Source organism: Sphingomonas sp. LaA6.9 (assembly GCF_022601895.1).
GTDB lineage: Bacteria > Pseudomonadota > Alphaproteobacteria > Sphingomonadales > Sphingomonadaceae > Sphingobium_A.
Genome location: NZ_JAKVIO010000012.1, coordinates 1 through 90355, shown reverse-complemented (window position 1 = coordinate 90355; position 90355 = coordinate 1). Strand labels below are relative to the sequence as shown.

89 protein-coding genes, 2 tRNA genes and 4 pseudogenes are annotated in these 90355 nt (G+C 63.4%); 50 read left to right on the top strand and 45 right to left on the bottom strand.

Annotated features, from left to right (window positions below):
- Positions 1-430: 430 nt before the first annotated feature.
- Both MKI88_RS08675 and MKI88_RS08670 read left to right on the top strand, forming a co-directional pair.
- Complete coding sequence (locus MKI88_RS08675; protein ID WP_241630853.1) at positions 431-589, top strand: hypothetical protein; 159 nt, start codon at positions 431-433, stop codon at positions 587-589.
- A gap of 18 nt (positions 590-607) precedes the next feature.
- Complete coding sequence (locus MKI88_RS08670; protein WP_241630851.1) at positions 608-1651, top strand: rod shape-determining protein; 1044 nt, start codon at positions 608-610, stop codon at positions 1649-1651.
- A 152-nt stretch (positions 1652-1803) separates the two neighbouring features.
- Here the strand turns inward: MKI88_RS08670 and MKI88_RS08665 are convergent.
- The 3 genes from MKI88_RS08665 to MKI88_RS08655 all read right to left on the bottom strand — a co-directional run bounded on the left by MKI88_RS08665 (position 1804) and on the right by MKI88_RS08655 (position 3936).
- Positions 1804-1888 (bottom strand) — tRNA-Leu (locus tag MKI88_RS08665).
- A gap of 60 nt (positions 1889-1948) precedes the next feature.
- Positions 1949-2347 carry a DUF805 domain-containing protein gene (locus tag MKI88_RS08660; RefSeq protein ID WP_241630848.1) on the bottom strand — a complete coding sequence of 133 codons (399 nt, stop codon included), beginning with the start codon at positions 2345-2347 and terminating at the stop codon, positions 1949-1951.
- 80 nt (positions 2348-2427) lie between these two features.
- The gene (locus MKI88_RS08655) at positions 2428-3936 is read right to left on the bottom strand and encodes a YifB family Mg chelatase-like AAA ATPase (RefSeq protein WP_241630846.1); all 1509 of its coding nucleotides are present in this window, start codon (positions 3934-3936) and stop codon (positions 2428-2430) included.
- Positions 3937-4057: 121 nt separating this feature from the next.
- On the opposite strand from MKI88_RS08655, the gene MKI88_RS08650 reads away from it, so the two are divergent.
- From MKI88_RS08650 to MKI88_RS08615, 8 genes are all read left to right on the top strand, one after another.
- Positions 4058-4366 carry a hypothetical protein gene (locus tag MKI88_RS08650; RefSeq protein ID WP_241630844.1) on the top strand — a complete coding sequence of 103 codons (309 nt, stop codon included), beginning with the start codon at positions 4058-4060 and terminating at the stop codon, positions 4364-4366.
- A 91-nt stretch (positions 4367-4457) separates the two neighbouring features.
- Entirely contained in the window at positions 4458-4592 is a 135-nt protein-coding gene (gene rpmH, locus MKI88_RS08645; protein ID WP_119763803.1) for a 50S ribosomal protein L34, read from the top strand.
- Entirely contained in the window at positions 4589-4915 is a 327-nt protein-coding gene (gene rnpA, locus MKI88_RS08640; protein ID WP_281063725.1) for a ribonuclease P protein component, read from the top strand. The genes rpmH and rnpA overlap by 4 nt, the downstream gene beginning before the upstream one ends.
- Entirely contained in the window at positions 4915-5127 is a 213-nt protein-coding gene (gene yidD / locus MKI88_RS08635; protein ID WP_241630840.1) for a membrane protein insertion efficiency factor YidD, read from the top strand. The genes rnpA and yidD overlap by 1 nt, the downstream gene beginning before the upstream one ends.
- Before the next feature lie 15 nt (positions 5128-5142).
- On the top strand, positions 5143-6852 hold the full coding sequence (gene yidC, locus MKI88_RS08630) for a membrane protein insertase YidC (RefSeq protein ID WP_241630866.1): 1710 nt from the start codon (positions 5143-5145) through the stop codon (positions 6850-6852).
- On the top strand, positions 6849-7496 hold the full coding sequence (yihA, locus tag MKI88_RS08625; protein WP_241630839.1) for a ribosome biogenesis GTP-binding protein YihA/YsxC: 648 nt from the start codon (positions 6849-6851) through the stop codon (positions 7494-7496). Before yidC ends, yihA begins: the two co-directional genes overlap by 4 nt.
- Positions 7493-8017 carry a DUF4269 domain-containing protein gene (locus MKI88_RS08620; RefSeq protein WP_281063724.1) on the top strand — a complete coding sequence of 175 codons (525 nt, stop codon included), beginning with the start codon at positions 7493-7495 and terminating at the stop codon, positions 8015-8017. Before yihA ends, MKI88_RS08620 begins: the two co-directional genes overlap by 4 nt.
- 48 nt (positions 8018-8065) lie before the next feature.
- Complete coding sequence (locus MKI88_RS08615) at positions 8066-8737, top strand: glutathione S-transferase family protein (RefSeq protein ID WP_241630834.1); 672 nt, start codon at positions 8066-8068, stop codon at positions 8735-8737.
- A gap of 7 nt (positions 8738-8744) precedes the next feature.
- On the opposite strand, the gene MKI88_RS08610 is transcribed toward MKI88_RS08615, so the two are convergent.
- The 3 genes from MKI88_RS08610 to MKI88_RS08600 all read right to left on the bottom strand — a co-directional run bounded on the left by MKI88_RS08610 (position 8745) and on the right by MKI88_RS08600 (position 10649).
- On the bottom strand, positions 8745-9362 hold the full coding sequence (locus tag MKI88_RS08610; protein ID WP_241630833.1) for a DJ-1/PfpI family protein: 618 nt from the start codon (positions 9360-9362) through the stop codon (positions 8745-8747).
- Positions 9363-9408: 46 nt separating this feature from the next.
- Complete coding sequence (locus tag MKI88_RS08605) at positions 9409-10125, bottom strand: response regulator transcription factor (RefSeq protein WP_241630830.1); 717 nt, start codon at positions 10123-10125, stop codon at positions 9409-9411.
- Between the two features lie 74 nt (positions 10126-10199).
- A complete protein-coding gene (locus tag MKI88_RS08600; RefSeq protein ID WP_241630829.1) occupies positions 10200-10649 on the bottom strand; it encodes a cupin domain-containing protein in 450 nt (149 codons plus the stop codon).
- A 121-nt stretch (positions 10650-10770) separates the two neighbouring features.
- Between MKI88_RS08600 and dapE the strand changes: the two genes are divergently transcribed.
- A complete protein-coding gene (dapE, locus tag MKI88_RS08595; RefSeq protein WP_241630827.1) occupies positions 10771-11907 on the top strand; it encodes a succinyl-diaminopimelate desuccinylase in 1137 nt (378 codons plus the stop codon).
- A 125-nt stretch (positions 11908-12032) separates the two neighbouring features.
- Here dapE and MKI88_RS08590 read toward each other — a convergent pair whose 3' ends face one another.
- The 4 genes from MKI88_RS08590 to MKI88_RS08575 form a co-directional block, all read right to left on the bottom strand.
- Positions 12033-13712, bottom strand: a complete 1680-nt coding sequence (locus MKI88_RS08590) for a bifunctional diguanylate cyclase/phosphodiesterase (protein ID WP_241630825.1) — start codon at positions 13710-13712, stop codon at positions 12033-12035.
- A 91-nt stretch (positions 13713-13803) separates the two neighbouring features.
- Complete coding sequence (locus tag MKI88_RS08585) at positions 13804-14361, bottom strand: Smr/MutS family protein (RefSeq protein ID WP_241630823.1); 558 nt, start codon at positions 14359-14361, stop codon at positions 13804-13806.
- The gene (locus tag MKI88_RS08580; RefSeq protein WP_241630820.1) at positions 14336-15568 is read right to left on the bottom strand and encodes a murein transglycosylase A; all 1233 of its coding nucleotides are present in this window, start codon (positions 15566-15568) and stop codon (positions 14336-14338) included. The genes MKI88_RS08585 and MKI88_RS08580 overlap by 26 nt, the downstream gene beginning before the upstream one ends.
- Before the next feature lie 2 nt (positions 15569-15570).
- Complete coding sequence (locus MKI88_RS08575; RefSeq protein WP_241630818.1) at positions 15571-16224, bottom strand: Tim44/TimA family putative adaptor protein; 654 nt, start codon at positions 16222-16224, stop codon at positions 15571-15573.
- Positions 16225-16448: 224 nt separating this feature from the next.
- On the opposite strand from MKI88_RS08575, the gene secB reads away from it, so the two are divergent.
- The 4 genes from secB to MKI88_RS08555 all read left to right on the top strand — a co-directional run bounded on the left by secB (position 16449) and on the right by MKI88_RS08555 (position 20313).
- A complete protein-coding gene (gene secB / locus MKI88_RS08570; protein ID WP_241630863.1) occupies positions 16449-16961 on the top strand; it encodes a protein-export chaperone SecB in 513 nt (170 codons plus the stop codon).
- Between the two features lie 29 nt (positions 16962-16990).
- Positions 16991-18547 (top strand): murein biosynthesis integral membrane protein MurJ, encoded by a 1557-nt coding sequence (murJ, locus tag MKI88_RS08565; protein WP_241630814.1) that lies wholly within the window; start codon positions 16991-16993, stop codon positions 18545-18547.
- Complete coding sequence (gene trpS / locus MKI88_RS08560; protein WP_241630811.1) at positions 18547-19557, top strand: tryptophan--tRNA ligase; 1011 nt, start codon at positions 18547-18549, stop codon at positions 19555-19557. The genes murJ and trpS overlap by 1 nt, the downstream gene beginning before the upstream one ends.
- Positions 19558-19653: 96 nt before the next feature.
- Positions 19654-20313: a DUF4136 domain-containing protein gene (locus MKI88_RS08555; protein ID WP_241630810.1), complete on the top strand. Its 660-nt coding sequence runs from the start codon at positions 19654-19656 to the stop codon at positions 20311-20313.
- A gap of 72 nt (positions 20314-20385) precedes the next feature.
- Here MKI88_RS08555 and dnaA read toward each other — a convergent pair whose 3' ends face one another.
- The 3 genes from dnaA to mutM form a co-directional block, all read right to left on the bottom strand.
- Positions 20386-21780, bottom strand: coding sequence for a chromosomal replication initiator protein DnaA (gene dnaA / locus MKI88_RS08550; protein WP_241630807.1), 1395 nt, complete (start codon positions 21778-21780; stop codon positions 20386-20388).
- Between the two features lie 420 nt (positions 21781-22200).
- Positions 22201-22464 carry a 30S ribosomal protein S20 gene (gene rpsT / locus MKI88_RS08545; RefSeq protein WP_119763793.1) on the bottom strand — a complete coding sequence of 88 codons (264 nt, stop codon included), beginning with the start codon at positions 22462-22464 and terminating at the stop codon, positions 22201-22203.
- Positions 22465-22559: 95 nt separating this feature from the next.
- Complete coding sequence (mutM, locus tag MKI88_RS08540) at positions 22560-23375, bottom strand: bifunctional DNA-formamidopyrimidine glycosylase/DNA-(apurinic or apyrimidinic site) lyase (protein WP_241630805.1); 816 nt, start codon at positions 23373-23375, stop codon at positions 22560-22562.
- Positions 23376-23520: 145 nt separating this feature from the next.
- On the opposite strand from mutM, the gene MKI88_RS08535 reads away from it, so the two are divergent.
- The 7 genes from MKI88_RS08535 to MKI88_RS08505 are packed head-to-tail and all read left to right on the top strand — an operon-like array spanning position 23521 to position 29010.
- Positions 23521-24252: a class I SAM-dependent methyltransferase gene (locus MKI88_RS08535; RefSeq protein ID WP_241630803.1), complete on the top strand. Its 732-nt coding sequence runs from the start codon at positions 23521-23523 to the stop codon at positions 24250-24252.
- On the top strand, positions 24249-25781 hold the full coding sequence (ubiB, locus tag MKI88_RS08530) for a 2-polyprenylphenol 6-hydroxylase (protein ID WP_241630802.1): 1533 nt from the start codon (positions 24249-24251) through the stop codon (positions 25779-25781). Before MKI88_RS08535 ends, ubiB begins: the two co-directional genes overlap by 4 nt.
- Positions 25782-25785: 4 nt before the next feature.
- A complete protein-coding gene (coaBC, locus tag MKI88_RS08525; RefSeq protein WP_241630800.1) occupies positions 25786-27006 on the top strand; it encodes a bifunctional phosphopantothenoylcysteine decarboxylase/phosphopantothenate--cysteine ligase CoaBC in 1221 nt (406 codons plus the stop codon).
- A 23-nt stretch (positions 27007-27029) separates the two neighbouring features.
- Positions 27030-27455, top strand: coding sequence for a DoxX family protein (locus MKI88_RS08520; RefSeq protein ID WP_241630796.1), 426 nt, complete (start codon positions 27030-27032; stop codon positions 27453-27455).
- Positions 27452-27907, top strand: coding sequence for a dUTP diphosphatase (gene dut, locus MKI88_RS08515; protein WP_241630793.1), 456 nt, complete (start codon positions 27452-27454; stop codon positions 27905-27907). Before MKI88_RS08520 ends, dut begins: the two co-directional genes overlap by 4 nt.
- Positions 27908-28660 carry a HesA/MoeB/ThiF family protein gene (locus MKI88_RS08510; RefSeq protein ID WP_241630790.1) on the top strand — a complete coding sequence of 251 codons (753 nt, stop codon included), beginning with the start codon at positions 27908-27910 and terminating at the stop codon, positions 28658-28660.
- A complete protein-coding gene (locus MKI88_RS08505; RefSeq protein WP_407073321.1) occupies positions 28639-29010 on the top strand; it encodes a DsrE family protein in 372 nt (123 codons plus the stop codon). The genes MKI88_RS08510 and MKI88_RS08505 overlap by 22 nt, the downstream gene beginning before the upstream one ends.
- 22 nt (positions 29011-29032) lie before the next feature.
- Here MKI88_RS08505 and topA read toward each other — a convergent pair whose 3' ends face one another.
- The 3 genes from topA to plsY form a co-directional block, all read right to left on the bottom strand.
- On the bottom strand, positions 29033-31597 hold the full coding sequence (topA, locus tag MKI88_RS08500; RefSeq protein WP_241630787.1) for a type I DNA topoisomerase: 2565 nt from the start codon (positions 31595-31597) through the stop codon (positions 29033-29035).
- Positions 31598-31670: 73 nt separating this feature from the next.
- Positions 31671-32783: a DNA-processing protein DprA gene (dprA, locus tag MKI88_RS08495; RefSeq protein WP_241630785.1), complete on the bottom strand. Its 1113-nt coding sequence runs from the start codon at positions 32781-32783 to the stop codon at positions 31671-31673.
- Positions 32776-33390 (bottom strand): glycerol-3-phosphate 1-O-acyltransferase PlsY, encoded by a 615-nt coding sequence (plsY, locus tag MKI88_RS08490; protein ID WP_241630858.1) that lies wholly within the window; start codon positions 33388-33390, stop codon positions 32776-32778. The genes dprA and plsY overlap by 8 nt, the downstream gene beginning before the upstream one ends.
- A gap of 275 nt (positions 33391-33665) precedes the next feature.
- On the opposite strand from plsY, the gene murI reads away from it, so the two are divergent.
- The 4 genes from murI (at position 33666) to MKI88_RS08470 (ending at position 37508) form a co-directional block, all read left to right on the top strand.
- Entirely contained in the window at positions 33666-34463 is a 798-nt protein-coding gene (gene murI, locus MKI88_RS08485; RefSeq protein ID WP_241630783.1) for a glutamate racemase, read from the top strand.
- Positions 34464-34596: 133 nt separating this feature from the next.
- On the top strand, positions 34597-35811 hold the full coding sequence (hemA, locus tag MKI88_RS08480) for a 5-aminolevulinate synthase (protein WP_241630781.1): 1215 nt from the start codon (positions 34597-34599) through the stop codon (positions 35809-35811).
- A 5-nt stretch (positions 35812-35816) separates the two neighbouring features.
- On the top strand, positions 35817-37067 hold the full coding sequence (locus tag MKI88_RS08475; RefSeq protein ID WP_241630779.1) for a YceI family protein: 1251 nt from the start codon (positions 35817-35819) through the stop codon (positions 37065-37067).
- A 51-nt stretch (positions 37068-37118) separates the two neighbouring features.
- Positions 37119-37508 carry an STAS/SEC14 domain-containing protein gene (locus MKI88_RS08470; protein WP_241630777.1) on the top strand — a complete coding sequence of 130 codons (390 nt, stop codon included), beginning with the start codon at positions 37119-37121 and terminating at the stop codon, positions 37506-37508.
- On the opposite strand, the gene MKI88_RS08465 is transcribed toward MKI88_RS08470, so the two are convergent.
- From MKI88_RS08465 to MKI88_RS08445, 5 genes are all read right to left on the bottom strand, one after another.
- Entirely contained in the window at positions 37483-38118 is a 636-nt protein-coding gene (locus MKI88_RS08465) for a class I SAM-dependent methyltransferase (RefSeq protein WP_241630856.1), read from the bottom strand. The genes MKI88_RS08470 and MKI88_RS08465 overlap by 26 nt on opposite strands.
- Before the next feature lie 32 nt (positions 38119-38150).
- Positions 38151-39401: a DUF3419 family protein gene (locus MKI88_RS08460; RefSeq protein WP_241630773.1), complete on the bottom strand. Its 1251-nt coding sequence runs from the start codon at positions 39399-39401 to the stop codon at positions 38151-38153.
- Between the two features lie 603 nt (positions 39402-40004).
- A complete protein-coding gene (locus MKI88_RS08455; protein ID WP_241630770.1) occupies positions 40005-40586 on the bottom strand; it encodes a hypothetical protein in 582 nt (193 codons plus the stop codon).
- A 139-nt stretch (positions 40587-40725) separates the two neighbouring features.
- On the bottom strand, positions 40726-41952 hold the full coding sequence (locus MKI88_RS08450; RefSeq protein ID WP_241630768.1) for an NAD(P)/FAD-dependent oxidoreductase: 1227 nt from the start codon (positions 41950-41952) through the stop codon (positions 40726-40728).
- A 162-nt stretch (positions 41953-42114) separates the two neighbouring features.
- Positions 42115-42579, bottom strand: coding sequence for a hypothetical protein (locus tag MKI88_RS08445; RefSeq protein WP_241630766.1), 465 nt, complete (start codon positions 42577-42579; stop codon positions 42115-42117).
- Between the two features lie 169 nt (positions 42580-42748).
- On the opposite strand from MKI88_RS08445, the gene rpiB reads away from it, so the two are divergent.
- The 4 genes from rpiB (at position 42749) to MKI88_RS08425 (ending at position 46179) form a co-directional block, all read left to right on the top strand.
- Positions 42749-43201 carry a ribose 5-phosphate isomerase B gene (rpiB, locus tag MKI88_RS08440; protein WP_241630763.1) on the top strand — a complete coding sequence of 151 codons (453 nt, stop codon included), beginning with the start codon at positions 42749-42751 and terminating at the stop codon, positions 43199-43201.
- Positions 43198-44511, top strand: coding sequence for a serine hydroxymethyltransferase (gene glyA / locus MKI88_RS08435; RefSeq protein WP_241630762.1), 1314 nt, complete (start codon positions 43198-43200; stop codon positions 44509-44511). Before rpiB ends, glyA begins: the two co-directional genes overlap by 4 nt.
- 3 nt (positions 44512-44514) lie before the next feature.
- Positions 44515-44976, top strand: coding sequence for a transcriptional regulator NrdR (gene nrdR, locus MKI88_RS08430; protein WP_241630760.1), 462 nt, complete (start codon positions 44515-44517; stop codon positions 44974-44976).
- A 93-nt stretch (positions 44977-45069) separates the two neighbouring features.
- The gene (locus MKI88_RS08425; protein ID WP_241630758.1) at positions 45070-46179 is read left to right on the top strand and encodes a TrmH family RNA methyltransferase; all 1110 of its coding nucleotides are present in this window, start codon (positions 45070-45072) and stop codon (positions 46177-46179) included.
- On the opposite strand, the gene MKI88_RS08420 is transcribed toward MKI88_RS08425, so the two are convergent.
- Entirely contained in the window at positions 46170-46475 is a 306-nt protein-coding gene (locus tag MKI88_RS08420) for a chorismate mutase (RefSeq protein ID WP_241630755.1), read from the bottom strand. The two genes, MKI88_RS08425 and MKI88_RS08420, sit on opposite strands and share 10 nt — an antisense overlap.
- A gap of 115 nt (positions 46476-46590) precedes the next feature.
- Between MKI88_RS08420 and MKI88_RS08415 the strand changes: the two genes are divergently transcribed.
- Complete coding sequence (locus MKI88_RS08415) at positions 46591-46818, top strand: hypothetical protein (RefSeq protein WP_241630752.1); 228 nt, start codon at positions 46591-46593, stop codon at positions 46816-46818.
- A gap of 188 nt (positions 46819-47006) precedes the next feature.
- Complete coding sequence (gene rpsD / locus MKI88_RS08410) at positions 47007-47621, top strand: 30S ribosomal protein S4 (RefSeq protein ID WP_119762472.1); 615 nt, start codon at positions 47007-47009, stop codon at positions 47619-47621.
- 61 nt (positions 47622-47682) lie between these two features.
- Here the strand turns inward: rpsD and MKI88_RS08405 are convergent, their stop codons facing one another.
- Positions 47683-49632 carry a S9 family peptidase gene (locus MKI88_RS08405; protein ID WP_241630749.1) on the bottom strand — a complete coding sequence of 650 codons (1950 nt, stop codon included), beginning with the start codon at positions 49630-49632 and terminating at the stop codon, positions 47683-47685.
- 192 nt (positions 49633-49824) lie between these two features.
- The gene (locus MKI88_RS08400; protein ID WP_241630746.1) at positions 49825-51798 is read right to left on the bottom strand and encodes a S9 family peptidase; all 1974 of its coding nucleotides are present in this window, start codon (positions 51796-51798) and stop codon (positions 49825-49827) included.
- A gap of 144 nt (positions 51799-51942) precedes the next feature.
- Between MKI88_RS08400 and MKI88_RS08395 the strand changes: the two genes are divergently transcribed.
- Both MKI88_RS08395 and MKI88_RS08390 read left to right on the top strand, forming a co-directional pair.
- Positions 51943-53586, top strand: a complete 1644-nt coding sequence (locus MKI88_RS08395; RefSeq protein ID WP_241630743.1) for a M28 family metallopeptidase — start codon at positions 51943-51945, stop codon at positions 53584-53586.
- A 195-nt stretch (positions 53587-53781) separates the two neighbouring features.
- Complete coding sequence (locus tag MKI88_RS08390) at positions 53782-54762, top strand: agmatine deiminase family protein (RefSeq protein WP_241630741.1); 981 nt, start codon at positions 53782-53784, stop codon at positions 54760-54762.
- A 59-nt stretch (positions 54763-54821) separates the two neighbouring features.
- Here the strand turns inward: MKI88_RS08390 and katG are convergent, their stop codons facing one another.
- Positions 54822-57023, bottom strand: a complete 2202-nt coding sequence (gene katG / locus MKI88_RS08385; RefSeq protein WP_241630738.1) for a catalase/peroxidase HPI — start codon at positions 57021-57023, stop codon at positions 54822-54824.
- Between the two features lie 167 nt (positions 57024-57190).
- Here katG and MKI88_RS08380 point away from each other — a divergent pair, with 167 nt between their 5' ends.
- The 3 genes from MKI88_RS08380 (at position 57191) to aguB (ending at position 62027) form a co-directional block, all read left to right on the top strand.
- On the top strand, positions 57191-57880 hold the full coding sequence (locus MKI88_RS08380) for a hypothetical protein (protein WP_241630735.1): 690 nt from the start codon (positions 57191-57193) through the stop codon (positions 57878-57880).
- A 169-nt stretch (positions 57881-58049) separates the two neighbouring features.
- A complete protein-coding gene (locus MKI88_RS08375) occupies positions 58050-60872 on the top strand; it encodes a TonB-dependent receptor domain-containing protein (RefSeq protein ID WP_241630733.1) in 2823 nt (940 codons plus the stop codon).
- 306 nt (positions 60873-61178) lie between these two features.
- Positions 61179-62027 carry an N-carbamoylputrescine amidase gene (aguB, locus tag MKI88_RS08370; protein ID WP_241630731.1) on the top strand — a complete coding sequence of 283 codons (849 nt, stop codon included), beginning with the start codon at positions 61179-61181 and terminating at the stop codon, positions 62025-62027.
- Positions 62028-62083: 56 nt separating this feature from the next.
- On the opposite strand, the gene MKI88_RS08365 is transcribed toward aguB, so the two are convergent.
- Positions 62084-62761, bottom strand: coding sequence for a uracil-DNA glycosylase (locus MKI88_RS08365; RefSeq protein ID WP_241630729.1), 678 nt, complete (start codon positions 62759-62761; stop codon positions 62084-62086).
- 23 nt (positions 62762-62784) lie between these two features.
- Between MKI88_RS08365 and folK the strand changes: the two genes are divergently transcribed.
- Both folK and MKI88_RS08355 read left to right on the top strand, forming a co-directional pair.
- Entirely contained in the window at positions 62785-63321 is a 537-nt protein-coding gene (gene folK, locus MKI88_RS08360) for a 2-amino-4-hydroxy-6-hydroxymethyldihydropteridine diphosphokinase (protein WP_241630727.1), read from the top strand.
- Positions 63312-63387: transfer RNA gene (locus MKI88_RS08355), tRNA-Lys, on the top strand. The genes folK and MKI88_RS08355 overlap by 10 nt, the downstream gene beginning before the upstream one ends.
- 686 nt (positions 63388-64073) lie before the next feature.
- Here the strand turns inward: MKI88_RS08355 and MKI88_RS08350 are convergent.
- Positions 64074-64268 (bottom strand): hypothetical protein, encoded by a 195-nt coding sequence (locus tag MKI88_RS08350; protein WP_241630725.1) that lies wholly within the window; start codon positions 64266-64268, stop codon positions 64074-64076.
- Between MKI88_RS08350 and MKI88_RS08345 the strand changes: the two genes are divergently transcribed.
- A complete protein-coding gene (locus tag MKI88_RS08345; protein WP_241630723.1) occupies positions 64258-64500 on the top strand; it encodes a hypothetical protein in 243 nt (80 codons plus the stop codon). The genes MKI88_RS08350 and MKI88_RS08345 overlap by 11 nt on opposite strands.
- A gap of 89 nt (positions 64501-64589) precedes the next feature.
- Here the strand turns inward: MKI88_RS08345 and MKI88_RS08340 are convergent, their stop codons facing one another.
- Genes MKI88_RS08340 through MKI88_RS08330 form a run of 3 tightly spaced genes read right to left on the bottom strand, consistent with a single transcriptional unit; the run spans position 64590 to position 65536 of the window.
- Positions 64590-64940, bottom strand: a complete 351-nt coding sequence (locus tag MKI88_RS08340; protein ID WP_241630721.1) for a hypothetical protein — start codon at positions 64938-64940, stop codon at positions 64590-64592.
- 18 nt (positions 64941-64958) lie between these two features.
- Entirely contained in the window at positions 64959-65270 is a 312-nt protein-coding gene (locus tag MKI88_RS08335; RefSeq protein ID WP_241630719.1) for a hypothetical protein, read from the bottom strand.
- A complete protein-coding gene (locus MKI88_RS08330; protein ID WP_241630717.1) occupies positions 65267-65536 on the bottom strand; it encodes a hypothetical protein in 270 nt (89 codons plus the stop codon). Before MKI88_RS08330 ends, MKI88_RS08335 begins: the two co-directional genes overlap by 4 nt.
- A gap of 167 nt (positions 65537-65703) precedes the next feature.
- Here MKI88_RS08330 and MKI88_RS08325 point away from each other — a divergent pair, with 167 nt between their 5' ends.
- Positions 65704-66363: an SOS response-associated peptidase family protein gene (locus MKI88_RS08325; RefSeq protein WP_241630715.1), complete on the top strand. Its 660-nt coding sequence runs from the start codon at positions 65704-65706 to the stop codon at positions 66361-66363.
- A gap of 48 nt (positions 66364-66411) precedes the next feature.
- Positions 66412-67059 (top strand): SOS response-associated peptidase, encoded by a 648-nt coding sequence (locus MKI88_RS08320; RefSeq protein WP_241630713.1) that lies wholly within the window; start codon positions 66412-66414, stop codon positions 67057-67059.
- A gap of 115 nt (positions 67060-67174) precedes the next feature.
- Here the strand turns inward: MKI88_RS08320 and MKI88_RS08315 are convergent, their stop codons facing one another.
- The 6 genes from MKI88_RS08315 to MKI88_RS08290 all read right to left on the bottom strand — a co-directional run bounded on the left by MKI88_RS08315 (position 67175) and on the right by MKI88_RS08290 (position 74453).
- Complete coding sequence (locus MKI88_RS08315; protein ID WP_241630711.1) at positions 67175-67993, bottom strand: hypothetical protein; 819 nt, start codon at positions 67991-67993, stop codon at positions 67175-67177.
- Between the two features lie 55 nt (positions 67994-68048).
- Entirely contained in the window at positions 68049-68990 is a 942-nt protein-coding gene (locus tag MKI88_RS08310; RefSeq protein WP_241630709.1) for a DUF2515 family protein, read from the bottom strand.
- A gap of 5 nt (positions 68991-68995) precedes the next feature.
- Positions 68996-71818: a hypothetical protein gene (locus tag MKI88_RS08305; protein WP_241630707.1), complete on the bottom strand. Its 2823-nt coding sequence runs from the start codon at positions 71816-71818 to the stop codon at positions 68996-68998.
- Positions 71819-71911: 93 nt separating this feature from the next.
- Positions 71912-73243, bottom strand: coding sequence for a hypothetical protein (locus MKI88_RS08300; RefSeq protein WP_241630705.1), 1332 nt, complete (start codon positions 73241-73243; stop codon positions 71912-71914).
- A 15-nt stretch (positions 73244-73258) separates the two neighbouring features.
- Positions 73259-74092, bottom strand: a complete 834-nt coding sequence (locus MKI88_RS08295; RefSeq protein WP_241630702.1) for a hypothetical protein — start codon at positions 74090-74092, stop codon at positions 73259-73261.
- A gap of 79 nt (positions 74093-74171) precedes the next feature.
- Positions 74172-74453, bottom strand: coding sequence for a hypothetical protein (locus tag MKI88_RS08290; RefSeq protein ID WP_241630701.1), 282 nt, complete (start codon positions 74451-74453; stop codon positions 74172-74174).
- 631 nt (positions 74454-75084) lie between these two features.
- On the opposite strand from MKI88_RS08290, the pseudogene MKI88_RS08285 reads away from it, so the two are divergent.
- The 4 genes and pseudogenes from MKI88_RS08285 to MKI88_RS08270 form a co-directional block, all read left to right on the top strand.
- Positions 75085-75345: pseudogene (locus tag MKI88_RS08285) on the top strand (transposase); the annotation flags it as partial.
- A 96-nt stretch (positions 75346-75441) separates the two neighbouring features.
- Complete coding sequence (locus tag MKI88_RS08280) at positions 75442-75864, top strand: hypothetical protein (RefSeq protein WP_407073320.1); 423 nt, start codon at positions 75442-75444, stop codon at positions 75862-75864.
- Positions 75788-76297 (top strand): ATP-binding protein, encoded by a 510-nt coding sequence (locus tag MKI88_RS08275; protein ID WP_407073322.1) that lies wholly within the window; start codon positions 75788-75790, stop codon positions 76295-76297. The genes MKI88_RS08280 and MKI88_RS08275 overlap by 77 nt, the downstream gene beginning before the upstream one ends.
- A gap of 357 nt (positions 76298-76654) precedes the next feature.
- Entirely contained in the window at positions 76655-77326 is a 672-nt protein-coding gene (locus MKI88_RS08270) for a TetR/AcrR family transcriptional regulator (RefSeq protein ID WP_241630699.1), read from the top strand.
- A 43-nt stretch (positions 77327-77369) separates the two neighbouring features.
- Here MKI88_RS08270 and MKI88_RS08265 read toward each other — a convergent pair whose 3' ends face one another.
- The 5 genes and pseudogenes from MKI88_RS08265 to MKI88_RS08245 form a co-directional block, all read right to left on the bottom strand.
- Positions 77370-77672, bottom strand: a complete 303-nt coding sequence (locus tag MKI88_RS08265) for a hypothetical protein (RefSeq protein ID WP_241630697.1) — start codon at positions 77670-77672, stop codon at positions 77370-77372.
- Positions 77673-77789: 117 nt separating this feature from the next.
- Positions 77790-78092 carry a hypothetical protein gene (locus tag MKI88_RS08260; RefSeq protein ID WP_241630696.1) on the bottom strand — a complete coding sequence of 101 codons (303 nt, stop codon included), beginning with the start codon at positions 78090-78092 and terminating at the stop codon, positions 77790-77792.
- A gap of 30 nt (positions 78093-78122) precedes the next feature.
- Positions 78123-80210, bottom strand: a complete 2088-nt coding sequence (locus tag MKI88_RS08255) for a TonB-dependent receptor (protein WP_241630693.1) — start codon at positions 80208-80210, stop codon at positions 78123-78125.
- 506 nt (positions 80211-80716) lie between these two features.
- On the bottom strand, positions 80717-81247 hold the full coding sequence (locus MKI88_RS21460; protein ID WP_348636248.1) for an AMP-binding enzyme: 531 nt from the start codon (positions 81245-81247) through the stop codon (positions 80717-80719).
- Positions 81233-82222 (bottom strand): annotated as a pseudogene (locus MKI88_RS08245) (AMP-binding protein); the annotation flags it as partial. The pseudogene MKI88_RS08245 and the gene MKI88_RS21460, both read right to left, overlap by 15 nt.
- 300 nt (positions 82223-82522) lie before the next feature.
- On the opposite strand from MKI88_RS08245, the pseudogene MKI88_RS08240 reads away from it, so the two are divergent.
- Positions 82523-82699: pseudogene (locus tag MKI88_RS08240) on the top strand (IS630 family transposase); the annotation flags it as partial.
- Between the two features lie 71 nt (positions 82700-82770).
- Here MKI88_RS08240 and MKI88_RS08235 read toward each other — a convergent pair.
- The 4 genes from MKI88_RS08235 to MKI88_RS08220 all read right to left on the bottom strand — a co-directional run bounded on the left by MKI88_RS08235 (position 82771) and on the right by MKI88_RS08220 (position 87517).
- Positions 82771-83640, bottom strand: coding sequence for a fumarylacetoacetate hydrolase family protein (locus MKI88_RS08235; RefSeq protein ID WP_241630691.1), 870 nt, complete (start codon positions 83638-83640; stop codon positions 82771-82773).
- A 258-nt stretch (positions 83641-83898) separates the two neighbouring features.
- Positions 83899-84807 carry an alpha/beta fold hydrolase gene (locus MKI88_RS08230; RefSeq protein WP_241630690.1) on the bottom strand — a complete coding sequence of 303 codons (909 nt, stop codon included), beginning with the start codon at positions 84805-84807 and terminating at the stop codon, positions 83899-83901.
- 569 nt (positions 84808-85376) lie between these two features.
- Positions 85377-86648 carry an MFS transporter gene (locus MKI88_RS08225; protein ID WP_241630687.1) on the bottom strand — a complete coding sequence of 424 codons (1272 nt, stop codon included), beginning with the start codon at positions 86646-86648 and terminating at the stop codon, positions 85377-85379.
- Positions 86649-86878: 230 nt separating this feature from the next.
- The gene (locus MKI88_RS08220) at positions 86879-87517 is read right to left on the bottom strand and encodes a VOC family protein (protein WP_241630684.1); all 639 of its coding nucleotides are present in this window, start codon (positions 87515-87517) and stop codon (positions 86879-86881) included.
- Between the two features lie 515 nt (positions 87518-88032).
- Between MKI88_RS08220 and MKI88_RS08215 the strand changes: the two genes are divergently transcribed.
- From MKI88_RS08215 to MKI88_RS08205, 3 genes and pseudogenes are all read left to right on the top strand, one after another.
- Positions 88033-88629, top strand: a complete 597-nt coding sequence (locus tag MKI88_RS08215) for a malonic semialdehyde reductase (RefSeq protein WP_241630681.1) — start codon at positions 88033-88035, stop codon at positions 88627-88629.
- Positions 88630-88762: 133 nt separating this feature from the next.
- On the top strand, positions 88763-90016 hold the full coding sequence (locus MKI88_RS08210) for a VOC family protein (RefSeq protein ID WP_241630679.1): 1254 nt from the start codon (positions 88763-88765) through the stop codon (positions 90014-90016).
- Between the two features lie 40 nt (positions 90017-90056).
- Positions 90057-90355: pseudogene (locus MKI88_RS08205) on the top strand (hypothetical protein); the annotation flags it as partial.

Sequence of the window (90355 nt, the reverse complement as noted above, 5' to 3'; positions counted from 1 at the left end):
GGCAGCGTGATCAGCCCGGCCTGGCCGGAGATCGCCGTGACCGTCCCTGCGGACCTACACCATGGCGTGGGACACGATCCGCCCTCCAGTAGCGGGTCTTCGTTCCGCCTCAGGTTCGCGCGAGAGCGACGCAGCCTTCGCCATGCGAACTGGATCGGCGTTGCGAGGCTTTGCCCCGCTATGCCAATTAACTCGATGACGGGACCAACCCGTTTTCCGAAATGGTAAAGTTCCATTGTGTCGCTCCCGGCTCAAGCGGGAGCGCGTGGGTCTCCCAGTCACGGGACGCTTGATAAATTGTCAGGTGATATTCAATCATAGCACATTACTGGCTCACGCTGGCGTCAATTCGCGTACGCCGCGCCATAGAAAGCGTCCGGGGCCGACCGCGTGCGAGCACATCTACGATGGCGACGGCGACACTCACTGGATGATCGGATATCCGCTTGTCACGGAAGCCTTGGTGGAGGAAGCCTTTCTCACCTCCGCCGCGACCAAGGCCAACGCACGGGATCATTTCGGGGCTGAAGCGGGAGAATATGCCACGAAATGCGCCATCGTGAGCATGACGCGGCTGCAGGATGGATGACGAGGTAAGTTCGGAAAGATGTTTTTCAGCCGCTTCTTCAGCTTCCCGTCGCGAGACATGGCGATCGATCTCGGAACGGCAAACACCGTCGTCTACCTGCGCGGCAGCGGCATCGTCCTGAATGAGTCGTCGGTTGTCGCGATCGAGACGATCAACGGCGCGAAGCGAGTGAAGGCGGTCGGGGACGACGCCAAGCTGATGATGGGCAAGACCCCGGATCATATCGAGACGGTCCGCCCGCTGCGCGACGGCGTGATCGCCGACATCGACGTCGCCGAGCAGATGATCAAGCACTTCATTCAGAAGGCGCATGGGGGAGCGAGCCGCCTGCCGCGTTCGCCAGAAATCGTGATCTGCGTGCCCTCCGGCTCGACGTCGGTCGAAAGGCGCGCGATCCGCGATGCCGCGTCGAACGCTGGGGCTTCACGAGTTTTCCTGATTGAGGAACCGATGGCGGCGGCGATCGGCGCCGGCATGCCGGTCACCGAGCCGATCGGTGGAATGATCGTCGATATAGGGGGCGGCACAACGGAGGTCGCGGTGCTATCTCTGCGCGGACTCGCCTACAGCTACTCGGTGCGCGTCGGCGGCGACAAGATGGACGAGGCGATCACCTCCTCCATCCGCCGCAACCACAACCTCTTGATCGGCGAAGCGACCGCCGAGCGGATCAAGCAGGAGATCGGGACCGCCAAGATGCCTGCGGACGGCAAGGGCCTCACTATCCACGTCAAGGGCCGCGATCTCGTCAACGGCGTGCCAAAGGAGATTGCGATCAATCAGGCGCAGATCGCCGAAGCCATTAGCGAGCCGGTCAGCCGGATCGTCGAAACCGTTCGTATCGCGCTCGAAAACACCCAGCCGGAACTCGCCGCCGACATCGTCGACCAAGGCATCGTGCTGACCGGCGGCGGCGCACTTCTGCACGAGTTGGATGCGGTACTGGCCGAAGCGACGGGTTTACCGGTCACGGTCGCGGAGAATCCCTTGATCTGCGTAGCGCTTGGTGCTGGTCGCGCCCTTGAAGATCCGCTCTACCGAGGCGTACTCTCCACGGCGTGAGTCGGTCGTCAAACCGGGCGAAACCCACCCAGATACCATCAAATGTACCGGATAGGTGTGATTTTGCCCGGACGAGGCCGAACAGGATACACCAATAAACCCTTGATTTACATACGCATGGCGGACGCTAGCGAACGCCTATGGATAGTTTCTGGTGCCCCTGGCCGGACTCGAACCAGCATGCCTTGCGGCGTTCGATTTTGAGTCGAATGCGTCTACCAATTTCGCCACAGGGGCAGCGAAGGGCGGCCCTAGCCGAGACCGGGGCCGCCCGCAACACCTTGCTTTACGATCAACTCAGGCAGCGACTTCTTCCGCTTTGGGATCGTCGCCGAAGCGATTGGCACCGCGCGTGCCTTCAAGGCACATGAAGACGATGACGATGAGTGCGCCGACGAACGGAATGAAGTTCAGGAGCACGAACCAGCCCGATTTGTCCTGATCGTGGAAGCGCCGCACCTGAACCGCCAGCGCGGGAATGAAGACGATCAGCGCATAGAGCAGCACTGCCATCGAAAATCCGCCCGCCCCACTGGCCGCGGCCATCGGGTCGGTCATCATTCCAAAGCCGCCGGTCGCGCCCATCAGGACAACGTAGATAATCAGATTCAACAGGAAGAACATCCAGTATTCCTTGCGCCGTGAACGGCCCGCGAAATCGGCATAACGCTTGAAAGGCAGGATCATCCATTCCATGACATTTCCCCCTATAGTTGGCCGCATCTTTGCAGCTCTGCGATGGAGACTATGCCAATTGTCGTGACTGGCAAGACAATTTAGTTACGCGGAGCCTGGCGCCGATAGCTGAGTGCTTCGGCGACATGAACACGCCCTACACCATCGCTTGCCGCCAGATCGGCGATCGTCCGCGCCACCCGCAGGATTCGGGTGTAGCCGCGCGCCGAAAGCCGCATCGCCTCGGCGGCCTGCGCGAGCAGCTTTCGCCCCGGCTCGTCGGGCGTCGCCACCGCCTGCAGAACTTCGCCATCTACCTCGGCATTGGTGCGAATGCCCTGCCCCCGATAGCGCGCGGTCTGGATATCGCGCGCTGCCGCGACGCGCGCGGCGACCTGAGCGGACCCTTCCGCGGGCGGCGGCAGCACGAGATCGGCGGCGGTCACCGCCTGCACCTCCACATGCAGATCGATCCTGTCGAGCAGCGGCCCCGAGACCTTGGCCTGATAGTCGGCGGCGCAGCGCGGTGCACGGGCGCAGGCGAGCGCGGGATCGCCCAGATGCCCGCAACGGCACGGATTCATCGCCGCCACCATCTGCACGCGCGCGGGGAAGGTGACGTGCGCATTGGCGCGCGCGACGCTGACCGTGCCCGTCTCGAGCGGCTGCCGGAGCGAATCGAGCACCGCGCGCTGGAATTCGGGAAGCTCGTCGAGAAAGAGCACGCCCAGATGCGCAAGGCTCACCTCGCCCGGTCGCACCTTCAATCCGCCGCCGACCAGCGCCGCCATGGACGCCGAATGATGCGGGCTCCGGAAGGGCCGCGCGCGGATAAGGCGCCCGTCGGTCAGTTCGCCCGCGACCGACGCGACCATCGAGACCTCGAGCGCCTCTGCGGCCGCGAGTTCGGGCAGAATTCCCGGAAGGCACGAGGCAAGCAGCGACTTTCCCGCGCCCGGCGGGCCGATCATCAGCAGATTGTGCCCGCCAGCCGCCGCGATCTCGAGCGCGCGCTTCGCGGTTTCCTGTCCCTTCACCTGTTTCAGATCCGGGCCATGCCCGTTCATCGCGACTTCGCCCGGCACAGGCGGACGGAGCAGGGCGCTGCCCTTGAAATGGTTGAGCAGGCTGAGCAGGTCGGGCGCAGCGATCACCTCGACATCACCCGCCCACGCCGCCTCGGGCCCCTGCGCTGCGGGGCATATCAGCCCTTTCGCCGCTTCCGAGGCGTGAAGCGCCGCGAGCAGCACGCCAGGCGATGGCGCCACGCGCCCGTCGAGCCCGAGTTCGCCCACGACGACATAGGATGCCAGCGTCTCGGCATCGATCACGCCCATGGCGCCGAGCAGGCCGAGTGCGATCGGCAGATCGTAATGCGACCCTTCCTTGGGCAGGTCCGCGGGTGACAGGTTGACCGTGATCCGCTTGGGCGGCAGCGCGAGCCCGATCGCCGCGATCGCGGCGCGAACGCGCTCGCGGCTTTCAGCGACAGCCTTGTCGGGCAAGCCGACGACGACGAACCCCGGAACCCCCGCCGCGACCTGTACCTGCGTTTCGACCGCGCGTGCCTCAAGTCCCAGATAAGCCACTGTCGAGACAATGGATACCATGCTCGCTCCCGTTTTGTTCCGGCGCACTGTGGCGACAGATCGTTGCGGAGTCGAGACGGGTTTTCGACGAACGACCATATCGCGCCTTGCGCCCGCGAAACGCGATTCCCACATCGCCGGCATGAGGCTGAAGGACCGTCTTTCCGCTATTGCGCGCGACGAGCGCGTCCGCTACGCGCTGTTCCTGCTCGGCTGCGCGCTGATCGTGCTGGCGCCGATAGTGTCGCCGCTTCCCGGGCCCGGCGGGATCGTCCTGTTCGCGATCGGCGCGAGCCTTGCGCTCAGGAATTCGCACTGGGCCAAGAAGCGCTATGTCGCGTTCAAGAAGCGGCATCCCAAATATGGCGAATGGGCCGACTGGAGCCTGAGGCGCGCAAGCGCGAAGCGGCGCGCGGAAATTGCGCGCGATCAGGCGACCGAATCCGATTGACTTCCGCCACCAGTTTCAATATCCGCCCCCCCAACAGCGGCCGCCCGCCTGAGGCGGCCATTTTCTATTTTGACGTTTGAGGAAATGAGCGATGAAGCGCACCTTCCAGCCGAGCAACCTTGTGCGCGCCCGCCGTCACGGCTTCCGCGCACGCATGGCGACCCCGGGCGGTCGCAATGTGATCCGCGCCCGTCGCGCACGCGGCCGCAAGGTTCTGTCGGCCTGATTGGCCTTAGCCGCCGCGCCGACTATCTGGCGGCGAACGGCGGCAAGCGTGTGGCGATGCCGGGCTTCGTCCTGCTCGTGCGCGCGCGGGACGATGGCGAATCGCTCGTCCGATACGGCATCACGGTTACCAGGAAGATCGGCGGCGCTGTTGTCCGGAACCGGATGAAGCGCCGTTTTCGTGCGCTTATCCGCGAGCTTTTGCCCGAGCAGGGCGTCGCAGGCGCGGATCATGTGCTGATCGGACGCGCCGGCGGGGTGGAGCGGGACTTCGGCGACCTGCGCCGTGAACTTTCCAAAGCACTCGCGAAGGCCGCGCGATAATGATCGCGAAACTGCTGATCGGTGTCGCACGCCTCTGGCAGATCGGCCCTTCGGTGATCCTGCCGCCCAGCTGTCGTTATCAGCCGAGCTGTTCGGCCTATGCAATCACCGCACTCAGCCGCTATGGCGCACTCAAAGGCTCCTGGCTCGCCGCCAGGCGCATCGCCCGCTGCCACCCCTGGGGTGGCTCGGGTTATGATCCCGTTCCATGATTTGGGGGAATGACGTTGGACAATAATCGCAACATGGTCCTGGCGATCGTGCTGTCGGCTCTCGTGCTGTTCGGATGGACTTTCGTCTCCGACCGCTATTTCCCCACCGCCAATCCCCCCGCGACCAAGGTGGTCGACGGCAAGCAGGTTCCCGTGCCGAGCGCGACGGGCAGCCCGGTGCCGCAAGGTCCGGCCGCGCTGCGCGAGCGCGCCGCCGTACTTGCCGAGGCACCACGCGTGAAGATCGAGACGCCTGCACTCAAGGGCTCGATCAACCTCAAGGGCGCGCGCATCGACGACCTCACCCTCACGCGCTACCGCGAGACGATCGCCAAAAATTCGCCGCCGATCCGCCTGTTGTCGCCTGCGGGTGCCAAGGAAAGCTATCTGGCCGGCTTCGGCTGGACCGGACAAGGCCTGGTCGCCCCGACCGCCGACACGGTCTGGACCGCGAGCGCTCCCGCACTCACACCGGAATCGCCGGTGACCCTGAGCTGGGACAATGCCCAGGGGCAGCGCTTCGACATCAACCTGTCGGTCGACAAGGATTACATGTTCACGGTCAGGCAGACCGTGACCAACACCGGCGCAGGCGCTGTCGCAGCGCAGCCCTTCGGCTTTGTCAGCCGCCAGGGCGTCTTCAAGGATCCCGACAGCTGGACGATCCACATCGGCCCGATGGGCGTGTTCAACGGCGCCGCCAATTACGACATCAACTTCAGCAATGTCGACGAGGCGGGCAATAACGGCGTCAAGAACGCGTCCAAGGGCGGCTGGCTCGGCTTCACCGACAAATACTGGCTGACCGCGCTCGTCCCCGATCAGGCCGCGAACATCAACGGCACCTTCCGCGTCGGATCGGACAAGAATTATCAGGCCGATTTCACCGGCGAACCGCAGATCGTCCAGCCGGGCAAGGCGCTCAGCACCACCTCGCGCTTCTTTGCGGGCGCAAAGGAGGTCAGCGTGCTCGATCGCTACGAGGATGATCTCGGCATCAGGCAGTTCGATCGCGGCATCGACTGGGGCTGGTTCTACTGGTTCGAAAAGCCGATCTTCTACCTGCTCGACTGGCTGTTCCGCGTCTTCGGCAATTTTGGCGTCGCGATCATCGGGCTGACGCTCATCATCCGCCTGTTGATGTTCCCGATCGCACAGAAGCAGTTCAAGTCGATGGCGGGCATGCGCGTGGTGCAGCCCAAGATGAAGGCGTTGCAGGAACGCTACAAGGACGACAAGCCGCGGCTCCAGCAGGAGATGCTCAAGCTCTATCAGCAGGAAAAGATCAATCCGCTCGCGGGCTGCCTTCCCATCCTGCTGCAAATCCCGATCTTCTACGCGCTCTACAAGGTGCTGCTGCTGACGATCGAAATGCGCCACCAGCCCTTCGCGTTGTGGATCAAGGACCTGTCGGCGCCCGATCCCATGACTCCGGTTAACCTGTTCGGGCTGCTACCCTTCACGCCACCTTCGATGATCGCGCTGGGCGTGCTGCCGATCCTGCTTGGCATTTCGATGTGGCTGCAGTTCAAGCTCAACCCCGCGCCCGCAGATCCGGTGCAGCAGCAGGTGTTCGGCATCATGCCCTGGGTCTTCATGTTCATCATGGCACCCTTCGCGGCGGGCCTGCAGCTCTACTGGCTGACCAACAACATCCTCTCGATCGGGCAGCAGAAATGGCTCTACAGCCGCCATCCGGCGCTCAGTCAGGCGGAAGCCAAGTGAGCGAGCCCGAAAGGACCGAAGAAGCGATCGAGGCCGCGCGAAAGATTTTCGCGGGGCCCGTCGCCTTCCTGAAGTCCGCGCCCGCGCTCAAATTCCTGCCGGACATGAGCGTGCCCGAGGTCGCCTTTGCCGGACGTTCGAATGTCGGCAAGTCGTCGCTGCTCAATGGGCTCACCAACCGCAACGGGCTGGCGCGTACGTCGAACACGCCGGGGCGCACGCAGGAACTCAACTTCTTCGACGTCGGCGATCCGCTGATCCTGCGGCTCGTCGACATGCCGGGCTATGGCTTTGCCAAGGCGCCCAAGGATGTCGTCAAGCAATGGCGCTTCCTCATCAACGACTTCCTGCGCGGCCGCGCGGTGCTGAAGCGCACGCTGGTGCTGATCGACGCGCGCCACGGCATCAAGGATGTCGACCGCGACGTGATGAAGATGCTCGACGAGGCCGCCGTCAGCTACCGGCTGGTTCTGACCAAGGCCGACAAGATCAAGCCCACCGAGCTTGCCGCGGTCATGGAACGCACCGCCACCGAGGCGCGCACGCGTCCCGCCGCACATCCCGAGATCATCGCGACCTCAAGCGAGACGGGACAGGGCATGGCCGAACTGCGCGCCGCGGTGATCGAGGCCATCACCGCCTGAGCCGGCCTGGCTATATTGACGCGATCGGGCGCTCCGGCGTGCTCGCCGCGCTTGCCCCCTTCGATCCGCATGTCGCGGGCACCCCGCCGCTCGGGATCGACCTGCCATCGAGCGATATCGACATATTGTGCCATGCGCCCGATCCGGACCGGCTTGCACATGTGCTGTGGCAGGATTTTAGCGACTGTGCCGGCTTCTCGCTTCGACATTGGACGACCGAAAGCCGACCGCTGATCGCGTCCTTTTCAGCGCATGGCTGGATGTTCGAGATTTTCGGAAGCGCGCAACCCGTCGCCGAGCAGCCCGGCTGGCTGCATTTTCAGGTCGAGAAACGCCTGCTTGCGCTCGGCGGACAGGCGTTCCATGCCAAGGTGATGGCTGCGCGCCATGCGGGCACCAAAACCGAGCCCGCCTTTGCAGCGGCGCTCGCCTTGCCCGGAAATCCCTATGACGCACTCGCAGCGCTCCACCCGGCCCCGGACGATGAGCTTGCCCTTTTGATCGCGCGCGCAGGCTTTTGACGCCGCGCGACATTGCCGCCCTCGCCCGTCCCGGCTATGCGATCAGCCATGCTCAAGCTCTTCATCGGTAACAAGGCGTATTCGAGCTGGTCGCTGCGCGGCTGGCTCGCGGTCCGGCAATCGGGACTTCCCTTCGAGGAAAATGTCGTCCCGCTCTACGACCAGGACTGGGACAAGCGCCGCGAGGGCGACGAATTCGCGCCTTCCTCGGGCAAGGTGCCGATCCTTTGGGACGGCGAGGTCGTGGTGTGGGACAGCCTCGCCATCATCGAATATCTTGCGGAAAAGACGGATCGCACGCTCTTCTGGCCCGAGGATGACGCCGCGCGCGCCATGGCGCGCTCGATGTCGGCCGAGATGCATTCGAGCTTCGCTGCGCTCCGCCGCGAGCACAGCATGAACATCCGCCAGATCTACCAGCCGCAGCCTCCGTCGGCAGATGTGATGCAGGACATCGCGCGCATCATGCAACTCTGGGCAGAGGCGCGCGCCCGTTTTGCGGGCTCGGGCGACTTCCTGTTCGGCGAGTTCGGCGCGGCGGACATGATGTTCGCGCCCGTCGTCACACGCTTCGTCACCTATCAGCTTCCGATCGCGCGCTTTGCCGAACCCTATATGCAGGCGGTCATCAACCACCCCTTCATGCAGGACTGGATCGCCGGTGCGCAGGAAGAAGACTGGGTGATCGAGAAGTTCGAGCGCACATCGCAAGGTCAGTGATCAGCCATCACGCGGCGACAGACGGCTCCGTCACGAACGGCGAAACCACGTCCAGCGCGCGCGTGACATAGCTTTCCTTCTCGCCCACGGGTGCGACGTAGTGCATCGCCGCCGCGGCATCGGCGCGCGATGCGCCACGCAGCAGGATCCATGTCGCGAGATATTGGGATGCAAGGCAGCCACCCGCGGTCGCAATATTGCCGCGGGCATGAAAGGGCGCGTCGACGACGTTTACGCCCGCCTCGATCACCCAGGGTTTCGTGGTGAGATCGGTGCAGGCGGGCATGTCGCCGATCAGTCCCAGCTTCGCGAGCAGCAAGGTGCCCGAGCATTGCGCGCCGATGAGCTGCCGTCTCGGGTCGAGCTGCAGCCGGTCGAGCAAATCACGATCGGCCGCGATCTCGCGCGTCCTGATGCCGCTGCCGATGATCACGGCGTCCGCTGCCGCCGCAAATTCGATCGGCTCCTCGCGGCAGATGGTGACGCCGTTCATCGAGGTGACGCGCGCGTCGGGCGAAGTGATGGATGCCTTCCAGCCGCTGCCACGCATACGGTTGAGGATCGCGGCTGCGACGAACGAATCGAGTTCGTTGAAGCCGTCGAATGTCAGAACCGCAATGCGCATGGCGATCTCCTCTTGCCCGCGCCTGTGCCAGCGCGACGGCAAAGGTTCAAGCGGCCGCCGACGCGTTTTCCTTGCTGTGCGCGCGCAACCGGTAACCGATGCCGTGCACCGTCAGCAGGAAGCGCGGCGCCTTCGGATTGGCCTCGATCTTCTCGCGCAGCTTGTGGATGAGGACACGCAGATTGCCCTGATGCAGCGGATCCGCGCTGCCCCATATCTCCGTAACAATTTCATCCACGGTCACCGCCCGGTCCATCCGGGCCGCAAGCGTGGTGAGAAGCTTGTGCTCATGCGTCGTGAGATAGATGATCTCGCCACTCACGGTCACCAGAGGCTGGACCGGATCGATGTTGAGCGTATCGCTATCGGCTCCGGCCGTCTCCGCTGCCGCGGCAGGCGTTTCGTAACGCCGCAAGGCTGCGCGAATACGCGCGAGGAGTTCGCCGGGCAGGAAGGGCTTGGGCACGAAATCGTCCGCGCCGAGATCGAGCGCCGCGATGCGGTCGCTCTCGGTATCGTGCCCGGAAACAACGATGATCGGCAGGTTGGATCGCTCGCGCAGCTGCTTCAGCAATTCGCTCCCGTCGAGATCGGGAAGCCCCAGGTCGAGCAACACCGCGTCGATGCCGCCCGAGTCGAACAATTCCACCGCCGCGCGACCCGTCCGCGCGACGACACTTTCGAAACCCCCATATTCCAGCGTTGCCTCCAGAACATGGAGGAGTGTCGGCTCATCTTCGACGATGAGAACTCGATTACCCATTACGTGCGCGGCCCTTCATTGCTGTTTTGTTATAGCACAGCTGGTTCCGTTTCGGCACACAAGTAATATTACGCTCAGAACGCGCTTCCATCCTTGCGACGGAATGCGTTGGTCGCGCCGTCCAGATGCATGTCGATGTCGGGATAATGGCAATCGGTGGCCGATGGCCGCCCGATCGCCACGAATACGCAGTCGGCGCCGCTCTCGTTGATGAGTACGTGCCCGTTGCCGTCATTCTTGGGAAAGACCGCGACGTCGCCGGGGCGCATGGAGTGACGGCCGTGATCGTCGACGAGCACCGCTTCGCCCGCGATCATGACAACCAGTTCATCCTCGCCCTCATGCCAGTGCCGTTGCGAGGACCAGGCGCCGGGCTTGAGCGTGACATGGCTGGCGCCGAAATCGACAATCCCCGTGGCCGGTGCGAGTCTGCGATACCATCGCCCCTGGACCTTGTCGGCATGGACCGGCGGATACCCCGTCAGATTGATCTGCGGGATGGCTTCGAGGTCGAGCTTGGGCATGGCATCCTTCCGCATCTATTTGCACAAAGCCTGCTCCACGCTTTCGGCTGAAGCGCGCAGCGCTTCAACCTCAAACGATCGGGCTCTGGGCAAACGCATCGCGGCAAGCTAGTCGCAGCGCATGACCGCGTCCATCGACCCCATCGACCTCACCAGCCGGCTGATCGCCGCACCGAGCATCACGCCAGCGACGGGTGTAGTGTTCGATGTTCTCGAAGAGGCGCTTGGCACGATCGGCTTCGCGGTCCACCGCTTCGTCGCCGGCGACGCGCCCGACGGCCCCGTCGAAAACCTGTTCGCGGTACGTGGTTCGGGCGGCCCGCACTTCGCCTATGCCGGGCATCTCGATGTCGTCCCCCCCGGCAATGGCTGGTCGAGCGACCCCTTCACGCCCGAGATCCGCGGCGACCTTCTCTATGGCCGCGGCGCGGTCGACATGAAGGGCTCGATCGCCGCCTTCGTCGCGGCGGCGGAGCGCACCGCTGATCGACCCGGCACGTTGAGCCTGATCATCACGGGCGACGAGGAAGGCCCGGCGGTCCACGGCACAGTCGCGTTGATCGAGTGGATGCAGGCCAATGGCCACCATCCCGATCTGTGCCTCGTCGGCGAGCCTACGTCCGTCCACCAGCTGGGCGACATGCTGAAGATCGGCCGCCGCGGATCGGTCAACATGTGGATCGAGGTCGCGGGGACGCAGGGCCATGTCGCCTATCCGCACATGGCCGACAATCCGATCCCCGCGCTCGTCCGCATCCTGTCGCGGATCGACGCGATCGAGCTCGATCAGGGCAGCGACTGGTTCCAGCCCTCCAATATCGAGATCACCGATATCGAAGTGGGCAATCCTGCGACCAACGTGATCCCGGCGCTCGCCAAGGCGCGGATCAGCATCCGCTTCAACGATCTTCATACCGGCGAAGCACTGGTCGAGCGCATTCGCACGATATGTCACGAGGAATCGCCCAATGCCTCGCTTGTCGCGCGCATATCGGGCGAATCCTTCCTTACCGAGCCCGGCCGGCTTTCGGACATCGTCTCGGGCGCGATCCGCCGTGTCACCGGGCTCGTGCCCGAACTCTCGACGACGGGCGGCACATCGGACGCGCGTTTCCTGTCGAAGCTGTGCCCGGTGGTCGAATTCGGACTGTGCAACGCGACCATGCACAAGCTCGACGAAGCCGCCGCGCTCGCCGACATCCACGCGCTGACCGAAATCTTCGAACTGGTGATCCGCGAAGCGCTCGCGGATCAGTAAACCGCTCATCCTGAGGAGCCGTTGAGCCTGGCGAAACGGCGTCTCGAAGGACTTGCATAAGGCTGTCCTTCGAGATGGGACTTCGCCAAGCTCAGTCCCTCCTCAGGATGAGCGGCGAAGGTGTATCACCCCGCGAGCGCGGGACGCTCGACGCGCGCCCAGTCGAGGAATTCGTGCTCGTCCATCGGGGGCGCGATGACATAGCCCTGCACCGCATCGCAGCCGATCACCTTGAGCACGTCGACCTGCTCGCGCGTCTCGACGCCTTCCGCGACGACCTTGTGGCCAAGGCCGTGGATCAGTTCGATCACCGCATGGATGATCGCACGCGCCTGATCGGACACCGCGATGTCGGCGATCATCGACCGGTCGAGCTTCACGCGGTCGATCGGCATGTCGCGCAGCCGCGAGAAGTTTGAATAGCCGGTGCCGAAATCGTCGATCGAGATCATCGCGCCGTCCTTTCGGAAGGCCGCCATCTCATGGAACACCGCGTCGCCGCACGTCATGGCGAGCCCTTCGGTGATCTCGAGTTCGAGCAGGCGCGCCGGGGCACCATGATGCTCCATGCGTTCGCGCAGGCGCGAGAAGAAGTCGTGCTGCTCGATCTGGCGCGGGCTGATGTTGATCGCGAGCCGCTGCTGGATGCCGAAGCGGTCCCAGCGCGCGATGGTGGCAGCCACGGCGTCGATCACCCAATCGCCGATCTCGACGATCAGCGCGCTCTCCTCGGCAATGTCGATGAATTCGCCGGGCATGCGCGTGCCGTCTTCGGGATGCTCCCAGCGCAGCAGCGCCTCGGCGGTGGTGATCTCGTTGCTGGTCAGCGCGATCTGCGGCTGGAAAGCGAGGCGGAAATGCGCGTGGGTCAACGCCTGGCGCAGATCCTGCTCCATGCGCAGCCGCTCGCTCAATGCGTCGGCGAGTGCGTCGGTGTAGAGTTGCGCCTGCGCGCGCCCGTTCGCCTTGGCGTGGTACATCGCGACATCGGCCGCCTTCATCAGCGTGGTCAGCGACCGGCCATGTTCGGGATAGATCGCGACGCCGATCGACGCCCCCACGCGGATCGTGTGCCCCGAAAGCTCGATATCCTCGTTGAGCGCGTACAGGATTCGCTGCGCCACCCGCCTCGCGTCGTCGGGACCTGCGATATCGGGCAGGAACATCGTGAACTCGTCGCCCGCCAGCCGGCCGATCATGCCCGGAAAGCGCCCCTCGCGCCCCGCATGCCGTTCGGCGGCGAGCACCGCGCGCAGGCGGTTGGCAACCTTGGCGAGCAGATGATCGCCCTGCGCATGGCCGAGCGTGTCGTTGACCGCCTTGAAATTGTCGAGATCGACGAACAGCAGCGCAGAGGTGCTTTCGCTTGGCAGCTCCCCCAGCGCGCGCTCCACGTCGCGGCGGAAATTGGTGCGGTTGGCAAGCGAGGTGACGGGATCGAACATCGCCAGATTGTGGATGCTGTCAAAGGTCGAGCGCGTCTCGAGGAACAGCGCATCCATGCTGTCGGCGAGTTCTGGCAGGCAAGCACGCACTTCCTCGGGAGTCGGCGTCTCGAAGTCGCCATGCGCGGCGGCGGCAAGCCGCTTGATCGCGCTGTCGACCGCATCCGCAACCGCGGAAAGCGCCTGATCCGCGGATGCCCAGCTCATCACGGCGCAGATGATCGCAACGATCAGCGCATTGGCCGCGTTGTCGGCGTGGCTGGCGGTGCCTGCGCCCGCCAGAACCGAAAGAATGAAGGCTCCCGCGCCGACGCATATGGCGAAGGCGATAGCGCGGCTTTTTAGCGATACGCCTTCCATGATGCTCCCACGATCGTTCCCAGAACCGGAGAAACCACCCCATTGGCTACCCCGATTAAGCTTTCCTGCCAGAATCTCGTTAAATTTGGCTTTACGCGGCGGAACGAGGCCGTTTGAGGATGATATACAGTGCGCCGGCGCCGCCATGGCGCGGATGCGCGTTGCGAACGGCCGCGATATGCGCGGCATGGCGGGACGCGCCGAGCCAGTCGCCGACGGCCGCACGGATCGCCCCGCGCATCGGGCGCTCGCCGCGCGCGTCGGGCCGCGGCGGCTTCCCGGTGATCAGCAGGATCACGCGCGCACCGCCGCGAATGCCGCGATCGAGGCTCGCGTCGAGCAGGCGCCAGGCGGTATCAAGCGTGTGGCCGTGCAGGTCGACCGCCATGTCGGGCATGATCGTGCCGCGCGTGAGCCTGCGATCCCAGCTGCCGTCGAGTGTCTCGCCAATGGCCGGACGTGCCTGTGGCGGTGGAGGCGGGGGTGGCGGCGCGACAACGATGCGCCCGCGCTTGGGCGAGGCCGGGGTTTTCGGTGGATCGGCCGCGACGGGCGTTTCTGGGATACGGACAGGCGTCAGCGGCGTGACGCTTGCGATCACGCGCCCCCACAGCGCGCGCTCGTCAGCGTCGAGGCGTCGTCCCGCCATCGCCCCCCGCCCCCGTGATCCGCGCAAGCGCGCCGCGCGGAAGCAGAACCAGCGCGTCACCGCGCGCGGTCATTCCCCCGGCAATCGTGCGCGCATCCGCTCCCGCGCCCCAGAAGGTGTCGAAGCGGTTGGCGCCCTTGATCGCACCCCCCGTGTCCTGCGCGACCCATATCCCCGCGGTCTCTGCACGATCGAGCGCAAGGAACACCGGCGCGCCCAGAGGCACGAAGGCGGGATCCGCGGCAACCGTCGCGCGCGGCGTCACGGGCAGGCCGAGCGCGCCCAGCGGCCCCGCCCCCGTCAGTTCGCGGAAGAAGACGAAGCTCCGGTTTTCGCGCATCACCGCCCGCCCCTTTTCAGGGTTGGCGCGCAGCCAGTCCATGATGCCCTGCATCCCGGCCTTGCCGCGCTCAAGTTCGCCGCGCTCGAGCAGCAATTTGCCGATGCCCGTATAGTCGCGTCCATTCTGCGCATCATAGCCGATGCGCATCACACCGCCGTCGGGAAGTCGCAGCCGCCCCGAGCCCTGAATCTGGAGGAAGAAGAACTCGACGGCATCGGCCGCCCATGCGATTTCGAGGCCGCGTCCTGCTAATGCCCCGTCCTCGATCGCGCCGCGGTCGTGATAGGGAACGAGCGCGCCCTTCTCGACGCGTCCGCGCACCCGCTTGCCCTTCAGGCTGTCGCTGAACAGCGAGAGGTCGGCTTCGACGAGGTCGTCGGGACGCTTGTAGACCGGCACCGCATAGCCCGGCGCCGGCGTGCGCGACCCGAGAATTTCGGGCTCGAAATAGCCCGTGGCAAGCCCCTTGCCGTCGCCCACGCGCACGCTTTCGAAATGCGTGCGGAAAAAGCCCATGGCGTCGGCATCGGACCATCCCGGCGCGGCGTCACAGGCGGGTTTCCAGTCCTCGCCGCGCGCAAGCCCGCTGGCGTCGGGACGGCGGATGAGCGAGGGGCAACTGATCCGGAACGCCGCAAGCGCCCGCCGCGCCTGTTCGGGCGCGACGGCGAGGGTGGCAATATCCGGTCCACCCGAAACGCCAAGCATGCGCGCGGTGGCCGGCGTATCGACCTTCGGCGCCTCAGTCTTCGGGGCCTCTGCCTTGGGAACCGTGCTCGGCGCCACCTTCGAAGACTGCGGCACCGTCGCGCACGCGCCAAGCGCCAGCATCGCCAGCGCCACCCCCACCCGCAGGCGAAGCATCGTCAGGCAGCCTCGTCGGTTTCGACCAGCAGCCAGTTGGGATCGTCGGAACGGATGTGACGGCTGAAGGTCCAGACGTCGTGCGTCGGCACCGCGTCACTGAGCGAGCCCGCAATCACATTGCCCTCGGTATCGCGCGTGACCGCCGCGATATCGGCGTCGAAGCGCACCGTCACGCGCGCCATCTGGCCGTCGAGCTCGGCGTCCGAAATGATCGCGCGCTCGATCGCCACGAGGCGATTGTCGAGCTGATGGCCAGCCGCCTTGCGATCGGCGATCGCCTGCAGGAATGCAGCGCGGACATCGTCGCCAGCCAGTTCGGAAAGCTGTGCCTCGTCGCCCGACCAATAGGCTTCGAGCACCATGCGATACGCATATTTGGCGCCTTCGAGGAAGCGCGCGGGATCATAGGTGGTATCGGCCGCCATGATCGCCTTTACGCCGCGCTGTGCGGCGGGGCCGATCGACGGATCTGTGGCCACGCGCGCCTCGGGGCTGATATCGGTGACGGTGCCGGTCGCGGGCCCGGGGCCGAGGCGTTCCTCGGCGGTGCGCGGCAGCGGCTGCTGCTCATGGCCGGTGCGCTTGCCGAGCACCGCATAGAGCCGCAAGGCAAGGAAAACCGACACCAGCGCAAGGATGACAACCGTAACCACGCTACCTCCGTCCAGACCCGAGCGTCCGATATAGGCGCTGGGGACTATTGTTTCAAATGGGGGCCATACGCGCAGCCGTCCACAAAAGCGAGAGCATGCGGGATTGTGCCATCGGCGCGCGTGAGCGCGCAGCATTGCCCTAACCCGCGGCGGCTGCTAGTCGCCCGGCACGCTCCGCGCTGCGGCGCGACACCATAATTTTCATTCGATCAAGGCAGGACATGATGGCCGAAGAACAAGGCACGGCGGAACCCGAGGCTACCCAGGCGAACGGCGCGGACAATCTCCCCCAGGTTTCGATTATCTCGCAGTATGTTAAGGATCTTTCCTTCGAAAATCCCAATGCACCTGCGGTCTATCAGTGGCAGGGCCAGCCCCAGATCGACGTTCAGTTCAACATCGGCCCGCAAAAGATCGCGGACGACGTCTATGAGGTTCTGCTCAAGATCGAGGTGAAAGCCACCGCCGCCGACAAGACCGCCTTCCAGGTCGAGCTCGACTATGCCGGTCTCTTCGGGCTGCGCAACGTGCCCGAGGAGCAGCTTCAGCCCTTCCTGCTGGCCGAAGCGCCCCGCATCCTGTTCCCCTTCGCACGGCGCATCCTCGCCGATGCCGTTCGCGATGGCGGATTCCCGCCGCTGATGCTCGAGCCGATCGATTTCGGCGCGCTCTACATGAGCCAGCTTCAGGCGCAGGGCGAGCAGCTCGCGCAGATCGAAACGGCGGGTCAGGCCTGATCCACCGGATTGCATAGGGGGCTGCGCGCGTGAACCTCGTCAAATCGATGGGCACGATCGGCGGGTTGACCATGGTCAGTCGCGTCTTCGGCTTTGCGCGCGAGATGCTCATGTCGCGCATCATGGGGGCGAGCGGGGAGGCAGACGCCTTTCTGGTCGCCTTCCGCCTCCCCAACACCTTTCGCCGCCTGTTCGGCGAAGGCGCATTCTCCGCCGGGTTCGTGCCGCTGTTCAGTCAGCGTTTCCACGGTCCCGGCGGGATGGAAGAGGCTAAGAAATTCTCCGAAGAAGTGCTCGCCTTCTTCGTGCCCACGCTGCTGGCGTTCACGCTCATCTTCGAGATCGCGATGCCCGCGTTCGTCTGGGCGATCGCCTCGGGCTATGCCGACGAGCCGCAGAAATTCGCGCTGACGGTCTTTCTCAGCCGGATCACCTTTCCCTATCTGCTGCTGATCAGCCTCGTCTCGTTCTTCTCGGGCATCCTCAATTCGCTGACGAAATTTGCGGCCGCGGCCTTTGCGCCGGCCTTGCTCAACGTAGCGATGCTCATTGCGCTCATCGTCGTGCCCGAAGGCGGCGTGGCGAGCGCAACCGCGCTTGCGGTCGGCGTGACCGCAGGCGGCGTGCTCCAGCTCATCCTGCTCTGGCACTCTGCGCGCAAGGCGGGCGTTTCGCTCAGGCTGCGCAAGCCGCGCATGACACCGGGGGTGAAGCAGTTCTTCATCGTCGTCATCCCGGCGACGCTGGGCGCGGGCGTTTATCAGATCAGCCAGCTCATCGACACCTTCTTCGCCACGCGCCTGCCCGAAGGGTCGATGTCCTATCTCAACTATTCGGACCGGCTGAACCAGCTTCCGCTCTCGGTGATCGGCACCGCGCTCGGCACCGCTATCCTGCCGCATATCAGCCGCTTCATCGCCAAGGGCGAACCCGAAGAGGCCGCGAGGGTCCAGGGCAATGCCGTCGACCTGTCGATGCTGCTCTGCCTGCCCGCCGCGCTTGCGCTGGCGGTCGCGGCCGGGCCGCTCGTGGCCGCGCTGTTTCAGGGCGGAAAATTCACCGCGGAAGACGCCTGGATCACCGGCAATGTGCTTGCGATCATCGCCTCGGGCCTGCCCGCCTATGTGCTGGTCAAGGTCATCACGCCGGGCTTCTATGCGCGCGAGGACACGAAGACGCCGGTCAAGACCGCGGGCATCGTGCTCATTGCCAATGTCGTGCTCAACTTCGCGCTGATCCCGATCTTCGGAATTTACGGGCTCGCCGCTGCGATCTCGCTCTGCTCGTGGCTCAACTGCGTGATGCTCTACGTGATCCTCAGCAATCGTGGCCATTTCCGTATCGAACCCTGGCTGTGGGGCCGGATCGCCCGGCAATTCGTCGCGGGTCTCGCGATGGTGGCGGCGCTCGCGGGTGTGCGCATGCTGCTCGGCGACTGGTTCTCGGGCTCGGTCGCCGAAAGACTCGCGGGCGTGATCGCGCTCGTCGGCACCGGCGGCATCGTCTATTTCGTCGTGGCATTTCTCATCGGCGGGATGGACCGCGATGCGATCCTCGTCCTCATGCGTAAGAAAAAGGCAGTCTGATGCGCGTACTCTCCGGAATCCAGACCACGGGGAATCTCCACCTCGGCAACTATCTGGGCGCGATCAGGAACTGGGTGAAGATGCAGGACGAGGGCGAATGCCTCTACTTCCTCGCCGATCTCCACGCGATCACCGTCTATAACGATCCCGAGGAGCTTCGCCGCAACACGCGCGAGATGGCAGCGGCGCTGATCGCGGCGGGGATCGATCCCGATCGCTCGATCCTGTTCAACCAGGCGCAGGTGCCCGCGCATGCCGAGCTCGCCTGGCTGCTCAACTGCACCGCGCGGATCGGCTGGCTCAACCGCATGACGCAGTTCAAGGAAAAATCGGGCAAGAACCGCGAAAGCGCCAGTGTCGGGCTCTACGTCTATCCCGTGCTCCAGGCCGCCGATATCCTGCTTTACCAGTCGACCCACGTTCCCGTGGGCGAGGACCAGCGCCAGCATCTCGAACTGACGCGCGATGTCGCGATCAAGTTCAACACCGATTTCGACCGCGAAATCTTCACCATCCCCGAGCCCTATATCGGTGCGACCGCTGCGCGGATCATGTCGCTGCGCGACGGCACCTCGAAGATGTCCAAGTCCGATCCGTCGGACATGAGCCGGATCAACATGACCGACGATGCCGACTCGATCGCGCAGAAGATCCGCAAGGCCAAGACCGATCCCGAGCCGCTTCCCGAGAGCGTTGACGGGCTGGAAGGCCGGCCCGAGGCGAAGAACCTCGTCAACATCTACGCCGCGCTCGCCGAACGCACCCCGGCTGAGGTGCTCGCCGAACATGCGGGCAAGGGTTTCGGGCAGTTCAAGCCCGCGCTCGCCGACCTGCTCGTCGAGACGCTCGCCCCCATCACCGCCCGATTCAACGCGCTGCGCGCCGATTCGACCGCGCTCGACGAGCACCTCGCCAGGGGCGCGGACAAGGCGCGTGCGCTGGCACAGCCGACGCTCGACTCGGCCTACGACGCCCTCGGACTGGTCCACAGGACGAGGCGTGCAACCTGATCGACGGGCCGTGCGTTCAATTCTTGTTCAGCCGATTTGACTTATTGCTGCAGGCGACTGACTTTACACGCACATAAGCAATCAAGGGCCCCGAAGATGTCGATCCAACGCAAGATCATGCTCGCAATCGCTCCGGTGGCGCTGATTGCGCTGGGCGGTTGCACCACCAACTTCAAGGCGGACGTCAGTCGTTTCCAGGCGATGCCGGTGCCGGAAGGCCAGACTTTCTCGATCGTCGCGCTCGATCCGGAGATGAATGGCGGCCTCGAATTCTCGCAATATGCGAGCCTTGTCAGCGCCCATCTGGCACAGGCCGGCTATCGACCCGCCGATGCTGGCAGTGACCCCACGCTCGTTGTGAAGCTCGACTATGGCGTCGACAAGGGGCGCGAAAAGATCCGCAGCTATCCTTCGTACGGCTATGGCGCGGGCTGGTACGGAAACCCCGGTTATTGGGGCCCCTATCGCCGCTGGGGCCGCTATGGCTATGTCCCGGGCTTCTATGACCCGTTCATGTATGGCGGCTTCGGCTACAACGATATCGAGAGCTATACCGTCTACACCAGCGGCATATCGATGATGATCGAGCGCAAGGCCGACGGACAGCGCGTCTTCGAAGGCAAGGCGCAGGCGGTCTCGTCGACCAACAAGCTCACCTACCTCGTCCCCAATCTGATCGAGGCGATGTTCACGGGCTTCCCGGGCAATTCGGGCGAGACCGTCAAGATCACCGTCCCGCCCCCGCCCAAGAGCTGAGGCGCGGATCCCGGACAAACGAAAAAGCCCCGGCACTGCCGGGGCTTTTAATTTCGGCCGTGTCGAAGGCGATCAGCCCTCGAGCGTGCGGATCAGCGTGCGGATGTCGTTGTCCATCTCGGCATCCGCCGCGCGCAGCTTTTCGATCTGGCGCACGGCATGGATCACCGTCGTGTGGTCGCGTCCGCCGAACTTGCGGCCGATCTCGGGCAGCGAGCGCGGCGTCATCCGCTTGGCGAGGTACATCGCGATCTGACGCGGACGCGCGATCGCACGCGCACGCCGTGCCGAGACCATGTCGTTCTGGCGGATGTCGAAATGCTGGCAGACGCGGCGCTGGATCTCGTCGATCGTCACGCGGCGCTGGCTCGCCTGGAGCACATCGGCGAGCACTTCCTGGACGAACTCCATGTCGATCGGGCGCGCGTTGAGCAGCGAATAGGCGAGGACGCGGTTGAGCGCGCCTTCAAGTTCGCGGATGTTGCTGGCGATGCGCTGCGCGAGGAACAGCACGACCTCTTCGGGAATATCGCAATTCCCCGCCAGTGCAACCTTGCGGCGCAGGATTTCGAGGCGCAGCGCATAGTCGGCGGGGCGGATGTCCGCGACCAGCCCCATTGCGAGGCGCGACAATATGCGTCCCTCGACGCCTTCGAGCGCCTGCGGGCTGCGGTCCGCGCCGATCACGAGCTTGCGCCCGCTCGCCATGATCTCGTTGACGGTGTGGAGGAACTCCTCCTGCGTCGACCCCTTGCCCGCGATGAACTGGACGTCGTCGATCATCAGCAGGTCGGCCGAGCGCAGCCGCGCCTTGAAGCCCAGCGTGTCGCGCGCGCGCATCGCGGAGACGAACTCCACCATGAACTTCTCGGCCGACATGTAGAGCACCGTCGAACCCGGATTGGCCGCCGCAAAGGCGTGGCCGATCGCGTGCAGCAGGTGCGTCTTGCCCTGCCCCGTCGCGCCATGGATGAACAGCGGGTTGAATGCCACGCCGCCCTCGGCGAGCACGCGTGCCGCGTTGCAGGCAAGCGCATTGGCGTCGCCCGTCACGAAATTGTCGAAGGTGAAGCGCTTGTCGAGCGTGCTCGTCTCGGACAGCACCACCTCGACAGGAGGCGGCACGTCGCTGGCCTCGACCTCAGCCGAATAGACGGCCGCGCCATCGATATTGTCGTTCGCGATGATCTCGACGCTGCGAACCTCGGGCGCGTGCGTGCGCCAGGCCAGCGCCAGCCGCTCGGCGAAGTGCGATTCGACCCAGCGCGCCATGAACGGCGAGGGCAGCACCATTTCGACCGTACGGTCCTCGGCGCGGTATTTGCCGAGCCGGATTGGTTTCAACCAGTGATCAAAGGTTCTTGCGCCGCAGTCGCGACGCAGGCCGGCACGAACAGCAGTCCAGGCATCGATCAGTGTACCCTGATTCGCCTCGACCGCACTGCTCAGCCTATCGGATTCCGACATCAGGTACACGCCTCGCCCCTTGCCCCACTCGCCCCTTTGCGGAGCGCCCCATTTTTAAACGCAACACTATCCCCCGGCCGCAACTTATTGTTCCGACACGAAATGCTACTGAAATCTGCTGTTTCGGTAAGCGATTCGACTCACCGGGAGGAGTAGTTTTACGGATGGAATCGGAGCGCGATCAAGGCCGCGCATGTCAAATTATTGAAATAAACAAGCTTGACTCAGGAATCCCGTGGCATTGCCCCAAAAAGCCAAAATAACGGGATTTTTCCGCAGCTTATAAAAACACGTCCGATCGCCAAAAAGCGCGAATCGTGGACTAAGCTCGGGTTGCGGCACGCCTGCGTAACAAAAATGAAATGCCCGCCAGACGCATCGCGTCGGCGGGCACTGCAATTCAATCCCGAAATGGGTCAATCAGCCGAGGGCTGCGACCCGCTTCGTGAGGCGCGAGAACTTGCGCGAGGCGGTATTCTTGTGAAGCACGCCCTTGGAAACGCCACGGGCCAGCTCGGGCTGAACGCCGGCGAGAGCGGCCTTCGCCTCGTCCTTGTTGCCTGCGAGCAGCGCGGCCTCGACCTTCTTCACGAAAGTACGGATGCGGCCGATACGGTTACCGTTGATCTCGGCGCGACGGGTGTTCCGCCGGATGCGCTTCTTTGCCTGCGGCGTATTCGCCATCGTCTATGCCTCGTTTGCGAAAATGAACAAGGCGCGGAGTCGTCCGCGCCCGGAAAGCGGCCCCAATAACGTCGGTTGCTCCAATCGTCAACCAGTCAGCGCTGGCATTTTCCGCAGTAAAAGGTCGATCGGCCGCTGTCGACGCGGCGCAGTACCGGAGTGCCGCAGCCAGGGCAATCCTCGCCCTCGCGCCCGTAGACGCGCCATTGCTTGAAGAAATAGCCGAGTTCGCCGTCGGGGCGTGCATAGTCCCTGAGCGTCGACCCACCCGCCTCGATCGCGGCGGCAAGCACGTCCCTGATCGCGATCACCAGCGAATCGAGTCGCTTGCGCGCGATCTGCCCTCCCGCGCGCGTCGGCGCGATTCCCGCGATGTGGAGCGCTTCGCACACATAGATGTTGCCAAGGCCTGCAACGGTGCGCTGGTCGAGCAGCAACGCCTTTACCGGTGCGACGCGCCCCTCGAAGACGCGCGCCAGATGCGCGCCGTCGAACCCGTCGTCCAGCGGCTCGGGCCCCAGCGCGGCAAAGGGCGCGAAGCCGGCAAGAGCCGCCGACTCGACCAGATCGAGCGAGCCGAATCGTCGGGGATCGTTGAGCGCGATCCGGCGCCCCGCCCCCGTCTCGATCACAAGATGGTCGTGCGTCCCGATATCCTCGGGATCGACGCGCCAGCGCCCCGACATGCCCAGATGGAAGATGAGCGTGTCGCCGCGATCGGTATCGATCAGGCCGTATTTGGCGCGCCGCGAGAGCCCGATCACGCGCGCGCCCGTCAGTCGCTGGCGCAGATCCACCGGGATCGCGCGGCGCAGATCAGCGCGACGCGGCTCGACCGAGGTGAGCACTTCATCCTGGAGCACGCTGGCAAGGCCGCGCACGGTGGTTTCGACTTCGGGTAATTCTGGCATAAGAAACAGCTAGAGCGATTTCGAGCCGGGTGGAACCACCCGGCGCCTCGGAAATCGCGCAAAGGGAGTCTGGCCTGGTTTTCATACGAAAATCAGTCCAGTCAGCGTTTGCTCCCGCAACAAGCCTTGGCTACAGGAAGCGCCCATGAGCGAGACCGTTTCCTTCGGCTATGAAAATGTCGACGCCAGCGAGAAGGCCGGCCGCGTCCGCGCGGTCTTTTCCAATGTCGCCAGCAACTACGACCTGATGAACGATGCGATGTCCGGAGGCATGCACCGCCTCTGGAAGGATCGCTTCGTGCGCCGGGTAAAACCGCGCAAGGGCGAGGCGATCCTCGACATGGCGGGCGGCACGGGCGACATCGCCTTTCGCATGCATCCCTCGGGCGCGCAGGTCACGGTGTCCGACATCAACCCCGAAATGCTGGCGGTCGGCATGGAACGTGCGCAGAAGCGCAAGCTCGAAGGGCTGATCTGGTCCGAACAGAATGCCGAGGAACTCAGCTTTGCGGATTCGAGCTTCGATGCCTACACGATCGCCTTTGGCATCCGGAACGTGACCCACATCCAACAAGCGCTCGACGAGGCGCACCGCGTGCTCAAGCGCGGCGGGCGCTTCTTCTGCCTCGAATTCTCGACGACGCTCTGGCCGGGTTTCGCCGATATCTACGACAGCTATTCTCACAAGCTCGTCCCCAAGCTCGGCAAGGTGCTGGCCAAGGACGAGGACAGCTATCGTTACCTGATCGAATCGATCCGCCGCTTTCCGGATATGCCAAGCTTCGAGCGGATGATTCAGAAGGCTGGCTTCGTGCAGACCAGGGTCGAGCCGCTGCTCGGCGGTCTCGTCGCCATTCATAGCGGCTGGAAGATTTGACACACCCCGTCGTCCACACCTGGCGTCTGCTCAAATGGGGCCGCACTCTGGCGCGCCACGGCGCGTTGCGCGGGATCGAGCGCGATCCGCTGACCCCGCCCCGCGTACGTCGCCTGATGCGTCTCGCCCGCTTCGGCGCGCGCGTGCCGAAGCAGCCCAATTATTCGGAAGCCTTCCAGGCGATCGGCCCCGCCGCGATCAAGCTGGGTCAGTCGCTCGCGACGCGCCCCGATCTCGTCGGCGAGCATGCCGCGCAGGACCTGCTCAGGCTTCAGGATGCGCTGCCCCCCGCCCCCTTCGAACTGATCCGCCACAGTATCGAGGAATCGCTCGGCAAGCCGATCGAGGCGCTGTTCGAGAGCATCGACCCCGAGCCCGTCGGCGCCGCGTCGATCGCACAGGTCCACAAGGCGGTTACGCTCGACGGCCGCACCGTCGCGGTGAAGGTGCTGCGTCCCGGTATCGAGGAAGAGTTCGCCGAGGCGCTGGAGACCTATGAATGGGCAGCGGCGCAGGCCGAGGCGATCGGCGGCGAACTCGCCCGGCTGCGCCCGCGCCTCGTCATCGCGACCTTCCGCCAATGGACGCTGCGCGAGCTCGATCTCCGCCGCGAGGCCGCATCCGCCTCCGAACTCGCCGAGGCGATGGAGGCCGAACCCGGCTATCACGTCCCCTCGATCGACTGGCAGCGCACCGCGCGGCGCGTGATGACGCTCGAATGGCTCGACGGCATCAAGCTTTCAAAGCGCGAGGATCTGATCGCGGCGGGCCATGATCCCAAGGCGATCGCGGGCCGTCTCGTCCGCGCCTTTTTGCGTCAGGCGATCTCGGAAGGCTTTTTCCACGCCGATCTTCATCAGGGCAATCTGTTCGTCCTGCCCAATGGCGATATCGGCGCGATCGACTTCGGCATCATGGGGCGGATCAACCGCCAGGCGCGCGTCTGGCTCGCCGAGATCCTCTACGGGCTGCTGACGGCCAATTATCGCCGCGTCGCCGAAATCCATTTCGAGGCGCAGTACGTCCCTGCGCACCACAATGTCGACGAGTTCACCACCGCGCTGCGCGCTGTTGGCGAGCCCATTCGCGGCCTGCCGGTGAAGGACGTGTCGATCGGCCAGATGCTCGACGGCCTTTTCGCGATCACGCGCGATTTCGACATGCAGACCCAGCCGCATCTGCTGCTGTTGCAGAAGACGATGGTGATGGTCGAGGGCGTCGCGCACTCGCTCGATCCCGACATCAACATGTGGGAAACCTCGGGTCCCTTCGTCCAGGAATGGATGCGCACCGAACTCGGCCCCGAGGCCGCGGTCGCCGACCGGCTGATCATGGATTTTCGCACGCTGCGCCGCCTGCCCGATCTCATCCGCCGCATCGAGGCCGAATTTCCGCCCTTGGGCGCCGCGCCCCCCTCTCCGCCGCTCAAGGAGATCGAGGTCATCCGCATCGGCGGCGGCTGGCGCTACGCGGTCGTCGCGGTGCTGGCGGCAGCGGCTGGCGCGGCGGCGATGTTCTTCCTAGGATAAACCTATGATGGGAAAGCGCATCCTCCTCATCGTCGGCGGCGGCATTGCCGCGTACAAGTCGTGCGAGCTCATCCGGCTGATCCGCAAGGGCGGCATGTCGGTACGCTGCGTGCTGACCGATGGCGGCGCGCAGTTCATCACGCCGATGACGCTCGCCGCGCTTTCAGAGCAGCCCGTCCATACCAGTCTCTGGGACCTCAAGAACGAGGCCGAGATGGGGCATATCCGCCTCAGCCGCGAGGCCGATCTCGTCGTGGTCTGCCCCGCCACCGCAGACCTGCTCTCCAAAATGGCCAACGGCATTTCGGACAGCCTCGCCGCCACATTGCTGCTCGCGACCGACAAGCCCGTGATGGCAGTGCCCGCGATGAACGTTCGCATGTGGGGCCACGCCGCCACGCAGCGCAATGTGCAGCGACTGCGCGATGACGGTGTCATCGTGCTGGATCCCGATGAGGGTCCGATGGCGTGCGGCGAATTCGGCCCCGGCCGCCTTCCCGAGCCCGAGGCGATCATGGAGGCGATCCGCGCCCATTTCGGCGGCTTCACGGCCCCCGCAAAGCCCAGACCTCCGCTGCCGCTCGCGGGACGTCATATCCTCGTCACCGCTGGCCCGACGCATGAGCCGATCGACCCCGTGCGCTACATCGCCAATCGGTCCTCGGGGAAGCAGGGCTTCGCCATCGCAGGGGCGCTCGCGATGCTCGGCGCGCGCGTCACGCTCGTCTCGGGGCCCGTAGATCTCGTCACCCCCGCGGGCGTCGAGCGGATCGACGTCGAGACCGCGCGCCAGATGGCGGACGCGGTCAACACCGCTCTCCCCGCCGATGCCGCGGTGATGGTCGCCGCGGTCGCCGACTGGCGCACCGAGGCCAGCGCGGCCACCAAGATCAAGAAGGTCGAAGGCCAGGGTACGCCGACGCTCACGCTCACCGAAAATCCCGATATCCTGGCCACACTCGCGCGCTCGGACGGACGCCCACGCCTCGTCATCGGCTTCGCCGCCGAGACCAACGACGTGGTCGCGCATGCCGAAGCCAAGCGCGCGCGCAAGAACGCCGACTGGATCATAGCCAACGATGTATCCGGCGACGTGATGGGCGGCGACCGCAACCGCGTCCATATCGTGACCGGTAACGGTGTCGAAAGCTGGGACGACCAGCCCAAGGACGTCGTCGCAATGAAGATCGCCGAGCGCATCGCCGCCGCGCTCCGGGAGGCATAGCGCGGCGAACAGGGGGAGGACCAATGACACGCGATCTGCTTCTGCTCGAACCGCTTGCCCGCTTCACAGATATCGCGCTGCTCGCGCTCCGCCTGCTGACCGGAGCCTTCCTCGTCCACGGTGTGTGGGACAATATCATCAGCGCCGAGCGCATGGCCGAGTTCACGGGCTTCCTCACCGCCAGCGGCTTTGTCGCGCCTCATTTCATGGCGCCGCTTTCGGTCTATGCGCAGTTCCTGATCGGCATCGCACTGATCCTCGGCCTCACCACGCGCTGGGCGGGGCTGCTGCTCGCCTTCAACTTCATTGTCGGCGTCGTCATGGTCCACTGGAATCAGAGCTTTCGCGAGTGGTGGCCCGCGATCGTGCTCGTCGGGCTCGGCTTGCTCTTTGCGACTCAGGGCGCGGGCCGCTATGCCCTCGATACGATTCTCGAAAGGCGAAAATGACCATCTCGATCGCATTGAAGCGGCTTCCGCACGGCGAAGGCCTGCCCCTCCCCCATTATGCCACCGAACATGCCGCGGGCATGGACATCGTCTCGGCCGAGAACGTGACGCTCGCTCCCGGCGGCCGCCATGCGGTCGCCACGGGCTTCGCGATCGCGATCCCCGAGGGCTATGAGGTTCAGGTGCGTCCGCGCTCGGGCCTTGCGCTCAAGCACGGGATCAGCATGCCCAACACGCCGGGCACGATCGACGCGGATTACCGCGGTGAGATGAAGGTGATCATGATCAACCACGGCAGCGAGCCCTTCGAGGTCCGGCGCGGCGAACGCATCGCCCAGCTCGTGCCCGCAAAGGTCCAGCGCGCCGTCTTCGCCGAGGTCGACGAACTCGACGATACCGCGCGCGGCGCGGGCGGCTTCGGCTCGACGGGCGTTCACGCGCTTCAGGCCTAGGTGGACCTTTCCGACACCCAGCTCGACCGCTACGCCCGCCACATAATCCTCAAGGAGATTGGCGGGCAGGGTCAGGCAAGCCTGCTTGCCAGCCATGCCGTACTGATCGGCGCGGGCGGGATCGGCTCGCCCGCGATCCAGTATCTCGCCGCTGCGGGCGTCGGGCGGCTGACGCTGATCGACGACGACGCGGTGTCGCTCTCCAATCTTCAACGCCAGACGCTCTTCGGCACTGCCGATATCGGCCGCCCCAAGATCGAGGCCGCAGCCGATGCGGTGGCGCGCCTGACCCCCGATGTCGCGCTGACGCTCAGGCAGGAGCGGGTCACCGCCGACAATGCGGCGGTGCTGCTCGAAGGCGCCGATGTCGTGCTCGACGGCTGCGACAATTTCAGCACGCGGCTCGCGGTCGCCGATGCCACGCTGAAACTCCGCATCCCGCTCGTCTCCGCCGCCGTCGGCCAGTTCGAGGGACAGCTCGCCACCTATCGCGGCTGGGAACCGGACAAGCCCTGCTATCGCTGCTTCGTCGGCCATGATCCCGACCGCCCCGATGTGTCATGCGCCGATCAGGGCGTGCTCGGTGCGCTCACGGGCGTGATGGGAAGCCTCGCCGCGCTGGAGGCGATCCGGGTGATCACCGGTTTTGGCGAAGACAATGCAGGCAAGCTGCTGCTCGTCGACGCGCTGTCGTTCCGCTTCCGCACGCTGGCGCTGCCCAAGGATCCGGGGTGTCCAGCATGCCGGGACTGACCATCATCGTCACAAGCGCAGATCCGACGCGCTTCCACGCCGCGCTTTCGATCGCGGCCGCAAGCGCCGCCACCAGTGCACCGACGCGCGTCTATCTCCACGCCGACGCGGTCGCGCTCGCAGCCCCGCCGCATGATTGCCCCGACGATGCGCGTTACGCGGCAGGCGGCTTGCCCACACTCGCGCAGCTCATTGAGGAGGTGCGCGCCCTCAGCGTACGACTGATCGTCTGCCAGACGGGCCTCGCGCTGGCCTCGCTCGACGCCGGCGCGCTTGGCCCTAATATCGAGGCCGGCGGGCTCGTCAGCCTGCTCTCATCGCTCGGCGACGACAGGCTGGTGACGCTTTAAGCGCCCCAGCCCGCCGTCCCGGTCACTCCGCCTTCTTCTTTGCCGCCGCCTTTTTCGGAGCCGCCTTCTTGGCCGGTGCCTTCTTGGGCGCGGCCTTCTTCGCCGCGGGCTTCTTCTTGCCCTTGGCCGGTCCCTTCGCCGCGCGGTCGTCGATCAGTTGCGCCGCCTCTTCCAGCGTCAACTGGTCCGGCGCAAGTGTCTTGGGCAAGGTCGCGTTGGTCGTCCCATCGGTGACATAGGGGCCGAAGCGGCCTTCCATCAGCTTGATCTCGAGCTCGGTACGCGGATGCGCGCCCAGCACCTTCAGCGGCTCGCGCGAGCCCTGACGGCGTCCGCCGCCGCTGGCGGCCTCGGCGAGCTTCACGACCGCGGCGTTCATGCCCGTCTCGAACACTTCCGCGGTCGAGGTCAGCCGCGCATATTTGCCGTCATGCGCCAGATAGGGGCCGTAGCGTCCGATGCTCGCGGTGATCGGCTTGGCGGTCTCGGGGTGATCGCCGATCGTGCGCGGCAGCGACAGCAGCTTGAGCGCCCATTCGAGCCCGAAGTCCTCGCCGGGCACATCCTTGGGGATCGAGGCGCGCTTGGCATCCTTGCCGTCGCCCAGCTGGATATATGGCCCGAAACGACCCGAGCGCTGCGTCACCTTCTCGCCCGTCACCGGGTCCTCGCCCAGTTCGACCGGGCCCGCATCGCCATTCTCTGCGCCCTCGCCGCCGCCCTGCGCGAAGCGACGCGTATATTTGCACTCGGGATAGTTGGAGCACGCCACGAACGCGCCGAAGCGTCCGCCGCGCAAGCCCAGCCGGCCCTCGCCGCAATTGGGGCAGAGCCGCGGATCGCTGCCGTCGCCCTTATCGGGGAACAGGAAGGGCTCGAGGAAGGTATCGAGCGCCGCGGTGATGTCCGACGGCTTCTGCTCCATGACCTGCGCGGTCTTGGGCTTGAAGTCCTTCCAGAACGCTTCGAGCACCGCCTGCCACTGCGCGCGGCCGCCCGAAATCTCGTCGAGTTCTTCCTCGAGGCCGGCGGTGTAGTCATAGCTCACATAGCGCTCGAAGAAGCGTTCGAGGAAGGCCGTCACCAGCCGCCCGCTCTCCTCGGCGAAGAAGCGGTTCTTCTCGATGCGGACGTAGTTGCGGTCCTTCAATGTCTGCAGCGTCGACGCATAGGTAGACGGCCGCCCGATCCCCAGTTCCTCCATCTTCTTGACGAGGCTCGCCTCGGAGAAGCGGGGCGGCGGCTGGGTGAAATGCTGTTCGGAATGCACCGCCTTCTTCGCGGGGGCATCGCCCTCGGCAAGACGCGGCAGGCGGCGGCTGTCCTCGTCCTCGGCATCGTCGCGGCCTTCCTCGTAGAGCGCGAGGAAACCGGGAAAGAGCACGACCTGGCCGGTGGCGCGCAGTGCGGTCTGCCCGGTGCCGTCGGTCATCTCGACCGTGGTGCGCTCGAGCCGCGCCGACGCCATCTGGCTTGCCAGCGCGCGCTTCCAGATCAGGTCATAGAGCCGCGCATGGTCGCCCGAACCCGCCTTGTCCTTCGAGAAATCGGTCGGCCGGATCGCCTCGTGCGCTTCCTGCGCATTCTTGGCCTTGGTGGTGTACTGGCGCGGCTTGTCGGGGACATAGCCGCCGTCATAGCGGTCGACGACTGCCTTGCGTGCGGCGGAGATCGCGCTGCCGTCCATCTGGACGCCGTCGGTACGCATATAGGTGATCGCGCCGTCCTCGTAGAGCCCCTGTGCCACGCGCATCGTGTGGCTCGCCGAGAATCCGAGCTTGCGCGCGGCCTCCTGCTGCAGCGTGGAGGTGGTGAAGGGCGGCGGCGGATTGCGCGTGAGCGGCTTGGTTTCGACCGAAGCGACGCTGAAGCGCCCGGCCTCGACCGCCGCCTTGGCCTTCTCGGCGTCGCCCGCATTGCCGATCGTCAGCCGGTCGATCTTCTCGCCCTGAAAGCGCACCAGCCGTGCGATGAAGCCCGTGCCGTCATGCTCCATATCGGCAAAGACCGACCAGTATTCCTGTGGGCGGAACAGTTCGATCTCGCGTTCGCGGTCGACGACCAGGCGCAGCGCGACCGACTGCACGCGGCCCGCCGATTTCGCGCCGGGCAGCTTGCGCCACAGCACGGGCGAGAGTGTGAAACCAACCAGATAGTCAAGCGCGCGGCGCGCCCGATATGCGTCGATCAGGTCCTCGTCGAGCGCGCGCGGCGCCTTCATCGCGTCGGTCACCGCAGCCTTGGTGATCGCGTTGAAGGTGACCCGGTCAACCTTTTGCGGCAGCGCCTTTTTCGCGCGCAGCACTTCCTGCACATGCCATGAGATTGCCTCGCCCTCGCGATCAGGGTCGGTCGCGAGGATCAGGCGGTCGGCCTTCTTGGCCTCATCGGCGATGGCCTTGAGCTGCTTGCCCTTGTCCGCATAATTCTCCCACTGCATCGCGAACCCCTCATCGGGGTCCACCGATCCGTCCTTGGGCGGCAGGTCGCGGATATGGCCATAGGAGGCGAGCACGCGAAAATCGCCACCCAGATATTTTTCGATGGTCTTCGCCTTGGCGGGCGATTCGACGATGACAAGCTGCATGGAAGTGGTTCTGATCCCTGTTCGCGTATACGCGTGAGGCTGGTGAGGTAGTGGGGCAGGCGTCAAGAGGCAATCAGGCGATGATGCTCACGCGGCCTCCTGCATGACGCTCGAGGCGTCCGGCAAGTTCCAGTTCGAGCAATACCGTCTGGACGATCGCTGGCGCCAATTCGGACTGGCGGATGATCTCGTCGACGCTGACCGGCGCAGCGCCCAGCAGGCGCAGCACGATGCGCCTTTCGCCCTCTCCCGCATCGTAATCGACCGGAGGCCCGTCATAATCGCGCGCGCCCTGCGCCACGAAGCCCCCGCCGATCGGGCGCACGGCCTCGATCACATCGGCGGCCGACTGGATCAGCGTCGCACCGTCGCGGATCAGCAGGTTGCAGCCCTGCGCCCGAGGGTCGAGCGGCGATCCGGGCACCGCCATCACCTCGCGTCCGGCTTCGTTGGCGAGCCGCGCGGTGATGAGCGATCCCGAACGCGGCGCCGCCTCGACCACCACGGTCCCCAGCGCAAGCCCTGCGATGATGCGGTTGCGCGACGGGAAATGCCGCGCCAGTGGCTCGCGCCCCGGCGGCTGTTCGGCGATCAGCAGCCCGTCCTGTGCAATCTGCTCCTGCAACCGGGCATTTTCGGGCGGGAATGCGATGTCGATCCCGCTCGCAATCACGCCCGCAGTGCCTGTGCCGAGCGATCCGACATGCGCCGACGTATCGATGCCGCGCGCCAGTCCGGATACCACCAGCACGCCCTCCGCGCCCAGTGCCTGCGCGAGTTGGCGCGCGAAGCGGCAGGCCGCCGCCGACGCGTTGCGCGCGCCCACGATGGCGATCGCCGGGCGCTCGAGCAACGCAGTATTGCCGCGAACGATCAGCGCGGGCGGCGCATCCTCCAGTTCGTTCAGCAGTCGCGGATAGAGCCCCTGCCCGCGGAACAGATAGCGTGCGCCCAGCCTATCTACGGCGCAGATCTCCTCGGCGACGCGGGCGATGTCGGCGATGCGCGGGGCACGTCCTCCGCCGCGCGCGGCAAGCTGCGGGATGGCGTCGAGCGCAGCCTGTGCCGTGCCGAACCGCGCGATCAGCTGTGCATAGGTTACCGGGCCGATATTGGCCGAGCGGATGAGCCGCAGCCGTGCGAGCCTGTCTTCGTCCGACTGCGTCGCTGCGGCGCGTTCACTCACCCTTGCCGGGATCCTTGCTTCCACCGATCCTGGGTTCGGTCCCCGCGAGCAGCCGGCCGATATTCTCGCGGTGCTTCCACAGCACCATCAGCGTGAAGATCAGGAACAGCACGACCAGATCGAAGCGTCCTATCGCGGCGGCCGCGACGGGCAGCGCGATCGCCGCGCTCATGCCGCCAAGCGAGGATGTCCGTGTAATCACCAGCGCCCCGATCCAGACCGCGGCAAACAGGAGGCCGCACATCAGGTTGGACGCGAGCGCGATGCCAAACAAGGTGGCAACGCCCTTGCCGCCCCTGAACCTGAGCCAGACCGGATATAAATGTCCGAAGAAAACGCCGACCGCAGCGAGCGCGCCGCCACCGCCGATCAACGCTTCGCCCAGCAGCACGGCGACCGCGCCCTTGGCGGCGTCGAGCAGCAGCGTTGCCGCGGCCAGGCCCTTGCGCCCCGTCCGGAGCACATTGGTCGCGCCGATATTGCCCGATCCGATCGAACGCAGATCGCCTGCGCCCGTCATCCGCGTCAGGACAAGCCCGAACGGGATGCTCCCCAGCAGATAGCCCAAAATAAGTGCCGTTGCCGGCGCGATCCAGGGTGCCCCAATCACAGTCGCGTCCACCGCCTTCTTAGTCGAGGGCGGAACATAGTCGATTATCGCGTCCCCGCAACAATCCGCGTCAATGACCTGCTGCAGATTGCGCAACGGACGGACAATCGAGTAGCGCGCTATCTTCCACCGGTCCGCTCATCCTGAGGAGAGGCTGAGCCCGGCGAAGCCTCGTCTCGAAGGATCATGCGCGTTGCGTCCTTCGAGACGCCGTTTCGGCAAGCTCAACGGCTCCTCAGGATGAGCGGAGTTATCGGCCCGAAGGATGCCCAATGACCGACACCCGCCCGATCCTCTTCTTCGATTCCGGCGTCGGCGGGCTTTCGGTGCTCGCGCCGACACGCGCGCTGCTGCCACAGGCGCCCTTCGTCTATGTCGCGGACAATGCGGGCTTCCCCTATGGCACCAAGAGCGAGGCCGAGATCGCAGCGCGCGTGCCGGCGCTGCTCGGGCGGCTTGCCGAGCGCTACCATCCGCGCATCATCGTCATCGCGTGCAATACCGCGTCCACGATTGCGCTGGCGCATGTCCGCTCGGCGCTCGAACTGCCGATCGTCGGCACCGTTCCCGCGATCAAGCCTGCGGCGCTGGCCTCCAGGACGCGGGTCATCGGCGTCCTCGGCACCGACGCGACGGTACGCCAGCCCTATGTCGACAATCTCGCCGCCGAGTTTGCGCGCGACTGCCGCGTGCTGCGCCACGGCTCGGCCGAACTGGTCGAGGCGGCCGAGGCGAAGCTGCGCGGCGAGACGCCCGATCCCGCCATCTTCGCACGCGCCATCGCGGGGCTGACGAACCAGCCGGACGGCGACCGGCTCGACACCGTCGTTCTTGCCTGCACGCATTTCCCGCTCGTCGAGGACGAACTGGCAGCCGCCGCACCGCACCCCATTGCCTTCATCCACGGGGCACAGGGGATTGCGCGCCGGATCGCCTTTCTGACGCAGGGCCAGCAATGGCCGAGCACCCCCGGCGAGGGCATCGCGGTGTTCACGGGCGAAAATCGCGCGCTCGATGCGATGCGTCCGGCGCTTGCGAATTACGGACTATCACGTAGCGAAGCACTCTGATCGACCTGATAGCTGATCGTGATCGCAATAATCACACCTTGTTGCGAACCGTTCTCGCTGGCATTCGGGGTGCCGCGGGCGTAAAGGCTCCTCCAAAGAGCCAGAGGCAGACAAGGGTCTGAAGGGCAGAACATTGGATTATCAGCGCGTATTCAGCCAGGCGATCGATCGGCTCCATGCCGAGGGCCGCTACCGCGTCTTTATCGACATCCTGCGCAACAAGGGTGCATACCCGAATGCGCGCTGCTTCGCGGGGCATAACGGTCCCAAGCCGATCACGGTCTGGTGCTCCAACGACTATCTCGCCATGGGCCAGCACCCCAAGGTCATCGCCGCGATGGAAGAGGCGCTGCACGACGTCGGCGCGGGCTCGGGCGGCACGCGCAACATCGGCGGCAACACTCATTATCATATCGACCTCGAGAACGAGCTTGCCGACCTGCACGGCAAGGAGGGCGCGCTGCTCTTCACCTCGGGCTATGTCTCGAACGAGGCGACGCTCGCGACGCTCGGCAAGATCCTGCCCGGCTGCATCATCTTTTCCGACGAGCTCAACCACGCCTCGATGATCGCGGGCATCCGCAATTCGGGCTGCGAAAAGCGCGTCTTCCGCCACAACGACCTCGCGCATCTCGAGGAACTGCTCGCCGCCGAAGATCCCGAGACGCCCAAGCTGATCGCGTTCGAAAGCGTCTATTCGATGGATGCCGACATCGCGCCGATCGCTGAAATCTGCGATCTCGCCGACAAGTATAATGCGCTGACCTATCTCGATGAGGTCCATGCAGTGGGCATGTACGGTCCGCGCGGCGGCGGCATTTCGGAACGTGACGAAGTCGCGCACCGCGTGACGATCATCGAAGGCACGCTGGGCAAGGCGTTCGGCGTCATGGGCGGCTATATCGCCGCCGACAAGATGATCGTCGACGTGATCCGCTCCTACGCGCCGGGCTTCATCTTCACGACCTCGCTGTCGCCCGTGCTCGTCGCCGGCGTGCTCGCCGCGGTGCGTCACCTCAAGGCGTCGAGCGTCGAGCGCGAGGCCCAGCAGGCCGCCGCCGCGATGCTCAAGACGCTGTTCGCCGACGCTGGCCTGCCCGTCATGGCCTCGACCACGCACATCGTTCCGCTGATGGTCGGTGATCCGGTGAGGGCCAAGAAGGTCAGCGACATCCTGCTCGCCGAATATGGCGTCTATGTGCAGCCGATCAATTATCCCACGGTCCCGCGCGGCACCGAGCGCCTGCGCTTCACCCCCGGCCCCGCCCATAACGAAGCGATGATGCGCGAACTGACGCAGGCGCTCGTCGAGATCTGGGAACGGCTGGAGATGCGCAAGGCCGCCTGACGCGCGTGTCGCCAAACCGTTATCACGCCGCGGCAATCACGCTTCACTGGCTGCTCGCCGTCGCGCTGGCATTCCAGCTATCGCTGGGTTGGGCGCTGGAAGGCCCCAACAGCCCCGAGCTCTTCGCACGCTACCAGCTCCACAAGTCGGTGGGCGTCACCATATTGCTGCTGACGGTCATCCGGCTCGCGATCCGTTTCACCGTCCCCCGCCCCGCGCCGACCGAGGGGCCCTTCTGGGCACGCGCGCTTGCGAGCACGGTCCATGCCGGTTTCTACCTGGTGATGATCGCGGCGCCATTGGCCGGCTGGCTGATCGTATCGACCGCAAAGATCCAGGTGCCGACGCTGCTCTACGGCGTCGTTCCGTTGCCCCACCTTCCCGTCGGGCGCGCCTGGCACGAACCCGCCGAAGGCATCCACGAGGCCCTGGCCTGGCTCGCCGTCGCCCTGTTCGTGCTGCATGTGGCGGGAGCGCTGCGCCACCAGTGGCTGCTCGGCAAGCCCGAACTGCAGCGCATGATCCCCCTTGCGCGCGGTCGCGCGATCCCCGCTGCGATCGCGGCGCTTCTGCTCATCGTTGCGGGGCTGATCGCTGGCAAGCTGGCATTCCCCAATCGCGCGCAGGCAGAGCCGACAGCGCCCGCCGCAGTCATGACACCCGCGCGCACCGCGGCGCCTGCTCCGGTCACCGAGATCGTCCCGGCGGCCGTCGAAAACGCGCAGCAAGCCATCCCGGTCGAAGAGACGCAGCCGATCGCCGACTGGACGGTCCGCCCCGGTGGCCGCCTCGGCTTCACCGCCAGCTGGAACGGCGAGGCGATCAACGGCCGTTTCGACCGCTGGCGCGCAGCGATCCGTTTCAGCCCCGACGCGCTCGGGGATTCGCGCATCCGCGTCACCGTCGATCTGGCATCAGCCAATACCGAGGACAGCCAGCGCGACGATTCGCTCAAAAGCAGCGACTTCTTCGACACCGCATCGCACCCGACCGCGACATTCACCGCGCGCGACATCCGCGACCTCGAAGGCGACCGCTACGAGGCGCGCGGCACGCTCGAGCTGCGTGGCGTGAGCAAGCCCGCAACGCTCCGCTTCACGCTGCGTATCGATGGAGACAAGGCGCGCGTCTCGGGCACCAGCCGCATCGACCGCACCGATTTCGGCGTCGGACAGGGCGAATGGGCCGCGACCGACGCGATCGCCGCGGGGGTCGATATCGCCTTTTCCTTCACCGCGACGCGGCCCGCCTCATAACCGCCGGAACCGCGCGCATGGCCCGGCGTTGCTAGCGGCAGGAGGTGGTTCATGCTGAATATCCTGCCCTCGCCCGATCATGTCGGCGCCTATGCCATCTCGGGCACGCTCACCAAGGAGGACTTCGACCGGCTGGTCGCTGACGTCGACGCCAGGTTGAAGGCGCACGATCACGTCGCGATGATGGTCGATCTCACGGGATTCGAAGACATCACCTTCAAGGCCGCACTCGAGGATCTGCGCTATGGCTTCGGCCATATCCGCGACTGGACCCGCTTCAGGCGCGAGGCGGTCGTCACCGACAGGCAGTGGATCCGGACCATGATGCACGGCGCGGACATTGTCCTGCCCTTCATCGAAATCAAGGCATTCGAACCCGGGGAGCGGCAGGCGGCGATCGACTGGGCCGCCGATATCAGGCAGCCCGCGCGGGCTTCCTGAGCACAGCGCTCCACGCATAGCCGCGCCACAAGGGCACGAAATCGACAACAAGTCCGCGCGCCTCGGCGATATCGACGAGCACCTGCTTCAAATCAGCGCGCGGGGTCACGTCGAAGCGCGCGAGCCACGCGAAAAGCAGCGCCCGGAAGATGCGCGGCAGGCGCTCCTGCTGACCGAAATCGACGATGTGCAACGCGCCCTTGTCGGCCAGCGCATCGCAGGAGGCGGCAATCGTCGCCTGCCAGCCCGGGATCATCGACAGCGTGTAGGACAGGAATATCCGGTCGAAGCTTGCCCGTCCGAACAATCCCTGCGCATCGAACGCGGTTGCATCGCCCTGGGTAAGAGCGATCCGCCCCGCCAGTCCCCTGCGCGCCACCGACGCTCCCGCAGTCTCGAGCATCGCGGATGAAATGTCGAACCCGAAGCATTGCGCGTGCGGCCAGCTGCGCGCCGCGGCGATCAGGTTGCGCCCCGTCCCGCAGCCGATCTCGAGCACCGTCCCGCCGACCGGCACGTTGAGCCCCGCGATCAGCCGGTCGCGCCCCAGCAGGTAATATTTGCGCGTCAGGTCATAGATATGGCGCTGATGCCGATAGATCGCATCCATATGCCCCGCGCCACCCGACTCCAGCGCGGCGCTCACGGCCTGAGCACGTAAAGATGCACCCCGCCATAGATCGAGGAACGGTCGCGACGCGTATAGTCGGCGGACTTATCGGCCTCGTAATGCCAGCGTGCGAGCAGTTCGTTCGGGATGCGGCCCGGCAGCAGGCTGGGCGCGGCCGCGGTGCGGAAGACGACGCGCGCGCCCGGCTTCGCGGTACGCGTTATCTCGGCCCAGAGATGCGTCAGTTGCGCGTCGCTCATCCAGTCCTGCGCGTCGAGCAGCACATAGCGGTCGAGGCTGGCCGCAGTCTTCTGCGCCAGAAACTCGACGAAATTGGCGTGCCGGACATCGACCCGCCCGATCCGCGCGACGACGGCGTCATAATTGCCGCGCTGCAGATAGGGCGGCACGGGCGCATCCGGGCCCTTGCCATAGCCGCGGCCAAATGCCTGCCAGGCGAAGTAATTGTTCCGGATGTCGAAATCACACGCCAGCTTCTCGAGCCGCTGGCGCAGCACCGACGCCATGCCCTGCGGATCATCGCCCGCCAGCGCGTCATATTGCGCGGGCGGGATGCCGAGCCCGAAAAGCGATGCGGGCTGGTCGGTCAGCCAGCGCACGAACTTCTTGTCGAACACCGGCGCGAATTTCGCGTCGAAGATCGCGCGCTGTTCCTCGATGCTTCCGGCGTCGAGCAGTTCGCGCGGATCGAGGCGATAGAGCTTCGCGACAAGGTGCGCGGTCCCGATGAAATTGCCGAGCAGTCCGCGCTTGTAGATTCCCCTGGCGAACCCCGTGATCCGCCGCCGGCCCGTCAGGTCGCGCCCTTCCCAGTAACGCCGCGAAACATCGTCAAGGTGCGCACGCACATGCGCGTGATAAGCCTCGATATTGTCGTCGCGATCGGCCTCGCCGAAAAACCGGTAAAAGGCGTCGTGACCGGGCAGATGCTCCGCCGCGGTGAGCTTGAGCTTGTTGAGCGCGATATGCGCGGTGTTGAGGTCGACCGCGGTGATCGCCGCGGGATCGGCGGTCAGATAGGAAAGCACGTTGCAGCCGCCGCTCGCGATCGTCACGACATGGCAATCGGGGGTGATCGCCAGCGCCTCGAGGTCGACCACGGGATCTTCCCAGATCTGCGCATAGACCAGCCGCTGAAAAGCGAGCGCGAAGGCGCGGTCGAGCAGCCCCTGCTTGCTCAGCTTCACATCGCGCAACACGGCCTGGCGCACGCGATCCCCCCGCGAATGTTTCGAACCCGTGCTGATTGCGGCTGCGCCCATGATGCCCTCCCGATCCGCGAGCGCCCGATGCGCCGCCGGCAGAGCAGCCCCTATGGGCACGCGGTGACCGGGCGATGACAGATCGGCGTCGCTTCGAAGACGCCTTGGCCCGCTAACTACAAATGCGGCGATTGTCGGGATGGATGGTGGCGAACGCCAGAACAGCCGTCGCACAACGCCGGCATTGCGGACGATGACACCCCCTTCTCGTCACCCCGGGCTTGACCCGGGGTCCCGCTTTTGCGCGAGCGTCTGGCAAGTCGCTCATAGAGGCCTTGCCGGTCGGGATTGCCGCGGTCGATCAACGCGAACTTCCATTCGCGCGCTGCTTGCCGATCTGATTTCGGATCAAAATAGCCGAGAAAGCGGGACCCCGGGTCAAGCCCGGGGTGACGAGGTTGCGCAACGACCGCTTCCCCCGACTCTTCGGTCATTCGGCGTGCCGGGCAAGCCTGCCGAAACCGGACATGGCAGCTATCCGCCACTTTTCGCAAAAAGCTGCCGGTCCGGACACGCCGACATTGCGGACATTGGGCCGCGGTGGCACGTGGTCCAGAAAATTTGACCGTCTGAGGGAAGAGCATGACTGACGATACGGGGGCTCTAATGTCTGCGCTTGATAGCAGGGCTGGATGTGGGTGCTCCACGGAACCGAACGGCGTTCGCCTCATCTGCCGTCAACCATGGCGGGGCGAATTTGCGTACCTCCATGTCATTCACCCGGGATTGAAATGTGCGGAGCTGACAGAACTCGCCCAAATATTTGGCGCCGAACTGCCACCCTTGCTCCGGGACTTTTACACCAAAATGAACGGGCTGCAGCTGTTCGAAGCGCTGTTGAACGTGAATGGTTTGGTTGAGGACTTCAGCCGCATTCCGGGGAAATTTCAGCCGTTCTGCCCCATGATACGCGCGAGCACCTTCCCGGGCTTGCATCCAAGCTGGCATCGACTTGGTTACTTCCCCATCGGGACTTGGGTTGGTTACAGCCGCAAAGCAATCATAGCCTGTAACAAGCACGACGATATTGTCGTCTTCGATGAGGAGACTGGGAGGCAGCTCCGGCAGTACCCAAACATCGTCACAGCACTCCGAATGCTTGCGGCCGAAATGGACCTTTTGTGGCAATCTGACGGTAAGCTGGGGGTGCCAGAGCAATCTCTCGACGCTGCTTTTGTCGTGCATGGTTCCGCTTAGTCCGCTTTCCCGACTTTTCAGACGTCAGGGCGGCGCATGACGCTGATAAAAGCGGCCGTTAACCCGGACATTCCGGTCACGGTCATCCATATCGCCGGCGCACCGCGGTCGCTTGCCGCATCGCACTTCAGGCCGCGATTTCCTTGAGCGGCACGGTGGCATCTGCGAGCTGCGCCTTGTCGGGCGACAGCCGCTCGGTCACGAGCTTGCGCCCCTGGACATAGTCCCTGGTCGCGTTGACGCAGTCGAGCGCGATCACGCGGCCCTTTTTCAGATAGATGACCGAGAAGGACCGCGCCGCGGGATCGCCGCGCAGCACGACATCGTCATGGCCCGTGGCGAGCCCGACGGTCTGGAGCCGCAAATCATACTGGTTGGACCAGAACCAGGGCACCGCATGATAGGGCTGCGGATCGCCCAGGATCGCTTTGGCAACGGTGTTCGCCTGGTCATTGGCGTTCTGGACCGATTCCAGCCGGATGCGATCGCCATCGCAAAAATCGTTCACATGCGCGGCGCAGTCGCCAATCGCATAGATGTCGGGCAGCGTGGTCTGGCAGAAGGGATCGACGTCAACGCCGTTGCCGCCCGCGGCGCCCGCCGCGATCAACGGGCCAACCGCGGGAATGATGCCGATCCCGACGATCACCATCTGGGCGGGGATCACCTCGCCATCATCCATGCGCACGCCCGAAACCGCGCCGCCGTCGCCGACAAAAGCCGCCATGCACGCGTCGAGGCGCACATCGACGCCGTGGGCGCGGTGCTCGGCCTCATAGAAACGCGACAGCGGTTCGCCCGCCACGCGCGCGAGCACGCGCGGCAGCGCCTCGAGGACGGTCACCTTCTTGCCGAACTTGGCGAGCACCGCCGCGGCCTCCAGCCCGATATAGCCACCGCCCACGACCACGACGTCGGTCGTGCTGTCGAGCGCGGCCATCATCGCATCGGCATCGGCCTTGGTGCGGACGACATGGATGCCCTTCAGCCCGGCGCCCTCGCAGCCAAGCATGCGCGGCGTGCCACCCGTCGCCCAGACGAGTTTCCCATAACCGATCGCCTCGCCCCCAGCGATGGCGACGGTCTTCGCCTTGGGATCAACCTCGGACACGCGCCTGCCCGTGAGCATGTCGACCTTGCGATCGCTCCAGAAGCTGGCGGGGCGGATCAGGATGCGCTCAAAGGCCTTTTCACCCGCCAGATAATCCTTGGACAGCGGCGGGCGCTCATAGGGAATTTCGGGCTCGTCGCCGACGACCGCGATGGTCCCTTCAAAGCCGTGCTGGCGCAATGCCACCGCCACCTGCGCACCGCCATGGCCGGCACCCACGATCAGCACATCATAGCAAGTCATCGAACCCCAATCCCCTCTTCGCAATTTCCGGTGCGTCTAGCGGCTGACGCCGTGAAAATCGAACGCCAAAGCGTCCGCTCGCGCAAGATGCGATCGCAGAGATCGCCGCCGCGTTGGCGCACCCGCCATTCGGCGGGTATTCGCGCCCGAGCTCCCGACCGATCAGTCGCGACAAAAACCCTCGGAAGGCTGGATCATCAGGCAGTCCTTCTTGCCCGCCAGATATTTCAGCCCGGTCTCCTCGCCGGTCGCCTTGCGCAAGGTCTGCTCCTTGCCGCCGCGCGTGAAGTGGATTGCGCTGCCGTCCGACGTCCCCTCATAGCTCCTGGTGCCGTCGAGCAGTGTCACGTTGAGCGTGTAGGTGCCCGGCACTTCGGCCCTGGCAATATCGAGCGCCAGGCCCTCGACGCCGACCCATTTGCCGACCCAGCCATCGGTCACGCTGACATCGGGGGCGTCGGCGGTTTCGATCAGATTGGCGTCGACAGGCTCCTCATTCGCGGGAACCTCCTCGACATTGGCGAGCGCGTTTTCGCCCTCTCCCCCCGCCGCGGCATTGTCTGCGGTCTTGCTGCCGCATCCCGAAAGCAGCAGCGCGGCTGCGGCGAAGGTAAGCAGGTGGCGCATCGTCCTCATCCTCGTCCTGTCGATCCATATATCACCGAGGATATAGCCCGATCCCGGCACTTACTGTCCATGGCTTATTGTCGCCGCATATTGGGTGGCGTTTCGGGGCAAGCTCGCCTAGAGAGCCCGCATCCGACTCTCTCGAGAATTCCAAGCAGGAGCGCAGCCCATGCGTATCGCCATCGCTTCCGATCATGCCGCCATCGAATTGAAGGCGGTGCTGGCCGAATGGGCACGCGAACAGGGGCATGAGGTGACCGATCTCGGACCCCACGCCATCGAGAGCGTCGACTATCCCGATTATGGCTACAAGCTCGCGCACGCGATTGCCGAGGGAGAGGCCGATCGCGGCATCGTGCTCTGCGGATCGGGCATCGGCATCTCGATCGCGGTCAACCGCCACCCCGCCGCGCGCTGCGCGCTCGTCTCGGACCACCTTTCCGCGCGGCTCGCACGCGAGCATAATGACGCGAACGTCATCGCGATGGGCGCGCGGCTGATCGGCGTCGATATCGCCAAGGATTGCCTGGCGGTGTTCCTCACCACCGAATTCGGCGGCGACCGTCATGTCCGCCGCGTCGAGAAACTCTCCCATCCCCGCTTCGAGAAGGAGTCCGCATGAGCACCAATCCCGCCAAACTGAGCGACGTCCAGCCCACCGGCTTCTTCACGCGCAACCTTCAGGATGCCGATCCTGCGGTGTTCGCGGGCGTGACGCACGAGCTTGAGCGCGAGCAGCACCAGATCGAGCTGATCGCGTCGGAAAACATCGTCTCGCGCGCGGTGCTCGAGGCGCAGGGTTCGGTCTTCACCAACAAATACGCCGAGGGCTATCCCGGCAAGCGCTATTATCAGGGCTGTGCACCTTCGGACGAGGTCGAGACGCTCGCGATCGAGCGCGCCAGGAAGATGTTCAACTGCGGCTTCGCCAACGTCCAGCCGCACTCGGGCGCGCAGGCGAACGGCGCGGTGATGCTCGCGCTCACCAAGCCCGGCGACACGATCATGGGTCTCTCGCTCGATGCTGGCGGCCACCTGACCCACGGCGCGCGTCCCGCGCTCTCGGGCAAATGGTACAACGCCGTCCAGTACGGCGTGCGCGAAGAGGATCACCTGATCGACTTCGACCAGGTCGAGAAGCTGGCGAAGGAACACAAGCCCACGCTCATCATCGCGGGCGGCTCGGCCTATCCGCGCCACATCGACTTCGCGCGCTTCCGCGCCATTGCCGATGAAGTCGGCGCGATCTTCATGGTCGACATGGCGCATTTCGCGGGGCTCGTCGCGGGTGGCGTCCACCCCACCCCCTTCGGTCACGCGCATGTCGTCACCACCACGACGCACAAGACGCTGCGCGGTCCGCGCGGCGGCATGATCATGACCGATGACGAGGCCATCGCGAAGAAGATCAACTCGGCGGTCTTCCCCGGCCTTCAGGGCGGCCCGCTGATGCACGTCATCGCCGCCAAGGCGGTCGCGTTCGGCGAGGCGCTCCAGCCCGAGTTCAAGAGCTACGCCAAGGCCGTGGTCGAGAACGCCAAGACGCTCGCCGCGACGCTCAAGGAGCGCGGCGCCGATCTCGTTTCGGGCGGCACCGACACGCACCTCGCGCTCGTCGACCTGCGCCCGCTCGGCGTCACGGGCAAGGACGCCGACGAGGCGCTTGAGCGTTCGGCGATCACCTGCAACAAGAACGGCATCCCGTTCGATCCGCTGCCGCCGACCAAGACCAGCGGCATCCGCGTGGGCTCGCCGGCCGGCACGACGCGCGGCTTCGGCGCCGCCGAGTTCCGCGAGATCGGCAACATGATCGCGGACGTGCTCGACGGGCTGAAGGCCAAGGGCGAGCATGGCGACCCCGCGGTCGAGGCCGATGTGAAGGCCCGCGTCCGCGCGCTGTGCGATCGCTTCCCGATCTATCCGGGGGCCTGATCCTTGAAGTGCCCGTTCTGCGGCCATGAAGACAGCCAGGTGAAGGACAGCCGCCCCACCGAAGACGGGGCGGCGATCCGCCGGCGGCGCCAGTGCGAGGGCTGCGGCGCGCGCTTCACGACCTTCGAGCGTATCCAGCTGCGCGAGCTGACCGTGGTCAAGAGCGAGGGCGGCCGCGAACCATTCGACCGCGAAAAGCTCGAACGCTCGATCGCGATCGCCTGTCGCAAGCGCGCGATCGACCAGACCCGCATCGACAAGCTTGTCTCCGCGATCCAGCGCCAGATCGAGACGAGCGGCGAGAGCGAGGTCACCGCCACCCAGCTTGGCGGCATGGTGATGGATGGCCTGAAGGCGCTCGACAGCGTCGCCTATATCCGCTTCGCCAGCGTCTACAAGGACTTCACCGAAGCCAAGGATTTCGAGGATTTCGCAGGGTCGGTGAAGGAAATGGGGGACAAGTGACCTTGTGCTGCCGCCTCACCTGGCCGCTCATCCTGAGGAGGGACTGAGCATGGCGAAGGCCCGTCTCGAAGGACCGCAGCCAGAGGGCATGCAGTGAGCTTCTTCACCTATATGCTTCGCTGCGCTGATGGCAGCTACTATGTCGGCCATACCGACAACCTCGAAGCGCGCGTTGGGCAGCACCAGCACGGCGAGATTGAAGGCTACACGCAATCACGCCGCCCGATCGAACTGATATGGTCCGATAGCTTCCCCGATCGCGATCAGGCCTTCGCGGTCGAGCAGCGGCTCAAGGGTTGGTCGCGCGCCAAGAAGGAAGCATTGATCCGTGGCGACTGGGATGCAGTGCGTGCGCTTTCCCGGCGCGGCGCGATCCTTCGAGACGAGACTTCGCCAGGCTCAGCCTCTCCTCAGGATGAGCGGAATCAAGGAAACAACGCGATATCCGCTCACGCTGGGGAGGGACTGAGCGAAGGCGAAGGCCTGTCTCGAAGCGCCCCCGCCATCGTCCTCGTCCGTCCGCAGCTTGGCGAGAATATCGGCAAGGCCGCGCGCGCGATGCTCAATTTCGGGCTGACCGAGATGCGCCTCGTCGCGCCGCGCGACGGCTGGCCCAACCCCTCGGCAGGACCCGCCGCCTCGGGCGCGGACATCGTGCTCGAGCGCGCGCAGGTCTTCGAGAGCGTCGCCGACGCCGTGGCCGACTGCCAGCACATCTACGCTACCACCGTCCGCAAGCGCGGCGTCACCAAGCCCGTGGTCACCCCCGAGGTCGCCGCGCAGGAGATGCGCGCGGCGCGCGGCAGGTCCGCGATCCTTTTCGGCCCCGAGCGCTCGGGCCTCGAGACCGACGATGTCGCGGTCGCGCGCAAGATCCTGACCGTGCCGATCAACCCCGAATTCGGCTCGCTCAATCTCGCCCAGGCGGTGATCCTCGTCGCCTATGAATGGTCGAAGGGCGAAGCCCTCGCCTCGCCGCCCTCGGTCGAGATCGACCCGCCCGCGCCGCAGGACGAACTCGACGGAATGATCGGCCAGCTCGACGCGATGCTGGACAAGGCGGGCTATTTCTTCCCGCCCGATCGCGCGCCCTCGACGCGGCGCACGCTGCGGACGCTGCTCACCAAGCCCGGCTGGAACAGCATGGAGGTGCGGACACTGCGCGGCGTGCTCTCCAGCCTCGCCAATCCGCGTCAGCGCTGATCGAAGGCGTCCAGTTCATAGGCGATCGACGCCTCGACGAGCACTTCCCACAATTCGCCGGCGATGTCCGCCGGAAAGCCGTTGGCCACCGCATTGGCGCGCGCATTGGCGATCACCTCCGCCTTGCGCGCCTCGTCGCGCACCATGTTCCGCTCGGGCTTGATCCGCGCCGCGGCCTCCATGAAGCGGAAGCGCTCGCCCAGAAGTCTCGACAATTCACGGTCGACGGAATCGACGCCGGCGCGGACCTCTGTCATCGTCCCGCACATCTCGGCTGCTTTGCGTTCTTCGATCATGGCGGCGATCTAGCCGCGCAAAACCGCTCCGTCGAGCACACAATATCGCCATGTACATTTGTGCGAAATTATGGTTTTTCGCCGTAGCTTAAGTTCCCATGGAAAGACATTCACCATGCGTATGTTCGTTGCTTTCGTCGCGTCCGCCCTCGTCATGACCCCCGCCTTCGCATCTTCCGATGAAGCCAAAGAGCCAAAGGCTGAAAAGGTCTGCCGCGCCAACAAGCTGGCAACCGGCACGCGGCTGGCGAAAAAGAAGATCTGCAAGACCGCCGAGGAATGGGCAGCCGAAGACCAGCGCAACGACAATAATCTGCGCGACGTGCAGCGCATGACGCGCTGATCGGCGCGGTTCGCCGCCGCATCACTTGACTTTCATGCCAGCGCGCGTATTAGCGCGCCCTTCGCAATTGGCCCCGCACCCCGGTGAAGCGGCGGCCCTGCCTCGATCTTCGATCATCAGCAGAGCGGTACCGGGACTAACCCCGTCCTTTGCGGACGGACCACGTTGTAGCAATTGAAGGAACTGACATGTCGAAGCGCAACAGCGCCAAGTACAAGCTCGATCGCCGCATGGGCGAGAACATCTGGGGTCGCCCGAAGAGCCCCGTCAACCGCCGCGAATACGGCCCCGGCCAGCACGGCCAGCGCCGCAAGGGCAAGATGTCGGACTTCGGTATCCAGCTCCGCGCGAAGCAGAAGCTCAAGGGCTATTACGGCGAAGTCACCGAGAAGCAGTTCAAGAAGGCCTATTTCGAAGCCGCCCGTATGAAGGGCGACACCGGCCAGAACCTGATCGGCCTGCTCGAGCGTCGCCTCGACGCGCTCGTCTACCGCGCCAAGTTCGCGCCGACGATCTTCTCGGCACGCCAGCTCGTCTCGCACGGCCACATCTATGTGAACGGCGTGAAGTGCAACATCGCGTCGCGTCTGGTGAAGCCGGGCGACGAGATCACGCTGGGCAAGAAGGCGCAGGAAATGGCGCTCGTCATGGAAGCGCAGAGCCTCGCCGAGCGTGACATCCCCGACTATGTCGCGGTCGATGGCGCGGCCAAGGTCACCTTCACCCGCGTGCCTTCGCTCGACGAAGTGCCCTATCCGGTGAAGATGGAACCCAATCTGGTCGTCGAGTTCTACTCGCGCTGATCGGCTTTCCAGCCAAAGAACAAGAAAGGGCGGCCCCTCGGGACCGCCCTTTTCTTTTGTCTCACATCCCCATGGCGGCGCGCAGGAACGCGTCGGACTTGCTCAGCATTTCCGTGCGCGCCTTTGAATCGCGAAGATCGTGATCCAGCCGCGGATATACGATCAGCTCCGCGCGCTTGCCGGCATCCTTCAACCTGTCCGCCATCAGCTGTGATTGCTCGAGCTTGACGTTCGCATCGAGGTCGCCGTGGAACATCAGCACCGGCGCCTTGATTTGCGCCGCGTTCTGCGCCGGCGATCCCTCGCGCACATGCGGCCCCGTGCCGATGAACGCCTGCACTGCGGGACCATTGGTGAAGTTGCGCGCGCTTTGCTTGAGCTGCTGCAGGTCTGTGACAGGCGCGATCGCCAGGATCGCCTTGAAAAGATCGGGCGCGACCACATTCGATTGCAATGCGGCATAGCCGCCATAGGACCAGCCCACGATCGCCATTTTGGCGGGATCCGCCACGCCCGACGAGATCAGCCAGCGCGCGCTGTCGTTGATGTCTCCGATCGCGGTGCGCCAGGATTGAAAGCCGTTCTTTTCGAACCACGCATCGCCATAGCCCGCCGAACCCCGGAAATTGGGCTGCAACACGGCAAAGCCGCGATTGGCGTAGAATTGCGCAAGCCAGTCGAAACCCCATTCGTCGCGCGCGCTCGGTCCTCCATGCGGCATGACGATCGCCGGGAGACCCCGTCCGTTACTCCCCGGCGGCAGCGTGAGATAGCCGGGCACCACGGTGCCGTCCGCGGCCGGAAAGCTGATCGGCTTCACCGTCGCCAGCTTCACGCCCTCGAGTTGCGGGCGTTGCAGCAGGACTTCCTCCAGCTTCTTGGTGTTCTTGTCGAAAACGAAGTAGCGCCCGGGATCGGTATCACTTCCCGCCCATAGCAGGATGCGGCTCTCATCAAGGCTCGCGTCGAGGAAGTGGATCAGCGGCAGGCCCGGCAGCGCCTTGGAAAGCGAAGCGGAGAGCGCCTTGAGCGCGGGGTCGAAATAGGCCGCCTCGCGCTTCTCGGTCACATAGGTCGCTCCCACGACGCGTCCCTGTCGGCCGAAACGGATCAACCCGTCGACATCGACCTGCGGGTGCTCGAAAACCAGCCTGTCCCCGAACGAGCCGTCGAGCGAGACCGCATAGACCGCGCGCTTGCCGCCCACCTTGCGAAAACCGTAGACGACGTCCTTGTCGCGATCGACTGCCAGCGGGTTGAAGCCAGCCTCGGTCAGCGTGTCGTACGTGTCGAGCCGCTCGAGCTTCTTTTCGCCCTTGCGCCGGTAATAATAGATCAGTTGCGACGACTCATAGCCCGTCGCCCCTTTGCGCTGACCCACGCCCTGGATCCGCACGTCGCCGTGCCCGTCCGATATATATTCCACGACATCGGCGTTGCTGTCGGCGACGAGCTCGCGCTTGCCCGTCCTCGTGTCCACCCTGGCCACGACATAGCCACGGGGCTCCAGTTGACCGATCAGGACGACGCCATCCTCTCCGGGCAGCCAATCCACGACATTGCCCCCGAACAGCGTGGGCCGGTTATAATAGCGGTCAAGGCTGCGGTCGCTCACGAGCTTCAGGTTCGTGCCATCGGCATCCACCGCAACCAGCCGCGAAAGCGTGGTGGGCTCATCATCCAGCGATGTGGCGATCTGCGTGGTGATGAGCAACTGGCACAGGAGGCGCTGGTTCGAAACCCAGCGGCAATCGGACAGGCGCTTGGGAAGGCCATCAGCCATCAGCGCACGGTGCGGCTTTTCTCCAGAGCCAATCGAAACCGTGTAAAGATCGGTCCCGCGTTCGCCCACTGCGCTGATAAAGGCAAGCTTCGTCCCGTCAGGCGAAAGGGTCACATAATCCACGTTCGGGCGCACGCCGAACAGCGCTGCCGCCTCGGAGGCAGGCTGGGCCATGGCAAAGGGCGCCCCGTCGAGAGCCGCAACAATCGCGATCACAAATCGGTGCATTCCGGCTCCAGGCATCGGGGTTCCTCTTGTGTATCTGGAGTTGGCTGAACGGGCGGCCGGCAACGACCGCCCCTTTTTCGTTTGGAGCACGTTGCGCAAAATCGGCACCACCTTCCGCTCCTCCTGAGGAGGGACCGAGCGAAGGCGAAACGGCTCCTCAGGATGAGCGGGTCTGATTTTACGCATGCGGCTCTAGTTGATGCCCAGCGATGCCCGAAGGAATGCGTCGGACTTGCCCAGCATCTCGGTGCGGACCTTCGAATCGGCCAGCGAATGTTCGAGCTTGGGGTAGACGACCAGTTCGTGCTTCTTGCCCGCAGCGGTCAGTCTGTCGGCCATCAGCCGCGATTCCGCGACGTCCACATTGGCATCAAGATCGCCGTGGAACATCAGCACGGGCGCCTTGATCTTCCCGGCATTCTGCGCGGGTGATCCTTCCTTCACATGCGGGCCATTGCCGATGGAGGCATCGACCAGCTTGAAGTTGGTGTACTGGCGCGCTTCCTGCCGCAACCTTTCCAGATCGGTTACCGGCGCGATCGCGACGATCGCCTTGAACAGATCGGGATCGAGCACCGCAGACTGGAGCGAGGCATAGCCGCCATAGGACCAGCCGACGATCGCCAGCTTCCCGGGATCGGCAATTCCCTCGGACACCAGCCAGCGTCCGCCGTCATTCACGTCGCCGATCGCGGTGCGCCATGACTGGAATCCGTTCTTCTGAAACCACTGGTCGCCATAGCCGGACGATCCCCGGAAATTGGGCTGCAGAACCGCATAGCCGCGATTGGCGTAATATTGCGCCAGCCAGTCGAACCCCCATTCATCGCGCGCCGAAGGCCCGCCATGCGGCATCACGATCGTGGGCAGGTTCTTACCGGTGCTACCGGCAGGCAGCGTCAGATAGCCGGGGATCATCGTGCCGTCCGCCGCCTTGTAGTTCACCGGCTTCACCGTCGCCAGCTTCACACTCTCCAGTTGCGGGCGCGCCAACAGCACTTCGTTCAGGCTCTTGGCCTTCTTGTCGAAGACATAATAGCGCCCAGGATCGGTGTCGCTTCCCGCCCAGAGCAGCAACCGGCTCTCATCAAGGCTTGAATCGATGAAGCTTACCAGCGGCAGCCCCGGCAATGCCTTTGAAAGCGCGGCCCCCAGAGACTTCAGTGCGGGGTCGAAGAAAACGGTCTGCCGCTTGTCGGTGGCGAAGGTGACCCCGACGACGCGGTGTTGCCGGCCGATGCGCACGAGACCGTCGACATCCACTTCGGGATGCGCATAGACCAGTTCCTCTCGCATCGTCCCGTCGAGCGCGACACGGAAGACCGCCCTGCGACCATCCTTGTCGCGAAAGCCGTAAACGGCATCCAGGTTGCGATCGACCGCGACGGGATTGAAGCCCTCGCCCGTCGAGATGTCGCGCTTGCCGAATTCGCGCCAGTTGTCGCTGTCCTTGGTGCGATAGAAATATTTGAGCGTCGCCTTCAAATAACCAGTGGAGTCGTTCTTCGGCAGGCTGCTCATGATACGAATGCGGCCATGGCCATCCGAAATATAGTCAGCCGCATCATCCTTGGGCGGTTCGACGCGTTTGCTCGCCAAACTCATCGTGTCGACACGCTCCACGCCCAGACCGGCCTCCTTCTGCGCAAGATGGGTACCGGTCGAATATTCGGGAACAAACTCGCGCGTGCGCAGAATCGCGCCATCTTCGTCCGGCAGCCAGTCGAGAACCTCCCCGCCATCCTGGTTCAGGCCCAACGCGCGCGATCCGGTGCGTGCACTCACGAGCTTAAGGTTCTTGCCATCTGCATCGACGCCGATCAGCCGCGAAAAGCCGATCTTCAGCCCGGCCTGATCGGTCATGCTCGTCACGCTGCATACAAGCCGTGTATTCGACACCCAGCCGCAGCCACGCAGACGTTCGGGATCACCGTCCGAATACGCCGCGCGAACGGGTGCGGCCTCGGCCGCGACCTCGGCTGTGTAGAGGATCGATCCGCGCGCCTGATCCGGCGCTATGAACGCAACGCGGCGGCCATCGGGAGACAGGCTGATATCTTCGACATGCTCGCGCACGCCGAACAGCGCGGCGGCATCATTGGCCTGCGCCTGCGCGACAGGTACGAGCATGGTGGCCGCAAACAGCGCGGCAACGAAACGATGCATTCTATTCCCCCCAATTTCAATACATTGGCGATGCTGCCGCGAACATTGGTCGCGTGCAATAGTGAATTGGTCGGCGCGGCGTTGCGCGCGCCACGCCGCGCTGCCATGAAGCGCGCAACCAAAGCGTTTCCGAGGACATCGCCGATGCGTTCGATACTGTTGCTTGCCGCCGCCCCGCTCGCCCTTGCTGCCGTCAGCGCACAGGCCCAGTCGGGCGCCATTTCGCTCGACACCCTGAAATCCGTCACAGAGACGCTTTCGTCCGACGCCTTTGAAGGCCGTGCGCCGACGACGCCCGCCGAGGACAAGACCGTCGCGCTGATCGCCGAACGCTTCGCAAAGGCCGGCCTCAAGCCCGGCAATAACGGGAGCTGGTATCAGGACGTACCGCTGGTCGAGATCACCAACAGCAATGTCTCGCCACTCAGCTTCACCGGCGGCAAGACGCCGCTCGCCTTCGATCTGCACAAGGACATGGTGATCGGCACCTACCGCGTCGTCCCCAATATCGCGATCAGCAACAGCGACGTCGTCTTCGTCGGCTATGGCGTCAACGCGCCCGAGCGCGGCTGGAACGACTATGCGGGCGTCGATGTGAAGGGCAAGACCGTCATCATCCTCATCAACGATCCCGACTGGCAGAAGCCCGATGTCGGCGGCACCTTCAACGGCCGCGCCATGACCTATTATGGCCGCTGGACCTACAAATACGAGGAAGCCGCGCGTCAGGGCGCCGCCGCCGCGATCATCGTCCATGACACCGAACCGGCCGCTTATGGCTGGAAGACCGTGGATTCGAGCTGGACCGGCCCGCAGCTTGGCGCCGACGACGTCAACAACCACATGGACCAGAGCCAGGCCGTGGGCTGGATCCAGAAGCCCGCGGCTGAGGCGCTCTTCACGTCTGCGGGCAAGGATTTCGCGGCGCTCGCCGCCGCCGCGAAGCAACCCGGCTTCAAGGCGGTGCCGCTGGGCGTCAAGGCATCGGTCAGCTTCGACAACGCGATCAAGCGCAGCAAATCGAAGAACGTCATCGGCATCCTGCCCGGCAAGGCTCGCCCCGACGAAACCTTCCTCTACACCGCGCACTGGGATCATCTCGGCCGCTGCATGCCCGACGAAACGGGCGACGACATCTGCAACGGCGCGCTCGACAACGCCACGGGCACCGCAGGGCTGATCGCGATGGCCGAGGCGCACGTCAAGGCGGGCGCAGCCGACCGCTCGCTGATCTTCCTCGCGGTCACCGCCGAGGAATCGGGGCTGCTCGGCTCCAAATATTATGCCGAAAATCCCGTCTATCCGCTCGCCAGGACCGTCAGCGGCGTCAACATGGACGGGCTCAACATCCTCGGTCCGACGAAGGACGTCACCGCGGTCGGCTGGGGCAAGTCCGGGCTCGACCCGATCCTCGAAAAGGCGGTGAAGGCGCAGGGGCGCTATATCTCGCCCGAATCCACGCCCGAAAAGGGCTTTTACTACCGTTCGGACCATTTCAGCCTCGCCAAGCTCGGCGTGCCGATGTTCAACGCGGGCAGCGGCGACGATCTCGTCGCGGGCGGCAAGGCGCAGGGCATGAAGATCGCCGCCGAGTACACCGACCAGCATTATCACCAGGCATCGGATGAATATGACCCCAACTGGAACTGGGACGGCGCGGTGCAGGATCTCCAGCTCTATTACGCGCTGGGCCGCGAGGTCGCCAATTCGAGCGTCTGGCCCAACTGGAACAAGGGCGACGAATTCCGCGCCACCCGCGACAAGAGCCTCGCCGACGCGGGGAAATAGGGCTCCCATTCTCCGCTCATCCTGAGTAGGGATCGAGCGCAGCCGAGAGCCCGTATCGAAGGACGCACCAAGCCGCTCCTTCGATACGGTGGACAGGCCGCCATGCCCCCGGCATGGCTGCGGATTGCCGGGGGCAATTCGCACCTGTTCACTTCGGCAGGCTCAACGGCTACTCAGGACGAGCGGTGAATTTCAATGACACTTAAAATGCCCCCCGAATGGGCGCCGCACGAGCGCGTCTGGATCGGTTTTCCCAGCCATGAGGTCGAATGGCCCGGCGTGCTCGATGCCGCGCGCGCCGAGGTGGCGGCCTTCGCCAATGCCGTCCATGCCGGTGGCGCGGGCGAAGACGTCTGTCTGGTCGCCGCCGATGCCGTCTCGGCAGAAGCCGCGCGCGCGCTCGCAGCCCCCGGCGTGATCGTCGAGGAACACCGTTTCGGCGACATCTGGCTGCGCGACACCGGCCCGATCATCGTCGGCACCGGCTCAGCCCGTGAAGCACGCGACTTCGGCTTCAACGGCTGGGGCGGCAAATATGAAATGCCCGGCGACGAGGATATCGGCGCGCGCCTCGCCGCGACGATCGGCCTCAAGGCCACGCGCTGCGACTGGATCTTCGAGGGCGGCGCGATCGACGCCGACGGCACGGGCCTCGTCGTCACCACCGAGCAATGCGTACTCAACGCCAACCGCAATCCCGATCTGTCCCGCGACCAGATCGAGGCGCGATTGAAGGCCGATCTTGGCTTCGATCGCATCCTCTGGCTCGGCGATGGACTGCTCAACGACCATACCGACGGCCATGTCGACAATCTCGCGCGCTTCGTCGGCGAGAACCGCCTCGCGCTTCCGATGCCCGAGGGCGAAGACGATCCCAATGCCGCCATCTATGCCGATGCAAAGGCGCGCGCAGAAGCGATGGGGGTCGAGGTCGTCGCCCTCCCCTCGCCCGGCCGTGTCGTCCGTGGCGGCGAGGTGATCCCGGCGAGCTACATGAACTTCTATATCGGCAACGCCACGGTGGTCGTGCCCGTCTATGGCGCGCCCAATGACGATGCCGCGGTCGCCGCGATCCAGGCGCTGTTTCCCGGTCGCAAGGCCGTGGGTTTGCGCGCCGACCATATCCTTGTCGGGGGCGGCAGCTTCCACTGCATCAGCCAGCAGCTGCCTTACTGATCCGCCGAACGAGGCCCCGGCACCGACCGGGGCCTCGTCCATATGGATCAGGCCCGGAGTCAGGCCAGGTCGAACCGGTCGAGGTTCATCACCTTGGTCCATGCCGCGGCAAAGGCATCGACAAAGGCGCCGCCCGCATCGTCGGTCGCATAGGCTTCGGCAAGCGCGCGCAGCTGCGAGTTCGCACCGAAGATCAGGTCGACCCGGCTGCCCGCCCATTTCTGGTCGCCGCTCTTGCGGTCGCGGCCCACGAACACGCCGTCATTGGCCGCCGACGCCTCCCACTTCAGCGTCGTGCTCGTCTTGAGCAGGTTGACGAGGAAGTCGTTGGTCAGCGTCTCCGGACGGTTGGTGAAGACGCCGAGGTCCGACCCGCCATAATTCGCCCCGAGCACGCGCAGGCCAGCGACGAGCACCGTCATTTCCGGCGCGGTCAACGTCAGCAGATGCGCGCGATTGACCAGCAGTTCCTCGGCCGAATAGACCGAATCCTCGCCCACATAGTTGCGGAACCCGTCGATCCGGGGCTCGAGCGGCGCGAACGACTCCGCATCGGTCTGCTCCTGCGAGGCATCGGTGCGGCCCGGCGTGAACGGGATCGTCACGTCATGCCCTGCCTTCTTCGCCGCCGCCTCGATCGCGGCGCCGCCGCCCAGCACGATCAGGTCGGCAAGCGACACCCTCTTGCCCCCCGTCTGCGCGTCGTTGAACGCCTTCTGGATATCCTCCAGCTTCGACAGCGCGACCGCAAGCTGTCCGGGTTCGTTGACCGCCCAGTTCCTTTGCGGCTCCAGCCGGATGCGCGCCCCATTGGCACCGCCGCGCTTGTCCGAGCCGCGGAAGGTCGAGGCCGACGCCCAGGCCGTCGCCACCAGCCGTGAGATCGACAGGCCAGAATCCAGGATCTTCGCCTTGAGCGCGGCGATGTCCGCCGCGTCGATCAGCGGGTGGCCGACGACGGGCACCGGATCCTGCCAGATCCGCGGCTCCGCGGGCACCTCGGGTCCGAGCAGCCGCGTATGCGGCCCCATGTCGCGGTGCGTCAGCTTGTACCACGCCTCGGCAAAGGCATGCGCGAACTCGTCCGGGTTTTCGTAGAAGCGCCGCGAAATCGGCGCATAGATCGGATCCATCCGCAGCGAGAGGTCGGTCGTCAGCATCGACGGCTTGTGCCGCTTCCCCGCGTCGAACGCATCGGGGATCGTCGCCTCGGCATCCGTGGCGACCCATTGATGCGCGCCCGCCGGACTCTTCGTCAGCTCATATTCGTGCTCGAACAGGTTGGTGAAGAAGTGGTTGCTCCACTGCGTCGGGGTCTGGGTCCAGATGACCTCGAGCCCGCTCGTGATGGTGTCGCCCGCATTGCCCGTGCCATAGCTGTTGGCCCAGCCCAGCGCCTGCTGCTCGATGCCAGCGCCCTCGGGTTCGGGGCCGACATATTCGCCCGGATCGGCGGCCCCGTGCGTCTTGCCGAAGGTGTGGCCGCCCGCGATCAGCGCCACGGTCTCCTCGTCGTTCATCGCCATGCGCGCAAAGGTCTCGCGGATGTCGATCGCGGCCTTCAATGGATCGGGATTGCCGTTCGGCCCCTCGGGATTGACGTAGATCAGCCCCATCTGGACCGCCGCCAGCGGATGCGCGAGGTCGCGCTCGCCGCTATAGCGCTCGTCGCCAAGCCATTCGCGCTCGGGGCCCCAGCTGATATCCCTTTCGGGCTCCCAGACGTCTTCGCGGCCGCCCGAAAAGCCGGCGGTCCTGAAACCCATCGACTCGAGCGCGACGTTGCCGGCGAGCACCAGCAGATCGGCCCAGGAAAGCTTGCGGCCATATTTCTGCTTGATCGGCCAGAGCAGCATGCGCGCCTTGTCGAGATTGGCATTGTCGGGCCAGCTGTTGAGCGGCGCAAAGCGCTGCGTGCCCGCGCCCGCGCCGCCGCGACCGTCGCCGATGCGATAGGTGCCCGCCGCGTGCCACGCCATCCGGATGAAGAGACCGCCATAATGACCGAAATCGGCGGGCCACCATTCCTGCGAGTCGGTCATCAGCGCGGTGAGATCGTCCTTCACCGCCTTCAGGTCGAGCGTCTTGAATTCCTCGGCATAGTTGAAGTCCGCGCTCATCGGATCGCCCGCGGGCGGATTCTGGTGCAGGACCGACAGATCCAGCTGGTTCGGCCACCACAGCCGGTTGGTCATTTCGAAGAGAACGGCGGCGCCGTCCACCTTTCCGCCGCCCATCGGGCATTGCGCTTCGACGTTCATGGCATCTCCGATCCTGTTATTTTGTGCAGTTGAAGCATACGAAGATTGCGCCGCGATGACCGAGCTGTCTAATCGCTTTGTTTGCTCAGTGTGATCGACATTTGGCTCGGAATCACGGTGGCGAATTCGCTGTCCTACACGCCGCGGAATCGGCGATATGCTGGTGGATGCGCACCCGCCCCGAAACCACTTCTGCCGCTGCCCCCACGCCTGCCGATATGGATGACGGCCTCGCCGATCTCCTCGCCTTCGATCCGGTGCCGATGGCGCGGCGCAGTGCGCGCGGCTGGACCGTTGCGCGTCAGCGCGCCTTTATCGCGGCGCTCGCGCACTATGGCGTCGTGTCGGATGCCGCGCGCGCCGTCGGGATGAGCGTGCGCAGTGCCTATGCACTGCGGCTCAGGCCCGGCGCCGAAAGCTTCGACGCCGCCTGGATGTGTGCGCAGGAAGAAGCAATGCGTGATCGCAAGGGCGAGGTGCTTGATCGCGCGCTCAACGGCGATCCGGTCTCGCCCCTGATCGGCGGCAAACCCGCTCGGGTCCCGCGTGATTTGTCGCTCGGCAAGCAGCTGCGCGTCTTCACCGCTCTGGGTCGCGAGCAGGTGGGCCGCGACGCGCGCGCGCAAAGGCCGCGCAGGACAGGCAATGGCACCGCGACTGCGCCGCCAATCGTCAGGCGCTCGACCAGGCCGACCGCGAAGCCACTGCGCAGGCCGACGAACAGCGCAAGGCGGCAGAGCAATGGCTGGACGACGCTATGCAAAGACGCCGCGCGTCACGCGGCGCCTGCGTGCGGATTCGGCTGCTATAGATCGCCCGGCATGTTGTGCCGCGGCTCAACTTGCCGGCCCCGATGATCCGACGCAGAAAAATCGACCTGTAGCGTCGATGCAACAAGTTCAGAGAAAATGTCAGCCCAAACGGTTTCCAGTTAGCCTGGGCCATTGGGCTATGCTTTACTTTTGATCAATGGCGCCGAGACGCGACATTGCGATCCCGGGCCGCATGTTTTGTCAGGGGAAAGCCATGTCGAAACTACCTCAACATCTCTGGATCTCTTGCGCCTCCTTCGCTCTCGCCGCGGGTGTCGCCGCGCCGGCCCTGGCGCAGTCGAACGTGCCCGCCGACGATCAGGGCTCCGCGACGTCCGGGGAAGATATCATCGTCACAGGCTCGCGCATCCGCCGCAGCCCGCTCGAACAGGATGCACCGATCGTCTTTGTCGATCAGCAAGACATCGCCAAGACCGGCCTCAACTCGGTCAACGACGTTCTCCAGCGCCTTCCAAGCTCGGGTGGCGGCCTCAATGGCAAGTTCAACAACAGCGGCAATCTCGGCAATCCGCCCGATGGCGGTGGCGTGGGCGCGGGTTCGGCCGAGATCGACCTGCGCTATCTCGGATCGCGGCGCGTTCTCGTGCTCGTCGACGGCATTCGCTATGTGAACGGCGCCTCGGCGAGCGGCGTGCCCGGCTCGACCGACCTCAATTCGATTCCCGAAAGCGCAATCGAGCGCGTCGAGGTGCTGCAGGACGGCGCCTCGTCGATCTACGGTTCCGACGCGATCGCGGGCGTCGTCAACATCATCACGAAGAAGCAGCAGGAAGGCCTGATGGCCGCGGCCCAGATCGGTCTCTATGACCGTGGCGATGGCGCCACCCAGAACTACCAGCTGAGCTGGGGCAATGGCGGTGACGGCCCGCTGAAGATCGTCATCGGCGGCAACTATGTGAAGCAGGAAGGCGTGTCGGCCGGCGCACGGGATATCTCGCGCTTCCCCGCCCCTTATTCGGACACCTGCGCCGACGGCGGCTGCTCGGGTTTCCTGCCCAATGGCCGATATCAGGTATTCGGGCAGGATCTGACGCTCAGTGCGCCGGTCCTCAATCGAGTCTCGACGCCAGGCGATTTTCGCGCCTTCGTCAGCCCTGATGATCGGTTCAATTTCGGGCCATATAACTATCTGCAGATCCCGGTCGAGCGGTACGGCGTGTTCGGGAATCTCCGCTACGAAATTTCGGACGCGGTCAACTTTTCCACCAAGCTGATCTGGAATCAGCGCAAGTCCAAGAATCAAGCGGCTCCCCTGCCATTCGGCATCGGTCAGGCCGCCGGCCTCACCCCGGTACTCGACGCGACCACGGTCCACGCCACCAATCCGTTCAACCCCTTCGGCGTCACGCTCGATGCGTCCAACACCGATCTGATCTACCGGCGGTTCGTCGAAGGCGGGCCGCGTCGGTTCAACCAGACCGTCGACACCTTTTACGGCGTTGCCACGCTCGATGGCGATTTCGCCGTCGGCGAAGGCAACTGGTATTGGGACGTGAACGCCGCCTATGGCAAGAACAAGGCCAAGCAGACGATGTTCGGGAACATAAACTCGAACCTTCTGCGTCAGGCGCTCGGTCCGATCGCGAACTGCACCAATCCCTGCGTCCCCTTCAACCTGTTCGGGGGCGCCGGATCGATCACCCAGGCGATGATGGATTTCGTCACCTTCGAACAACATGACAGCAGCGAGAACGAGCTGTGGGATTTCACGGGCAATATTACCGGCAGTCTCTTCACGCTGCCGGGCGGAGATCTCGGTATTGCCGCGGGCGTCGAATATCGCGACCTCAGCGGCAGGTTCGATCCTGACCCGATCGTCGCGGCAGGATTCAGCTCGGATATTCCGGCGCTGCCGACGCGCGGCAGCTATTCGGTCTGGGAAGGCTATGCCGAACTCAATGCGCCGCTTCTGGCCGACACATCCTTCTTCCAGTTGCTCGAACTGACAGGGGCGGTGCGTTTTTCCGACTATTCGACCTCGGGTTCGACATGGACGTTCAAGGGCGGGGTCAACTGGAAACCGATCGACGATCTGCGCCTGCGCGCTTCCTATGCCGAGGGTTTCCGCGCCCCCTCGATCGGCGAGCTTTTCGGAACGCAGTCGCGCTTCGACCAGCAGCTTGACGATCCCTGTTCGTCGCATCCCGGAAATACCGCCCCGCTCCGCTTCCAGAATGACGCCACCGTGCGCGCGAACTGTGTTGCCGCCGGTGTTCCGGCGAATGGAAGCTATCAACAGGCCAACCCGCAAATCTCGGTCCTGGTCGGTGGCAATGACGATCTCGATCCCGAAACGTCGGAAAGCTGGATCTTTGGGGGAGTTTACAGCCCCTCCTACTTCCCCGGCTTTTCGATCGAGGCCAATTATTACGACATCAAGGTCAGGGGCGCGATCCAGTCGATCGACGCGGAGGTCACGGTCACCAACTGCATGGTGAGCAATGATCCGACGGCCTGTGCGCTCGTGACGCGCGCCGGCGCCGGACAGCTCACTCAGGTCGTTGGCCTGCTCCAGAACATCGCGGGCATCAACACCGACGGGCTCGATGTCAATCTGACCTATCGCACGGGGGAGACGGGTGCCGGGCGGTTCGGCTTCACCTGGAACAACACCTTCCTGTTCAACTATGACGTGATCGTACCCACGGCGGGCGGCACACAGGTCATCAGCCGCGAAGGGACCGAACAGGGCAGTCCGTCACAGGGCTTCCCCGAATGGAAGTCCATCGGGATTATCGATTGGGACAAGGACGACTTCGGCATGACCTTGACCGGCCGTTATGTTTCCGAGCTGGACGAAGCGGGCGGCAACGTCATGAAGGACCGCTTCTACACCGATGTGCAGTTCCGCCTGACGGTCGGCGAGGACAAGGATTTCGGCTTTGCGCTGGGCGTGAACAATATCTTCAACACCACGGCGCCCGGATGCGTGACCTGCGACATCAACAATTTCGACCCGACAACCTATGATCTCAATGGCCGTTATCTGTACGCCAAGGCGACGTTCAAGATGTAAGGCAGGGCGCAGCCAGGCGCTGCGAGTCAAGACCCTGCGTTCGGCTTGAGTCACTCGACCCAAGCCGAACGCGGCGTCACCTCCCCTTTCCTACACCGCCCGTTCCCTGTACGTTCTGCCGCGGACGCGCATCCGGCGTGCGGAACGGAAGCCCGGTCGGGATGCGCGTTTGTGAGAAATCTGTGAAGCTAAGTGAAGCTAAGGCCCGCTGCGCAGCGGTTTTAAGCCGTGCTCCGGTCCGTGCCCCTTGGCCCGGCGGCGGCGCGTCTCTATGTCGCGCGCATCGCATTTGAAGAGGTTTGTCCGATGACCGAGATCACCGTCGCCGCATTGCAGCTCGCGCTGACCGACGACATCGACGCCAATATCGCCGCGGTCTCGGATCTGGTCCGCGACGCCGCGGCGCGCGGCGCAAAGATCATCCTGCCTCCGGAACTCTTCGAGGGCCCCTATTTCTGCCAGGTCGAGGATGAGGCGCTGTTCGCACGCGCGCGGCCGACGTCCGAGCATCCCGCGGTGCTGGCGATGCAGAAGCTCGCCGCCGAGCTTTCGGTCTATATCCCGACCAGCTTCTTCGAGCAGGACGGGCCGCATCATTACAACAGCCTCGCGATGATCGACGATGCCGGCGCGGTCATGGGCGTCTATCGCAAGAGCCACATTCCCGATGGTCCGGGTTATGAGGAGAAATTCTATTTCCGCCCCGGCAATACCGGCTTCAAGGTGTGGAAGACGCGCTACGGCACGATCGGCGTCGGGGTCTGCTGGGACCAGTGGTATCCCGAATGCGCGCGCGCGATGATGCTGATGGGGGCGGAACTGCTCTTCTATCCCACCGCGATCGGGTCGGAGCCCTATGATCCCGAGCTCGACACCAGCCGCATGTGGCAGCGCGCGATGGTCGGGCACAGCGTCTCCAACGTCGTCCCCGTCATCGCCGCCAACCGCATCGGCAACGAGAATGGCCAGGTCTTCTACGGCCACAGCTTCATCGCCGACGAATGGGGGGATTATCAGGCGAACTTCGGCCGCGAGGAAACGGGCGCGATCGTCGCCACGCTCGATCTCGATCGGGTCCGCAAGCATCGCGCGGGCATGGGCTTCTTCCGCGATCGTCGCCCCGATCTCTATGGCCGACTGGCCGAAGATGTGTGACGGGCGCAGATAGGTAAATTCCTATATATGTCGATCTAATGGCCAAAAACCGCGCTTCAACGCGTAAGGATATTCCTATCAAGACGTCTGAGTTCGAGCGCGCGCGCGAACACCGCCTCGAACATCGCGGGCGTCAGGCGCCCCGTATTCGTGTTGTACCGCGAGCAGTGATAGCTATCGATCACCACCTCGCCGCCGGGCATGCGGTGTTCGGCGAGATGCGCGAACCGCGCTTTGGGCAGGCGCCCACCCAGCACCTTCACCGTCGACTGGTGCGCGATCTGTCCCAGTGCAATGAATACGCGCGCCTGAGGCAACGATGCGCGCGTCCGCTCCAGAAAGGGGCGGCACGTCCGGATCTCCTCGGGCGTCGGCTTGTTCTCGGGCGGCAGGCATTTGACCGCATTGACGATGATCGCGCCCCTCAGGCGGACCCCGTCGTCCACCCGCGCCTCGTAACGCCCCTCGAGCAGTCCGAACCTGTCGAATGTCGCAAACAGCAGGTCACCCGCATAGTCGCCCGTGAACGGCCTGCTCGTCCGGTTGGCGCCCTGCCTGCCCGGCGCCAGCCCGACGACCGCAAGCCAGGCGTCGGGATCGCCAAATGCGGGGATCGGCGCATTCCACCAGTCGGGGTGCTCGGCGCGGAGCATCTCGCGCAACGCCACAAGCCGCGGGCACAGCGGGCAGTCATGCGGCGGTTCGCTTTGCGGGATGGGGCTTTCAATGAACATGCCAAGGGGATAGGCGGCTGGTCATGCCGGTTTCAACCTATGCGATCGCGCTCGGTTCCAACAAGCGTCATGGTCGCCATGGCGCGCCACGTCACGTGATCGCGGCCGCACTCGCGGCGATCAAGGCCGAAGGCATCGTGCTGCGCGCCATTTCGCCGACGATCGAAACCGCGCCGATCGGCCCGTCGCGCCGCCGCTACGCCAACGCCGCCGCGATCATCGAATGCGACGACACGCCCCCCGCGCTGCTGGCAAGGCTCAAGCGGATCGAACGCACCTTCGGCCGCCGCCCCGCGCAACGCTGGGCGGCGCGCGCGCTCGACCTCGACATCATCCTGTGGTCGGGCGGTATCTGGGCGTCACCCGCGCTGGGCATTCCCCACCGCCATTTCCGCGACCGCACCTTCGTGCTCCGCCCGCTCGCCGACATCGCCCCCGACTGGCGCGACCCCCTCGCCAACCGCAGCATTCTCCACCATCTTTATCGCCTTGAACGCAGAACCCCGTTGACCGGGCGCCCCCGCCCTCCTAGGGAAAACCGCCTTGGTGAGGGCCGTTAGCTCAGTCGGTAGAGCAACTGACTTTTAATCAGTAGGTCGCTGGTTCGAATCCAGCACGGCTCACCAAAATCAAATTAAAAATCAATATGATAGCGATCAGGGCCCGGCTCTAGCGCCCCCATAGGTAACACCTTAGGTAACAATCTGGGCATATTTCGCTTCGCACTGGACGGTGTCAGCGAGCCTTCGCACGGCTCAGCACGACAGATCGGCAATGAACACGGCCGGCACGCCAAATGGCAAATGTCGGGACATGAACGAACGCAGAGATGGTCGCGATCCGATGCACCCGCCGGATCGGCTGCGCCGCCCCATTGTTAGCGATCCAGGCGCTTGCAGCGCCAATTGAACGGGCTATCGGCGCGGACCGGCTTAATCGATGCTTTTCAATTCGCTGCGGATGACATGTATCAATGATCGCGTCATGCCTCGCGACTACCGGGTCTGGCTTCCCGCTTTGGGACCGGCCCGGTCTCCCCCTTTGACCGGCTCGGCAGAGATGGAGGACCGACGCACACCCCCCCACCGCTGCGGCGATCCTCCATCTCTCTTTGTGGAACAACCCAAGGGATGCGCCAGGGCCATCCACAGCAATGGCGAGCGTCGCCAAAGGCTGCCCCACCGAACGAAAATCAATGGATTCCGGCATTCGGACACTTCAAGCGCGTGGTTGAATATTCCGAAATGGGGATGTTGGCTGCTGATGGCTGCCGAACCGACAGCTCGTCGCAACCCGTTGCAACGATGAGCAGCTACAGCCATGCTGACATGGCAAGCAGCCCACCGGTCTTCGCCGCGATGGTCATCGGCTTGCCATTCAAATCCTGAAGCGCGGTGAACGAAATGATTGACAGGAACAGGCAAAAACTGGCGAGCGCACGTCCGCTGCCCGTATCCGAGGTTTCGGATATCGTCACCGACACGAGCAAGCCCGCCGTGGCGCGCAAGGTCGTCATTACGCGCGCGTCAGCGACGGGGGCGTCCGCCACCGGTTCGGTCAGTGTCGGCACGCTTGCATTGGCGGCCGCAAGTCTTGGGGTCCTGGCCATTGGCGCGATCGCCATTGGCGCCCTGGCTATTGGTCGACTCAGAATCGGAAGCGCGCAAATTCGCAAGCTGCGCATCGACGAACTCGAGATAGGCGAACTGATCCGCACCAACGACCGGAATCGCGGCTGAACCTGCGGGAGCGCAGCGGATGGCCTGTCTTCCTGGCGTTCGCGCGAAGGAGAAAGCCGGACGATAGACTGCTCGCAACCGCTGTTGCCTTACGCGTTCATCGCCACTGCATCATGCTCCGGAAACAGCGGCAACGGCGATCGACCCGGCCGTCGCTCGGCCACCTTGCCTGCGGGCACGACCACCGCCCAGTCGATGGGGAAATCATGGCGCACGCTTTCGCTTGCCCCGGCAGGGCGGATCGTGGTGATGCCGGCACCATCGCGCGCAACCGCAAAGCTGTGACTCTCACCGTCCCAGCGCACCGCAAGCAGCGCGCCGTCGCTGAGCGCGATCGAGAAACGCGCCAGGCCCTCGTTATCGGGGGTGAGCATGATCTCCTGCTCGATATCGCCCGAGATCCTCAGCCGATCGAAATCGGGTTCGATCAGTATCGTCATTGATTTCCTTCCTTTCCGTCAGCGTCTCCGCCGGAGCGCGCGTTTCCAGTCTTCCTCGCTCGGCATCGGCAGGTCAGTGTCGTTGTCGAGGTCAGTGAGTTCGAGGCGCGGCGGGATTTTGGGTCGTCCGAGCGCGCGGCATTTGCCGCAGCGCATATGGAAGGGCACCAGTCTCAGCGCATCGTTCCAGCCCTTCTTTTCGAAGCGCCACCACAGCGCATGGCCGTCGAAGATCGCGCTATGCCCGCAGCGACACGTGAAGCGCAGCGTCTTGTGCCTTGCTGCCGCGTCGAACAGGTCCTTCATCGGATTGGGCGACGCGATCGTCATGACTTTCCCACCGGATCCTCGGGCAGGCGACGGGAGCGCGCGCCCGCGGTTGCAAAGGGATCGGGCTCGTCATCGGGGATGAGCCGCACCATTTCCAGATTAGAGAGGCCATGGACGAGATGGTCTGTCAGCTGGTCACGTACGACGTCCTTCGAGCGGTTCTTTGGCGCCCAGAGATCACGGAACAAGAAGCGCGGGGCGACCGCCAGCCTGATCGCCAGATGGAGGCGCAGGTCGTCGAGCGAAAAGGGTTGGCGATTCGGCATGCAGCATTATCGGAACAAAGAACGAACATTGGCAACAGCGCTCTGCTAAGGCTTTGAAGAAGCTAAGGCGCGTGACGTCTCGGTTGCACCGATGCCGCACCCCATTTCGTTCTACATTTGTTCCATGATAAGCTTATCCAACGAGTCGCTGTGAGTGGAACCCGATCATGTCCAGGCTTCATGCGGTGATGGCGGGCGTCGAGGAGATCGCGTGCCACTTCGATGCCGAACCGAGCGATGCGCTCAGCCCTCCCTATGAGGTGATCGAGGGCTGCCCCCATCTTGTCGTGATCGAGAACCAGGGCCGGCGGGTGCTGAAGCGGCTGAGCTGGGGCTTTCCAAGGCTCACGCGCGAGATGCGGCTCGGCGGCGATCCGCCGGGGCGCGTCGGCCTTGTCGCTGATCTCACCAATCCGATGTGGGAGCAGATCGTGGTCGACCCACGCTATCGCTGCCTCATTCCGCTCACCCATTTCGGCAATCCTGACGGGCCTCCGGGTGCGATGACGCGCACATGGTTCTCGGTGAGGGACCAGCCCATTGCGTGCTGGGCGGGCTTTTGCCGCAACACTCCAGAATTGGGGCCGGTCTATGCCGGCATGACGATGGACGCCAATGCCGCGGTCATGCCGACCAATGATCGCATGCCCGTGCTTCTCGAGCCCCATGAATATACGCTCTGGCTCCACGGCTCGATCAGCGACGTGATCGAGTTCCAGTTCCGCGCGCCGTTCGCCGCCGAACGCATGGAAGTGCTGAAAACCGAGGATCTATGGCGCAGCGGCAAGTTGCCCACGATCGCCCAGCCACAGCTCGATCTCCTGTAGCGCGTGGCCCATGTGCCGGTGTCGGCCATTCGTGATATAGGCTTGGCCATGTGCAACCAATATGCCTTGCGTCCAAGCCGCGACGAGGTTGCGGCACATTTCCGGGTGAAATCCTTCGGCGCCTCGAACGCGCCGCAGGAAATCTATCCCGGCTATCCCGGCATGGTCGTCCACGAGGTCGACGGCGAGCGCGTCATGCAGTCGATGACCTGGGGGTTTCCGCTGCGTCTCAAGGGCATGAAGCCCGAGTCCAAGCCCAAACCGGTCAACAATATTGCTGACCTCAGAAAACCGATGTGGATCGGACTTGCACGCAAACCGCAGTGGCGCTGCCTCATCCCCCTCAGTCATTTCGCCGAGGCCGAGGGGCCAAAAGGCGCGAAGACCAAGACATGGTTTTCGGTGACCGATCAGCCAGTCGCTGCCTGGGCGGGGCTATGGCGTGTGAGCGACGAATGGGGCCCGGTCTATTCGGGCGTCATGACCGATTGCAACGAGGCGATCCGCCCGGTCCATGACCGCATGCCCGTGCTGCTGATGCCTGAGGACTATGACCGCTGGCTGGGTGGCAGTTTCGAGGATGCGCTTGCATTTCAGGAGCGCTGCTTCCCAGACGATCTGATCGTGATGGAGCGCACCAACGAGCCTTGGAACAAGGCAGGAAAGCTGGTCGGCGAACAGCTCATGCTGCAATAGCGGGCGCGTTCCCGACCGGGTTCGATCACGCGGATTGCAAGATCTGGACAGAGGAAAGCGCCTCGCACCCATATGCGTTGCCAGGGCTGTGCGTGTATCTCGCGGTGCCCTGTACCTAGCTGGTCAGGGTCATTGCCCCCACCCCGCTCGCCAGCACGAATCGGTCATCGGGATCGCTTGACTGCGCGAATGAGGCATTGGCTTCGGCAATGCATTCATTGATTGTGCCCGAGGCGATGAATTTCTTCAGGAACATCAGCAGCGCGTTCGCCCAGTCGAGCGAGTTTGTCAGCAGATCCTTGCCCGAGTCCGTGGCGATGAGCGCGGTATCCCGGTCGACCTTGCCGATACAGCCATTGGATGCACAGGCAGCAACGATGAACGCCTTGGCGTTCATCGTCTTTACGAGCGCCTTCAGCTGCGTGATGGCGATGTCGCGCGAAGCGTCGTCGGAATCGGGCCGCGGACGAAGATTGCGCGCTTTCCTCGAGTTTTTCGCCCTTTCGCTATGCCCCCAATAGACGACGATTGCCCCGGTTTCGTGAAGCGCATTGCCGAGGTCGGTCCAGGCCGTGTCCGAATTGCTCAGCCTGACGAGGTTGACCTGGGCCTGTTCGAAATCGCTTGTCAGGCCCCATTGGGTCGGATCGGTCGACCCGTGCAGGTTCTGCAGGAAGGTGTCGAATGTGAAAGACCGGGAAATGTCCGAAAAATAGAGCAGGAAATAGATGTTCCTGGTGGCCTGGCGCGGTCCGTCCTTGACCGCCTTCCACTGCGCTTTCCGCGTCCGCGGCTCCTTGTTGGGGCTGGGCTTCTTCTTTGGCGCCTGCGCGATGCGTGGCGGGGCCCCGCGATAGGGCGACGTCGAACTCTGGCTTGAGCCATATCCGCCTGTCGGCTGCTGCAACATGCCATAGCCGGCCGGATCGTTCATCGGCTTGTCCCGGCGGCGCGCGCGTCATTCGCGCTCTGTGCTTCGCAAAGACGCATCACAAAGCCCCTATCAGTTTGCCGACTCTCACCGGGTCGCCGGTTTCGAGGCTTTTCCACGCCGGAAGCATGCTCTCTTCCACCCATTTCCAGCGATCGGCAAAGACACCGATATCCCCCCCCGGGACATGATCGATGAACTTGATATTGTGCCCGGGGATTGGCGAGGGCACGTCGGCGGAAATTTCCTTCCACAGCGCCTTTACCTCGCTGCGGTCATAGATGGTTCCCTGCAGGAAAACTTCCTGCTCATATTTGAGCAGCGCCGCATTGCCGGCCCAGATCTTGTCCTGGTCCTTCGCGTTCACGCCCGCGTCGATCAGCGTCCATGCGGCCAGCACCCGGTCGGTGATCTCGCCTGCGGCCTTTGCGTCCTTCAGCGCCTGGTATCCGGCGTCGCGATAGGCAAGGTGCTGCCAGAAGACGTCAGCCCAGAGCAGGCGGTTTCCCCCGCTCAGCGCCCAGAAGAGGAGCTGGCCCATTTTGGGCGTCGCCGTGCGCCCGAGGATCAGCCCGCCGATCCAGAGTGCGGCAGGGGTAAATGTCTGCGCGCCTGCCCCCCAGCCCAAAGTCCATGCCGCGTGCATGCCCTCTCCCACCCCCTTCGAGGCGAATGCCGCCATGCCGGCCCATTTGAAGGCCGCCGGATTGGAGAGGTACATCCTTGCATAGGCGGTCGTGACCTGGCGGTTATAGGCCTGGGCGTCGGACACATTGATCTGGTTGGGCACCTGCGTCTTGTAGGTGATGAACTCGCTCAGGGCCTGTTTGAGCCAATCATTCTTCGACTTCCTTGCGGGCTGGCCGGCCAGGACGACCCTTGCTCCGCCATAGAGCGCAGGCGGGTTCCTGCTCTGGCCATAACCGCCCGAACCGCCGGTCGAGCCGCCATAATTGCCGCCGCCTTGCTGCTGGGCACCATAGTCGGAGCCGTCGCTCATTGCCCCTATACCAGCGGATAGGTCGGCAGGGTGTCGTTGGGGTTGCGCAGATAGACGAGCTGGGTCGGCGTCACGACCTCCCAGGGCGCACCCACGAATATCGCGCCGGCCGCATGCTTCATGTTACTGGCGCTCGGGTCGGGAAATTGCCGGTCGATCGTGATCTGCCATTTGGTGGGATCAGCCGGCGCCACCTGCTCGACCTTCACGATCCGGTAGACTTCGTAGTTCACCAGGATCTCGCGGTCGCGGTCGTTCTCGACGGCCGACAAGTCCACCGCATTGTTGAGCGCGTCCCAATAATAGCTGCTGTCATGCAGCATCAGCACATCGCTGCCCTGTGTCGCATCGATGAGCCCCGGGCGCTCATCATAATTGCCCTGGCGCGCCTCCTTGAGCTCCTGGATCATCGCGACATATTCATTTTCGCCCGGAAGCGGCGGCTGCCCCGTCGCGCCCCAGATCTGCCCAGTTGCGAGGAACCAGGCGAAGATCTTCTCCATGCCGGGCCTGACCGGGACCTGGACCCGTGTCGCACCTGCGGTGAGGAACTTGTCGAACAGCGGGTCGCCCGAATTCTCGTCGATCAGATCGGGCCATTTGCACTTCCTGGCCCACATGCTGTGATAGAAGAGGTAGGTGACATATTCCCACTCGAACACCTGCTCGAAAAACTGGATGATGGGCGCATCCTTCTCCAGCTTCGCAAAATCGATCTCGGGAAAGCCGCAGGGAGCGACATGCTCCATCATCGAGCCCAGTCCGTTGAAGTAATTGCACATGAGCGCGGCAACGATATGCCGCTTGAGCTCGTTTCGCTCGATTTCCCTGTTGAGAAAGGGGTTGCGCCCCCTGATTTCGAACAGACCGCTCCGCGCTTCTTTGACCATGTTATAGGTCTCGAGCTTGCGTGCATATTCGCCCATGATCGTGTTGAAAATCTGGAACTGCCATTTCTGGAATGCCTCGGTGGTGAGCTCCGCCGTGATGGTCAGCGTGCCACTCAAAGACAGGGCAAGCGAGGAAAAGCCGGCGACGGCGGCAGTCACGACGCCCTGCTCGCCCTTCATGGTTTTCGAACCCGTCGCCGACCAATTCTTGTTCGACTGGCCCCCGCCACCCGAATATTCGTTCATCGTGTTGGTGAAGATGCAGGTATCGGCGACGTGTACCGATACCGCCACCTCGTCCCTGGGATCGGTCGACTTGGGGTGGCCCGTAGAGCAGCGCACGTCATAGCTGATGCTCTTGGCGCGGTAGCCCGCCGGGATCTCGGGCGACTTGTACTCGTGCGAGGAAAAACCGACGGCCTCGCCCTTTTCGGGTTCGCCCAGATTATGGCTGAAACCCCATTGCACAGCCGCCTTTTCATCGGGCGGCTGCAGTTCCTCGGTGGTGGCGATGCCGTTTTCGGCCAGCAACTGGCCGTAATTGCCCCTTTGCACGATGTCCGGCGTGATATTCGGCTTTTGCGGCTCCTTGCGCTCATCGTCCGCAGCCATTTTTTTCGTGTAGAGCGCCCTGAAAATCGCCGCAGGCTCGGGGACGATCATGTCGAACATCATGTGGCGCCCATAGTTCATGACCTGGGCGTGGGTGATCTTGTTCACCCAGTAATATAGGCCCGCGCGGTGGACCGCGCCGGCATCGTCATTCTTGATGCTGTGCTTGTTGTGCTCCTCGATCTCCCGGATCGTCTTGCTGATCTGGAGGCGGCGCGTCTTTTCCTGGAGCTTGGTGACCGCCCGGTCGACGACATCCTTGGCGTGCGATCGCGCGAGGTTGCGCGATTCAGACTTCGCCCAGTTCGCGGTCACATTGGCGTGCGGCGTGACCGTGATCGACTCTCCATATTTTAGCGTGGCGGTGACGCCCGCATCGAGGTTGATCTTCTGGTCGACCGTGCTCTTGACCTCGCTTTGCAGGTTGAATTTCTCGGTGACACCGTGATCGCGCTCGGACGAACTGACGGTTTCGGCGTCGAGCTCGAGCGTTTCCTCGGTCCTTGTGAGCATCCGGTGCCTGCGGACCTTCATTTCCCCTGCAAGGATATTCTCGATATCGGCGATCTCGCCCGCATCGTATCTCGCGAGTTCCTCGCGGATGAGGAACAGGTCGCCGATATAGGGCCGGATGCAGATGCAGTGATGGACGGGCCTCTTGCAGCTTTCATCGCATTTGCATTCACAGACGAGACGGCCCTCCTTTTCCCTTGCGGGCTCGGGCAATTGCATGGTGTTGCGCTCGCTGCACTTCTTGTGACAGCGGTCGAATATGGCACCGACGGGCAGGATGATGGCCTGGCTGAGCAGCTGCTCGATCAGCGCGATCGTGACATCGCCGGCAAGCTCGTAGCGCCCGCCGCTTTCCTTCAGCGCGCGCCGGATCAGGTGGAAGATCCTGATAACCAGCTGGAAGTCGACACAATAATTCTTGCTCAGGAGGTTGGCCTCGATCGCGAGCAGGAAATTGTCGGCGTAGCGCCGCCATTGGGTCTCGATGTCGGGCAGGTCGCTGGCATTCAGCGTCGCCGCCACCTGAGCAAGGTCCTGCGGCAGGATCGGGCGCGACTTGAAATTCAGCCAGTCATATAGCGTACGCACGACAGGCGAGAGTGCATCAACGCCGGTTACGAGCTCGGCGCGGTGCTGCTTGCGAAAGCGCTCCATGAGCGCGCCATGCGTTTCCCGGTCCGGTGCCCCGTTCAGCGAGACGGCGAGCTCGGACAGCTTTTCGTCGGGATAGAGGGTGAGGCCCGCTTGTCTGACCGCCTCGTCCGGAAGCCACTCTACTGGCCGCAAGTTCTGAAAACGCGTGAGTTCGATCATCGCGACCTCCAACCATCAACACCCATATCTCACAGCGTCGCGGATGGCCCGCGCTGCCCGGATCGTCCGCTTCGCCCGATGTCCCGCCGGCGCCTAGGTCGGCTGATTCAACATGGTTTCGAGCGCGTCATATTCGTCGCCATCGATATTCGAGTAGAGCGATTCCCAGGTCGCGCCGGCGACAAGTTCGTAGAGCTCGGCCTGGTCATGGGATTTTGCGGCGGCAAGGACCTTGTTGATCGCGATCTCGTCGTCATCGTCGACAGCTGGAATAATATCCCCGCCGCCGAGACAGGCATTGATCGCCCGCAGCTTGATCGCTCGTGGCATGTGCTCGAGCCAGCCCTGAGCATGCGCCTCGCTGATCAGGTGGCGCGCATTGTCATCCTCGTCCGAGCCCGTGAGACTGGGAAGGCTGAGCGTGGCAGTGAGTATGTCAGGCAGGTTGATGATCGCGGTCTTCAGGTCGGCAAGCGTGCCCGCAAGCGGCGCGATCACCGCTGCGATGGCTGCCAATATGGTGGCCGGGGGAGCTGCGGGCGTGAAGTTGTCGAGTGCGGCCTTGCGGGCAAGCATGAAGCGCCCGACAGTCGTCTTGGCCTCATTGGACCCTGCATATTTTACGGCACCCTCGGCGGCCGCGAATTCCAGCGTCAGTTCCTTGAGCGCATCATGGCATGCCTGGCGCTGCCTCGCATCGGTGATGGCTGGGTCCGCCAGGTCGAGGATGACATTGTAGAGGTCGTCGTAGCGCAGCATTTCGAGCGAAGCACAGATGCGCCTCGTATAGTTGACCTGGTGCATCAGCCGGATGAGGTCGTCTTTCCGGTATGGCGCGGCATTGTCATATGCGGTTATGACGTCCTTCAGGATCAGCGAGGCATTCACCATGGCGTCGCGGTGGCGCAAGGTCGCGCTCGCAATCCCTTTCAGCAAGTCCGCCCGTTTGTCGTTGAGGATGACGTCGAACTCGGCCGCCTGATACTCGACCGGCCATTGCAGGATCTTTGCGAAGACGTCGCCGAGATTCGGGCTCGCATTATAGTCGAGGATGAACAGGCAGCGCCGGATCAGCTGGTAGACGACATAGTCGCGCTGATCGAGCACCTGCGAGATCTGGCGGGCGACGTCATCGAGCATGGCCTCTTCGAGCTCGTCGTCGATACCCGACCATCCCCCCATCGCAAAGACCATGCGGATCAGTTCATAGCTGTTCTCGGACGTCTTCATCGCATCGCGAATGGCGATCTCGTCGTCATCGTCGGTCGCACCCGAGGCGAGCGAGTAAACGTATCGGCACTTGGCCTTCTTGATATTGTGGCGCAGGCTCAGGCTCGGCGGATCATAGTCGACATTTTCGGATGCGAAGAAGCCGCGCAGCGTGGTGTTGCCGCTCGCCTTTACGTGATGCCGGGCGAATTCCATGGCCGGATCCTTGGGTTATTGCAGCGCAATGAGTATCGGAACGAGGCCCGCCCCCTCGTCGAGCGGCGCCATGGCCTTGCCGATGACCGCGCCAAAGGCGCGTCCCTGGTCACTGGCCTTCATTGCGTGTCCAGGATGCGGCGAACTGGTCAGCAAATCGCCCACCCTGATCGCACCATAGCGTGCATCGGCCTTGCAATAGGCGCGCCCGACAAGCGCGATCGGCCTTGCGGGACGTTCTCCGTGCTGCCCCTTGCCCATCACGATGCCGGGCCGGAAATCCCCGGCGCCCGCAACGACGCCCACGACCCTGTTGTCATAGGCGCTTGCCGAGGGCTCGAGCACGCCATCGTCGCCAATGGACATGAGCGTGCCCGGTCCGATCGCGGGGTCGCTGCTGACGACGAATTCCTCCGCACAGTCCATTCCCGGGAACGACACGTCACCAGTCACGACTACGTTGCCCTTGAAAAAGCCAGCGGTCTTGTCGCCGCTATGTTCGGCATAAAGCGCCGCACCCGATCCATTGGGATTGTTGACCTTGGCGAAGACACCATTGCCGTTTCCCTTGGCCTCGCCGTGGACGCCCGAGCCGCTTCCCTTGCATTCGCCATAGACGCCCGAGCCGCCGCTCTGCGCGTTGACCTGCAGTCCGACAAGCGCGGTGCCACCGCCCCTTGCCTCCCCGAACACCGCTGGTCCCGTACTTGCAGGTGCCTGGTCCAGTTGAAAGGCAGCAACCGCCGCAACTGCGGTCGAGGTCGATTCCGCATGCAGCCCTTCGCCGGCCGAGCTGGCCAAAATGGCCGAGTCGGCGGGATTGTTGTTCGTGCTGGTGAAGCTTGGCATCGCAAGGCGTCCTTCCCGGTCCGGTTGCTATGGGTTGCAAGGCTGCGTCCAGCCGCGGGACGCGCAGCGCTGCGCGGCTCTAACCGCGAACAAGGCTGGGGTGATCCTGGGGAGGCTGAGGCACCGGCTGTTCGCATGTGGCGACCCCGTCGAACTTCACCCGGGCCCAGACGGCGTGGGTGCGCTCCGGTTCCCAGGAGCCCTTGATGCAGACCCACAGGCTTGCAAGCCCATTGGGCGAACTGTCGAACTCGTCCTCCGCCAGGGGCGTGAGGATCAGGACATCGCCGACCTTGCCGTCGCAGGGCAGCTTGTCCTGCCGGAAGTTGGGTCTGATGTTAAGCCTAGTATAAGAATCCAACGCCCGCCCTCCTTTTCTGAGAGTAGTCGCACAGCAACTTGACAAATGTCATGCTTGCCTAATATTTATTAATATAGGCGAAGTAACATGATATTAGACCTCAAATAACCTGTCAAGATCACCTGCGGAGACCGGGCGCGCGACACTGAACGACAGTCGACGGGTGGAAGCGCCTTCCGGCGAGGGCGAATGCCGGTGCAGAGGTCATCGTCGATTTTCGCAGTTTCAAGCGGATTACCGTGATCCGGACGCTGTCTTGCAAGCCCGGAAATTGGGATCCGCCGCCTCGACGGTGGATCCATGGAGGACCACGGACAGAGCCTCTGTTCTGGCTCCCGCGCGTTGAGCGGACCAGATTTCGTCTCCATATCCGTGCTTTGCTGAAGCTTTGCTTCGGTCGCGCAGAGGGGCCTCGCGCGCCCTCCAGTGGCCGCCTTTGCCCGCAGCCCATGCCCGGCATAGCCGCCAAAATGGAGCATTTGACGCGAGTGGCGAAAATATGCGCGTAATTGTCATCGACCGATCTGTGACACGGTCATGACCTTGCGCACCTGACCTGCTCCGGGAATTCTGGACCGTTTTGGGTTGGAGAATTCCAGTTATGAATGGAGGGGCAGGATACGGAGTGTCGATGAAGAGGACAAAGTCTTCGGAGGCGCAGATTGCCTTCGTGCTGAAGCAGGCGGACGATGGCATGTCGGTTGGCGCGGTGTGCCGCAAGGCTGGGATCAGCGAGGCGACGTACTATAATTGGCGCAAGAATTACGCCGGATTGATGCCGTCGGAGATGAAGCGGCTGCGACAGCTTGAGGAGGAGAACGCGAAGCTGAAGCGCCTGGTGGCTGACCTCAGTCTGGACAAGGCGATGCTGCAGGATGTCGTCTCGCGAAAGCTCTAGAGTCTGTTTCTGCTTGATTGAATCGAATGGGGATTCCCACGGCGGCTGGTTTCTGATTCAACCTTGAGGCTGGGTTGGAGGCCAGCAGGCATGGCGAAACCTTATTCCGATGATCTTCGAGAGCGGGTTGCGGCAGCCGTAGCTGGAGGCCGGAGCTGCCGGGAAGTTGCGGCCCTGTTTGATGTCAGTGTGGCGAGTGCTGTTAAATGGTCGCAGCGATTGCGTACGACAGGGACGGCAGCCGCAAAGCCGATGGGCGGTCACCGCAAGCGATTGCTTGCTCCGCACCGGGCCTTGGTTCTGGAGCGCTTGGTCGCGACACCTGAGATTACAGTGCGCGAGATGGTGGCGGAGTTAGCCGCCCACGGCATCGAAACCTGCCCGGTATCGGTATGGCGCCTGGTTCGTGCCGAAGGCATGAGCTTCAAAAAAAAGTCTGTTCGCCACCGAGCAGGACAGGCCCGCGATCGCCAGAAGAAGAGCACAGTGGAAGAAGTATCAGGGTCGCCTTGATCCGCGGCGTCTCGTCTTCATCGACGAGACCTGGGCCAAGACGAACATGACGCCCAAGGCCTGCCGTGATGACCGCTCTGTGCTCTATCAACGCGTTCCCAAGCTCTTTTCCAGTCTTGCCCTTGCCCGCGGTGATGGTCGCCATGCCAGGCTGCAGCGAACTCTGGGTAGCGTCCAGCTGCTGATCCTTGATGACTGGGGGCTCGAACCGCTTGACGCGCATGCGCGTCACGACCTGCTTGAAATTCTCGAGGAACGTTATGGTCGCCGCTCCACCCTCGTAACAAGCCAGCTCCCAATCGCGGCATGGCATGAGGTCATCGGGGATCCAACCTATGCCGACGCCATCCTCGATCGGCTCGTCCACAATGCCCATCGCTTGAACCTCGATGGCGACAGCATGCGCCGAACGAAAACCGACCAAGAGGCTTGACCGAAAGCGCGTTCGAAACAACAACCATCAAGACCAGTTAAGCCCTGCCTCCGAGGGGGCGACATCATCTCGGAATGAGGAGGCGCCATCTTCTCGGAACGAGGGGGCGGCTTCGTCGGAATCCACATGTTAGCATCAGCGGCACATGGCCCGCCCTGATGCCGGCACGCTGGAAAGCCACCAGCAGGGCGGTCCAAGTTCGGGGTGCAGCTCAAGACAACCCCGGACTTTATTCATAAGTGGAGGAAGAAAGGGGGAGCATTTCAACGATGCTGTCACTTTGACAGGTTGTTCGCAGCAGCATTTTGAGTCATGTGATGGCAGTCGGAAACCAATCTTTTACCGAGAGCAAATTCAATGCCGAATGGTGTTTCGCGCTATGCAGAGCGCAACAAGAAGACGGGGCTGGTACGTCGCACGCGGACCCGCTCGCGCTTGATCGAGGCGGGCATCCGCGTATTTCTCGATTTCGGTTTTGAAGCGCCTGTAATTGAGGATTTCGTGGCGGCGGCCGATGTATCCCGCGGCTCTTTCTACAATCACTTTCAGACGAAAGAGGAACTTCTCGAAGCCGTCAGTACGGTGCTTCGTAAGGAACTGATGGTAACATATGAGGAAGCCAAACTGCGGATCAGCGATCCGGCCGAACGTTTGGTGGGTGGGATCAGGTTCTTGATCCGCAACTCGCGGGAGAATCCCAGATGGGGCCTGCTTCTTCTGCAAATGCCCGCCTCCGTTAGCAGCGCTGAAGCGGAGTTTCGCCGCGGACCGCGGCGCGATCTGAAAGATTGTATCTCGCGGGGAATTTTGCCGAAACAAAATTTGGAAATCGGTGTCGATCTAATTATCGGCACCACGGGACAGGGCATCCGGGCGGCCGCATCGCTCGCGCGCCCTCAGGATTACCCTGAGCAGATCGCGACACTCCTGCTGATGGCATTGGGTATGGAACCATCGATGGCCGCAGAAATTGCGCGCAGGCCATTCCAAGACCTCAGCGCGGTAACGTCCGAACTCCCAGCGAACTGACAAAACCGGCAAGGGGGGCGGACCGGAAGCCGCCCGATGCAGTCTAGGCTGCGCGCTGGCCGGTCACGGGAAACGACCCAAGGCCTGCCGTACTTACAGTGCCCGACAGCGTGTCGCCCGACACGGTGAGCTTGCACCGAAGGGTAAGCGGCATGGGCTTCTTGACTGCCGTGGAAAATGTGAGGGTATCGCCCTCGATCTTCCCGTCGGCCACCGACACCGAGCCAAATGCACCTTCTATGTCACCGACGAACGTATCGCCCGCGCGCTTTACCGTCAGCTGGGCCCGCCGTTCGCCCAGCGGCGTCTTGGCGGACCAGTCCCAAACTCCATCAACGTTACCCATGACATCTCCTCCTCAACGTTAATCCGGAAATCACCGGCGGTAACCGACCTTGCCCCGAACCCAGCGAACCGACGAAACCGGCAAGGCGGGCGGCCGTGAAGCCGCCCGCATCGCAGCCTAGGCAGCGCGTTGACCGCTCGCAGGAAACGACCCAACGCCTGCCGCACTCACGGTGCCCGAAAGCGTGTCGCCAGACACGGTGAGCTCGCACTGTAGCGTAATCGGCATGGGCTTCGTGACTGCCGCAGAATATGTGAGAGTGTCGCCGCTAATCGTCCCGTCGGTCACCGGTACCGAGCCAAATGCACCTTCCATGCCCCCGGTGAACGTATCGCCCTCACGCTTTACCGTCAGCTGGACGCGCTGTTCGCCCAGCGGCGTCTTGGCGGACCAGTCCCAAACTCCATCAACATTCGTCATGATACTTCCTCCTTGGTGTTAATCCAGAAACTAGTAGCGGTACTCGAGCGTAACTCCGTAAGCTCGCGGGGCGTTGAGCTTGCGGACAGAATTGAGCTGGCTTGTGAGGACGGTGTTCATGACCTGCTCGTTAGTCAGATTATTGCCCCACAAGCGTACAGACATATCGCCCTGGGTGTAGGTGAGTGATGTGCTCAGCAGGCTATAGTTTGGCTGTCGCACCCGATTGTCGGCCTCGAAGAAAAAGCCGTCATTGTAGTAGTAGGTGGCTGAAGCCCGCCAATCGCCAGAATCGATTGGAAGGCGGTAGGTTCCGGTGATCGAGCCCGTAAAATGGGGCGCCTGCGGAAGCTCATTGCCGGTGGCCGAGCCTGAAACCTGCGTAAATCCTCCGGTTGGCCTCGGCGTTGAGATCGTCGCATTTGGGAAGGATGTGAATTCCGAATGGAGGTACTCCAATGCGCCGCTTACCGTAAAGCGGTTCGACAGCCTGGCATGGAAGTCCACGTCAACGCCGTAGAGTTCGGCGCCAGCCCCGTTGAACAATTGAATGGCTGTCCCGACGAACCCAAGCACCTGGACATCGGAATAATCATAATAGAAGGCTGAGGTGTTGAGCGTCAGGCGACGGTCCCAGAATTCGGATCGGAACCCTACCTCGTACGCATTCAGCTTCTCGGGCAGATAGGGTGGGGTGGCTGGGTTAGCTATGTTGAAGCCGCCGCTCTTCTGACCGCGATTGTAAGACGCGTATGCCATCACATCCGGGGTGAAGTGATGGTCGAGCGAAATCCGCCACGTCGGAGAATTGTCCGACGTTTCGTCGCTTATCGGAGTTCCAGGCCGGGACACCGGCCCGGCGAAGGTATCGACCTGCGCGTCAAGCTTGGCGTTTTCGTCGGTGTAGCGCCCACCCAAGGTCAGATTGGTCCGATCACTGAGGCGCACAGTGCCCTGCGCATAGGCGGCGAAGGACTCCGTCTCGATCGATGCCGCAGTCGTCTGCCGGGTCAGGCCGCGGAATATCAATGGTGAAAGGGTGGTCAGATAAAGTGCGTCGTCGTCAGAGCGGTAATAGAAGAGACCCGCCGTCCAAGTGAAGGGGGCGTCGGCCGGCGAAAGCAGTTGTAATTCCTGGGTAAACTGCTTGTTTTTGGCATCCCGAAAATTCCCAAGAAGGGCTGCGGGCGTACCGTCTACGTCGGAATCAGTCGTCGTGTAGCTCGTGCGACGGTAGGCCGTGATGCTGACGAACTCCGCAAAACCGAAGTCATGCCGGACCTTGCCGTTGACGCCCCAAGCCTCCGTGCGCCCGGCTTCGCTCAGGTTTGAATCGGCATCCCAACCTGTGGCTTGAGACACATAACCCAAAATCGACCGCGAGCCCTCGAGTGGAGTGAGGACGTTCATGCCCCTCGTCTTGTTCAACTCGTAGTCAGCGGAAAGCTCCACCTTTGTTTCAGGCGCGAGGCGAATGATCGACTTTGACCGGATGCCGAGGTCGAGATTGGTCTTGTAGACATCCTTGCCTGTAAAGAGATTGGTGCCCCAGCCCTCGCCCTGTGTCCTGGCTTGTACCGCGAGGTCGCTGGAGATCGCCTCCGAAATCGGCCCTCCGGCGTAGAACGTGCCGTTGAAGACCTCGTAGTTGGCGTAGCCTGCGGTCACTTCGCCGGACCACGTCGTCTCGCTTGGCGATCGTGTCGTCACTTGGACGACACCGGCGGTCGTGTTGCGACCGAAGAGCGTACCCTGCGGCCCCTTGAGAACATCGACGCGATCGACATTGTTCAATGTGATCAGTGCAGGCGACGGGGTACCGATGTAGATGTCATCCACATAGAGGGCTACGACGCTCTCCGATCCTGGCTGGATGGCGGTGCTGCCGACGCCGCGGATATGGGGCGATTGGGCAGCGTTGTCGCCGGGACCCTGATAACCGGACACGAGAGTCTTGAGTTCTTCCAGGTTGCGGACAGCCGCGTCCTCCAAGGATTGAGCCGACTGCGAGGTGACGGTCACCGGAACGTCCTGGAGACTCTCCGCGCGCCGCTGCGCGGTTACAATTATTTCTTCAATAGTTGCCGTGTCGATCTGGGGTTTGGGCACTTGCACCACTGGAGGTTCCGACACTTGGGCATTTGCCTCGACCGCAGCCAGAGCCAAAGGCAACGCAGGCACTGATACTAACCAAGTCCTCATGCTTTCCTCCCCACCCGAGCGTTCAAGTGCCCGATCTGATTATGTATGGTCCTCCATAAACCGATTTGACGACAATGTCCAATATGACGATCGTGACCAATTCAACACCGGAAATGTGATCCCATCCGCCGAGATCGAAAGGCGGTCAGCGGCCGTTTGGAGAAAACGGTGGGAGGGGTCATTCGCCGATCGGGCTGCATGTCGCGCCCCATTGCGACCGCCACCAAAATAGCGCGCCAGGGATCGGCCTCGATCGTGTCGAAGATTGCCCCGGCCGAGCGTGCGCAAACACTCAACATTTGGATTGACGAGGTCGAAGCTCGCCCACGTCGATCGGCGATCGTCAGGATGGCGCGGGATGCGCGCGCACTTGCCGACACGCACGGATACGCCTTCGCCCGAAACGAGGCGAGGGCGACGCGTCACGGCTGTGCGGTCACCTCCACGGCATCGGCAAAGCGCGCGCGCAGCACCTTCTTGTCGATCTTGCCGACGCTGGTGAGGGGAAGCTGATCGACGATCTCGAACTGGTCGAGCCTGGCATATCGCGTGATCACTCCCTCCGCGATCGCCTTCTCCACGGGCACATTGAGGAGATCGAGGGTAGGCGTCGCGCCCAGCCTCGCCACGATTACAGCAAGCGGGCGCTCACCCCATTTGACATCGGGTACAGCGATCACCGAGGCTTCAGCGAATCCTTCTGCGGTCGCGACGAGTTCCTCAAGATGGATCGAATCGATCCACTCGCCACCCGTCTTGATCACATCCTTCAGCCGGTCGCGGATCTGAATTTGTCCCTGCGGATCTATCGTCGCGATGTCCTGCGTGTGCAGCCAGCCGCCGCGCCACAGGGCCTCTGAGGCCTTCGTATCGCCGGTGTAACAGAGGGTCAGCCACGGCGCGCGCAATATCAGCTCGCCGCGCGTCCGGCCGTCCTGCGGTAGCTCGTTCATGTCCTGGTCGACGATGCGGACATCGACCAGCGGCGCCGGAATGCCCGTCATCGTGAGAGTGGACAGCACATCATCATCAAGTAGAGTCGGGAAGCGCCGGGCAGCCTTCGCCACCAGCGGGCAGGTTTCGGACATACCGTAGCCAGCCGCGACGTCCATGCCGCGCCGGCGGCCCTCCGCACACTGCGCCCTGGTCAACGCGCTGCCGCCGATAGTCATCTTCCAGCCGGTGAGGTCGGTACCGGTCTGGTTCGCGGCCTGGATTACCATCTCGAGCATGGTCGGCACGCAATGCGAGTAGGAAACCCGGTGCTCGCTGCGCAATCGTCAAATCAGCGCTGGTTCGTAACGCCCGGGATAGACCTGCTTTACCCCCAGCATCGTCGCGACATAGGGTATGCCCCAGGCATGGACGTGGAACATGGGGGTGAGCGGCATGTAGACGTCGTCGATGCCGAGCCCCGGCGACGCTAGCGATGCACCGTAATGCGCGGCGGAGGCTAGCGTGTGGAGCACGAGCTGGCGATGAGTGAAGCACACGCCCTTTGGGTTGCCGGTCGTGCCCGTGGTGTAGAATGTGGTGGCGACCGCATTCTCGTCAAAATCCTCGAAGGGGTAATCGGGCGAAGCGGCGGCCGATAGCATTTCATATTCGCCGCTGGCCCAAGCCGGCAGATCGCCCTCGGTGCCGTCCATGATCGCGATCAGCGCCTTCACCTCGGGAAGCGACGGCAAGATGGCTTCGACGATCGGAAAGAAGTCGCGGTGGACGAAGAGGATCTCGGCGCGCGCATGCTGCAGCGTGTAGCCGATCTGCAGCGCCGGCAGGCGAATGTTCACCGTCTGCAGCACTGCGCCCATCATTGGTGCGGCGAAATAGGCTTCCAGATAGCGATGGCTGTCCCAATCCATCACCGCCACCGTCATGCCCGCTTCCGCGCCCAGCGCCGCGAGCAAGCCGGCTAGCCGACCCACACGTCCGACGAATTCGCGATAGCTATAGCTTCCCTGATCCCGATAGACGATCTGTTGGTCGGCAGCCTTCACCAAGATGCCGTCCAGCAGATGCCGGATGGTCAGCGGTACTTGATACGCCTCGGCAGCGGGCTCGGCGAAGCGCAAGGGCATGATCCTGTCCTCTTTTTCTATCATTTACTGTTTGGGCTGGCGGTTGAGCGACTTGCCTTCGGCGATGCATCGACGGACAAGCAGTGGCGAGAAGGCGAACCGCTCGCCCAGTGCATGCCGGTAACGATCGCGCGCTTTGACGCACACTATGTTCACTTTACGCCCGCCTCGACATCCTGGATCAATCAGGTAGAGCGCTGGTTCGCCGAACTGACCCGAAAACAGCGGCAATGCGGTGTCTCAACCTCTACCAGTCAGATCGAGGCCGACATCCGTACATTATCGAGCGCCACGAACGGAAACCCGAAGCCCGGTCGAGGCACTATGCAGCCGACGTAACCGGTCCTGGGCAAGCACTTGTTACCATCGATCCTCTGACAAAGGGCCTCAGGTCGTCAGGCCGCAGCATCAGCTTCATCGACAATAGTATTGCGGAGTGTGCCGATCTTGTCGATCACGACCTCGATCACATCTCCGGGCTTCATCCAGACTTGAGGGTTGCGCGCGGCACCCACTCCTCCGGTTGTGCCAGTTGCGATGACGTCGCCGGTCTGCAACGGCATCACTTGCGAGATGTAGGCGATCAGGTCTGGAACGCCGAACAACAGATCGTCGAACCTCGCCCGCTGCATTTCCTGCCCGTTTAACAGCGCCCTGATCTCAAGGTTCGAGATGTCGCCAACCTCATCTGCCGTCACGATCCACGGTCCGAACGCGCCGGATCTCCAGAAGGACTTCCCGGACAGGAACTGCCCGGAATGAAACTGGAAATCCCGTATCGAGCCATCGTTGAAGCCAGCAAAACCCGCGACATGTTCCATGGCCCGTTCTGCTGCGATGTGCCGGCCGCCCTTTCCAATCACGACCGCGAGTTCGGCCTCAAAGTCGAACATCTGCGACGCGCGTGGCCGCACGAGAGGCTCATCCTGTCCGACGAGGCTGTCAGCAAAGCGAACAAACAGCATTGGATGCTCGGGTGGCTCGCGTCCGAGTTCCAGAACGTGCGAGCGATAGTTGAGGCCGACGCAGATGATTCTGTCCGAATTCCAGATCGGCGGAAGCCACGTCACATCCGACACGGCGATGCGGTCTGAGCCTGCCGGGTGAGTTCCGGCTGGCAGCTCCAGCAGCGAAGCCTGAGGAACCGTCAGCGCATCGAGCAACGTTGCCGGAGCACCTGGCCGACCGCCGATATCCAAGATTTCATCATCGATGACCACACCGTAGGAACTCCGACCGCTGATCATGTAGGATGCAAGTTTCACCGAATTCTCCCATTTTGTCTCAATCTTGCATCGGTCGCGGAAGGGGTTCCGAACCGCTGCGGACCCAAGGGATCCATTGCACCAACTGATGCGCACAATCGCTTGTCACCGGATCGCCAGAAACCTGCATTCGCCCCGGCGGGTTGACGTCGTTTGCGCGCCGCCCATAGATCCTTAGCGGGGGGGGCGGCGGCGGGCTCTCAACGCTGGTACTTGTCGACCCGCCACGCCGTTCGGACGTGACGGGCCGCCTGTGGCTCAAGCCTTGATAAAGTCGATCGCAACCTGGTTAAAGGTTTCCGGCGCCTCGAACTGAGGCCAGTGCTTGGTCTTCGGGATGGGATGAACGGTAACGTTCGGGTTCCCTTTTACCTCTTGGCAGATGTCATACGAGAAGTCGTGCGAGTCCGGCGTTTCGATGAACAGGGCTGGCACCTTGGGATGATCCCAGTGCTCCTGGGCGACAAGATTCTCAGCAATCGCCTGGGGCGACAATAGCGCGACGATCCGCTCCATAGAGCTCGGCATTTCTGGCAGTTTGTAGATACTTTGGCGCACACCGATAACGTCATCGATCTTGTTCTTCTCTTCCAAGATCAATTCATCGAACATCTCGCGCACGGCTTCCCATGTGGGGTTCTGGACTGTACTGATCCGCCGCTTGCGGATGTGTTCCGCGATCGCTGCGGTGTCGGGTTTTACGGCAGCGGCCAGCATCGCCGGCACGAGCTTGCCGGCGGCGGCGATCATCACAATCTTGTTGACCTTCTCGGGATACTTGGCGGTAAAGGCCATAGTTACGAACGACCCGAGCGACACGCCGATCAAAGAGGCCTTCTCGACGTTCTTCGCCTTCAGGAAGCCGTCGACCTGGGCAATATAGTCAGCGATAAACAGATCTTTGTCGGGCTTATCCGAAAAACCCGTTCCGACAAAATCCATTGCTAGGACGTGAAAATCCTTCGAGAACGGCCCGATGTTGGCCATGAAATTCTCGAGGCTTCCCGCAATACCATGGAGCATCAGGACCGTCGGCTTCGAAGGATCGCCTGCCTCGATGTACCGCGTCCTCACCCCCCCCGCGTCGATCCAGTCCACCTTGTGCGGAACGTCATACACGTAGGTCCAGAAGCTACGATAGGGAACATCGGCGGTGTTTGCTGTCATGATGTACTCCAGAGGTCTTGGCTTAAAACGAAATAAAAGCCCCGGTCGCCGCGCGGGCGATACCGCGACGAGTTGGGCGTTGGAGGGAGGCGACCCGATGGTCTGGTAAAGACCCTTTCCGTAGCCATCGACACCCTCCCACGGCTGCACGGAAGCGAACTGGCCGCATGGCATCCGGTCTGTTGTTGCTTAACGTGTCGCAGAATTATCAAACTGCACGTTTATGTCAATAAGACATTTAAGGACACTTCAACCGATAGGGCGTCGTTCGCGCTTGGGAGCATGCGCAGCAAGGTTCGAGGCGGATGAGTGGCGATCGCCCCCGCCCACGTACTCCCTGGGCGGATTCAACCGGTCTTTATGGCGGCATCAGGAGGCGTGCGTTGATCGTCGCACCCCGAGATGGCGCTTGCGATCCCGGTCCACCTGCACCCGGGAATGGGGCCCTTCTTAGCGGCTCGACCGGCCTGCTCATTCGCTACCCCAGGTCCCTGTTGCGCGACCGACATGCTGAAAGCCCGCGCTTCTTCAATCTCAATCGAAGCTGAACTGGGCCGGAGAGAAGAAGATCACCCTTCAGCCAGAGCACGCTCACCGACTGGCGGAGGCTCGCCCTCGTCCGGAATGGCTTCATTCGTTGCAAGCGGGACCCGCCCGAGCATGAGAAAGGCAAGCGCGCCCATCGCAAAGAAGATCGCCCCGACGATCAGCGCCACCGTGTAGTTGCCGTTGAGATCGTAAAGGAGACCGTAGGTCTGCACCGCGATGCCGGCCGATAGAAGAATGGATGATGTCATGATCCCGTAGACCGACGCGTAAATGCGCAGCGTCATGTGGCGGGATACGAAGTACGGTAGAAAATCGAGTTCAGCGCCCATTTGAACGCCCAGCAGCATGGTGACGCAGGCGGCTAAAGCAATACCCGGTAAGGGGATCGCCAGAAGGGCAAGAATGCCGATCGCGCCGCTCATGGTGATCACGAAGGCGACGTAGTGAGGATTGGTGCGATCAAGAAAATATCCGACGCAGAGTCGTCCGATCAGCACAGAGAAACTGTACAAAGAGAGCAGGAGGGCAGCCTGATCTTCGTTAAAACCCTTACTCACCATGACTGGCACAAAATGGCTCAACGTTCCGACCGCGGGAATGTGAACGAACATCATAGCGCCGAAGATGAGCCAGAAGGCGGGCAGACGGAACATGGCGCGCCAAGGCTCCCGCTGGGCTGGACGGACAGGCTGAAGCCGATTTCGTTCGGGCTGTGGGCGCGCGAACATCAGGAAGATGGCCGGCAGTCCTACGACCCACACCAGAGTCGAGAGCAACACGTACCCCCCACGCCAGCCCTCGGCATCGATGACCTGGCGCAGCACCAGCGGCATCACCAGCCCGGAAACAGCAACGCCCGTCGCCGCGATCGCCAACGCTGTTCCACGTTGTTTGTCGAACCAGGCGTTGACTGTGCGCGTGTAGGTCAGGGCGCTGCACGCTACCCCGGATACCGCTGACAGGGCCACCACCAGGCGGTAGTTTCCGATGCTCGACGGGAGGATTGCGTAAAGCATGTAGGCGATCGCGAGGCCGATCGTTCCCGCGAAGATCACCGGTTTCGCACCAACACGGTCGACCACGTATCCCGTGATCGGAGCAGTCACCGCGCCCACTGCGACCATCCCCATGATGCTGGAGACCTGGCTGCGCGACCAGCCGAATTCGCGGACCATTTCGAGCATGAATATGCTGGAGATATGTTGGTAGATGAGCGGTCCACTGGCCAGACCCAGAAATGCTCCGAGAACGACGTGCCAGCCCCTTCTCCACTCCATATCCGTCATTTTCATGTCAGGATCTCTCCGCAGAATTGCTTGGTGATTGCTTGAATCGATTCGCCCTTATTGCCCTTGGCTGGCGAAGACGGGGCTCGAAACGATTTCGACGATTATCGCTCGAAAACGCCCTCAGGCGCTATGGAACGATCTCGCTGCTATAACAAAATGACATATTCGTCCATTTCAAAAATGCGCCATTGCCGCTACCTGATCTGGCTGCGCCGAATGTCGATCCCGCCCAGCTAGGCTTGAGCCTGGCGCTCACGCATTATGCGCTCAAGCTCCGGTTGGAGCAGGTCGCCATGCTCCGGGTGAGGCTGCAGGATCGAGGCCTCGGGCTCGCCGCTCTCAACCCGCGCCGCCAGTTCATCCGGATCCAGCGTTACCCCGATCGGGTTGCGGTTAAACGCACCTGTGCGGAGCCAAGCGTTGAGCGTGTCGCGATCGGGAAAGTTCTCGACACTCAACTCGACGCTGTTCTGATCGGGATCGTGATAATAAAATGAGGTCGCCACACCATGGTTGACGCACCAGTGCGGCTCGATACCCTCGGCCTTGAGCGCGCGGTAAACGGAGACGGTGTCGGCCAGCCTGTCGTAGGTGAAGGCGACATGATGCAAGTTGGACTGCGGACCCCGCATCGCGGCCGCCTGCGGCACCTCTATAAGCGCTAGTCGGTCTTGGCTGTCGTCCCACGTCAAAAAGCTTATGAACGGGGTCTCCAGCACAACCGACATGCCGAGTGCCTTGCAGTACCAAGCAATCATGTCCTTCGTGCGGGCCGTTTTTAGCACGATATGAGCGTACTCGCGCGGATGTGGCGTTTGACGCCGCTCGGGCACATAGGCGGTTGTCGTATTGGCATGGAGGTCGGTCGTCATTCAAAGGTTTCCTCTTACCAAGCTTCGCAACCGGCACCGCGCCGGCGGGCGCGAGATTTTTAGATTTGAACATGTTTGTCATTTTAAGAGAGGAGAGGCAATGGGTTTGGCGTTGTCGTTCGCAAATCCCGGAGAAGTGGGAAACTGTGCCTAACGGTCAGAAGAGTCGTTCAAGTCGCGGGCATAGCCGCGTTGAAGCGCAACACCCAGTTGCGCACGATCTGCGGCGTCACGCCACCAAGCCTGGAGCGATCGCTTCGGCTACCGCCGTCCAGAATCAGCGGCGAGAAAATCCCCGCCCGTGAGTCAAGTGGCGCCTTTTTTATTTGAGTGCAGAAGATGAACGAGAAATTGCCTCAATATAAGTTTCGTGCCCCTCTCGACCCGCCATACCGTCAGCGAGCCTTCGACGTCCATGTCAAAATGACGATTGCGTATAAAACTACGTTGGGCTAATGGCAGGGCTATTCTGCCTCGAACGTATCGTTCGGATGGCCGTGAACTGGAGTTTGACGATGGAAGCTTTGACGGAACTGGATGACGCCGGACTTGATCTGATTTTTCGCGAAGCGCGAACAGCCAACACTTGGCTTGATAAGCCAGTGCCTGAAAGCCTGCTTCGGCATCTGTACGATGTCGTAAGGATGGGGCCGACCAGCGCCAACACCAATCCGGCCCGCTTCGTGTTCGTCACATCGCCCGAGGGCAAGGAGCGCCTCAAGCCTCATATTAGCGAGAAGAATGTTGGCAAGACCATGGCGGCGCCATGCTGCGTCATCATCGCCTACGACAAAGAGTTTTACGAATACATGCCGAAGCTTGTGCCGTACCTCGACGTCAAGCCGCTATTCGAAAACATGCCCGAGATGGCACTCGACACAGCGACGCGCAATTCGGCGATGCAGGGCGCCTATCTGATTATTGCCGCGCGCGCGCTCGGACTAGGCGCGGGGCCAATGCAGGGATTTGATCGGGCGACTCTTGACGCCGAGTTCTTTCCCGACGGTCGATGGACCACCAATTTTCTTTGCAATATCGGTTACCGGGACGGCGCAACTGGCTTCCCCCGTATGCCGCGGCTGGATTTCGAAGAGGCGTGCCGGATTCTCTAGGGGCGGTCAATTCCGGCGCGGTGAAGGCTGGGCGCCCGCAAAATCAACGAGCTCGGCACCGCTGCGCCGCGTGGAAATGTCATAATAGTCAAACGCAATTTTTGTGCGTTGGACATCAAAGGTGGAACCATTGATGACGATGGCGTCAATTAAACAGGCTGAACAGCAATATGACGTGGGCGGTGTCCTGCTTGAGCGGCCGTTTCAAATCACGCGGCTAGGGCACTTCGGCCTCACGTTAGCGAAGTTCGAAGAGGGCGTTCGCTTCTATACCGAAATCCTCGGCTTCCGAATCTCGGAGCGACAGGACGTTGCGCAAAATGCACCTGCGGTCGTTCGACCCTTGATCAAGATGATCAAGGACCGCGACGTCGTGATGCTCCGGCACAATACCGAGCATCACACGCTGGTGTTGATCAGCACAAGCGTGAACGACCTTGGCGAACGGATACTGCGGAAGCGAAATCCGGTCAAAGAGATCACCACAAACCAGATCACATGGCAGGTCGGCAGCCTCGCCGAAGTGGTGAATGGCCGAGACTATTTCGCGGCACGTGGGATTCGGGTCCTTATTGCAGGTCGTGACATGCCGGGATCGAACTGGCACTGCTACATCGAAGATTCCGAGGGACGCGCGAACGAAATTTATTACGGCATTGAACAGATCGGTTGGGATGGTCGAAGCAAGCCGACGACGCTCTATCAACGTATCGAGAAGCCTCCCGAACTCCCTCAGCCGAGCGAATGGCAAGAGATTGATGATGCTGCTGCTGCGGGCGTCGATCTGACCGCAGGTCACCGGGACATTGAGACCTTGCCTCCGGTGCATGAAGTCGATGGCATCCTCATGTCCCGACCATTCAAGATCACGCGTATTGGCCCAGTAGGTCTCCTGGTCGAGGACGCGGAAAGGGCTCTGCAATTCTATCGCGACTCCATGGGATTTGTAGAAACGGAACGTGTGCCGGTAGGCGAGTCACAGATCATCTATCTGCGCAATAACACTGAGCATCACTCCTTGGCGCTCGTGCCGATCGAACTGCGCGATAAACTGGGGCTCAGTGCGCATAGCACGCTCGCGTGGTTTGGGCTGCAGCTTGGGAACTACCGTCAACTCCGTCGCGCCATCGATTTTCTGCGTGAACGGGGCGTGACGGTCCGCGACGACCTGACCCCCGGTGTGCACCCGGGCATCGACCACGCCGTATGGGCTTTCGACCCGGATGGTCATTGCTTGCTGCTCTATTGGTCTATGGACCAAGTCGGTTGGAACGGAGAGACCCGAGGAGCGCGCGCGCCGGCAGGGCCGGTATCGACCTGGCCGGATCAAGTTCCTGGACGCTCCGACGCCTTCAATGGACAGGTGTTTCTCGGACCGCTCGCCTAGGCGCGACATGGCGAGATAAGCTGCAAAGGAATATACGATAATGCGATTGGCAAGCTTTCTGATCGATGAGCAGCCGGCGTTTGGTTTCGTTCCCGACGACACGTCGGTGGCACCGGTAGACTCTCGCCTGGCGAGCGGCGTGGAGGCGTTGCTTACTTGGGAGCCTGGGCGTCGAGCAGAGCTGCTTGACCAGTGTGATCGCGTGGAACTGAGCCGTGTTCGTTGGCTGCCGCCCATTACGCGGCCAACCCTCGTGATCGGTATTGGCCTGAATACCAAGAGCCATTTCGAAGAAACCGCGGAGCTTTATCATCGCACCCCGGGTGACTACCCCGCCTA

Coding starts and splice junctions, on each gene's coding strand:
- MKI88_RS08675 (WP_241630853.1), top strand. CDS start 431: ATGATCGGATATCCGCTTGTCACGGAAGCCTTGGTGGAGGAAGCCTTT.
- MKI88_RS08670 (WP_241630851.1), top strand. CDS start 608: ATGTTTTTCAGCCGCTTCTTCAGCTTCCCGTCGCGAGACATGGCGATC.
- MKI88_RS08660 (WP_241630848.1), bottom strand. CDS start 2,347: ATGGAATGGATGATCCTGCCTTTCAAGCGTTATGCCGATTTCGCGGGC.
- MKI88_RS08655 (WP_241630846.1), bottom strand. CDS start 3,936: ATGGTATCCATTGTCTCGACAGTGGCTTATCTGGGACTTGAGGCACGC.
- MKI88_RS08650 (WP_241630844.1), top strand. CDS start 4,058: ATGAGGCTGAAGGACCGTCTTTCCGCTATTGCGCGCGACGAGCGCGTC.
- rpmH (WP_119763803.1), top strand. CDS start 4,458: ATGAAGCGCACCTTCCAGCCGAGCAACCTTGTGCGCGCCCGCCGTCAC.
- yidD (WP_241630840.1), top strand. CDS start 4,915: ATGATCGCGAAACTGCTGATCGGTGTCGCACGCCTCTGGCAGATCGGC.
- MKI88_RS08615 (WP_241630834.1), top strand. CDS start 8,066: ATGCTCAAGCTCTTCATCGGTAACAAGGCGTATTCGAGCTGGTCGCTG.
- MKI88_RS08610 (WP_241630833.1), bottom strand. CDS start 9,362: ATGCGCATTGCGGTTCTGACATTCGACGGCTTCAACGAACTCGATTCG.
- MKI88_RS08605 (WP_241630830.1), bottom strand. CDS start 10,125: ATGGGTAATCGAGTTCTCATCGTCGAAGATGAGCCGACACTCCTCCAT.
- MKI88_RS08600 (WP_241630829.1), bottom strand. CDS start 10,649: ATGCCCAAGCTCGACCTCGAAGCCATCCCGCAGATCAATCTGACGGGG.
- dapE (WP_241630827.1), top strand. CDS start 10,771: ATGACCGCGTCCATCGACCCCATCGACCTCACCAGCCGGCTGATCGCC.
- MKI88_RS08590 (WP_241630825.1), bottom strand. CDS start 13,712: ATGGAAGGCGTATCGCTAAAAAGCCGCGCTATCGCCTTCGCCATATGC.
- MKI88_RS08585 (WP_241630823.1), bottom strand. CDS start 14,361: ATGGCGGGACGACGCCTCGACGCTGACGAGCGCGCGCTGTGGGGGCGC.
- MKI88_RS08580 (WP_241630820.1), bottom strand. CDS start 15,568: ATGCTTCGCCTGCGGGTGGGGGTGGCGCTGGCGATGCTGGCGCTTGGC.
- secB (WP_241630863.1), top strand. CDS start 16,449: ATGGCCGAAGAACAAGGCACGGCGGAACCCGAGGCTACCCAGGCGAAC.
- trpS (WP_241630811.1), top strand. CDS start 18,547: ATGCGCGTACTCTCCGGAATCCAGACCACGGGGAATCTCCACCTCGGC.
- MKI88_RS08555 (WP_241630810.1), top strand. CDS start 19,654: ATGTCGATCCAACGCAAGATCATGCTCGCAATCGCTCCGGTGGCGCTG.
- dnaA (WP_241630807.1), bottom strand. CDS start 21,780: ATGTCGGAATCCGATAGGCTGAGCAGTGCGGTCGAGGCGAATCAGGGT.
- rpsT (WP_119763793.1), bottom strand. CDS start 22,464: ATGGCGAATACGCCGCAGGCAAAGAAGCGCATCCGGCGGAACACCCGT.
- mutM (WP_241630805.1), bottom strand. CDS start 23,375: ATGCCAGAATTACCCGAAGTCGAAACCACCGTGCGCGGCCTTGCCAGC.
- MKI88_RS08535 (WP_241630803.1), top strand. CDS start 23,521: ATGAGCGAGACCGTTTCCTTCGGCTATGAAAATGTCGACGCCAGCGAG.
- coaBC (WP_241630800.1), top strand. CDS start 25,786: ATGATGGGAAAGCGCATCCTCCTCATCGTCGGCGGCGGCATTGCCGCG.
- MKI88_RS08520 (WP_241630796.1), top strand. CDS start 27,030: ATGACACGCGATCTGCTTCTGCTCGAACCGCTTGCCCGCTTCACAGAT.
- dut (WP_241630793.1), top strand. CDS start 27,452: ATGACCATCTCGATCGCATTGAAGCGGCTTCCGCACGGCGAAGGCCTG.
- topA (WP_241630787.1), bottom strand. CDS start 31,597: ATGCAGCTTGTCATCGTCGAATCGCCCGCCAAGGCGAAGACCATCGAA.
- murI (WP_241630783.1), top strand. CDS start 33,666: ATGACCGACACCCGCCCGATCCTCTTCTTCGATTCCGGCGTCGGCGGG.
- MKI88_RS08470 (WP_241630777.1), top strand. CDS start 37,119: ATGCTGAATATCCTGCCCTCGCCCGATCATGTCGGCGCCTATGCCATC.
- MKI88_RS08465 (WP_241630856.1), bottom strand. CDS start 38,118: ATGGATGCGATCTATCGGCATCAGCGCCATATCTATGACCTGACGCGC.
- MKI88_RS08460 (WP_241630773.1), bottom strand. CDS start 39,401: ATGGGCGCAGCCGCAATCAGCACGGGTTCGAAACATTCGCGGGGGGAT.
- MKI88_RS08455 (WP_241630770.1), bottom strand. CDS start 40,586: ATGCACGACAAAAGCAGCGTCGAGAGATTGCTCTGGCACCCCCAGCTT.
- MKI88_RS08450 (WP_241630768.1), bottom strand. CDS start 41,952: ATGACTTGCTATGATGTGCTGATCGTGGGTGCCGGCCATGGCGGTGCG.
- MKI88_RS08445 (WP_241630766.1), bottom strand. CDS start 42,579: ATGCGCCACCTGCTTACCTTCGCCGCAGCCGCGCTGCTGCTTTCGGGA.
- rpiB (WP_241630763.1), top strand. CDS start 42,749: ATGCGTATCGCCATCGCTTCCGATCATGCCGCCATCGAATTGAAGGCG.
- glyA (WP_241630762.1), top strand. CDS start 43,198: ATGAGCACCAATCCCGCCAAACTGAGCGACGTCCAGCCCACCGGCTTC.
- MKI88_RS08420 (WP_241630755.1), bottom strand. CDS start 46,475: ATGATCGAAGAACGCAAAGCAGCCGAGATGTGCGGGACGATGACAGAG.
- MKI88_RS08415 (WP_241630752.1), top strand. CDS start 46,591: ATGCGTATGTTCGTTGCTTTCGTCGCGTCCGCCCTCGTCATGACCCCC.
- rpsD (WP_119762472.1), top strand. CDS start 47,007: ATGTCGAAGCGCAACAGCGCCAAGTACAAGCTCGATCGCCGCATGGGC.
- MKI88_RS08405 (WP_241630749.1), bottom strand. CDS start 49,632: ATGCACCGATTTGTGATCGCGATTGTTGCGGCTCTCGACGGGGCGCCC.
- MKI88_RS08400 (WP_241630746.1), bottom strand. CDS start 51,798: ATGCATCGTTTCGTTGCCGCGCTGTTTGCGGCCACCATGCTCGTACCT.
- MKI88_RS08395 (WP_241630743.1), top strand. CDS start 51,943: ATGCGTTCGATACTGTTGCTTGCCGCCGCCCCGCTCGCCCTTGCTGCC.
- MKI88_RS08390 (WP_241630741.1), top strand. CDS start 53,782: ATGACACTTAAAATGCCCCCCGAATGGGCGCCGCACGAGCGCGTCTGG.
- katG (WP_241630738.1), bottom strand. CDS start 57,023: ATGAACGTCGAAGCGCAATGCCCGATGGGCGGCGGAAAGGTGGACGGC.
- MKI88_RS08380 (WP_241630735.1), top strand. CDS start 57,191: ATGCGCACCCGCCCCGAAACCACTTCTGCCGCTGCCCCCACGCCTGCC.
- MKI88_RS08375 (WP_241630733.1), top strand. CDS start 58,050: ATGTCGAAACTACCTCAACATCTCTGGATCTCTTGCGCCTCCTTCGCT.
- aguB (WP_241630731.1), top strand. CDS start 61,179: ATGACCGAGATCACCGTCGCCGCATTGCAGCTCGCGCTGACCGACGAC.
- MKI88_RS08365 (WP_241630729.1), bottom strand. CDS start 62,761: ATGTTCATTGAAAGCCCCATCCCGCAAAGCGAACCGCCGCATGACTGC.
- folK (WP_241630727.1), top strand. CDS start 62,785: ATGCCGGTTTCAACCTATGCGATCGCGCTCGGTTCCAACAAGCGTCAT.
- MKI88_RS08340 (WP_241630721.1), bottom strand. CDS start 64,940: ATGACGATACTGATCGAACCCGATTTCGATCGGCTGAGGATCTCGGGC.
- MKI88_RS08335 (WP_241630719.1), bottom strand. CDS start 65,270: ATGACGATCGCGTCGCCCAATCCGATGAAGGACCTGTTCGACGCGGCA.
- MKI88_RS08330 (WP_241630717.1), bottom strand. CDS start 65,536: ATGCCGAATCGCCAACCCTTTTCGCTCGACGACCTGCGCCTCCATCTG.
- MKI88_RS08325 (WP_241630715.1), top strand. CDS start 65,704: ATGTCCAGGCTTCATGCGGTGATGGCGGGCGTCGAGGAGATCGCGTGC.
- MKI88_RS08320 (WP_241630713.1), top strand. CDS start 66,412: ATGTGCAACCAATATGCCTTGCGTCCAAGCCGCGACGAGGTTGCGGCA.
- MKI88_RS08315 (WP_241630711.1), bottom strand. CDS start 67,993: ATGAACGATCCGGCCGGCTATGGCATGTTGCAGCAGCCGACAGGCGGA.
- MKI88_RS08310 (WP_241630709.1), bottom strand. CDS start 68,990: ATGAGCGACGGCTCCGACTATGGTGCCCAGCAGCAAGGCGGCGGCAAT.
- MKI88_RS08305 (WP_241630707.1), bottom strand. CDS start 71,818: ATGATCGAACTCACGCGTTTTCAGAACTTGCGGCCAGTAGAGTGGCTT.
- MKI88_RS08300 (WP_241630705.1), bottom strand. CDS start 73,243: ATGGAATTCGCCCGGCATCACGTAAAGGCGAGCGGCAACACCACGCTG.
- MKI88_RS08295 (WP_241630702.1), bottom strand. CDS start 74,092: ATGCCAAGCTTCACCAGCACGAACAACAATCCCGCCGACTCGGCCATT.
- MKI88_RS08280 (WP_407073320.1), top strand. CDS start 75,442: ATGGCGAAACCTTATTCCGATGATCTTCGAGAGCGGGTTGCGGCAGCC.
- MKI88_RS08270 (WP_241630699.1), top strand. CDS start 76,655: ATGCCGAATGGTGTTTCGCGCTATGCAGAGCGCAACAAGAAGACGGGG.
- MKI88_RS08265 (WP_241630697.1), bottom strand. CDS start 77,672: ATGGGTAACGTTGATGGAGTTTGGGACTGGTCCGCCAAGACGCCGCTG.
- MKI88_RS08260 (WP_241630696.1), bottom strand. CDS start 78,092: ATGACGAATGTTGATGGAGTTTGGGACTGGTCCGCCAAGACGCCGCTG.
- MKI88_RS21460 (WP_348636248.1), bottom strand. CDS start 81,247: ATGAACGAGCTACCGCAGGACGGCCGGACGCGCGGCGAGCTGATATTG.
- MKI88_RS08230 (WP_241630690.1), bottom strand. CDS start 84,807: ATGACAGCAAACACCGCCGATGTTCCCTATCGTAGCTTCTGGACCTAC.
- MKI88_RS08225 (WP_241630687.1), bottom strand. CDS start 86,648: ATGAAAATGACGGATATGGAGTGGAGAAGGGGCTGGCACGTCGTTCTC.
- MKI88_RS08220 (WP_241630684.1), bottom strand. CDS start 87,517: ATGACGACCGACCTCCATGCCAATACGACAACCGCCTATGTGCCCGAG.
- MKI88_RS08215 (WP_241630681.1), top strand. CDS start 88,033: ATGGAAGCTTTGACGGAACTGGATGACGCCGGACTTGATCTGATTTTT.
- MKI88_RS08210 (WP_241630679.1), top strand. CDS start 88,763: ATGACGATGGCGTCAATTAAACAGGCTGAACAGCAATATGACGTGGGC.